The sequence below is a fragment of the Aureitalea sp. L0-47 genome (genome assembly GCF_026126405.1).
Classification (GTDB): Bacteria; Bacteroidota; Bacteroidia; order Flavobacteriales; family Flavobacteriaceae; genus Pukyongia.
Genome location: NZ_JAFMTQ010000006.1, coordinates 1 through 115,343, shown reverse-complemented (window position 1 = coordinate 115,343; position 115,343 = coordinate 1). Strand labels below are relative to the sequence as shown.

Here is a 115,343-nt window from a genome sequence, read left to right as displayed (position 1 = left end):
GGTTCAAAGTCCATTTTCTTATTCCCGTTCTTGTCATGGAATAATGTGATCGCGTAAGTGCCGGGTGTAACATTTTCAAAGGTTACCGTTGCTTTTCCGTCTACGATTTCGGATTCAAGTCCTTGTAAAGGTGCCGAACTCATAAAGTTGTCTTCAGTAAAAAGTCCGAAAATAACCGTCCCTTTGTCGCTCTTCACCGGAACATTTACGGTTATTGTTGTTGTTTCTGAAGTCGCATCTTCAGCGATCATGGAATCGGCATCTTGTGCATTCAGTATAAAACTGCTTAATACTATTGTAATGGTTACTAGGATCGTTTTCATCATTAGTGGATTTAAAGTGATTACTTATTTACACTTCAAATGTCCATAGCTTAGGTGGGATTTACCAAAGGAATCTACCCAACTGTAAATTTTTACTACTGAATTGTAACTTAGGAATCCTTGAGGAATTATGTAACCCGCTATAGCAGTCCTCTAGCCTTAATCTCCAGGTATTTGTTGATAGTATTGACAGTTAATTCCTCAGGAGAGGTCAGCACTGTCTGTATTCCTCTTTGCTGAAGTTCCAGTACCATCACCTTCTTATCGTACTCGAATTGCCGTGCTATGGTTTGGTCTACTATTTCCGGAACGTTTTCGGCATTGTCCTCGATGAGTTCTTTCAGTTCGGTATTTTCGAAGAAGATCACAACCAGAACGTGTTTCTTGGCAATGGCCTGAAGGTATTGCATCTGACGGTGCAATGAAGAGATATGTTCAAAATTAGTATACAGCATTAACAGGCTTCGGTTTGTGATCTGCTGCTTTACAAAGGCCTGCAATTTCCCGAAACTGGAATCCAGGAATTTGGTTTCCACGTTGTACAGGCTTTCCAGTATGTTGTTCAAATGTGTTTTCTTTGCTTTTGCAGGGACGAAATTCCCAATCTTATTAGAAAAGTCGAGCACACCTACTTTATCACCTTTCTTAAGGGCTATATTCGAAAATGCCAGTGAACTGTTGATCGCATAGTCCAGGAGTTTAAGTTCGTTGAATGGCATTTTCATAATCCTGCTAGTGTCTATGATAGAATACACCGGTTGCATTTTCTCGTCCTGGTACTGATTCACCATGAGTTGCCCATGCTTGGCCGTGGCCTTCCAATTCACCGTCCGAACATCATCACCCAACACATATTCCTTAATTTGTTCGAATTCCATAGTGTGCCCAATCCGTCTGATCTTTTTCAAACCGGCATAGGCAAGTCGGTGGTCGATCGCCATGAAATCGTACTTTTTCATTTGAATAAAGGAGGGATAGACTTTGACCATCTGCTCTTTATCGAAGGTATATCGCCTGCGAATGAGTCCGATGACAGAGCTCACATAACAATTCAGGTTCCCAAAAAAATACTCACCCCGATCAACCGGACGAACGCCGTATTCAAGTGTCTGACTGTGCTTACCCGGAATACTAGTCTTGCGGAGAAAATCTCGTTTTTGGAACTGGACGGGGAGTTCGTCTATCAGTTCCACTTTTAGGGTGAACCGATGACGATTTCTCAATTGTACGATCACATCGTTTTCGTCGCTGTTTGAGAACTTTTCGGGTAGTATTCGCGATCCTTCCATTCCTTTTCCACTGTACAACATACTGATCTCCATCAGCAGTAATAGTAGCAATCCTAATACCAACAGCCAGACGATTCCGTATAATGGAACGATCCAATACGAAATCAGGAACAGCAGCGCGATCACCGAGATCGCGTAGAAAAATCGCTGACTGAGATACAGGGATTTAAGGAATTTAATCACTATCTGGGTATTTCAATGGATTGAGAGATCATGTCTATAACTGTCTCAGGTGCCATCCCTTCCATTTCTCTTTCTGGAGATAGAATGATTCTGTGTCTAAGTACTGGTGCAAGAGCCCGCTTTACATCATCCGGAGTAACGAAATCCCTTCCACTCATGGCAGCAAAAGCTTTAGATGCATTCATGATGGCAATGGAGGCCCGTGGGGATCCACCCAGGTAGAGGTGTGGGTGATTCCTCGATTTATCTACGATCTGCGCAATGTATGAGAAGATCTTTTCTTCGATCAATACACTTTGAACCAGTTCCCGGAAGTTCCTAAGTTTTTCAGGTGTAAGAACACCGGATATAAGAGTTTCAGGGGCAGTGAGTTTTCGATCGTGATGTGATTTCAGTATATTGACCTCGTTTTCCAGACTCGGGTATCCTACACGAATTTTAAATAGGAACCTGTCCAGCTGTGCTTCAGGTAGGGGGTAAGTCCCTTCCTGTTCCACGGGGTTTTGGGTAGCTAACACCATGAAAGGATATTCCATATCGTACTTGATCCCATCCATAGTGATCTGTCGCTCCTCCATTACCTCGAATAAGGCCGCCTGAGTCTTTGCCGGCGCCCGGTTAATCTCGTCGATGAGTACAATATTGGAGAAGATAGGTCCTTTCTTAAATTCGAATTCAGATTCTTTCATGTTCAACACCGAAGTACCCAGTACATCGCTTGGCATAAGGTCGGGAGTGAATTGGATCCTACTGAAATCTGTTTTCAGGGTTTTGGCGAATAACTTGGCTGTGATCGTTTTGGCGATTCCCGGTACTCCTTCGATCAGGACGTGGCCATTGGCCAGTAAACTCACGATAAGTAGTTCAATAAAGTCCTGCTGACCGATTATCACTTTGTTGAGCTGGCCCTTTATTTCCGCAACGGTATTCCTTAACTCATCCAGAGGAATTCGGTTGCTGAATTGAAGCTCTTCATTTTTTTCTTCAGGATTTTCCATCTATCTGCTGTTTAAATGATTCTATTTTAAAATGTAATTCTTTTAATTCTTGTTTTGATATCTCAGGTTTGTGTTCCATCTTTTCCAGATATACGAACAACTCTCGAGTATCGTCGAAAGTATTTCCACTTCTGGCCGCTAACGATTCGAAGAACCTGCTGTTGATGATATTGGTTGGGACGCGATATTGGGTTCTTACGTAATCCATAAACAGGGAGATCTGTTTGCGAGCGACGTTGTGATATTCTTTCTTATCCAGGTACATCCCTGCAATAGTCCTGGTGTATTCATAGGTTTGATTACGAAGGGGTTTGATGATTGGAATCTTGCGCTGTTTGCGTTTGCCTTCAAAGATCACGTATAAGAACAGCCCGATCAACACAAAGTAATACGCCCATTTCAGGTATTTGTTATTCAATAGGATATACAGCGGTGAAAGATTTACGGCTTTGCCGGTTTTGTAATAATTATCGTAATAGAACGGAAGGTCGTTGTTTACATAAGATAGCACTTGTTCGGTATGCGCTGCATAGTCATCCGTAAGCAGGAAATAATTCGAGAAGATCTCAGGCTGAGCATGAAGGAATATCGATCCGTCTCCCACCGGCGCCTTGATGAAATTCACCTTGGGATCGGTCATGGCCAGTGTGTCCAGGTAAAGCTGGCCTTCTCCCAGGACCACCTGGTTAAGGGTATCGATCTTTTCAAAATAGCGTACGTCGAAATCGTGCTTAATGTGGTAAGGTTTTTTCTTCTTTAGATAAGGGTTGCTGAGGTCTAGCAATGGTTCCGAACCAAGATTACCGGCTGCCCAATCGTTTCGCATTTCAAGTTTCAGTGTATCCATCAAAGAATAACTGTGATAATTGGCCGAAACAAACAAATTATTCCCTTCGCTTACCCAATCCAGAATCTTTTCCACTTCGGTGGGGTCGAAATCGACGGAATTATTCACAAAGAAATAATTACCCTTAAACTCGGGATCCCTCATTTTTTCGTAAGGTGGAATGTTCACTTTCCTGTAGTTGTCTTCCAATTTTTCCGAGAGTAGTTCATCCAGCACATAGGTTCCCAGGGGTATTTTATCGGAAGTGGTATAACTGGGGAACCAATTCACAGGTTCCGGTTTGGAAGCTTCTATGTACACCAGGGACGCTACAACGATTATCAGTCCCAGAAATATTAATTTTTGGAACTTACTCATCGTCTTGGGGTATTTGGTTAACTAAGGTGTTGAACGAATGCTGAGCTATACTAAAATCGGATTCCGAAACATCGAAATTCCCGTACCAGATATAATCATAGATATTGGTAACATTACTGAAACGCTTACTGATCTCTTCGGAATCTATCTCGGAAACGTATTCCCTGTTCGTCTTATCGAATTCGTAGTGAATGATCTCCGCCTTGCTGAGTTTCTTCAGAACCAATAAATAATAGTATCGTATCGCCAAACGATAATTCTTAGCTTCCAGCGCCTTCTGAATGAGATCGCTGATATTCCTGGATTTGATGATCTCTTCCTCCTCGGTGTAGAATACTTCGGGCGCTTCTTTAGACTTGAGCAGTCGTGCTCCCGGATTCAGTTTGTAGAACAACCAGATAACGAAAAATACAATTCCCGCAATAATGATGTAGGGTAGAATTTTTATAAGAAAAGCCAGGATTCCAACGGCTTCGTAGTCCCCCAGTAGCCACCTCCAGAAACTATCCCAGAGTTCACCCAGCCATCTTATAAATTGCTCGAACCAGGATTCCGAAGCTTCCAGTTCCGTATAGTCAAAATCGTCGTCTACTTTGAATTCATCAATGATTCCTTCGTCCAATTCCATTGGTTCCACATCCTCTTCGGAGTCGTATACTACCACCGGCTTGATCGTCTCCTGCAGCGAATCCTGCGATACGCTTTCAGGAGAAAAAAACAGGAATATGGAAATGAACAGTAGTATTCGCATTTTATTCTTCTCGCTTACCCAGGGAATCGATGGTTTCAATGGTTCCTGTGAAATTCTTCTTTTCGTTCAGATCGAAATAAATAAAGGCCGAAGCGATCACCATAAAGGTTTGAAGCAGGTATTGTGCAACAAGACCGATGGAACTCAAGGTCATGTCGATCCAGTCGAAAGCTTCCACACCGCCTGTATAGGTCTCATTCATTGTAAATTCCTTGGTGAAGAAATAGATATATTGAGGTACCTGAAAGATCATGGATACGATATAGTAAATAACATAGATCACTATCAAGGTGGCGAATGTGGTCCACCAGTATCCTTTGATGAGGTCGAAGCTATAACTAATGGCATCTGAAACACTGCGCTTTTCAAATACTAAGATCATATAGGTCGTAATTATGACCACGCCAAGGTAAACACCCGGTAAAATACAAACCAGAAATCCGGCGCCCACCATGAGTCCGTTTAACAGACTCAAGCCAACTAAGCCCCAAAAATTAGTACGTACCCCCTGTGCCACTTCTTTTTTATCGATCAGCCCATTATTGTTAACGTAAGATTTGATGGCGCAAAGCACCGTTCCGTAGAGCAGGGCGAAATAAAGACCCCCGGCAAGAAGTAGAACGACGAGGGAAATGAAGAGCCCAAATAAACCATCCTCAAAATTATTACTCGTTGAATATGGATCGAAGGCCCCCATAGTGGATTCGAGGTAAAAGACATAGGCAAGTACAAGGATAATGAGTGCGGGTCCCGCGATCCTGAAGATGAGCCCGAATAGCACCTTGTAGTTGTATCTCAGGAACTTAAAGATATCCGTTATGATCTTTCCAAGATCCCTGCTTTTTTTAAACTGAATGAATTCGTTCATGTCTTCGTTTTAGTTTTATGGGGTAAATGACGTAGTAAAATACAATCAGGTTCAGTGATCCCAGGATGATAAGGATGGCGAGCCAATCCGGCATTTCCGTATGTCGGGTGACAAAGCCTTCAAGGAAGCCGGCAATAATAAAGAAAGGAACCGTGCTGATAACGATCTTTAATCCTGCCTTTGCGCCTCTCACAAACGACTGCAGCCTGCTATAGGTCCCCGGAAACAGGATTCCGTTACCGAAAACCAGTCCGGCAGCCCCCGCAACGATGATCACAGAGATCTCAATGGTACCGTGTATCCAAATGGTCCTGGCACTTTCCCATAACATTCCCTGGTCGTAAAAGAAATACTGAAAGGATCCCAGCATGATAGCGTTTCGCATGAGAATGTAAAGTGTACCTAGTGAAAAGAAGATACCAAACAGAAAAGCGATCAGTGCAACTCTTACATTATTAATAGTAATCCCAAGGAACATATTCATTTCTCCCATTTCTTTGTAGACCGCCATGGGGTCACCACTATCGATATTATCCAGCGTCATGTTAACGTAGCCATCACCGAGTATGAGACGGACGAAATCCCCGTCGGTTGCTGACGAGTAAGCACCAATTATTGAAAACAGAGCAAAAGTTAGAAAGGAGATCAGTAGTTGTTTCTGGTATTGAGCAAAGAAAAGCGGGAATTCCTCTGTGTAAAAAGTGATAAACCTGGATCTCGACTCCCGTTTGGTTTTATAGATCTTCTGATGGGCAAGTACGGAGAGCCCATTGAGGTAGCGTAGGGTGTTGCTGTTTGGATAGAAGGTTTGAGCGTAACTCAGATGGTCTGTGATTTCAATGTAAAGCGCACTTAGCTCGTCCGGAGAGACCTGCACATTATTCCGAAGAACATTTTCAAATTTTAGCCATTTATCCTTATTTTGCTTTGCAAATGCCGCTTCACGCATCGTACCTTCGTAGTTTATTTTCAAAGAAACAGTTTTAATGGATAATTTTCAAATAGAAACCGCCCAAAATGTGAACATCGCGCAAAATGTAGCGGGGGTAGGAGATCGTATTCTTGCCTACCTGGTGGATAGCATTATTATGGGTATATATTTGTTTCTTATGATCATCCTGTTCTCCTGGCTGGAGATGGACGATGATTATATGTTTGTCGTGATTATGACAGTGGGGCTTCCCATTCTCCTATATCATTTATTATTCGAGGCGTTTTGGAACGGTCAAAGTCCTGGAAAACACGTCATGAAACTTCGCGTAGTAAAAATTGACGGATCTAAACCCGCCTTTTCAAATTATTTGCTTAGATGGTTGCTCCGACTGGTGGATATTAGCATTGCCAGCGGTGCGGTAGCTCTGGTTGTAATACTTTTTAATGGAAAAGGGCAGCGACTGGGAGATATAGCGGCACAAACTACCGTGATCACCGAAAAACCAGCCATTTTTCTTTCACAGACTATCCTTGAGGACATTCCGGAAGATTACGAACCCATGTATCCACAGGTAACTGTTTTCTCAGACAACGAGATGCAAACTATTAAATCTGTTTATAACGAGGCAAAATACGGCGGTAATCATAATATCATACTGAAGCTGGCTTCAAAGGTCTCAGGCGTTATGGAGATACAATACGAAGGTACTCCCATGGCCTTCGTTAACAAAGTGATTCAGGATTACAACTATTATACTCAGCAATAATGGATATCCTTACTATTGGATGATCTCAGCATCTATGTAAATATTCTCCAGAGGCCAGTCGCCTTCATCTTTAGGCAGATTAGCGATCTTCTCAACCACGTCCATCCCCTTGGTAACTCTTCCGAAGATGGTGTAGTTACCATTCAGGTGTCCTGTAGCCGCTTTGGGGCCTAGAAAAATAAAGAACTCGAAAGGAGCTGTCCTCTTGTCGGGGTTTTCACGATATTCCTTGGCGCCTGAGATTGTTCCGTATTGATGGATTCGGCCATTATCGAGCTCTGCGGGAAGCAGGTAATCTTTTCCAATCTGGGCTCGCTTTTTTGTAGTGCCACGGTTATCACTATTCCCCGCCTGGATGATAAAATTAGGAACCACCCGGTGGAAGAAGGTTCCGAAGAAATATTTCTGCTTCACCAGGTAGATAAAATTAGCCCTGTGCAGCGGGGTATCTTCGTATAGCTCAATTTCAATATCACCATGAGCCGTGGTAACACGAACCCTGGTTTCCGGGTTTTCTTTTCCGTACTCTGTAAGGAATTCAACTACATTTTTGTTGGTGATCTTCTCGTAGCTTGGATCGGCTATACCTTCTTTATCCCTTACTATGATCTCCGGTTGCACTTCGGGTATGCTGTCTTTAAGCTGTATGGTTTTGTTAGTAGTATTCGTTTTATCGGGCGCTGTCTTTTTGTTATCTTCACAGGCCAAAATCAGAAAGAAGAGTAGAACGTAAATTCGCCAGTAGTTTTTCATAAATGGATTTTTCAGCATTTGAATCTGCAGTTGCTAAAATAAAGAATTTGCCACTTCCGGGTGAAGGATCACATATGGAAATGGCACCTCTGGAGCGACTTCTTGAATTAAAGAGATTGGCGCACAAAGCTAAAACAGGCAAACGAGCCGGTGTACTCATGCTTTTTTATCCTTCGGAAGAACGAATCACCCGTTTTGTACTTATACTTCGTAAGACTTATAAAGGTGTGCATTCGGCACAGGTAGGCTTTCCCGGAGGGAGGTATGAAGATGGCGATCTAAACTTCGAACACACGGCTTTGAGAGAAACGGAAGAAGAAGTTGGAGTTCCCTCGAAGGACGTGACGGTAATACGGCGGCTAACCGAGTTGTATATTCCACCCAGTAATTTCTTTGTGCAACCCTATATGGGGATCACTAAACGCTATCCCGATTTTGTTCCTGAGGCCAGTGAAGTAGATGCGATAATTGAAGTGCCACTTTCAGAATTCATGAATGAGAAGGTGCGGATAACGAAGACCCTATCGACCTCATATGCAGAGAATCTAGAGGTCCCTGCCTTTGAACTTCAGGATCATGTGGTCTGGGGAGCTACGGCTATGATGTTGAATGAAGCCCGGCAATTACTAATTCAGACCTTGTGAATAGGGTTTTTCATATATTTGCACGGCTTGCCGCTGTACGGTAAGTCTTACAAAGCAGTTACGTAACTATGGGGCTTTTCAAGAAGAATCCTTTCGGACATATATTATTTCTGAAGAAATGGTTGATCAGGATCTTGGGTGCATTAACACACCGAAGATTTAAAGGCTTTAACCAACTGCAGATCGAAGGGAGCGAGATCATCAAGGAACTTCCCGATACTAACGTACTTTTCGTCTCCAATCACCAGACCTACTTTGCCGACGTGGTAGCTATGTTTCACGTATTCAACGCAAGTTTGAGTGGGCGTACGGACAGTATCAAGAATATAGGATACCTCTGGAATCCAAAATTGAATATTTATTTTGTGGCAGCTCGGGAAACTATGCAGTCCGGACTTCTTCCGAAGATATTGGCCTATGCTGGTTCGGTGAGCATCGACAGAACCTGGCGTTCCAGGGGTAAAGAAGTGAATCGGCAGGTAAAGATGAGCGATGTTAGTAATATTTCAAGGGCGCTCAACGATGGTTGGGTGATCACCTTTCCGCAGGGTACCACCAAGCCCTGGAAACCCATTCGCCGGGGAACAGCTTTCATTATTAAAGAAAACAAACCTTTAGTAGTTCCTATCGTAATCGATGGTTTCCGAAGATCTTTCGATAAAAAAGGACTCAGAACCAAGAAGAAGGGGATCCTTCAATCGATGGAAATCAAAAAACCTCTTGAGATCGACTATGAGAATGAGTCTATCGACTCCATAGTGGAAAAACTTGAGTACGCTATCGAGCAGCATCCTTCCTTCTTAAAGGTAATTCCGGAAGAGGAATTGCTTCGCCGTGAAGAGGAGAATAAAGAGCGTCAGTGGCGTAAAGAGACCAAGAAGAAAGAGAAAAAGAAGAAAAAGGAAAAGAAATCCGATTCAGAAGAAAACTAAACTTCGATCTTTTTCAATTCCCTGTAATTTCGTTTTAGTCTTCTTAAAAGAATTCCATATACCAACCTGTAGAAAATAACAAGGAAGACTATCAGTAGTACTCCAACAATTATCTGTGCCGTAAAGAATACGGTAGTAAAACTTTCGGGCGGGATAGCCGCATAATCCTCGCTAAATTTAGAAAATGTAGCATACAACATCTCCTTTTTGGAGTAGTAATAGATATTCGTAAACGTTAGGAGAAGTATGGCCGCACCAATATTGTAGTATACGAAGTATCGTACCGTTTTTCGCGTTCTGAGGATACTGGACATCAGGTTTTTTATAGAGTCTGTCACCTGTATGGAGCGATAATTCTTGTAAAAGAGGTAAATAAAAACAAAAGTGATCACATAACCTACGATACTCACGATCAACAGGGTGGATTTAAGCCCCATTGCTTCATTGATCTGTTTACTGGATTCGGGAGCTACAAAAGCCAACGAGGTCCAAAGGATCAGCTCGGCTATACTGATGTAAAAGATCCATTTTACCAAGGAGGACGATTTGCGCAATAGCATTGGGTAAATCTCCTTCGAGGACAGTTTGGGGAATTCCTGTTCCCTGGATTGCCATTCTCTTTTTAATACTTCTAATTCATCCATATCGCTTACGGATTTAAGATTTTTCTCAGTTTTTCCTTTATTCGATTCATCTTCACACGAGCATTCACTTCACTGATACCCAGTGTTTCAGCGATCTCCCGGTACGATTTATCCTCCAGGTAAAGGAAAACCAGAGCTTTATCGATATCATTCAAATTCTTAACCGCTTTGTACATAAGTTTTAACTGCTCTTCGATAGTATCATCATAGGCTTCCGCGGTAATTTTAAAGCTTACTCCTTCATAATCCTGAGTCTGAACCCTGCGCTTGCTCTTTCGATAAAGCGTAATGGCCGTATTCAGTGCTACACGATACATCCATGTACTAAACTTGGAATCGCCCCTGAATTTGGGATAAGCCCTCCATAACTGAATGGTTATCTCCTGAAAAAGATCATTATGTGCATCACTATCATTGGTGTATAAACGGCAGATTTTATGCACAATGTTCTGATTCTCCTCAAGTTGAGCGACAAAACTATGTTCCAGTTCCTTAGTCAATGGTTTCCTGTTAGCTGTTGAATTAGTAATTAACTCCTCAACATTGTTACAGATTTCATAAAAATAGCCGTTTTTTTCCGGTAAAATACCCAGTTGTCGTAAATTTGAACTTTATCTTCTTCTATGAATATTCCTAACACCAACAAGCCACGAATCGTTGTGATTGGCGGTGGTTTTGCAGGAATCTCCTTTCTCCGGAATCTTAAAAAATCTCAATTCCAGGTCGTTTTGTTCGACAAGCGTAACTACCACACCTTTCAACCGCTGTTATACCAGGTCTCCACTGCTGGCCTTGAACCAGATTCTATTGCCTATCCCCTGAGAAAGATCTTTCGGAAACACGAGGATTTTCATTTCCGTTTGGCCGAAGTCCATCGCATAGATACGCGGCAGAGTACAGTCCATACCTCAATAGGTGACCTGTCCTTTGATCACCTGGTCATCGCTACGGGTACCCGCACTAATTTCTTCGGAAACAAATCGATCGAGGAACACAGCATGCCTATGAAAACTGTTCCCCAGGCACTCAATATTCGAAGCCTGATGCTTCAGAACATCGAAAAAGCGGATATTACCGACGATCCGGAGGAACGAAAGTGCCTGCTGAACTTTGTGATCGCCGGAGCAGGTCCTACGGGAGTAGAACTGGCAGGCGCCCTGGCCGAATTCAGAAAAGGAATTTTAAAAAACGACTACCCGCACATCGCCCAGAAAGATATGCAGGTACATCTTGTTGAAGGGAGCGATCGGGTACTTTCACCCATGAGCACTTTTGCTTCGGCTAAAGCCAAGAAATTCCTGGAAAAGATGGGTGTTCGTGTACATCTGAACACCCTCGTAGCGTCTTACGATGGTACTACGGTCACCACTTCCGAAGGAAAGACATTCGATGCCGCTACCTTTATCTGGGCAGCGGGGGTTACTGGATCCCCGGTTGAAACCAATAATGGGAAAATAGAATTTGCAAGGGGAAATCGCTACCCGGTGAATGAGTTCAACCAAGTAGATGGCCACACCAACCTCTATGCCCTCGGAGATGTTGCTTATATGCCAACCGAACAGTTTCCGCAAGGACACCCGCAGGTAGCCCAACCTGCAATTCAACAGGGGAGAAGACTCGCCTCAAACATAATGCGCCTGCAGAAAGGGAAGAAAATGCTTCCATTTCGATATACCGATAAAGGAACCATGGCTACTATTGGCCGAAATAAGGCCGTAGCGGATATCAAGAAGATGCGATTCGCCGGTTTGTTTGCCTGGATTCTATGGATGGTGGTACACCTGTTCTTTCTCGTGGGATTCCGGAACAGGGTAGTGACGTTCTTCAACTGGACGTACAACTATATAAACTACGATAAAGCCGCGCGATTGATCATTCGGCCTTACAAACGCAACTAGTGGATTTTTACAGGTATGGGTTGCCCGTTATTGATCCATCCACCACCGATCTCATCAATGTTCACATCCAGCTCGTCACTGGTGTCAATACTATTGATGTTCACCTTTAATTCATCATAAGTATCTATACTTTTAAGGTTTACATTTAATTCGTCGTAAGTGTTGATATCCACGATGCGCACATCAATGGTTTCCATGTCTGAGATTGGAACCAGTGCATATTCAGTATTCCCGGTTGTCCCTTCCGTAGCCGCGTGGGCTTTTGGAATGAGTTCCAATTGCTGAACAAGATTGATAGTAAGACAAATGGCGATAACCGTAAGCACGGTTTTAGTGTAAAGATCCGTTTTCATGACCTGTTATTTAAAGTTAACTATGATTTCTTCTGAAGGAATCAAAATTCGTTCCTAACTGGAATTACCTTGAACAATTAGGATACGTAGGTAACCAATTGCGTCTCTTCTCGCTTACCTTTCAACTGCATTTTGCCCAGTTCCTTAATACGTAAACCTTCCGGCAGTTGGTAGGCTACGTCAGCAAATTCCCGGGAAGCGAGTATATCCACACCAAATTCGTTGCATTTGTCCTGGATACGGGCCGTGGTATTCAGAACATCTCCGGAAAAAGCGATATCCCTTTTAATTTGTCCGAGTTCCCCAACGGTAACCTGTCCAAAATGGTATCCAACCTTAAATTTTGGGACGAGTCCGTAGCGTTCCTCATATCGCTCGGCTTTGTTGTGAATGAGCTCCTTCATATGATAGAAACAGTGAATTGCATTCCCGTTCTTTAAGCCTGCTTTCATTTTCCAGGAGATCACAACCTCATCGCCTACATATTGGTATACCTCGCCGCGCGTTTGAACGATAGCCGGTACTATATCTTTGAAAAAATCCCTTAACAGGAGAAAGTACTTGTGTTCGCCAAGAGTTTCGGCAATGGCTGTGGCATCTTTAATATCAGCAAACATAAAAATGCGTCTTTCGTTTTTAGGCCTGAAATATCTACCCAGCAAATAATCACCAAATATTCCGGGTCCGTATTTATCGTTCACCATCAGAACGATTAGCGTAATTATAACTATAAAAAGCCATATGATATAATTCTTAACGAACATCCAGGTTCCGAAGAAGAGGGAAACATCTTCAATAACATCGGGATGGAAGACACTAAGCTGGTATTCTTCACTAATGGCATATGACGCGGCTGTTACACTAACGATCACGGCTGCAACCGAAAACGCGACAATAATGATCAGCAATGCTTTCCAAAAAGCGTATTTGCGCAACCAGTACTCCATAAGGTGTAGTGTGAGGAAACCTCCAACCAGTCCTGCCGCTACCGATGCCACCGCATTGGCCGTAAAGGCAGACATAAAATCGTAGTCTGAAGTGAGATAACCGTTACTAACCAAACTGAAGTATTCCAGCAGGAAGATGGTGGTATTGATGAGTACCCAGATCACGAAGATCCACATCGATTTTCTAAAGTATCTCCAGAATAGCCTGGTTTTGTAGCTGGTCATTTGAATTATCTTGCCTTTCTAACAGTTCTTATATTTGTCGTTCAGGCCAACTCCCTGAAGTATCATTGGTTTGATCTTTTCCAACCTGCTCAATTGGGTTGCTTCTCGCTTGGCCGATCCCACATGTTCCGAATATTCGCGCTGTCGACCAGGAGTTAGACCTTCGAAAGCTTCTTTGAATGCCGTATCCTTTTCCAGTGCCCGGTTTAGTAATTCTGGTATTGTTACAGACTTTTTCTTCTTAGGTTTTACTTCTTTACCTGCCAGGGAATTTTCGGTGGCCTCACGAATGTATTTCAGTACGATATCCTTTTCGATAATATCCCCTTCTGTAAATTTCCATTGCCGTAGTGCTTTGGTCTTTCCTTCCTGGGCGTTGATCAGATTTTTGTCGGGATCCTTCAGAAATACACCTTGGTGAAACCATATTGCAAAATGATGCTTAAAGGCTGCAAAACCCGCAACCAGTTTGCCGTTCATGGTATATGTTGGCGACCCCCATTTCACATTCTCTACCAGGTCCGATTGCTGAAATACCTCACGCAATTGCTGTAACTGAGAACTCCATCGATGGTGCTTTTCAATATAGGCACTAACTTTTTCTGAAACGTTCATAACCAGGTTATTTAAGCTCAAGGTACTACATTTTCATAAAAAAAGCCGCTCGTTTCGAGCGGCCTGTCGGTTAGTTTCAGTTAGGGTTTATTGTTTGACAAATTTCATGGAAGAAACGCCCTCCGGGCTATTCACCTTTACAAAGTAAACACCACTGTCATAGCTGGAAATATTGAGTTCGACCAGCAAGTCACTTGTGTTAGACAAGTCCAGCGATTGAATGAGTTTTCCATTGAGGTCGAAGATTTCTATGCTGTTTAGCTCAACACCTGGAATGGACTCAAGGGTTATCGTTTCCTTGGCCGGATTCGGGTAAAGCTTTAGTTTGTTTTGAAGTGTATTGTCTTCGTTAGCAAGGAAATCGTCATAAAGACCCTGGAGGATGTCGATTGGCTCCGTACCCGATGGCTGTTGCCCAACATTCAATCGTAAATAAGGCTGTCCGGGGAGGTCGTCTTCTTTGTACACCAGTAAATAAGCGGTTGTAGACGAGGTTCCGGCTCCCAGGCATCGTGAATCTGCACCTGGAATATTAGCGCCTTGCAAAGCTGCCATTAGTTTGTCGGCCAAGGTGCCTGACGTATTGTTGAAATTGTCTTCCATATTGTCGATTACCGTCTGGTTGAGAAGTATGTTTCCCTGGATACTATAGGTAGCACCTTGACGATCTTCGGTGTAGGCGTCTGTCATATTTCCCGTATATCCCGCTGTTCTGGGATTACCCATTTCATCGAAATCAGCCACACCGTATTGTCGGAAGGCAGGATCGAAATTTTGAGACGAACAGGCATCATTGTTAACCAGCCAATCGATCACTTCCGTAGGGGAGTCACCCATATCCATGCGCGTAATCCCATTTTGAAGGTTGATGTTCGGGATACAAACATAAGCCTGTGAATTAATACCGCCCCGTCCTGGAATGATATCGGTGATGATGTCGATGATCCCACCCGCTCCAACGCCGGTCACACAGGAGGCTCCGGCAGAACCTACCTCACCAGTGGCGGGATCAACAGCAATGATTGAAAAAGTATCCTGGGCCGATACCGATCCAAGTAAAAGAAGTGATAAAATAGTAGTGTAGAATTTTTTCATAGTAGTTTTTTTGATTGTCTAAAGATACATTTTTACCCTTAATTCAGAAAATGAACAATTCAGAAGTGATATATTACAGTTCGGTAGTTTTTATTGAAACAAGTGGTTTGGTCTGGCGACTTTTGTTTTGAATTCTATCATTAAGTAAAAAATGAAGCTATCTAAAAAGCAACTAACCCTAATCGTAGTTCTGACCTTTTTCGCCAGTTCTCTAAATTACCAAGCATTTTCTCAAACCTCTATCTCCGGAATTGTAACCGAAAAGAATGGAACTCCTATAGAAGGGGTGAACGTTTACCTGGAAGGAACTTACGACGGGGTAACAACTGATCCGGAAGGGAAATTTACATTCACAACTTACGAAATCGGGGTTCAGACCCTAATAGCATCTTACCTTTCTTACGAGTCGTTCATGATGGCGGCCGATGTCACCCAGATGAGCGATCTGAAGATCTGGCTGCGGGAAGATGTAAATTCCCTGGACACCGTAGTAATAAGCGCAGGTACTCTTGAGGCTAGTGATAATAGCAAGGTTTCAGTGCTGAAACCTTTGGACGTGGTTACCACAGCAAGTGCACTTGGTGATTTTGTAGGGGCTTTACAAACCCTTCCCGGAACGACTACCGTGGCCGAAGACGGACGATTGTTCGTTCGCGGGGGTGATGCGGGAGAAACACAGATTTTTATCGATGGAATTCGAGTCTTCACACCCTATACGCCAACAACCAATAACATACCAACACGCGGCAGATACAGTCCCTTTCTCTTCGATGGGATCACCTTTTCAACGGGAGGCTATTCTGCGGAATACGGACAGGCATTATCTTCTGTTTTACTGCTGAATACCATAGACGAACCCGACCAGGACAAGACAGAAATCGCGCTTATGACGGTTGGAGGTGGTGTTGGAAACACCCAGAAATGGGAGAATAGCTCGCTTAGCTTCAATACAAGTTACATTAATTTAGCACCCTATCTGGCACTGTATCCGGACAGAAACGACTGGGAAAAACCATTTGAGACATTTGCTGGGGAGAGTGTGTTCCGAAGAAAATTTGAGAAGGGTATTTTCAAACTCTATGCTGCTTTTGATACATCCAGTTTCGAGCTAACCCAGGAGGATATCATTCTTCCCGAAGGACTTCGGTTTAAACTAAAGAACTCAAATTTTTATTCCAATGCCAGCTATGCCGGTGAGTTGGAGAATAACTGGCGCTTTCACACCGGGGCCAGCTTTACGCATGCGAGGAATGATGTAGGTATTCAGGAGGATGGTATCGACAATACCGAGAATTCAGCTCATTTCAAATTAAAGTTCAGGAAGCGTTTCAGCAACCGGGTGAAACTGAGTTTTGGTGCGGAGCAGTTCCTTACCGACTTCACCGAAGATTTCAACAATGATTTTGTTTCTGAACGCTATGGATTTAACAACGGAATTTCCGCTGCATTTTCTGAGTTGGATCTTATCTTTTCAAGAAAATTTGCCCTGAAACTAGGAGCCAGGGGAGAGCACAGTCAGCTATTCGATCAATTTACGTTTTCGCCTCGTGCTTCGGTAGCGTATAAAACCGGTAAGAATAGTCAGTTGTCCCTGGCCTACGGAGATTTTTACCAACAACCTATCAATGATGTACTTAAGTTCAGTAGCGATCTGCAAGCTCAGAAGACCCAGCATTACATCATGAATTACCAGTATGTGGCAAACAACCGAATCCTGCGTTTGGAAGCTTATAGAAAGGACTATAACAGCCTGGTGACATTTAATGATGAATTCCCAGGATTTGATAGTAACTACTCGAACAACGGTGATGGTTATGCACAAGGATTCGACCTTTTCTGGCGTGATAACAACACAGTTAAAAATGTGGATTATTGGGTAAGTTATTCGTTCCTGGATACAGAACGTTTGTACAGGAACTTCCCCGTTTCTTCCACGCCGTCCTTTGCCAACACGCACAACCTGAATACCGTTGCGAAATGGTGGATCGAAGATTGGAAGAGTCAGATCGGTTTCAGCCATACCTTCAGTAGTGGCAGAACATACACAAATCCCAACGAACCGGGTTTTCTACAAGAGAAGACAAAAGCCTTCAACAGCGTTAGCGTTAATTGGGCCTATTTGATCTCACCGCAACAAATCCTGTATCTCTCTATCAATAACGTTTTTGGATGGAAAAACATCAATGGTTATCAATATGCTTCCACGGCGGATGCGAACGGTAATTTTAATCGAAGGGCCCTTCGCCCGGCAGCCGACCAGTTCTTCTTTGTGGGCTTCTTCTGGACCATCAGTGAGGACGGTACGGACAATCAACTGGATAACCTTTAGAAGTTCCTTACAATTCATCCGCACTTTTCTACAGTTCGGTAATTCGTTCTTTCCGAAGCTCAAAAAACGTAAGACATTTGTTTTAACAATAAAAACTATATCATGCAAACAGTACTCGTATACCTTATGTTTCTTCTCACCGGGATGGTGATGCAGGCACAGAATTCGGTTGAGGTTTCATTGAGAGATTTCAAGAATGACAATGGACATGTACGTGTTGGTTTATACAACAACGCGGATTCATTTTTAGATAAGGCCTTTTTATCGGTTAACTCTGAGATCACGAACAAACAAGCAGTGGTAACTTTCGAAGATCTTCCCGATGGGGTTTATGCGATTTCGTGTTACCACGATGAAGATGATAATGGGGAATTGAATATGCGATTTGGCATGATTCCTTCGGAACCTTACGGAACATCGAACAACGCCCGTGGATTTTTCGGGCCTCCCAAATGGGAGGACGCCAGGTTCGAGTTGAAAGACGGTGAATTGCGGAAGCTCGACATCAATATGTAGGGGTAACAAATATCTTTAGTAACTTCAAGCCATAATTATGAAAAGAACAATCACATTACTTATTTTAATCATTTCGGCGGCTGGCTTCGCCCAGTCGAAGTACCAACAGGGAATGACCAAGGCTTTCGAGTTGTGGAAGTCTGAAAAACCCTGGGAAGCTGCAAATTTGTTCGAGCGTATTGCCCAGGTAGAAACGGATAACTGGTTACCACGTTTCTATATTGCCCAGATCAATGTGTTCAATAGTTATTCTGAAAAGGACAAGGAAAAAATGGTAGCCCAGATGGACAAGGCCAGGGATTTCCTGAATGACGCCAAAGCTTTAACTGAAAACAATGCCGAGATCTATGTTTTAGAAGCACAATTACTCACAGCCTGGGTAGTGTACGACGGACAGCAATACGGAATGAAATATTCTCAAAAGATCGCCGAATTGTACCAAAAGGCTTTCGATATAGACCCGGAAAATCCACGCGTCGTGCTGGGGAAGGCCCAGTGGGATATAGGAACTGCCAAGTGGTTCAAACAGCCCACTGATGTATATTGCGACGACATCAAACGCGCTATCGAACTATTTGCAAATGAAGAACCAGCCGGTGAATTTCACCCTCGCGGAGGCGGTGAATACGCGGAGACCGTTCTGAAAGAAAACTGTGAAGGCTAATGATGCGATTCTTTAAAGAGCTAGGCAAGGCATTCTTTGTAGGAACCCTGATATTCCTCGTACTTGGTATTATCCGGTATGTTTTGGCCGGGGAAATCAATCTAACTGGCCCAACCCTTCTAAAGGCATTTTTATATAACCAGTTGTACTCTGTATTGCTGTATATGGCCAATGCCGTATTTTTTATCAATTACCAAAAGAAACATGGAAATCGAATGCTGGAAAAGAGACTACTGGCAAAGGGTATCCTTGCTGGACTTGGCATTACGCTAGTCACTTTATGGTTCATCCGGATCATTACCGAAGTAATTATCGGTGGGCTGGGTTTCACCGAATTTCTAAGGAATGAATCTTTTATCGACTACGGACCGTCCATGCTGGTAGCATTGGTAGTTATTTCGGTTTTCTACATTTTCTATTATTACAACCACAGGCAGGAGGCCAAGGTAAAAGAGCAGAAGATCATCGCCAAGACTGCTTCTGCGCAGTTCGACGCCCTTAAAAACCAACTCGATCCTCATTTCTTATTCAATAGCTTAAATGTGCTTACCAGCTTGATAGAGGAAAACCCTGAAGCTGCTACCCGCTTCACCACTTCGCTATCTAAGGTATACCGCTATGTCCTGGAGCAAAAGAACAAGGAACTCATAACGGTTGAGGAAGAACTGAAGTTTGCGAAACTCTATATGTCGCTCATCAAGATGCGATTTGAGGATAGTATCGTTTTTACAGTACCCGAAACTTTAAGCAATCCCGAAGCCAAGGTAGTTCCTCTCAGTCTGCAACTTCTACTGGAGAATGCCGTGAAGCACAACCAGGTCATGCCTTCTAAAAAACTTCACATTACTATTTACGAAGAAGGTAATAACCTCATAATTAAGAATAACGTTCAGCCAAAAGCAGTGGTGAAGGAGGGCAGTGGCGTAGGACTTCAGAATATAAAACAACGCTATTTCCTTCTTACGGACCAACCGGTACGCATCCAGCAGAGCGATCGCGAATTCAGGGTGGCTATTCCATTGCTAACCAAGGCATCCATAGCCTTGCCTACACAGGAGACCTATATTAGCGGAAAGCGCCTGGAGCGCGCTAAAAAGAAGGTAGAGGAGCTAAAGGGTTTTTACATTCACCTTACCATATATCTTATCATGGTCCCCGTATTTATCTACATCAATATTCGCAGTACCAGTTTTCCCTGGGCGATCTTCCCTATTGGAGGATGGGGCTTCGGAGTTATGGGCCATGCCTCGGAAGTATTTGGATGGAATCCTTTCTTCGGAAAGGACTGGGAAGAGCGAAAAATCCGTAAATTTATGGAAGAAGATTCCTAGAATTACAGTTCAGGAATCTAATTCGACAGTTCGTTCTCTTTCATTGTAACAATACACTAACACACAGTACTTTTAATGTGTAATTAAATCGCACATCATGAGGACATACCAAGCAACAAACGACCTTAGATTCAGAAGAGCAAAGGAAAAAGTGGACAAACTAAAAGGGTTTTATACACACCTGACCATCTATCTGATTTTCATTCCATTTTTTATATTTCTGAATGTGATAAGCACTCGATTCCCATGGGCCCTATTTCCAATTTTCGGATGGGGGATAGGCGTTGTTGGGCATGCCATCGACACCTTTGGGTGGAATCCTTTATTCGGACGAGGATGGGAAGAGCGAAAGATTGAGAAATTTATGGAAGAAGACGAATTAAAATTTTAATTAAAACAAGTCATGGATTTTAATAATCAGGAACGAGAAAATAAATACCTACGGGCAAAAGAGCGCGTAGAGGAGATCAAGAAATTTTATAATAGCCTTATCTTTTTCGTAGTATTCATCACCTTCCTGGCTGCCCTTAACTACTACACCAACGGGTGGAGCTATATGTGGTTTCTATGGGCTGCTTTCGGATGGGGAATTGCAATAATCTTCCAGGCTTTAAAAGCATTCCGATGGAATCCATTCCTTGGCAGGGATTGGGAGGAAAGAAAGATGAAAGAGTTTATGGACGAAGACAACACTAACAAATGGAACTAGATATTATTTTGAAAACTTCAGTACAAGAAAAATACGAACGAGCCAGGAAGAAAGTTGATGCCATTAAAGGCTTCCACAAGCACATTACAGCCTATATCATAGTTAATATATTTCTCATTTTAATCAAAACTAATGTTATTTCGGCTTTTGGTGATAAGGAGTTTGTCCTGAAGCTTGATCCCTGGATGGAATTGAACACCTATGGAACACTTATAATTTGGGGAATTGTCCTGGGGATTCATGGATTATATGTCTACAGACACAAATTCAAGTTTCTGAAAAGATGGGAAGAGCGAAAGATCCGAGAGATCATAGAGAAAGAAGAAAAGGAGAACCGATAATTACTTGCAAATGGAACCTATCAATAAAGAAAGTGAAAAATATCAAAAAGCCAAGAAAAGGGTTGATGAGATAAAAGGATTTTATACTCACCTCACTATATACCTTTTTGTGAACGCCTTTTTGATGGTGATTGCTACAGGTATTTTCGACGGATTAGAGTCATTTCATGTTCCGCACTGGGAACATTTTACCACGCCATTCTTTTGGGGGATCGGCCTGGCGTTTCACGGATTATATGTTTTTCAATTCAAAACTGGTTTCTTCAAAAAATGGGAAGAGCGAAAGATCAAGGAATACATGGACAAAGACCTGGAGGATAAGGAAAAATACAACAACAATACCTTCCGATAAAATTCTTAATTTCAACCAAAAAATTATCATATAACAATATGAACGTACTGATCATTGAAGATGAAAGGCCATCAGCCAGAAGACTTCAGCGAATGCTGGAAAAACAAGGGATAGTAGTTAACCAGATACTGCATAGTGTGGAAGAATCCATCGAGTGGTTCTCTAACAATGATCATCCGGACCTGATCTTTCTCGATATACAATTAAGTGATGGATTGTCCTTCGAGATCTTCGATGAGGTAGAAGTAAAAAGCGCTATCATATTCACAACCGCCTTCGATGAATATGCGCTTCAGGCATTTAAGCTTAACAGTATCGATTATTTACTGAAACCCATAGATGAGGAGGAGCTCGAGCATGCTGTGAATCAGTTTAAAAATAATATTCCTGAAAAAAAGAACGTTCAACTCAACTTCGAGGATATTCGGAAACTACTTTCCAATCCAGTGGAGCGACAGTATAAAAAGCGGTTTACAACCAGGATCGGACAACACATTAAAATGATCGCCGTAGACGAGATCGAGTGTTTTTACTCTGAAAACAAAGGCACCTATGCCCATACTTTCGAAGGCAGGAACTACCTGCTGGACAACACTCTGGAACAGCTTATTGATGAGATCGCTCCACAGGAATTCTTCCGGGTGAACCGAACCTTTATCGTGAATATCAACGCGATAAAGGATATAATTTCTTACACTAATAGCCGACTTCAACTGAAACTGAACAGTTTTAGAGAGCAGGAGGTCATAGTAGCCAGGGAACGTGTGAAGGACTTTAAGATCTGGCTGGAGTAAACGCTGGATTAGTTTCTCACCAGGTCGATGATGAATTTCTCTTCTCGTTTTACTTTCTCGCCGGGAAGGTCAATGTCTATGATCCTGCTGGTATTGATGGTCATTGGAAGTCCATAGTCGTAATAGTAGATAAAAGTATTGAAGTCATCCATCCGTAAGCCCGCAGTTTTCATCGACTCATCCATGGTGTCAGTATCCATTCCCATTTCTTCGAGTAGTAATAGTGTCTCTTTCATTGCATCTTCCGGGTTCACCTGCATTTCGTGAGTTACACGGCAAATACCATTATCTTGATCAACATTGTCTATGGTGACCTTAGCAACTCCACGCATACCTTCACCTCCCACAAAAGAGCTTAAAAATTCCTCGTACTCATACGTCTCATCCACCTCATATTCATAGCCCATGGGAAAATGAAAATAGAATAATTCCTTGAGCGCCAGTTCTTCAATTCCTTCTTTGGTACTATAGGCTTCTCGAAATGGTTTCATAGCGTTCTCAATATCCTCTTCCGAGCCCATATATTTCCCAAATTTTCTTCGCATTGTGAGCTCCATATCCTCGAGCATATTTTTTCTTATTGCTTCCCAATTCTCCACCCCTATGAATTCACCCAGTTCATTTGTAGTGTATATCACTGTTGTGTACAGGTCTTCTTTAGTAAGAGTCTTAAACAGATTCTTCGCTATTCCTTCGTCTATTTTAGGTCGTTTGAAACGCCATTTTACCTTGTACATTGTCTCGGTGGAATCGATCACTTCAAACTGGATCTTTCGTGATAGTGTGTCCGATTTTACTAGAATATCGTCCTCCCATCGAATTTCGATCTTCCGCATATTGAATTCAAAACTGTCTCCTATGGACCAATAGGCTACAAAGGGCACTAATTCTGTGCTATCCGCAGGAGTTGACTCAATTGGATGGTCCTGTCCGTAGGAGGGCTTTCCGAAGAAGAAACATAGAAATACAAATATGAGGTTAACGCGCATGCTACTATTCAATCCTGTTTTCTCTAAATGCCGAAGGCAATAATTTTGGAATAAATTTAATTAAGATCGGTAGAAGTACGGTTCCTCCGGGAAGTAGAAAAACGGTAAGGGAAGGAATGGTCTTACAAATGTCCAGCAACTGCTGTTTTACCTTGTCCTTTTCACTATCCGAAAGCTCGCGAGAGGTCGATTGGGATAGTAGCACCAATAACTCACCACTTTCCTCCAATTCTTTCTGAAGACGTTTTTTGTTTCTCAGAATGAGCAATTTTACCGTAGCGGTGGATTGCTTGTAGAAGAGTTTTACCGGATTGGCGTATTCAAAGAACTTAATCGAAGTTTTATTCACCTTCATGAAGTTAGCCAGGTGGGAAAGGCTTTCGTTCAGTTCTTTTTCCGATAGTTGCAATTTGGAGGTAAGTTCTTTAAGAAATGCCAATTCCTCTTCGTCCATAACGTGATCGTCCCAAACAGTGATGGTGCAGATATCCAGCAAATACCTTTTTTCGAGATAGGTGGTCGATTGGAGATGGTGCAGGGTAGATAGTGTGAGTCCCTTAGACGGCTTATGTGCCAGAAAATCGGCAGAAGATTGAAATAACTCGATTAGGAGTTTATCGTATTTGTTCTTTTTCTTTTTCGAATTCAAGGCCAGGAAGCACGCGCTTATAACAGTACTTTCCATCTGTTCGGCGTAGGAGCGGAAATTCTCCGGGTCCCGAAGTGCATACTGATAGGCAAGTACATCTACATACAACAATGCATAGGTGAGTACACCGGTAACGCCCTTGTTAAGAAAGGTGTTAGTTTCCTGCAGGCGGGCGGCGAGGATCTTTTCTAGCTTCTGTGAATAGGATGGAGAGAGGGTTAGCTTTTTTAGGAACCCGGTTCGTCCTTTGTCCATCGTATCATAATAGTTGATAATACTTTTAGTAGCTTCTTCCTTGGAACCACTTCCCCTCTCGTCTATGAAGGAGTAGTACAACGCGTGAAAGAGATTTACTTTGGTGAACTCTTCCCGGGTTAACTTTAAGGTGCTAATAGATTCCTTCGGAATAGCATCCATGGACACACCATAGATGAACCCTGTTTTTTTCAATTCGTGGTAGAATTGTTCGGGAGTGGGAATACTCGACTCCTTGCCGTTTTCTTCAAGGAGATGGAGGTATTTCGGTATCCAGTCTGATGCTGATGGATTCACAATATTGGGTTTGTTTTTCTGTTAACTATTCAGAATTAAAATCGAATTGAGCAGCACTCGCAAAATACCGATTCATAAAAGAATTATTGCAAGTTAAAAACCATAGGCTTATTTTCGTCCTAAATAATCACCAAGGCATAAAAATAAATAATTAAAAACCTTCGAATATGAAATGAGCATAAACTTTTTTAATTATACTTTCGAAAATGATTAAAACAAGTTTACGCGAAAGCGAAGTGGTTCCATCTGAATAATATTTTGGAATAGCTTCAATAAGGTAATTACAAAATTTTATACAAATGAAAAAAACGAAACTTTTTGCAGCCATCGCCGGAGCTGGACTATTAGTTCTCTCTGGAGTCTTCGTTGCTGCAGACCACATAGATGCGCCAGCCGTCGCCGGTACTACTACCGACATAGCTGATCTCTTCGCTTTTGAAGGTGATAATCCCAATAATACGGTACTTATCGCTACGCTCCAGGGGCCTCTTGTACCGGGAACTATAACGGAGAACGCATCTTTCGATGAAGATGTTATGGTTGAATTTAATATCGACAATACCGGTGATTTTATAGAAGACCTGGTTATCCAGGCAGTGAAAAGAGGAGATTCGATGTATTTCTTTGGTCCCGCCCAACCTGCACAAACAGGACTGAGCAGCGAGGTTGCGACCTTTGCCGAAAGAACAGCCGTTAAGATATCTACTATAGATGATGTGCAAACTACCACTAACAATGGTATGAGCTTCTTTGCCGGCCCACGCAGGGATCCATTCTATTTCGACTTTAACAGGTTTAACGGCGTGATCTCTGGTTCGGTAGCTCCTGATGGCTTTCTGCCTCCGGGAGAAGCAACAGACTTTTTCGAAGGCTTGAATGTACTCGCCATAGCCGTTGAAATTCCTAACTCTATGTTGGGATCCGCACCAACCCATGTGGGTGAAGCTGTTGGAATAAGTAACCTTCCGCCAGCGTATAATGTTTGGGTATCGGCCAAGAGAAAACAGTAATCAATCATCGAAGTAAAAAAGAAAATCATGAAATTATATAGAATCAAATTATTAATTCTAGCCATCCTCGCAAGTGCGGTGTTTGTTCAATGTGATGACGATGAGAACGGAAACGTGATTGTACAGGAAAGCTGTGATGACGGAATACAGAACGGTGATGAACAAGGTATAGACTGCGGAGGAAGCTCCTGTGAGCCTTGTATCGGAGCCTTTGATTTCAGCGGTACCTTTGTACAGGAAGATATTATGGGCCGTCCGGGTGTGAACACGGTTTTCAGCGGTTCGGACAATGTGAAGAATATGTTCAACGTATCCCTGGTGAACGATCGCGCTTCCTTCCAACCAACTTTCGAAGAGACACTGGAAGATTACCACGACGTATATGGTGATGCGCTAATGACAACCATCGACTATGAAACCAATATACTGGGTCTTGATGCTCCTACCTTCACTACAGTGTTGGCGCAATTCGATGCGCTCCAGGTAGCCCCTGATGGGCAAACAACCTATTACGACCCAACCACGGGGGCCGTACTCACGGGAAGAACCCTTTCGGACGATGTGATCGATATCTCGCTAACGCTTATGTTTGGAGGGACCAGCGGTACTCGATTCGATGGGAATAACGGAACTCCGCAATTAACTTCGGACGGAGTGGATAGTGGCGACAGAGATTTCTCCCTGCCATTCCCGTACCTTGAGAATCCAATTCAGGAATAAAAATTCATACGAGAAGGGCAGCACATTGCCCTTTTCTTTTTTTAGCTGATGAAAAAGTTTATCTATTTCTTCGGAATCACTTTGTTGATCGGGTCATGTACTTCAGAAGTAAAAAGAGAGCAGATCACTAATACTGCAGATTACGATCAATACCTGGTGACTTCCGAGATGCCATCGCGGATAGAAGCAAAGAACGAAGTAGACTTCTGGTCGAAACGCCTCAGCGAAGATAGTTCGGGAGTTGGCGATCTCGGTCCACTGGCCGGGGCTTACCATAAACTATTCGATGCTACGGGCGACCCTGAGAATCTTAAGGGAGCCGAACGAGCTTACAAAAAAGCCATGGAAATTTCGGCTAACAACAAAGACATTTACGCCCGTGGTCTTGCCAGAACCTATATTTCACAACACCGCTTCAAAGAAGCGGCGGATATTCTTCAGAAAAGTTATGCAGGTGTGAGCAGCAAGCGAGCCACCGAAATGATGCTTTTCGATGTGCTGATGGAATTAGGGAGGTTTGAAGAAGCAGAGTCCTACTTGAAAAAGGTGAAGAATAATTCCGATTACAACTACCTCATCCGCAAGGCGAAATGGAGCGATCATTCAGGTGACCTGACCAACGCGATCAACTACCTGGAAAGCGCCAGGGATATAGCCGAATCTCGCAATAGCAAAGGCCTGAAAATCTGGACCTACAGTAACCTGGCCGATTTCTACGGTCACGCTGGCAGGATTCGGGAGGCCTACGAGCACTATCTTAAGACCCTTGAGTTGCAGCCCGATCATGCCTATGCAAAGAAAGGAATTGCCTGGATCGTTTATTCCTACGAGCATAAGTACGAAGAAGCAGAGCGGATCATGGATTCCATTATGGTTCAGAAGAATGATCCATCGTATTTTCTTCTTAAGGGAGACATTTACAGCAGTATGGGTAAAGAAGGCGAGGCGCTGGCTATGCAACGTGCCTTCGAGCTTGCGGTGCAATCCGGAGAATACGATAGTATGTACAATTCAAACCTTATTGAATTCTACGCCGAAACAAATCCCACGAAGGCCGTCCAACTAGCCGGGGAAGAAGTAGCAGCCAGGTCTACTCCCGGAACGAATGCTCTTTTGGCCTATACGATGCTGGGTACAGGCGATAAGGAACTCGCCCTGGATATCATCGAGACTAAAGTACAGGGAAAGACTTTCGAACCAATGGCAGCGTATTTTTCGGCTTTGGTCTATAAGGCAAATGGAAATTCTGAAAAAGTGAAAGAACTTAAGTCAGAATTACTGGATGCTTCCTTTGAATTAGGACCTGTTGTTAGCAGATTAGTGAATGATTTTTAAATCGAAAAATTCCTCCATATTATTAGTAACTCAAATAATATTGTTGAAATTTCAGAATAATTGAATATTTATTAGAAATCTTTCATTAATGTTAAAATTCTGGGTGAATCAATTAATAATTTGATAAATCATCACTATGTATTAGCTTTGCGCTAAAAATTGTGAAACCCCAAACCCTTCATTTAATAAACCAATTATGAGAAGATTTACAAGCGGTTTGATGCTAGTTTTATGCCTTTTGTGTTTTTCACACATTTCAGCTCAGACAGGTAGCAAACAAATCAATGATTATTTCGAACAACATTTAGAGAATGATCTGCTGGAGACCCAGGACGTTCAATGGATAGTAACCAATGAACATGTTAGCCGGGTAAGCGGGATACATCATATCTATTTTAAACAGGTTGTAAACGGCATTCCGGTATACGGTACCGAGTCCGGAATCCACCTTAGACCTGATGGAACGGTCTTATCTGCCAGCGATCGTTTTATTTCCAACACAAGCACTCGGGCCGCCGGAAGCAGATCGCCGTCTCTAACAGCCGTGCAAGCCGTTCAGGCAGCTGCAGCTCAGTTGAACTATAACTCAGCTGGGAACTTCGCTATCCTGGAACGTAAAAGTAATGCTACACAACAAACTCGTTTGAGTGGTGGTGGTATTTCTTCAAGCGACATTCCAGTGGAGCTAACCTATCAACTAAACGAAAATGATGAACTAGTACTTGCCTGGGATCTTTCCATTGAATCTTCGGAAGTAGAAACTGAATGGTACAGCGCGCGTGTTGATGCAAGCACTGGGCAGATCATTGACAAAATAAACTGGGTGGTCTCGTGTAATTTCGATCATGACCACAGTACTCACGATAAGGAAGTACTCGATTTCAATGCGAATTTATTCGACATTCCTAATTACGACGAATTGGTGGCTAATGCTGAAGCAGGATGTACTGAATGCTACCAGGCATTCGAAATGCCAATTGAAAGCCCGTATTACGGAAACTTTTCAAATGTGGTTCAACCAGCGCATCCTACGGCCTCTCCTTTTGGATGGCATGACACCGACGGAGCTCCGGGTGCAGAATTCACCGTTACAAGAGGAAATAATGCCAACGCATACGAGGATGGCAACAATCCTGGCTATCAGCCAGATGGTGGGGCAAGTCTTGATTTCACCGGATATCCGTTTAGCCAGATCTACAGTGGTGCGAATCAGTACGAAGATGCTGCGATCACAAACCTCTTTTACTGGAGTAACATAATTCACGATGTGGTTTACATCTACGGTTTTGATGAGGTAAGTGGAAACTTCCAGGAGAATAACTATGGTAATGGCGGATTGGGAAGTGACTCGGTAGATTCTGAAGCCCAGGACGGATCGGGAACCTGTAACGCGAACATGGCCACACCATCTGATGGATCAAATCCAAGAATGCAAATGTACGTTTGTGGTGATAAGGACGGAGATTTTGATAACCTTGTGATCGTGCACGAATATGCCCACGGAATTTCAAACCGACTTACCGGAGGACCGGGAGCATCAGGCTGTCTGGGTAACCAGGAGCAAATGGGAGAAGGATGGAGCGACTGGTATGGAGCCGTAATGACCATTGAGCCTGGCGACCAGGGAGGTGACGCAAGAGCTGTGGGAACCTACCTCTTCGGACAGGGCCCTGGAGGAAACGGTATCCGACCTTTCCCTTACAGTACCGATATGGCAGTAAATCCACAAACTTACGACGATATTAAAACTGTTTCAGTACCACACGGAGTTGGATCAGTATGGTCAACCATGCTTTGGGAAATGACATGGGAGTTGATAAACGAGTACGGTTACGACCCTGATATTTACAATTTCACAGGAGATGTTAACCAGGATGCCGGAAACGTTCAGGCTCTGGCTATCGTAACAGAAGCACTGAAGATCCAACCTTGTAGTCCTGGATTTGTTGATGGTCGTGACGCGGTACTTGCCGCTGACGCCGCAATTTATAATGGAGCGAATGAATGTAGAATTTGGAATGCTTTCGCAAAGCGTGGTCTTGGTGTTAGTGCGGACCAGGGATCTTCCAATAGCCGTTCCGACGGAACTGAAGCTTTTGATACACCTTCAGGTCTGGCAGCCTTTACGGCCCCAGCTGATGTATGTGCTTCCGAAGAAGTTTTAACTGGACTTGGTGGAGGAACACCCTTTGGTGGTGTGTATAGTGGTCCAGGTGTAACCGACGACGGCAATGGAGCTACTTACTCTTTCGATCCGGCTGTTGCCGGGGTGGGAGTTCACTCAATCACTTACACCGTACAAGCAGGTACTTGTTCGGTAGCCTCTTCAGCATCTGACTCTATTGAAGTACTTGCCGTACCAAACGGACCTACAACTACCGGAGCTTCCGACATCTGTGTTGGAGAACCTGTAACTGTAACTGCCACGCCATCAGATCCGGCGAATGTGATTCGTTGGTTCGATGCGGAGAATGGTGGTAACTTCCTCTTCGAGGGTACCGACTATACCTTTAATCCTACATCCAATACAACCGTTTGGGCACAAGAAAATCCTCCGGGACCACTTTCTCAACTGGTTATTTCAGAAATTACCCTGGAAACCCCGGATAGATTTGAAATTACCAACGTAGGAGTAGGAACCGATTACAGTGGCTATACGGTTGCTGTAAGTGAGGAACCCTACACCAATATCAATACTATTAATTCTGTTCAGCAAACCTTAGGTTTTATAGGGCAGGATGGCGTTGTCGATTTTAACGATGACGGAGGCGCAGGATACTGGGGAGACAATATCTGGTGGAACAATGATGGTAACGGATGGATTATTATTATTGATACCAACGGAAACGTTGTTGACTCTGTTTTCTGGAATTTCTCAGCCGCTGAGATTGCCCAGTTGAATGTAACGATCAACGGATTCAATATTACAGCCAACGACCTGGATTGGACCGGCGATGGAGCATCGCTCCTTGCCGAGTGTAATGGTTCATTTACACGTACAGGTGATACAGACTCGGCTGCCGACTGGAGCGGTGTTTGCAATACAACAGCAACCTACGGAGTATACAACGATAACCTTGGACTAGGATTTACGGGTTGCCTTGCTTCTCGTACCGAAACGCAAGTAACTGTTGATGCAGTGGATCCAAATGTTACTTGTCCGCCAAACATGTCCGAAACCGTGAACCAGGGAGAACTTTTCACAATTCCTGATTACACGCCAATGGCTACGGCTACTGATAACTGTAATTCGTCTCCAACATTAACTCAGGATCCGGCTGCCGGAACCCAGGTTGGGGCAGGAGTTACTGTAATTACTGTTTCGGCTACAGACGGAGCAGGAAACACAGGAATATGTACTTTCGAACTGGAAGTTGTTGAAATTCTTTCGAATATCGATAACCAACTAGCCGGTGCAATTCAGTTGTATCCGAATCCGGCTCAAAGTGAGTTGAACCTGGTGAATAACAGTCAGGAACGTCTTTCTTCTGTTAGAATTACAGATGTAAACGGCCGTGTGGTTCAAACCGCAGAACTAAACAATTCAGGAACGATCACTACTCTTTCTGTAGAGAACCTTTCTACGGGAATGTACTTCGTACAGATCGAAGCAGAATCAGCCACTGTTGTAAAACGAATAGTGAAACAATAAGCATACTATATATTCTGAAAGAGCCGCTTTTTTAAAGCGGCTTTTTTTTTGGCATACTATTTGAAATTATCTATTCAGAAGTGAAAATCCTGTAAATGAAACATAAAGTAAACATCAAACGATGTCCCTAAAAAGAAACATTTGCATCTCTATATACCAAAAGCCTCCAAACGGAGGCTTTTTTCATTCTAATTCATTCCCTGTCTATTTCTTACACCGCTTGATGAGCTTTATCGCCCAATTGTAGTGACTTGATGTAGCCGATACCAGGTAAGCGCCTAAGGACGTACTTCTGGTCCATTTGTACCTTTTCTTGGTGAATAATTCTTCGTTGGTATGTTTTTCTATGATTTGGTAAACTGTGCAGAAAGATCGTTCAAAAAGATCACTCATTTCATACAGGGGTACATTTTCGTATTTCCGCTGAATCATGGCATTTAACTCGGGAGTTTTTTTCCAGCTGTACTCTTTTGCCGGCATATCGGGTTTGCTTCCTGCCATACCAACTTTATACCATTGAAGGAACATAGTATGCCAGTGATGAAGATGACCCAACACATCACGTATATTCCGGTTCAGTGTACCAGGGGGGAAGTCCTTGTTTTTCTCTTCTTCGGAATAGGAATCGATAAGCTCCATCAACCTCCGATAGTTAGCTTTACTCAAGGAGAGAAGGTCTGTCTTGTTCTTTGGCCTGCCCATAGACATGGATTGAAGATATAAAATTACCTAATCCCTGTCTTTGAAGCTATGAGTGATATCATTATAAGTTTAACTGGTTAAAAGCTTTGCAAAACATCTACTATTTGAAACGCCGATATACTGTCCGTAATTTGGGATTGTTTTATACCCGCACTTTTGGTATAGAGCCATTGCTTCCGGCTGTTGCATTCCGGTTTCCAGGACACAGTTCTTGAATCCGAGTTCTGAGGCCCAATTCTCCAAATTTGTGAGGACGAGCAAAGCAATTCCTTTTCCCCTGTGACTCGGCGACGTATACATCCGCTTCACCTCCATGGAATCCTTATCAAAGGCTTTGATCGCTCCACAGGCCACGGCCTTTCCATCCTGACAGGCAACAACGGCATGTTTAATCGATTCGATCGAATTAAATTGATGGTAAAACGCATGATCGTCACCATCCCGCTGCGCCAAATCCTTGTCTAAATTCTTGACAAGCGCCATGAAATCTTCATTTCCCGAATCTGTTCTTATCAGTTCTATCATTGTTTATAGAAGTCTTGTTCATCCACAACTATTGTTGTGAGTTCCACCGTATGACCGTCAGGGTCTTTAGTGTATATGGAATGAAAATAATGATGATCGCTGAAAGTGTAGTCCATGTCAAGTTCTTCATAGTGCTTCCTTGCTTTTTCAAAATTCTCTCTGCTTACATTGAAGGCAAAGTGATCTAACTTCACATTCCTAGATGTAGGATCGATTGCGGTATCATTCGGATTGGCAGGAAACAGCGCAATTCCAGAGCGGTTTGCAAGTAAGAAAACAGGGTAGTGGCCCCATTCCGGGGTTTGGTATCTTTTTAGACCCAACAATTTTGTGTACCATTCTGCGGAGCGTTCCAGATCCTTAACCCGAATCGCAACATGGTCAAGACCGTTTATTTCAAATTTGTGCTTCATAGTTCGGAATACTTTAGAGAGCCGGCCATAGTACCTGGAAGAATATTACAAGTAAGATCAGCAATAGAAAAACACCTGTAAGAGCCACACTAAGGTCATAGGCGGGCCTTCTAATATTGAAAATAAGTAATGGCAATAAAAGTACAAGGAGTCCAATTAAACCGCTTATACCTAAAAGTATCAATAGGATCAGGATAAGCGAGTCTTTTCCGGAGAAAACGTACATAAGAACATTTGATTCGGTTTCAGGCATTTTATCCTTAATTCTGAATGCGATAAGCCCATAGAACCCAAAAGCCAGCGGAGAATACCAATACAAAACCGAATTCACCAACTGAGTCTCACTCATATTGTCGAAATTGAAGAAATAGATATAGATAAATATCCCCAGACCTGCAAGGACAGAGAGTTGGTAAAGATGTTTCATTTTATACGGCTTAGATTCATATAAATGTAGTAAAAAAGCCATCTGCCTGAGGCGGATGGCTTTCAAAGTATTATGTAATAAAATCTATTCGATAATTCCGCCACAACTTACCCTGGCGCCGGCAGCTCCCGTGGGCTGTGTTGTGAAATCGTCTGTTCCCTGGTGTACTATGATCGCCTTGCCCAGGATGTCTTTTTTCTCATCGCCACAACCAATACACCATTCGTCGGTTTTCATGGTTATGCTCGCATTCCCTTCTTCATCGGCTTCTACATTTCCAATATCGCCCTTGTGGAAACCGGCTTTGTCTCCCCATTTACCATGTGGAGCAAATGTTGGGTTCCAATGCCCTCCCGAGGAAGTTCCATCCTCAGCAGTACAATCCGCTTTTTCATGAATGTGAATTGCGTGAGTGCCAGGTGTTAGGCCACTTAAGGTAGCCATCATTTTTACAACCCCGCTATCCTCTATAAACTCGATAGTTCCACCGGCAGTGCTTCCGCTCTTGGACTCCAGGGTCATTGTTATTCTTTTTATTTCATCTTGCTTAACTTCCTCAACAACTTCTACTTCAACATTCTCTTCGGAATCTTTCTTTTTGTCGTCTTTGCAACTTGCAAGGATAAAGCAAAGTAATGCAAGACTCAATGCGATTTTTTTCATGCTTTTAAATTTAGGTTTAGTGTTGTTCGAAGTTAAGGTTTAATCTTTTTACATACAAGCCGGATATAATTCAGACCAAATTATCTCTTTAACTTAATCAATCAAGGTAGTTATCACCTGGGTCTCGCTATGTAGCGTGCGATGCACCGGGCATTTGTCTGCTATCTCCAGCATACGTTTGATTTGCTTTTCATCCAGGTTTCCTTCAAATTTTATTTCCCTTCGGAAGGTATCTATTTTAGCCGAATCGGTTTGGCAATTTTCGCAATCCTCAGCGTGTTCTTTGCTATAGCTTGTATGAACCTCAATATTCTGAAGATCCCAACCTTTCCTTCTCACATACATCTGAACAGTCATTGCTGTACAGGCCGAAAGTCCGGCAGAAACATATTCGTATGGGTTGGGTCCGAAGTCGTTTCCGCCCACATGTTCGGGTTCGTCCGCTACCATGTAGTGATTCCCCACCTTCATATCGGTTGTAAAACCTTCTTTACCGCTTAAAACGGCAACTGTATCGTGACTTGTTTTTAAATTATTGTCTTTCGGAATATTGACATAGCGCGATGCCCAGCCCGCGATAACTTTCCCCGCATATTCAGAATCCTCACGACGCATCAGCAAATGATCCGCTCCATCCAGGGAAACAAAACTTTTGGGGTGCCTGGCGGCTATGTAGATCTCTTCGGCATTCTTAATCCCAACAATGGTATCCTGGGGAGAATGCATTACCAACAGGGCCTTTCGAAGGTCACCAGCAACGTCCGGTAGCGACTTTGATTTCAGGTCGTCCAGGAACTGTTTTTTAATGGTGAAATCCCTTCCGCCAATATTTACCACCGACTTCCCTTTACTTTCTATCTCTTCAATACTACTTTTCAGTAAATGAGTTACATGCACGGGATTACTTGGAGCGCCAATGGTTGCCACCGCTTTGATGGATTCGATCTCGGAAGCCGCGAAGATGGCAGCGGCTCCCCCTAAAGAATGGCCTACAAGCAGGGCAGGAGCCTGGTGGTTATTCGCCAGATAATCTGATGCGGCGATCAGATCTTCAACATTACCTGAAAAATTCGTGTCGGCAAATTCACCATCACTTTCACCAAGGCCGGTAAAATCGAAACGGAGCACACCAAAACCGGCAGAACTCAAGGCTCTGCTTATATTTCTTACCGCTCCGAGGTTCTTATTGCAAGTGAAACAATGGGCAAATAATGCAAAAGTATGTGGTTTTTGGACGGCTGGCAATTCCAATCTACCCGACAACTGTTGTCCGTCCTCGTTCTGAAAAGTGATCTTCTGAATATTCATTGATAAGAAGTTGTTGAATGTTAATTCGGTTCATCATTCTTCTTGCGTAAGTCGGTATTCCAGAAGATTCCTATCTGAAGTCGGTCAAAGTTTCTACCGGTGAAGTGATTTTTCAGAAATCCCGCCTGCACACTTACATTTTCATTTGCCTTATAACCTATAGCCCCATAAAGTCGGTTTTGCCCGAATAATGGCTCCTGAAGGTTCACGAAGATCTCATCATAGGCTGTTAAGAACCAGGTGTCGGTTATCGGATAGGTCACTCGCAAGAAATATCGCGCCCTGTGCTGAGTTTCACTGCCTGTCGGACTCGAAAGAAATCGTTGTTCTAACCTGTAGCGATGTGAAAATTTGAATTTCCCTACCGAATTCCTCAGCACAAATTGCTGATAGATACGGTTCTCAGTACTGTTCTGTTCCCCATCAAACTCCGGGAAAGCAGTATCCGTTTCAATATACCCGTAGCCCAGGGTCGCCATGGCTTTATCCGATATGTGATAATTCAACCCGGTTCGCAGGAGCATCTGGTTGAAATTACTGGCTACTTCGTAAAATCGGAACTGTGCTTCGGTGTGTATACTCAGTTTTTCAGAAACCCTGTTGGTTCCGAAGTACATCGCCCAGAAACCGAGTTCATCTTCCCCGGTTTCCTGAGCGTGACTATAATTCATTGTGCATAAGGCTACCAATAAAGTAGCGATGATCTTTCTCATAAACTTAATCTGTAGCTTCTGTTTCTTCGGACTGTGCAGCGTCCATGCTTTCCTGACCTTCTCCTTTCAGGTACTTGTCCAGGAATTCCTTGATCTTTCCGTAGGCTTCAATCTGGTTTTCCTTCTTAACAAAACCATGACCCTCATCTTCGAACAATACATATTCCACAGGAACACCGTTGTTCTTCACTCCTTCCACGATCTCGTCGCTTTCCACTTTCAACACTCGTGGGTCCTGAGCTCCCTGAAGCACTATCAATGGCTTAGTTACATTTTCAGTATGGAACAGAGGAGAGATCTTCCTCAAACGAATGGAATCCTCGGTATTCGGATCACCCATTTCGGTGTATAAGGCATCTTTAAAAGATTCCCACCATGGCGGAATGCTTTTCAAAGTTCTTATCCAGTTGGTAACCCCAAAGATATTTACTCCTACCTGGAATTCTTCTGGAGCATACGTAAGTGCAGCCATGGTCATATAACCTCCATAAGAACCACCCAGGATACCAATTTTCTCACCGTCGATATCTTCCTGTGTCTTCAACCAGTCCTTCCCGGCAATGCAGTCTTTCAGGTCTTTGTCGCCGTGGTTGCGGTCGTCCATCTTATAGAATGTTTTACCATATCCGCTACTCCCACGGTTGTTTACGGCCAGGATCGCATATCCGTGGTTCACGAGATATTGAATGGTTGAATTGTACCCCTGTCTCGATTGTCCGCCGGGACCCCCATGTACCCATACGAGCGCAGGTACCGGATTTTCGGCCGATGCCTGGTGAGGTTTGTAATAGATAGCCGGGATTTCCAGGCCATCGAATGAACTAAAGCGCACTACGCTGGCCGATACCAGGTGAGAACCCTCGATCTCATCGTTGAGAACGTCGGTGAGCTGACTCAGATCTTTCGTTTCTAAATTGTATGCGTATGAATTCGTAGGAGTGTGGGATCCACCTACTCTTAATAGCGCCATACTTTCGTCCATAGAGAATGAAGCACCACTGATCTCCTGGTTTTCAAATTCGGGAAATTCAACAACTTTTCCTGTGGCCACTTCAGTAACAACCATCACTGTTTTAGCATCTTCATTGGAAAATGTGATCTGGTATTTGTCATTCATTGAAAAGTAATAGGAAGTGACGTCCCAATCCTTGGAGAGGACTCTTTCTTTAGAACCATCTTCCAGGTTATAGCGCATCACATAGCTGAATTCCGCTCCGTCGTCTGTTGTATAATAAAAATACCTGCTGTCGGCGGTGAAATCCTGAGGAACGTTTCCACTTAAATTATCGTTGACCTTCGTCTTCTCACCAGTTGCCATATTCATGATAAAAAGGTCACTATCGTTGGTGTTGATCGATTTCGTAAGCGCGATGAACTTCCTGTCCGGTGACATCCCGCCAAAATTCATCCCTTCGTCATTTTGCCAGATCATTACAGAACTGAAATCCTCAAGGTTCATTTCATAGTGATCCATGAAACGCGGATCTCGCTCGTTGCTGCCATAAAAGAAGCTATTCTGCTCCCTGGACCAGCCTCGGAACAAGGCGCGAACGTTTTCAGCAGGGGTGAGTCGTTTGATCTCCTCACCATCTTTCATGAATATCTTATAGATCTCATCACCGTTGCCATCCATTCTGAAAAGAATACGGTCATCCTTTGGGAAATAAGAGATCCCGAATACAGAGGCACTATCCGATTTTGTCACCGGGCTTAATTCGCCTCCAACCGCGGGTGTTGAATACATATTGTAGATACCAGATCGGTTGCTGGTCATCAGCACCGTTGATTTATCCGGTGAGAAGCCATTTCCGAAGGCATTCTCGTTATCCATGAACTGTTCAATGGTGTACTGATCCGGGACAATTACCTCGGCAGTTTCGCTTTCTTTAGCTTCCTTACATGCGAATAGCAGTGCAAAAGCAGCCAGGATTAATATTAAATTTTTCATTTACTATGGTTTTACTGATTAGTCAAAGGTTTTAGTTTCCTTAAATGGAGACAGCTCCATTTGTTCCATTTTAGACCGATACGCAGCCCATTCGGTTACAAAAAATTCATTGGTCTCTTCAATAGCCTCGTTGAAATGATCCTGAGCTTGTTGTAATAGTATGTTCTCCGTGGCGGTCATCCCGTTAGGACGGCTACCGCTGTACCTGTTTGCGGTTCGTATACGCTGCATTACCGTAACTTCGGGATTTCTTGTGATTCCTTGTCGTTTATCCTCCTTGCCAAGGTACAATGCGATCAGGCTATCGATCTTCTTGATCAATTCTTTACCTTCCTTGATCTGGTCCTTGTATGCCTCTTTATCCTTTTTCTTCAATTTCTTCTGAAATTCACCCACCGTAGTCTTGCTCTCCACCAATTGTTTTACGGCTGCTGCTGCTGTCGCCGTCATCTGCTGAAGCTCTTTTTGTCGGGCATAGCTCTCATCGATTGATCGCTGCGTCACCTCCAGTCGTGGGTCTGAGGCGACCTTGATACTAGTGGAGGATTTGGTTTCAAGATAGCTTAGTTCCGCCCTGTAGGTTCCTGGTTTAACACCTAAACCACCGGGTTCGTTCTTTCGCTCGCGGATCCGACGACTGGGCCTGTCGACACCTGCTTCATCCATAAACCACCTCCAACGATAAAGCCCGGAACTGTCCGGAATCTTTTGTTTTAAAGTTCGAATTAGTTCGTTACCATTGTATATGCGCAGGTAAAGACTATCCTTATGTTTGCCGGTGGCGTCCTCCGACTTCACTTCCTCGTTCTCCGCTTCATCTTCTTCTGAATCTTTTTCTTCTTCTGAATTCTTCTCTTCTTCCGATTTGTTGAAGTAATAAGTAAATCGAGCCCCGTACGGACGATTCTCTCCATTGTAAATGGCATCTCCGCCAAATCGACTCCCTGTTGGCTGTTGATAGGAAGCCTGGTAAGCTGTAGGAGGATCGAATAATTTCACATCCTGCTCGGTTAGTGCACTGTTTGCCGCCATGGCCCTCAGCGGACGAATATCATCCAATACCCAGGCAGCCCTTCCGAAGGTTCCAATCACAAGATCGTGTTCCCTCGGTTGAATCACCAGGTCCTTTACCGAGGCCGTTGGGAACCCATTAGTCCATTTCACCCAATCTTTACCTGCATTGATGGAGACATATAGGCCGTCATCCGTCCCTAGGAATAACAAGTTTCTTTCTTCGGGATCTTCCACTATGCACAACGCATAACTGATTGTATCGTTCTCATCCACGATACGGTTCCAGGTCTTTCCGTAATCGGTTGTCCTGAAGACATAAGGCGCGTAGTTAAACCTTCGATAATCATTGGCAACTAACAATGCTTCGCCCTGTCGTTTATTGGAAGCCTTTATCTGAACGATCCAGCTACCTCCAGGCAGGCCTTTAATGTTTTTTGTGACTTCGGTCCAGTTCGCCCCGCCGTTTCGAGTATAGTGCACTCTGCCGTCGTCGGTTCCCACCCAAAGCATGTTCTGCTCCATGGGGGACGGTTCTATGACAAGAATAGTTGTATGATTTTCTGCACCTGTGGCATCCATCGTAAGACCACCACTTTCGTCTTGTTTCTGCTTTTCGGGATCGTTGGTTGTCAGGTCTGGGGAGATTATATCCCAGGTGAGGCCTTTGTCCGTGCTTTTGTGAACAAACTGACTTCCGAAGTAAATTGTATTGTTATTGAAAGGATCAATGTTAATTGCTGAATTCCAGTTGAAACGCAACCTAACATCAGGATCCGGGTGGGTAGGGCGTACGGAATAGTTGTTCCCCGTTATCCAGTCGTAACGACTCACAAAACCCTGCTGACTCATACTCCAGCCATACCTGCTGTCGTCCGGATCGGGAACCACATCGAAACCATCCCCGAAGGAGATCTCCTGCCAGTAACTATTTCTAATACCCTGTGATCGCCATACATAGGCCGGACCGCGCCAGCTTCCATTATCCTGCATTCCGCCATATACATTGTAGGGATATTCATTATCCACGGCGATATGATAGAATTGCGCTACAGGTAAATTTCCAATGAATCTCCATGTCTTACCGCCATCAAGTGTAATATTCATACCTCCATCGTTTCCGTCTAACATAAAACTACCGTCCTCAGGATGTATCCACCAGGCGTGGTGATCGGGGTGGACTCCATTGTCTACACCATAAGCGGGCATTAATTGTTCGAAATTCTTTCCGCCATCTTCAGAAACATTCACATAGGTAAAAACACTGTAGACCCTATTTTCATTTTGAGGGTCAACATGAATATCAGAATAGTAGAACGGCCTGTTACCAATATCGTTCTTGTCGTTAATTTTTTTCCAGTTGAACCCACCATCTTCACTTTTGTATAATGCATTCTTTTTTGCTTCCACCAGGGCGTAGATGATTTCCGGCTTGTTCCTGGCGATGGCAAGTCCGATACGTCCAAGCTCTCCTTTGGGAAGGCCATCGGCATCGGTTCGTTCTTCCCATGTTTCACCACCGTCGTGGGTAATAAAAAGTCCGCTGCCTTCACCTCCCGATTTAAAGAACCAAGGATCGCGTTTGTGTTCCCAGAGTGCAGCGATTAATTTGTTCGGGTTGGAGGGGTCCATCACAAGGTCCGCCACCCCAGTTTTATCGTTTGCATACAAAATCTTCTTCCATGTTTTACCACCATCCGTGGTTTTAAACAGCCCGCGTTCCGGATGGATACCCCATGGACTTCCGATGGCTCCAATGTATACGGTATTGGGATCTGTGGGATCTATAATGATCCTATGGATGTGTCTGGTCTTCTCCAGTCCCATAGATTTCCAATTCTTGCCACCATCAAGCGACTTATAAACTCCGAATCCTCCATTCAGGCTATTCCTGGGGTTCCCTTCACCGGTACCTACCCAGATCACTGATGGGTTACTCTGCTGAATAGCCACCGCACCTATAGAAGCCGTTGGCTGGTCTTCAAAAATAGGATCCCATTTAATTCCTCCACTGGTAGATTTCCAAAGTCCGCCGGAAGCCGTACCAACGTACATCACATCTGGATTATCAACGACCACATCGATAGACGTGACCCGCCCGGACATACCACCGGGGCCAATATTCCGGGGTTTCAGATCTTTCATGAGATCCATTGAAACTTTTTGGGGTAAAACACTAGCTGAAATAAGTAATAGGGAGAGAAGTAATAATTTCTTCATTCGAAATGATTGGTTTGATTTTTCAGAAACTTAAAGGTAGTAAAATGAAGCCGTTCAACTCTTAAAAGCCTGTTAATACCAAGGTTTTTTATCTTCGGAATTGAGTATCTTTATGCTATGAAAAAGAAAGACCGTCCTTCAGGGTTTGTTTTTACAAAACACGAACCGAAGGAACAATCTACTTTCGAGCGACTTTTCGAAATTTTCCAGGAACTCATCACCCATACTTCGGGTGACTTTGATGAGGCGATTGACTGGTTACGACAATTGGATGAAGAATACGAGATCACCACACCGGATTATACCATAGAAGATTTCATCGAGGACCTTAAAAAGAAAGGATATATCCGTGAAGAAATAGTGCCTGATGGCAGTGGAAAAGGTGAAGGTAAAGGAAAGTCGAAGATTACCGAAAAGATGGAACAAGCCCTTCGCAAAAGGGCACTCGAGCAAATTTTCGGAAAACTGCGGCGCAGCGGTGCGGGAAATCACAAAACCAAGAAAACAGGAAGGGGAGACGAGAAATCGGGGGAATTCAGAAAGTATCAATTTGGTGATTCCCTGGATCGTATCTCTATGACCGAAAGCATCAAAAATGCGCAGGTGAACCATGGATTAGGTGATTTCCATATCACGGAGAACGACCTGGTAGTGGAGGAGACTATGTTCAAGGCTCAGATGAGCACTGTGCTCATGATCGACATAAGTCATAGTATGATCCTCTATGGAGAAGACAGGATCACACCTGCTAAAAAAGTTGCTATGGCTCTTTCAGAATTGATCACTACACGCTACCCTAAAGATACCTTAGACATATTGGTATTTGGAAACGATGCCTGGCCAATAAAGATCAAGGACCTTCCGTATCTCAATGTGGGGCCCTATCATACCAATACCGTTGCCGGACTCCAGCTCGCTATGGATATGCTGCGCAGGAAGCGAAATACAAACAAGCAGATCTTTATGATCACCGATGGAAAACCAAGCTGCTTACAGTTGCCGAATGGTGAGTACTATAAGAATAGTGTGGGTCTGGATCCACATATTGTGAACAAGTGTTATATGATGGCCAGGCAAGCCCGGAAATTACACATTCCTATCACAACCTTTATGATCGCACAGGACCCCTACCTGATGCAATTCGTGGATCACTTTACAGAAGCAAACCAAGGGAAAGCATTTTACACCGGCCTTCAGGGACTGGGAGAAATGATCTTTACCGATTACGAAACAAACCGCAGAAAGAAAATCAGATAAGTCAAAATGGATATAGAAAACATAAAAACATTAGGCCAGCTTAAAGCAGCCGGATACGAATATAAAACAGTTAAAGACGAATTGCGCCGAAACCTGCTTCAGAAATTGATGAAGAAGGAAACTACTTTCGAAGGTATTCACGGTTATGAGTATACCGTGATCCCCGAGTTGGAACGGGCCATACTTTCCAGGCACAACATCAATTTATTAGGATTGCGCGGACAGGCGAAAACACGTTTAGCCAGGCAAATGGTTTCGCTGTTGGACGAATACATACCTGTAGTAGCAGGAAGTGAGATCAATGACGATCCGTTTAAGCCTATTTCTCGTTTTGCTGCGGAACTTATTGCTGAAAGAGGAGACGAAACACCCATCACATGGCTGCATCGCGACGATCGCTTTTCGGAGAAGCTTGCTACTCCGGATGTAACCGTGGCAGACCTAATCGGTGATGTGGATCCAATCAAAGCCGCACACCTGAAACTCACCTATGCAGACGACAGGGTGATTCATTACGGGATGATCCCAAGGGCGAATCGCAGCATCTTTGTTATCAATGAATTGCCTGATCTGCAGGCCAGGATTCAAGTGGCATTGTTTAATATCCTTCAGGAGGGAGATGTGCAGATTCGTGGATTCAAGCTACGCTTACCATTGGATATTCAGTTTGTGTTTACCGCCAACCCGGAGGATTATACAAACCGGGGAAGTATTGTCACACCTTTAAAAGACCGTATTGGGTCACAGATCCTTACTCACTATCCCGAAGACATTGAAACCGCCAGGATCATTACTGAACAGGAAGCTGCCGAGGCCATGGCCGAGAAGCACCATGTTTATGTTCCAGAACTGGCGAAGGATATCCTTGAGGAGATCAGTTTCCAGGCACGAAAAAGTGAATTCATTGACGAAAAGAGTGGAGTAAGTGCGCGTATGAGTATTACTGCCTTCGAAAACCTTTTGAGCACCGCTGAACGCCGGGCGCTTCACAACGGGGAATCGGAGACAACCATCCGACTGGGTGATTTTATGGGTATCATTCCTTCCATAACCGGAAAAGTGGAATTGGTGTACGAAGGAGAGCAGGAGGGAGCAGCACAGGTGGCACAGCAATTGATTGCCGATGCGGTGAAGTCGCAGTTCGATGAATTCTTTCCGAAGATCGAAAAACTTCAGAAAGAATCCGAAGCCGATCCATACACGGATATCGTTGCCTGGTTCTTCGAGCAAAGTGGATTCGAGTTATTAGACACACTAAGTAATTCTGAATATTCAGAACAATTAAACCGGATCACGCCATTGAATGACCTTCTAGAAGAATATATGCCTGATCTCGATCCGAAGGATGTGCCCTTTGTAAAAGAATTCGTACTCTGGGCCCTGGTTGAATACCGTAAACTCAGCAAGTACAATTTAAGTGATGGGATGCGCTTCAAGGATGTGTATGGAGGTTATATTAGTGGTCTATAAGAGATCTGCAGAAGCCTTCACGATCAGGACGATTCCGCTTACAACCATGATGACTAATACCCAGCGTCTGAAGCTCAGCTTACTCATTCGTGATAGAATTTTCTTGCCGATGAAATTTCCAAGGGTAGCGCCCAGTCCCAGCGCTATTCCGTAGATCCATAACTCTCTATTCAGTAAACCGAAGAAGCTGTAACTACCTACCTGGGCCATGCCAAGGAAAAGCGACTGCGCTGCTTTGGTTCCAACTAGTTCTTCTTTTGTGATTCCCGCATTGAGGAAAAATGGATTTAAGATAGGCCCCATCCCACCGGTAAAGGTTCCTACGATCCCTATAAAGAATCCCAGTGGTGTAAAATACCAGAGTTTTACGGGAAATGACCTCGCCTGCTTTCCAAATTTGTACTGAAAAACTGTACTCACCAGGAATAAACCAACTATGATCTGTATCCAAAGTATCTTGACGCTGGCAAACAAATAACCGGCCAGGATAGCAGCAGCCACGGCTGCCGGAACAAAATACCAGAAAACCTTCCATTCAATGTGTTTCCAGAAAATGATGATCCTGGATGGACGACTGATGAGTGCCCCCAGGTTGATAACAGGGGCTGTTTGGGAGGTGCCGATAAGGAAATTCAGAATTGGGATCTGCATCATGGCACCGCCACCGCCACTAATGGTTGAAAGGGTGAAGGTTGCTGCTCCCAGAACGAATAGTAAGGGAAGGTAGAAAAGCGATATTTCTGAGAAGAATTCAGACATAAAAAAACTGCCCAACTAAAAAGCAGGGCAGTTAAAAGTAAGACTTTCTGTTATACCTATAGATTTGGAATCACCAAATCCTGTCCGGGGTGGATTAGATCCGGATTGTCCAGAATGTTTCTGTTTGCGTTAAAGATTGCTGTGTACTTCATTGGGTCACCATAGTAATGCTTGGCGATCTTACTAAGCGATTCTCCACTTTCAACGGTATGTTGTGCATACACTGAAGTGTCGGCTACCTTGATATCAGCCATTATATCGGCTGGGTTTTCACCACCTACTTTTTTGATCTCATCCCAAATGAGGTCCTTGTGGTATTGGTTTGCCGCTGTCCCGCGAACTTCCAGTTTGTTACCAACGATCTGTACATCGCCATCTTGAATATTTAATTGTTCTCCTAAATCGAGAACGCTCTGATACTTTGCTTTTACCATGCTAATTTGAATTTAGTGTTACTGCTTATAAAGTTACAAATTTTGAGCCATTATGCTTTAAGAAACGATTATTTAAATGCTTTCTTAAACGCTTTTCGTTGAAATGGAAAAATTGTGGGTTAAAATTGACTTTTAAAAGCTAAGGCTTCTGCTATGTGCAACTCGGCCAGGTACATCTATCTGTTTTTTGAAATATATTCAAATTCTTTTAAATCTTCCTTCGAGTCCGCAGGGTAAGAAACCCCGTCCTTGATCACAAGACTACTGGTTGCACAGTCAAGGACATCTTCGTAGTAATGATCCGTCATTAAAATACCCTTTCGCACAGCTAGCTTCCGGAAGAACTCTTTCAATTCATTTTTATGTAGTGGTTCTAACATAGAAAAGGGTTCGTCTAAAAACACGAATGGATGGGGTAACAAGGCAGTGAGTACAACCTCAAAGTATTTTCGTTGGCCGTGGGATAGCTCGCCTATTTTCTTGTTTGCGATGGTAGTGATTACAGCATCGTAAAACACTTTGTCCTGGTCTTCTCCCTTCGGAAAATACACGGGAATAATATCTCTTACCCGCACATTTTTTGGTAGAAACGATGATTGGGGCACATATCCGATGATCTTTCTCGGGATGATTTCCGAAGGAGATATTGGTTCAGCATTAAAAGACATCTCAACCTTTCCACTTCTCAGCGTGCCATACATCATTTTCAGCAAAGTGGATTTCCCAGATCCATTTCTTCCAAATAACCCAACTATGTCCCCGGTATTCAACTCGAAGGAAACATCATTAATGATAGTTCTTCCTCCAAATTTCTTAGATGCATTATGTAGTTTAAATGTTGACAAATAATAAAGAGGATAGAAGTTTGAGACAAGAGAGTACCACCAGGGCTACGATTCCGTTGATCGTAAAGGACATTTCGAACAAACGCCATTTTGTGAGTCCCAGGTTATGGTAGAAATAAAATTGATCCGATTTGAAATAGACAAATCCCAAATAGCCCAGCAGTGTTCCCAGGGTAACGCAAAGTACGTAGGACCACATTAATCCAAATAGGGCAATGTTGATCATTGTAAACCCAGCTATCACGGGGAGCAGCTCTCTATAGAATCGCCAGTAAGCTCGAGCGCGCATGTTATAAATCAATGTCTGGTCATACAACCACATCCACCGTCGAGGAAACTGTGCGTGGTTTCATGCCATGGAAATGCCTGGTTGTATTTGCTTTGTTCCCACCAGAAAGGGGCACGTTCTTTAATTCGGGTGCCAATTTCGTTCATGGTTTCAGCATCGTACAGCCGGCCATTCACCATCACCATCTCCACGGTTTGGGTATTTTCAATATCATCCAATGGATTTTCAGATAATACGATCAGATCGGCCATTTTCCCAACTTTCAGCGATCCGATGTCATCACCGGCACCAATATATTCAGCCGAATTGATGGTAGCTGCTTTCAGGGCTTCCATATTGGTCATCCCGCCCGCTGCCAGCATCCAGGTTTCCCAGTGGGCACCCAAACCTTGTAATTGTCCGTGAGCACCCATATTTACTTTTACGCCTGAATCTGTAAGTTGTTTGGCAGTTTTAGATACAAGTATGTGGCCATTCTCATATTCTTCCATTGGAACTTTAGTGCGATGCCTTGAACGACTGTCCAATATTCTTCGAGGCATGAACTTCTGAAGTCTTTCATTGGCCCACACGTCGTCTCTTTCATAGTAATAATACTCACCATTCAATCCGCCGTAATTTACGATCAGGGTAGGTGTGTAGCCAGTTCCGCTTTTCCCCCAAACCTCAAGTACGTCTTTGTAAACCGGCGCTACCGGGATATTGTGCTCTACGCCCGTGTGTCCGTCGATCACCATAGTCAGGTTGTGCAGGAAGTGCGAACCACCTTCGGGTACCACATTGATCCCCATTTCGCGTGCGGCCTTTAGAACTTGCTGACGCTGCTCACGGCGTGGTTGGTTATAACTTTTTACACTCTTAGCACCGAATGCCTTCGTCCTTCGGATACTGCTTCGTGCATCGTCCAGGTTGTCGATCACTGCTTTAAAATCCCCATCGGCACCATACAGAATGATACCGGTCGAATAAATTCGAGGCCCGACCAGAACACCACTTTTTTGCATTTCTGAAAGGGTAAAAACTGTTTCCGTGTTCGCCGAAGGGTCATGCGCTGTGGTTACACCAAATGCCAGGTTCGCCATAAATGGCCAATATTGCTGAGGTGTAAGACCATACCGAAATGCACCAACATGTGCATGGGCATCTACTAGCCCGGGCATAATGGTTTTACCGCTTAGATCGATCACCTTGGCATCACCCGGAATGGGGATCATCTGTCCCATGGCAACGATCTTATTGTTTTCTACAACCAAGGTTGCATTAGGCATCACCACATCCTTTTCCATTGTAATGAGCCGTGCATTTGTAAAGGCGATCTTTCCTGAAGGTTTATCAACGGGAGCGGAGAGTCCGATCTTTATTCCAGACTCAGGCATTTTAGCCGGTTCTTCACCTGCTCCGGGAAGGAACACGAATTTTTCATTGAGTTTGTTGCTGAAATATTCATCACCCAGGGTCCACATCACCTTCTTGCTGTCTTTAGACCAGTGAATATTGATTCCCGCATCTCTTGCGATCTGTTGCACTGGTACCGAATTGGTTTTTGGATCGAGCGTTAGTGACTTTCCATGGTTTGGAAGCGCAGCGATGTATACCTTGTGTAAATTCGAAAAGGCTACCCATTTATTGTCGGGGCTTGGAACGATCCGATTGGCATATTTAGATGATACATGTTCTCTTTCGTCTTTTCCATCGAGGTTTACACTAATTAGTTTCTTGGTGAGATTACCGAAGTAAGTGCCTCCGGTTTGAAGGTAGATTCGCTTTCCATCTGCGCTGAACATCGGGTATTCACCCTTATTGATCACCTTCTTAACATCTGCACCATTGGCTTTCATGATAAAGATTCCCGGATCTTTGGTATAACTGAATCCCTGATCGGTATTTCCGTTTTCTTTTCTGAATACAATGTGATTTCCATCCGGTGAGAAGGAGGGGGTGCGGTAAATGGCCTTTTCAGAAGTAAGTTTTACAGGCGTCCCGCCGCTGAGGGGTAATTTAAAAATGGCACCTTTCTCAAGGTCGTTCCAGCTGACGTAAACAATACTGCTTCCATCTGGGGAGATGACTGGTTCAAACTCGAAATCGGTGCCGGTTGTTAATCTCTTTGGAGTGCCATTTGGCAATTCCTTGGACCAAATATAGCCTAAAGCATTGAATATTAAAAATCGTCCGTCGGGAGAAGTTACAGCGTTTCGAATGACCTTCACCGTGAAGTTGTCATTCTCTATTTTACTCTTAAAATGAACGGTTTCAGCGAGGTCTATGGCGACATCTACCTCAAACGGTATATTCTTAATTTCTAATGTTTTAATGTTGATCCGATTGATCTTTCCACCACTCCATAACACAATTTCTTCGTTGTTCGGCATCCAGTTGAAATTCGGATATACACCAAACAAAGCCCATGCTTCCTGCTGATCCTTGTTTAATTTATCATAGACCGGCCACTCCTCTTCGGTTTCCAGGTTGTGGATGAAAAGCACAGATTTTTCTCTTACCCTCTTAACAAAGGCAAGTAGCTTTCCATCTCTCGAAACAGTTGGCCGCGCAGCACCTCCTGGTCCTCCTGTGATCTGAACGGTTTTGCCGGTTTCAAATTCATAGCGCTTAATGGCGTAGATCTGGTCGTTTGGATCTTTGTTGTATTGGAAAAAACCACCCGGATACATGTCTTCTGCATAGTAGAGGTACTTTCCGTCGCTGGAGGTAAACGGTTCATTTACGTCCTGTTGATCGTTCTTGCGTTTGGTGAGTTGCAGGCCCTTTCCACCCGATACGTGGTATTGCCAAATCTCACCGGCACCCGCGCTGCGCTCAGAAGTAAAGTGTTTTCTTGCGATAAGATAATTGCCGTCTGCAGACCAGCAGGCGTTATTCAGTAGTCGGAATTTCTCTTCTGTCACCTGTTTAGCATCGCTACCATCGGCATTCATCAACCAGATATTGTCACCTCCACCTGCGTCACTGGTGAAAGAGATCTTTGTGCCGTCCGGACTAAAACGCGGTTGCAATTGGTATGGGATTCCGGTTTGGAGCGCTTTTGCTTTACCACCACCTATCGGCATAGTGTAAATGTCTCCCAGTAGATCGAAGACAATGGTTTGACCATCCGGGCTTACGTCCAGGTTCATCCAGGTACCTTCGTCAGTCGTGAATTTGTGCGTTTTGTAATTGAAATCGTCCCCCGGACTGGCTACATTCCAGGTGGTAGATTCTTTGTCCTTATCTTTTTTCTTTTTTTTCTGAGCGTATTGGGGAGTGAAGATGAATAACGCTAAAGCGAGCGCTAGGAATCGAGTATGCATAGTTGAAATTTTATCAAATCCCAAGGTACGCATTTTGACCGAAATCGGGAATCAACTGAATTTCGATTATTCTTTTAGCTCCGATTTAGCTTTTTTATCAAGGTCGTAGTATCCATAGATCAAACATGATCCACAGGTGATACTCATTAGATTGATCGTAATGTCCGGATTAGTGAAAAAACCAACTCCTCCGGCCACTATGCCTGCTAGTCCAATAAGTAGTAAAGAATATTTCAACTGTTTCATGAGTGAGAATTTGGAATATCTGTAGCTATTTTTTTTAAAATGTTACAACGCTACATTCGTTGCTTCAGATTTTTCTCACATAGCTCGATGATCTCCTTTACACGTTTCGACCGTGTTTCAGGGCGCTTTGCATTGTGTAACCAGGATAAGTAACTTTTCCTATAACCCCGGGCGAAATTGGTGTAGTTTTCGAACGCTAACGGGTTATCGTCGAAGGCTTTTTGAAGTTCTTCAGGGATGACGAGATTCTCTACGTCATCCTTGGCCGTCCAGGTTCCGGTTTCTTTGGCTAGTTCGATCATGGTACGTCCGCTTGAGTGAATCAATCCCGCCGCATCCAACTCTTCAACATATTGCTTATTTAGTTTACTCCATGTGCTCCTGGGATTCCTGGGACAAAAATACTGTCGGCGCTTACCGTTACCCAAACTTTTCACTGTACTGTCGATCCATCCGAAGCAGATAGCAACTTTAACCGCTTCCTCCCAGCGCATGGTAGGAACTCCGTTTTCGAGTTTGTAGAAGACAAGATGAACCCCCTGCGGATAGCTGGCATAATTTTCCTCCAGCCATTCCCGCCACTCTACATCCCTTGGGAAATATAGCTCGGGGCGCTCGTCCATGAATTACTCTTTTATTTCTTCTGAATTTACGTAAAAATCTCTTTTGATCTTAAAAGTTCGAATGTCTTCGTCGAATTCTTCCGCTTTCCAGTCGTCCTTTGGAAAGAGCCAATGTTCTTTGCCATTTACAATAGCGATCACGGGCATATCGAACTCCTCGATGATATCGGTATATCTAAACGAAAGTTCGTTATTAACGATCTTGAATTCCACCTTCGGAATTTTCACAGTGCGCAAGTACTGCTGCCAGAACTCTGTGAGATCGATGCCCGACATCTCGCTAATATAATCCTCCACTTGTTTACTGCTCACAGTTTGATGCCTGAATTCACTGTTCAGTCCACGGAGAATCTCTCGCCATTTTTCATCATCTTCCAGCAATTGCCTTAGCGTGTGCAGTATGTTCGCACCTTTATAATACATATCCCCGCTACCACGTTTCCGAACACCACGTATACCAATAATGGGTCGATCGTTTGAAATACTTTTTCTCGTTCCTACTACATAGGCGGAAGAGGCCTCTTTTCCGAAGTGATAATCGAGATACAAATTCTCCGAATAGGCCGTGAAACCTTCGTGGATCCAAATGTCAGACACATCGTCGTTGGTGATGTTATTAGCAAACCATTCGTGCCCCGATTCGTGTATAATGATAAAATCGAATTTCATCCCCCAGCCTGTACCACTGAGATCCATACCGAGGTAGCCGTTACTGTATCGATTTCCATAGGTAACACTACTCTGGTGTTCCATACCCAGATAGGGTACTTCCACCAGTTTAAAGCTGTCTTCGTAAAAAGGGTAGGGGCCAAACCAGTGTTCAAAGGCCTCAATGGTCATACTGACCTGGGAGAATTGCCTGTTGGCCTTTTCCTCGCTTTCGCGTAATACCCAGTAGTCGAGATCCAGTTCACCTTTTTCCCCCTTGAATTTTTCTGAAAAACGAACGTAGTCTGCGATATTCACATTTACCCCATAATTATTAATTGGGTTAACTACTTTCCATTTCCAGGTCCTGGTATCTTCATTATCGACTATTTCCACCAATCGGCCGTTGCCCACTGCCGATAGTTCCGAAGGAACCGTGATCGCCAGATCCACTCCATTATCGGGCTCATCGTAAGGATGGTCCTTGTTAGGCCACCAGATACTGGCGCCAATTCCCTGGTTGGAAGTTGCTATGAAATGTTGGTCACTGGAATCCCGGGACCAGGTAAATCCTCCGTCCCAGGGTGGATTCTTTGCTACGCGAGGCTTTCCGGAAAACTGCACAGATAGGGAGTAGGTCTTTCCTTTCTTCTGTTTCTTTTTCAGGGTGATGAAATGAAACATTCCTTCGGAACGAATATCCAACGGTTCTCCATCCTGCGTGGCATTCAAAAGTTTCATGGGCTTCTGAAGATCCAATTGCATCACCTTGCCTGGATCGAGAACGGTGTAGGTGATTGTATTGGTTCCGGTAATTTCTCTTTCTTTCGGAAAAACACTCACTTCAAGCTCGTAGTGTTTCAAGTCCCACCAGCCACGTTCAGGAGTAATGCTTCCGAAGAGGCTGTCCTGTTTACTGAACGATTGGGAATATCCCATGACTGTCACGAGAAACAGCAGTATGACAATTCTGTATTTCATGTTTAGGTTTTATTAATTGCGGAAGATTCCGGATGGGAATACTACCACGCTTTCGTGTCCGTCTTCACCTACCGAAGCAATTCCGAAGAAATAGTTATCAATAACAATGCCTTCCAGGGTGTACTCGGAAACATCGCCAACATAGCGGCTGTGATCCCAGGTAGGCGAGGTAGTGTCACGCCAGTAGATCTTGTAACCCACGGCGCCATCCACTTTTTTCCATTTGAATTTAGCCGAAGGTTCCACTATGCCTCCTATAGCTACATCTTCCGGTGGAGGTGGAGCGGAAGCCAGGCGGGCCATGGTGATGGCGTTCACGGCCGTTAGTTTTTTTGCGTAGTCAAAGTTGACGAATTTAAGCTTGTCTCCGTACTCAATACCATCTTCCATGCGGATGTCCTGGTGCTGCTGGGTGTAATTCTCATGGGCCTCCATGATTCGGATACCAGCAAATCCCGCATCGTTGAAAGGGCGATGATGCCCACCGCGGCCAAACCTATCGAGTCTATAGATCAACATCGGATTCATTTCAGGCATATAGGTTTTAGTGGTTTTGTAGACGTAACGTGCCAATTGACGAGAGATCCCATCCACTTCTCCACCGTAGAATCTTCTGCGGTTTCGCTGGCGCTCGGTTTCTGTGGGTGGAACGGGTTCTGAAAAGATCCTGAAATCAACATTGCTAACAACGCCGTCAACTCCTTTGATATTGCCGATCATGTCGTTGTTCAATACCCCTATGATCTCCCAACCGTTCTCTTTGGCGTAGTTCGCAAATCCCTTTCCGCCAAAAAGGCCCTGTTCCTCGCCACTCAACCCCAGGTAAACGATACTACTTTCAAATTTATACTTCGATAAAACCCTTGCTGCCTCAATAGCTCCGGCCATACCCGTGGCATTGTCGTTGGCCCCTGGTGAATCCGAAGTATAATCAGTAGGACTACTCACTCTGGAATCGATATCTCCACTCATGATGATATACCGATTGGGATATTTTGTTCCTTTCTGAACGGCAGCGACATTAACTACCCAGACATCTTTTACAATACGGTTGTTCTCACCTTTTTTTACCAGGTCCTTCTGATAAAAAACATCAAGACATCCTCCGCAGTCGTTGGATATATTGTTGAATTCCGACTTTATCCATCGGCGGGCAGCGCCTATTCCTCGCGTGTTTGAAACTGTATCGCTTAATGTATGTCGGGTACCGAAACCCGCAAGCGTTGTGACGTCTTGTTCCAGTCTTTCAGCCGAAACCGCATCTATGATATCGTATAGTTTGGGATCGGTTTGAGCAGTGCTTAAGGTAGCACTGAATAGAAGTATCAGGCAGGTAATTATTCTCATCTAATCGTAGTTTGTACGAAAATAACGAAAAGTTATAAGTCGTATTCAGAATGAAATGCTAATTCCGTTCAAGTTGGCTTTTTACTTTTCCGAAGTAGTCGTGGGCACAGCTACTATCGCCAGTTTGGTACCGTCCGGACTTAAAGCCATGCGTGTAATATTGTCAATCTTGAATTCTGAAAGATCCGCCACTTCCATCCAGCGATCCTCGCCAAACAGGTCGTACATAAACAATTTTGTCCCGCTTCCTATAAGACAAGTAGTGTCGTTCAACCAAACATGATCCTGCACATCAATAGGCAACTGTACAACAAAGAAACTTTCAAAACTTCCCATATCCAGTTGATACACATCGTGATTCCCTTCTTCATTAACATAGGTGTAACTCATGCTCTCGGAATTGGGTACGCGATGGAAAGACCGGCCGGCGTTATATGCAAGTGTATCCACGACTTTGGTTTCAAGGTTGGCCACAACCAGGTCGAGTCCATCATCCCCCAGCACAGAACCTAGCAGTAGGTCTTCGTTGTACATTGAGAAATAAGCTACTCTGAGATCGGGATGGGCTTCCTTGTAGTCTCCAAGGGTGATGTGATGATGAAAGAGTCGCTGATACCCGGTACTGTCCAGATGAACGCTTAGTACATTTTCCGAGTTCGGGATGCGTTGAGGTGAATACTGACTCGAAGCAGAACCCTCATGATACCAGAATTTCTTATCGAAACGAATGTTGTACTGGGCGATGTCTGTTTGTCCCCCGTTATTCCCTGCAAAGATCAGCAGGTTGTCGCTTTGGAAGGATGGCTGACTATCATACCCATCATCATTAGAGATATTCCTGAAATTGCTCAATTCGAATGTATCATTTCCGAAGTTGAGATCCATAAGGTAAACTTCGGTATTAGGCTGAGCGAAAGAGAAAGTTCCAACTAGAAACAAAATAAAAGCAATTCGGGTCATTTCAGAAATTTTACCAAAGATACGCAGAGTTTCAATGTCATTCAGAGCGAAGCGAAGAATCTAAAACAAAACCGCCAGTCGCGATCGACTGGCGGTTTTTCAACTAACTAACCAAATGCTATGAGCAGCATCTGCTTTTTAAAACGGATAAGTGTTCTCTGCCGTCACCTTTTCAGCGATCATATTCCGCAGAGCCACAACGTTAGGCGTGTTATGATATTTGGTAAAACGCTTCAATCCCATCAGCATCATTCGTTGTTCATCACCTTCGGCAAAAGAAACAATTCCTTCCTTTGCTTTCTGATTGATAGTGTCTACCGCATTATAAAGATACAACTTTGCCATTGCAATTTGCTCTTTTTGAGCGTCTTCACCAAATCTAAGTGCATTTTTTTCAGCTCTAAGTACCGTACTCTCAGCCATATAGATCTCTATGAGGATGTCAGCGGCAGCCATCAGAAGCTGTTGATGTTCTTCCAATTGTGGTCCGAATTTCTGAACGGCTGCACCTGCGACCATCAGGAATACTTTTTTCAGTTTGGCGATCATCGCCTTTTCTTCGGAAAGGATTGCGCTGAAATCGGGAGTATCGAAAGAAGGGATACCCGTAAGTTCGTCGACTACTGCCATGGCCGGACCAAGAAGGTCAACATGGCCTTTCATTGCTTTCTTCACCAGCATTCCAACGGAAAGCATTCGGTTGATCTCATTGGTTCCTTCGTAGATACGTGCAATTCTGGCATCTCTCCAGGCAGCTTCCATTGGGGTATCGGCGCTAAAGCCCATACCACCAAAGATCTGAATACCTTCGTCACTGCAATTCTGAATATCTTCGGAAACGGCCACTTTCAGAATAGAACATTCGATGGCGTATTCTTCTACACCCTTAAGTTCAGCTTCCTGGTGAGTGTTGCCTTCAGCCATACGTATAGCGATGCGATCCTCAATGTTTTTTGCAGCCCGATAACTGGCACTTTCACCTGCATAAGCAGATGTTGCCATATTTGCGATCTTGGCTTTTATGGCGCCAAACTTTGCGATAGGGGTCTTAAACTGAATACGTTCGTTGGCATATTTCACCGCCGTATCGATCACCCGGCGTTGTGCATCCAGGCAGGCAGCCGCCAATTTGATCCTACCCACATTGAGGGCGTTCATCGCGATCTTAAATCCATCACCGCGCTTTGAAAGCATATTTTCAACAGGAACTACTGTTTCGTTAAAGAAAACCTGTCGGGTAGAGGAGGCGTGAATCCCTAGTTTTTGTTCTTCCTCGCCCATGGTGATACCATTGGATGGATCGTTCTCAACGATAAATCCTGTAATGTTCTTATCGTCTTCAATACGCGCGAATACAATGAACAAATTACAGAAACCCGCATTGGAGATCCACATCTTTTGTCCGCTGATCTTGTAGTGTGTACCATCTTCCGAAAGAACCGCTTTTGTTTTTCCGGAGTTAGCATCACTTCCTGCGCCCGGCTCTGTGAGACAGTAAGCACCAAACCACTCTCCCGTGGCAAGTTTAGGGACATACTTTTGCTTTTGCTCTTCGGTTCCGTATAAGGTGATCGGCATGGTGCCAATCCCTGTATGTGCACCAAAGGCAGTTGCAATAGAACCTGTAGCTCCAGAAATGTAATCACAAACGAGCATCGTAGTTACAAAGCCCATACCCAGTCCGCCGTATTCTTCCGGAACTGCAATTCCAAGAAGTCCGAGTTCACCTGCTTTTCGCATGATCTCTTCGGTAAAGGCGTAATCCTTTTTCTCGAAACGTTCTTTGTGAGGCCAGATCTCCCGGTCTACAAATTCGATTACCGATTCTTTCATCATCTTCTGTTCTTCGGAAAAGTCTTCGGGGGTGAATATATCTTCACATTTTGACTCCTTCACCAGGAATTGCCCTCCTCGGAGTATGTCTTTGTTAAGTTCTGCCGTGGTACTCATATTTATTTTTTTAGTATTCAGTATTCAGTATTCAGTATTCAGTGTTCAGTGTTCAGTGTTCAGTGTTCAGTGTTCAGTGTTCAGTGTTCTAACATCTAACGACTAACATCTAACATCTAACGTTTAACATCTAACGTCCAACATCTAGTTAAGGAATTCATAGATTCCTGCGGCTCCTTGTCCGGTTCCAACACACATGGTTACCATACCGTATTTACCCTGCATGTTTCGCTGCCGCATTTCGTCAAATAACTGGACAGATAATTTTGCCCCGGTACAACCCAAAGGATGACCTAATGCGATGGCTCCTCCGTTCACATTTATGATCTCCTGGTTTAGGTTCAGTTCACGGATCACGGCCAGTGATTGAGAAGCAAATGCTTCGTTCAATTCAATAAGATCGATGTCCTCTTGTTTCATTCCAGCCTGCTTCAGGGCCTTTGGGATGGCCTTAACCGGCCCGATTCCCATGATCCTTGGTTCAACACCAGCAACTCCAAAATTCACCATTCTCGCAATGGGTTCAAGATTCAGTTCCTTAACCATCTCCTCACTCATCACCAGCACAAAAGCAGCTCCGTCGCTCATCTGTGATGAATTTCCCGCAGTTACGCTACCGTTTGCTGCGAAAACTGGTCGAAGTTTACCAAGTACTTCCTTGGAGGTGTCGGCTCGCGGACCCTCATCCTTGGCTACGGTATAGGTAGTAGTTTCTTTCTTTCCTTCGGAATTCACAAAAGTGTGTTCTACTTCTATGGGTACGATCTGCTTGTCGAATCTATTCTCGGCCTGGGCTTTCAAGGCTTTTTGGTGCGAATTGTAAGCAAATTCGTCCTGGTCTTCACGCGATACGTTGAACTGGTTGGCAACGGCTTCGGCAGTTAATCCCATTCCCCAGTAATAATCTTCGTTACCTTCCTTAGCGATCTGGTAATCGGGAGTTGGTTTATATCCACCCATTGGGATGTAGCTCATACTCTCCGCTCCACCTGCAATGATACAATCGGCCATTCCGCTTTGGATCTTGGCTGTTGCCATGGCGATAGTTTCTATACCGGATGCGCAGTAACGGTTTACGGTTACACCGGGCACGTCTTCAATTTTCAGTCCCATTAAGGAGATCAAACGCGCCATATTCAATCCTTGTTCTGCTTCCGGCATGGCATTTCCCACGATCACGTCGTCAATTCGGGTTTTATCCAGCTCGGGTAATTCCTTCATCATGTGCTCGATGGTCTCCGCTGCCAGTTCATCCGGCCGCTTGAACCTGAAAAGGCCCCTGGGAGCTTTACCCACCGCTGTTCTGTATGCTTTAACTATATATGCTGTTTTCATTTTTATAGTATTAAGTATTGAGATGTTAGTATTAAGATTCGGTAAGCGACTTTTGAAAGGCATAATTCATTTTCTGAATCTCCGTAACCTTATTCAACACTGGTTTTATTTTATCTTCTGAAATTAGTTGCAATTCTATTACTAATATTAATTGAGTTTCTAATTCATATGAGGAGCCATGCGCAACGCTTAAAAAATGTTGAAACTCCTTCTTTGAATTTCTTCCGGCTCCTTCTGATATATTCGATGGAATTGAAATCGCACATCTCTTCAACTGTGAAACCAATCCGAATTTTTCTTCCGTAGGTAGTTCAGCAGCAATAGAATAAACTGATTTTGCCAAAGCCATGGATTTACTCCAAATCTTTAAATCTTTTACCTTATGCATACTAACTACTAAATTCTAATATCTAAAATCTAATTCCTTAATGGTTTTCCTTTCTTGATCATGTGCTCAAGTCGCTCAAGTGTTTTCCTTTCGGTACATAAACTCATGAATGCTTCTCTTTCAAGATCTAGAAGGTATTGTTCACTTACATAACTAGGCTCACTTAAGTCTCCACCCGCCATCACATAGGCCAGTTTATTGGCGATCTTCTTATCGTGTTCACTGATGAAGTGTCCCGCTTCCATGGAATCGGTCCCTACAAGGAACATCCCCAGTGCCTGTTTTCCAAGTACTCTTACGTCCTTTCTCTGAAGAGGTTTGGTATAGCCCTGATCCGCCATCATGCGGGCAACTGCCTTAGCTGTGGCGATCTGTCGGTCTTTGTTTACTACTACAATATCTTTTCCTTTCTGAAGGATTCCGGTATCGTAGGCTTCGTGAGCCGATGTAGCCACTTTGGCCATACCAATAGTGAGGAAGTATTCCTGAAGTCGGTTTAGTTCCACGTCATTCTTGGCGAAGGTATCGCTGGCTCTCATCGTCATCTCCTTACTACCGCCACCACCTGGTATTACTCCAACACCAAATTCCACCAGCCCGATATAGGTTTCAGCTGCTGCGACTACACGATCTGCGTGCAGGGTCATTTCGCAACCACCTCCCAGGGTCATTCCATGCGGCGCTACCACTACTGGTATGGAAGAATAGCGCAGTCGCATGCAGGTATCCTGGAAGTATTTTACCGCCATATTCAGTTCGTCGTATTCCTGCTCTACAGCCATCATAAAGATCATACCGATATTGGCACCCACCGAGAAGTTTGCTCCCTGGTTTCCTACCACAAGTCCGTCGAAATCTTTTTCGGCTATATCAATTGCCTTATTCACACCGGCAAGTACATCACCCCCAATGGAGTTCATTTTACTCTGGAATTCCACATTCAGGATTCCGTCACCCAGGTCTTCGACAACGCAACCACTGTTTTTGAACACTTCTTTGCTCTTGCGAATGTTGTCAAGGATTATAAAGGCATCCTGACCCGGAACTTTTTCATGAGCTTTCTTCGGAATGTCGTAGAAATAAGTGGCTCCATCCTCAACGGTATAGAACGACTCAATTCCTGCATCCTGCATCTCTTTTATCCAGGCTGCTGGTTCCTTACCAATTGCTTTAATTAGTTCTATTCCTTCGGAAAGACCAACGGCATCCCAAATCTCGAAGGGTCCGTTCTCCCATCCGAAACCAGCCTTCATAGCGTCGTCGATCTTGTAGAGTTCGTCTGTGATCTCCGGGATTCGCTTGGAAACATAGGCGAACATCGCACCGAAATTCTTCCGATAGAATTCACCGGCTTTGTCTTTCCCGCCTACAAGAACTTTGAACCTGTCGATCACCTTGTCGATAGACTTGGTCATCTCCAGGGTAGGGAAGGAGGCGCGTTTCTTAGCTCGGTATTCCAGGCTGTCCAGGTCCAACGAAAGAATTTCACTGGATCCGTCTTCTTTCTTTATCTTTTTGTAGAATCCTTGCCCGGTCTTGCTTCCCAGCCATTTATTCTCCATCATGGTGTCGATGAAGGCAGGTAGCCTAAATAATTCATGCTCCTCATCGTCCGGGCAATTATCGTAAATACCATTTGCCACGTGAACAAGGGTATCCAGTCCAACTACGTCCACAGTTCTGAATGTTGCACTTTTTGGTCTTCCTATCACGGGACCGGTAAGCTTGTCAACTTCCTCTATGGTAAGACCCATTTCGGAAACCTGGTGAAACAGACTTTGAATTCCGAAGATACCTATACGGTTACCGATAAATGCAGGTGTGTCCTTCGCTATCACAGAAGTCTTTCCCAGGAACTGTTCCCCGTATCCATTCAGGAAATCAAGAACTTCCTGTTTGGTGTCCGGACCCGGAATGATCTCGAATAATTTCAGGTAACGCGGAGGGTTGAAGAAGTGAGTTCCGCAGAAATGCTGGCGGAAATCTTCGCTTCGCCCGTCATTCATGAATTTTATAGGTATACCGGATGTATTTGATGTGATCAAAGTGCCGGGAGTACGATGCTTCTCCAGATTTTCGAATACCTGTTGCTTGATGTCAAGGCGTTCTACTACCACCTCGATGATCCAGTCCACATTCTTAACCTTAGCTATATCATCCTCCAGGTTTCCAGTAGAGATTCGCTTGGCGAAGTCTTTGTGGTATAGGGGTGCTGGTTTACTTTTGATTGCCGCAGTTAGGGCATCGTTAACCAGCCTGTTGCGAACCACTTTATCCTCAAGGCTTAGTCCTTTGGCTTTTTCTTTGTCGTTTAATTCGCGAGGGACGATGTCGAGTAATAGGACTTCCACACCGATATTAGCGAAGTGACAGGCGATACCGCTTCCCATGATCCCGGAACCGATTACTGCAATTTTTTCAATTCTTCTTTTAGCCATGTGCGATTATATTTTTTCAGTCTTGTATATTTTTTTTGAAGTAACCAGGTCGAGTATTGTATTGGCTACTCGCTTATATGTTTGAAGGTCTTCTTCACCGATTGTCGCTTTTACTGCTTCATCGAAACGCAAAACAACACCTTTGGAGTACTCACGCATCTCCCTTCCGAAGTCGGTAAGATGAATAAGCACACTCCTGCCGTCCAGTGGATTAGGTCTTCTTTCTATAAGACCCTTTTCTTCCATATTCTTTAAGGTTCTCGATAGGCTAGTGGCTTCCATCCCCATCTTTGGGCCCAATGCCGTTGAAGGAGTTCCTTCTTCAGGATCTATACTTATGAGGGCGAAACCCGTGGCCATCGTGCTGTCTTTCTTCGCCGCTTCTTCGTTATACATCTTACTCACCCCCATCCAGGTGGCCCGTAGTATGTAATCGATCGTTTTTTCTTTCAAGGGAGTTTGTTTTTGATATTGCCAAAGATAATAAAATATACTATGCATGCATAATAAATTAACAAAATTATAGAGCTTGGTGTTACAAGCTCCTGTCATTCCTAAAGTTAATGAGTTTCCAAGAAGGTCCTTGATCGCTTTTTATGCGGAAAATAGTTAGGTACTACTTTCGTGACCATACATCTTATTGTAGAGGTCGATGTACTTTTGCTTGATCACTTTTCGTTTCATTTTCATAGTAGGAGTAAGGTGACCTTCGTCGATAGTCCATACTTCTGGGGTTAGTTCAAACTTCTTAACCTGTTCCCATTTTCCGAAACGCTCGTTGAAATGATCCACTTCCTTTTGAATACGCTTAATAAGTTTTTCATTGGTAGCTAGGAGTGCTGGGTCTTCAGGAAGGTCTTTTCCTTTTCTTTCGTTCCATTCATGGACGAATTCATAATTCGGCTGAATGAGGGCAGCCGGCATTTTCTCACCTTCACCTACTACCATTACTTGCTCAATGAACCTGGATTGTTTGAAGGCGTTTTCAATGATCTGTGGTGCCACGTACTTCCCACCACTTGTTTTGAACATCTCCTTTTTCCTGTCGGTTATCTTCAGGAATCCATCTTCATCTATTTCACCGATATCACCGGTGTGGAAATATCCATCTTTTAATACATCGGCCGTAAGATCGGGATCTTTATAATACCCCATCATAACCTGCGGGCCCTTGATAAGGATCTCTCCGTCATGCGCGATCTTTACTTCCGTATCACGAATAGGTTTACCAACTGTTCCAATTCGGAAACCTCCTTTCCGCATATCATTCACACTCACCACCGGAGAGGTTTCGGTAAGTCCGTAGCCCTCCATCACAGGTATTCCAGCGGCATTAAACACTCTGGCAAGTCGGGCTTGCAGTGCAGCACTGCCTGATGCAACGGCTTTCAGATTGCCACCGAGGGCTTCCTGCCACTTAGAGAATATCAATTTACGGGCGATCTTTAATTTCGTCTCATACCACCATCCGTTTTGCCCGTATGGCTCGTATTGTAGACCAACTGATACCGCCCAGAAAAATAGTTTCTTCTTGATCCCCGTTAGATCGGACCCCTTGGCATAGATCTTATCGTACACTTTTTCGAGTAGGCGAGGGACAGCCGTCATGACTTCCGGCTTGATTTCCTTTAAATTATCGCTTATAGTTTCAAGGGATTCAGCAAAATGGATGCTCACTCCACAAAACTGGTACATATAGAGAAGCATACGCTCATAGATATGGCACACAGGTAGGAAACTCAACGACTTGTTCTTGGCGATATCGATAGGCAATCGCTCTGCACTATAGACCGCGTTCGTTGCAATGTTTTTATGACTCAGCATCACACCTTTTGGCTTACCGGTAGTTCCGGAGGTGTATATCAAAGTGGCCAGATCGTCTTCCTTAATGAGGTCTTTTCTTTTCTCTACCTCATCCTGTAGCTCGGGATGTTCTTCTCCAAGCTTAATTACTTCGCTGTAATGTGGGCAATCTCTTAATTCATCAAAACAATATACTCCTTCCAAAGTAGGAACCTGATCCTTGATCTTATTGATCTTGTCAAGTACTTCTGTACAGGAAACAAAACAGAATTTAGATTCGCTGTGATTCAGTACATAGGCATATTCTTCTTCGGAAATCGTTGGATAAATCGGCACATCCTGAGCGCCGATCTGTAATACGCCTATGTCGCAGATGTTCCACTCGGTGCGATTGGTCATTGATATAAGTGCAACCTTGTCGTTCGGCCTAACTCCCAGGTGGATCAATCCCCGACTCAGTGCGTTCGCTTTGTCGAGATATTCTTTGGTAGACGTGGCAACCCATTCACCGTTCTTTTTGGTAACCAGGGAGGCTTCTAGTGGAAAATTTTCTAATTGGTAATATGGGAAGTCAAAAAGTCTTTTTACTTCGATCATGGTCGCATTTTTTCAGACACACAAAATAGGAAAAAATCTTCAGATTATAATGGGTCAAAACCAGCTGGCTCTATGCTTCTTTAGCTTCCAGCCACTTTCTGGCATTCACGAATGCCTCATGCCATGGTGATACTTTGTCCTCACGGCCCGATGGGTAATAACCCCAGTTCCAGGGGAAGGTGGATCGCTCCAGGTGAGGCATGATAACCAGGTGTCTCCCGCTGTCGTCTGTAAGAATTGCTGTATTATAATCACTTCCATTAGGATTCGCCGGAAGGCCTTCATAACCATATTTCCCAACGATCTTATAGTTTTCTTCTGAAAGGGGAAAGCTAAATTTACCTTCACCGTGAGCCGCCCAAATACCAAGTGTGCTTCCCGACAGAGACGAAAGCATTACAGAGTTGTTATCCTGGATCTCGATAGAAGTAAAAGAACACTCGAACTTATGAGTGTCGTTGTGAAGCATCTTCGGCTTTTCTTTATGATCAGGGTTTATGAGTCCGAGTTCTATGAACAGCTGACATCCATTACAAACTCCAAGAGACAGTGTATCCTCTTTGCTGAAGAAGTTGTTCAGCGCTTTGTTCGCCTTTTCATTATAAAGGAAGGCGCCTGCCCATCCTTTGGCACTACCCAACACGTCACTATTCGAAAATCCTCCTACGGCAGCTATGAATTTAATGTCATCAAGGGTTTCGCGCCCTGTAATTAGATCTGTCATGTGAACATCCTTCACATCAAACCCAGCCAGGTGCATGGCGTAGGCCATTTCGCGTTCACTGTTACTTCCCATCTCACGAATAACCGCCGCTTTGATCTTCGGTTTTGAAGTGTCTACAACAGGTAGCTCGCCTGTAAAATGATTCGGGAAATTGAACTTTAGTGGTTGGTTCTTGTAGTTATCGAACCGCTCTTTTGCCTGAGCTGCACCACTTTGCATTCGGTCAAGCAAGTAAGAAGTCTGATACCAAACATCGCGGTATTCAGTAATGTTAAATTCTTCAGTCACCTCATTGTGAGTAAGTTGAAGCGAGTCATCTGAACTTACAGATCCAATCTTATGGAAGGCTATACCTTCAGATTTTAGCATTGTTTCTACTTCGGAATCATTCTGTGCCTGGATCACAACTCCACAATTTTCAGAAAAGAGAATCGGGATAAGAGAATCACCTAATTCAGACAGATCAAGTTGTGCTCCGAGATTCACATCAGCAAAGCACATTTCAAGCAAGGTTGTGATCAAACCGCCTGCAGCGACATCATGACCTGCGGCTATCTTTTCTTCTGAAATTAATTTCTGAAGCGCATTGAACACGGTCACCACATAGGACGCATCCGTCACAGTAGGTGCTTCAGAACCAATAGTATTCAGTATTTGAGCAAAGGACGAACCTCCCAGCTTAAACTTGTCCTGTGATATATTGATATAGTAGATACTGCCGGCACCCTTTTGAAGCACAGGTTCCACAACCTGTTTCACATCTTTACAATGTCCCGCCGCCGAGATGATTACAGTACCGGGAGCGATAACTTCTTCGTTCGGGTATTTTTGCTTCATCGAAAGGGAGTCCTTACCCGTAGGTACATTGATGCCTAGTTCTATGGCAAAATCACTTACTCCTTTAACAGCTTTGTACAGCCTGGCATCTTCTCCTTCGTTATTACAAGGCCACATCCAGTTCGCGGAAAGTGAAATACTTTTCATTCCTTTCTCCAGGGGAGCCCAGACAATATTTGTTAGCGCTTCAGCAATGGAGTTACGCGAACCCGCCACGGGGTCTATCAATCCGCTAATTGGTGAGTGTCCGATCGAAGTGGCTACACCTTCTTTTCCATTGTAATCAAGAGCCATCACACCGCAGTTGTTCAACGGTAATTGTAGTGGGCCAGCACATTGTTGCTTCGCCACTCTACCCGTAACACAGCGGTCTACTTTATTTGTAAGCCAATCCTTGCAGGCCACTGCTTCCAGTTGTAGCACCATATTCAGGTATTCGTGCAAACGTCCGGAATCGTAGTCAGGATTCTTGTAATTTCTTTGAATGGATCTATCCTGCATTACTGTTTTAGGCGAACTTCCAAACATATCTTCCAATGCAAAATCCATAGGTTTCTCACCTGTTGAGCTGCTTTGGAAACAGAATTGATGATCCCCGGTTACTTCTCCAACTTCATACATTGGAGATCGCTCGCGTTCGGCAATACGTTTCAGGGTTTCTATATCATCTTCCCCAATAACGAGTCCCATTCGTTCCTGGGATTCGTTCCCGATCAATTCCTTGGCAGAAAGGGTAGGGTCACCCACCGGTAATTTGTCCAGGTCGATATGTCCACCGGTCTCTTCCACTAATTCACTGAGGCAATTCAAATGTCCTCCTGCTCCGTGATCGTGGATGGATACGATTGGATTCTCTTCGCTTTCTACCATACCTCGAACGGCATTGGCAGCGCGTTTCTGCATTTCAGGATTGGAACGCTGCACGGCATTTAGTTCTATTCCACTTTCGAATTCGCCAGTATCAGCAGAGGAAACAGCAGCACCACCCATTCCGATCCGATAGTTTTCACCTCCCAGGATGACAACCTTATCACCGGTTTGTGGTATATCCTTGATGGCCTGTGAAGCTTTTCCATAACCGATTCCACCGGCAAGCATGATCACTTTGTCAAAACCTAATTTTCGAGCTTCTTCTTCATGTTCGAAGGTGAGCACGGAACCCGCTATAAGCGGTTGTCCGAACTTATTACCGAAATCCGATGCTCCGTTACTGGCTTTAATCAATATGTCCATTGGAGTTTGATACAACCAGTTTCTTTCTTTCATAGCCTTTTCCCATGGTCTGTTGTCCATTAGCCTGGAATAGGAGGTCATGTAAACAGCGGTTCCTGCAAGTGGTAGTGAACCTTTACCTCCTGCCAGGCGGTCACGGATCTCTCCACCACTCCCGGTAGCAGCTCCATTGAAGGGCTCAACTGTAGTCGGGAAATTGTGAGTCTCCGCCTTGAGAGAAATTACACTTTGGAAGGGCGTAGTTTGATAGAAGTCCGGTTTATCGGCAGTCTTAGGTGCAAATTGCTCTACTTCAGGCCCTTTTATAAAAGCAACGTTGTCCTTGTAGGCAGAAACAATTTCGTTAGGGTGTGTTGCCGAGGTTTTCTTAATTAGTTTAAAAAGGGAACTCGGCATGGTTTCACCATCTATCTCGAAGGTTCCGTTGAAGATCTTGTGTCGGCAATGCTCACTGTTCACCTGGCTGAAACCGAATACCTCACTGTCGGTTAATTTTCTGCCAAGTTTTTCGGAAAGCTGCTTCAGGTATTCAACTTCATCACTATTTAAAGCAAGTCCTTCCTGCTCATTATAGGCAGCGATATCGCTAATCTCTTTTATAGGTTCCGGCTCAATATGAAGATCAAAAATGTCCTGATCCAATAAATTGTATTTCTGGGAGAGCATGGGGTCGAAATCCGAGTAGTCTTCACTTACGTGATGAAACTCTTCGATTCTCGTGATTCCTTCGACGTGCATATTTTCGGTTATCTCCACGGCATTTGTACTCCATGGAGATACCATGGCAGCTCTCGGGCCAACAAAAAAATCCGCTATCGCGGACTGTTCTATTTTAGGTTGGTTACCAAATAACCAAGTTAGTTTTTCTATGGTTCGAGGAGAAAGATCGTCGGTGGACTGGACAGCAAAAACAGTGTTTTTTACGTCACCAAAAAAGTGGATCATCTGATGCTTTTTAGAGTACTTTGAACAAAGAGCAAAAATAACTAAATAAAAATTATTATCTGGGAAATGGGACACATATAATAGAAGTGATATTCTCTATTTGTTTTGTAGGTTTTTGAATTCGCTTTTTAGCCGTATCTTCAACCCTTCAAAAAGAAAATCAACTAAAATCATTGACTATGAAAATGAAAAATTTGCTACTTGTGTTGGCTGTATTTTCTGTATGCGGCATTTTTGCACAGGAGAGTAATCCACCTTCGTCTGTTTCCTATGGACGATTCGTGAAACAAACAATTCCTTTAAGAGACTTTCCTACCGTGGATGCTTCAGAAAACACGGATCCGAAAAACCTAAAGATCATTCCTAACAATTTAAGGGCGAACGAAAAGGTAAATGCTGCGGCTTTACCTTTAGGAGACGATCCTGTGGCTCAAAAGACCGCTGGACGCATTGCCAGCTTCGCCCTGGAAGAAAACTTTGACGGAGCCACGGCAGCTGAGGGTGGCGCAACTCCTCCGGACCCAACCGGAGCTGTAGGACCTAACCACTATGTTCACGCTGTAAATCTGGTAGTGAAAATTTTTGACAAGCAAGGGACATTGCTTGCCGGACCGACATCTCTGGGATCTTTTCTCGGTTCCGGAAATAATAGTGGAGACCCTATCGTGATGTACGACCAACTGGCAGATCGTTATTTTGTAAGTCAGTTTGGAGCAGCACCAAACTCGCTCGTATTAGGTGTCTCCGTAACAAATGATCCCACAGGGGCTTATAATGTATATGAATTTGTTCTTGATTCCTTCCCGGATTACCCTCACTATTCGGTTTGGCCGGATGGTTATTATGTAACAGCGAATAAATTCTCAGGGAATACAACCTATGTAATGGAACGCGATGTTATCCTCGCAGGTGGTGCGAATCCACAGATCGTTGGATTTAACCTTCCGGGAGTTAACAATAATCCTAACACAGTATTTAGTCCTGAACCTGCAAACCTTACCGGCACGGTGTTTCCACCAAACATACCGGGTTATATCGTATATCTCCAGGACGACGGCTGGGGCGGAGGTATTACCTTCGACCACCTGAAGATCTGGGAAATCGATGTGGATTGGGCAAATATTGGTAATTCATCGATCTCGTCACCCCTGGAAGTGCCTGTGGCACCTTTCGATTCGGTTTTTGCACCCTTCGGAACTGGAGACGTGAATCAACCGGGTACCAGCAATAAGATCGATATGATAGGCGGTGTAATTTCTTTTGCTGCCAATTACAGGAGTTTCGGATCACATAATTCGTGGTTAGTAACCTTTAATGTAGACGTTGACGGAAATGATACATCTGGTGTACGTTGGGTAGAATTGCGAAACGATGCCGTAAACGATTGGTCCGTGTTCCAGGAAGGAACTTACGCACCCAACGACGGCCAGAGCCGATTTATGGGTAGTGGAGCTATGGATGCTGGTGGAAATATCGGACTCGGATTTAATATTGCCAGCGGAACGCTGCCGGTAGGAGTGCGATATACAGGTAGGTTTGATGGTGATCCATTAGGACAAATGACCGTTGCCGAAACAACAATCGTAGACGGAATAGGTGTTCAAACGAACACTAACCGATTTGGGGATTATTCCCATCTCACTATGGATCCGGACAATTTCACCTTCTGGCATACGGCTGAATACTTCAGTGCTAATAATTTCTGGGTTTCCAGGATCGCATCTTTCTCTTTATCGGGTGGATTCACCAATGATGTGGGTGTGAACGATATCATTCAGCCGGTCAATGGTGTATTGACAAATTCTGAAACCGTTGAGGTGAGTATCCGAAATTACGGTACGGCAGACCAAACGAGTATTCCTTTGGAATTGCGTGTAGACGGCAACCTTATTGCTTCCGAAAGCTATACAGGTAATATAGCAGCCAATTCCACAGACACCTATACATTTTCCGCTACTGTGGACCTTTCTACAGTAGGTCAGACTTACAATATCGAAGTGAACACACTATTGGCGGCCGACGAGTTTAATACCAACGATGGTTTCAGCAAGGAGGTAACTCACCTGTTTGGTAACGATGTAGGAGCGCTCGAGATCACTGCTCCTCAATCCGGACAAGGATTGGGTGATGAAACTGTGACTATCACAGTGAAAAATTTTGGTGCGAATCCGCAGACAAATTTCGACGTTGAGTACTCCATTGACGGAGGTGCCGCCGTAGTTGAAAGTTTTAGTGGTACGATAAATTCCGAAGAAGAGGTAAGTTTCGACTTTGCCCAACAGGGTGATTTTACTGCCTTAGGAACTTATACCGTTACAGCATCAACATCTCTTGGAGGTGACCAGGATACAGCTAACGACGAAACAAGTACAACTATCGAGAATGAGCTTTGTCAGCCAGATCCCGACTGTTCTTTCGGAGATGGATTCCAATTGTTTTCAATCCAGGAAATAAACAATCCATCAGGATGTGAAGGTTACGGTGATTTCAGAAACCAGGTAGCAAATCTGGAAGAAGATACTACCTACAGCTTAACGGTTACTACAGGTTATGGTGATCAGCATGTTACTGTGTGGATCGACTTTAACGACGATTTCAATTTTAGTCCGAACGAGCGTGTTGTGCTGGACTATGTTATCGCGCCCGGACAGGGAAGTGGGAGCTATACTGAGACCTTCGACCTTGTTGTACCGGCGGGTGTTGCGGCAGGCGAGCACATCATGAGAGCAAAGACCAACTGGCAGGCTCCGGTGCCAATAAATGCCTGTGAGCAAACCCAGTTTGGTGAAACCGAAGATTATTCGGCAAATATCGGATCATTGAGCCTGGAAGATATTGCATTCCGCGATTCCGATCTAAGAGTAACCACTTTACCAAACAATCAATTTGAAGTTTCATTGGTTACCGATTTTGACGGAGAAGTGTTTGCGGCAATCTATAACACACTCGGACAGCAACTGGGTTACAAAGTGTTGAACCAATCCGGTAACACTTATAACCTGAACCTGGACATGTCTGCAGCAGCCAGTGGCGTCTACCTTATCAAAGTAGGCGGGCAGTATAATAGAATGTATAAAACCGCAAGGATTATTGTGAAATAGTTCCTCAGAAACAATAATAAAGAAAGGGGTGGTATTTTAGTCACCCCTTCTTTTGTCTACTGGTTTGGTAGGTTTCTGAATTCATTTATTCGCCGTACCTTCTGCCAGCAAAAAATTAATCAGCTAAAACTTTAACTATGAACCTAAAAACTCCTTTTGTGGCATTAGCTATGCTCTTTTGTATAGTTCTGAATGCCCAGGAAACCTATCCACCAAGTGAAATAATAACCGGAACCTTCCTCGGGAAAACTGCTCCTCTGAGGGATTTTCCTACAATGGAGAGTCAGTATTATGATGCCAAAGAGCAGACAATGATCTTAGACCAACTGGTGAATACTACACCAGAGACTGTTCCAACCACAACCGTGATCCCGGATATGCAAACCGAACCGGGCCAGATAGAAAGTCTACCATTGGAACAGAACTTTGTTGGTGCATCCTCATCGGAGGCTGGTGGTGTTTTTCCACCCGATCCTACCGGTGCCGTAGGTCCGAATCATTATATGCACTCGGTGAACCTTTTGGTGAAGATTTTCGATAAGACCGGAACTCTCATCACGGGTCCTACCTCTATCGCTGGCTTTCTTGGTATTTCTAATAGCCCCGGTGACCCTATTGTGCTATATGATCAGTTAGCCGACCGTTGGGTGATGAGTGCTTTTGGATCATTGAATAACTCTTTAGTAATTGGAGTTTCAGATACTAATGATCCAACAGGAGCCTATAATGTTTGGCAGTACCAATTCAGTGGTTTCCCGGATTATCCTAAATACGGTGTTTGGCATGACGGTTATTATGGAACCGTGAACCTTAATGGTCAAACCACACAGGGTTTTGTGATGGAACGCGACGTGATGCTCGCCGGAGGTGCGAATCCACAAATACTAATATTCAACCTTCCGCAGATCGTAATAAACCCTCAAACTGTAAAGAGTCCTGCTGCGGTGAATCTTACCGGAACAGTTGTAGATACCAGTACTCCAGGATATATAGTTTATCTGCAGGATGATGGATGGACGGGAGCTATTACTTTCGACCACCTGAAGGTTTGGGAGATCGATATGGATTGGAATAATGTTGGGAATTCAACGATCTCAGCCCCACTGGAAATTCCTACCGACCCTTTTGATGCAGGAGAAATATTTGGAAATGGAAACGGAGCATTGTTTCAGCCAGGTACAAATCAACGTCTCGCTGCTCACGGAGGAATTGTTTCTTTCGCAGCGAATTATCGAGATTTCGGATCGCACAATTCGTGGTTGATCACCTTCAATACATTCATTGATGGGAACCTAACGGGAGGAATCCGATGGATCGAACTAAGGAACGATGGCGCGAATCCATGGACTATTTTCCAGGAAGGAACCTATGCTATACTCGACGGACATAGCCGTGTTATGAGTAGTGGTGCTATGGATGCAGCAGGTAATATTGCCCTGGGATACACAACTGGAAGTAATAACCTTGCACCTTCGTTACGTTATACAGGGCGTTTCGACGGAGATCCCTTAGGACAAATGACAGTGGCCGAAACAGTTATCATCGACGGACCAGGTGTGCGAACGAACAGTAACCGATATGGTGACTACTCGCATATGACCATGGATCCGAATAACTTCACTTTCTGGTTTACTTCGGATTATTTTTCGGCGAATAACCAATGGAGAACGCAAGTTGCTTCTTTCTCTTTGTCGGGAGGTTTTGCAAACGATGTTGGAGTCAACGACATTGTGCAACCCGAAAATGGTGTGCTTACAAATGCAGAAACCGTTGAAGTAAGCGTTCGTAATTTTGGTTCGGCAGCACAAACCAATGTTCCCCTGGAACTTCGTCTTGATGGAAACCTCATTGCTACGGAAAACTATGTAGGATCCATTGCACCTAACGAAACGGATACCTATACATTTACCGCCACGCTTGATCTTTCAACCCCAGGCCAGGAACACGAAGTAGAAGTTACAGCATTGCTACCAGGTGATGAATTTAATCCGAATGATAATTTCACAAAGACTGTGAAGCACCTGTTGGGTGACGATGTTGGAGCGCTTGAGATCGCTGCTCCTGTAAGTGGATTTAGCCTTGGAGAGGATGAAACAGTTACGGTGACGATCAAGAATTTCGGTGCGAATCCTCAGTCGAATTTCGACGTGGAATACAGTATTGACGGAGGGACTCCGGTAGTTGAGACCTTTTCAGGAACTATTAATTCCGAAGAAGAAGTGGATTACGATTTCACTCAAACAGCCGATCTTTCCGAGTTAGGATCTTATACATTTACAGCCAAAACGTCTCTTGGAAGTGACCAGGACAATGCTAACGACGAAACCACATCGGTAGTTGAGAACGAGCTATGTATGCCAAATTCAGATTGTTCGTTTGGTGATGGATTCCAGCTCTTTTCTATAGCAGAGATCAACAATGCATCCGGTTGCGAAGGATATGGTAATTTTACCAATTTGGAAGCAAACTTAGAGCAGGATACTACTTATGACCTAACTGTTACGACAGGTTATGGAGACCAGTTCATCACAGTATGGATTGACTTTAACGATGATAATGTTTTTGCTGCCAATGAGCGTGTTGTTACAAATTATGTAATTGCGCCAGGGCAGGGAGCAGGCACTTATACTGAAACATTTGATCTTGTGATCCCGCCAAACGCACAGACAGGGACTCACCTGATGAGAGCCAAGTCCAACTGGCAGGGACCCGTACCAGCAGCCTGCGATGAGGCCGAATTTGGAGAGACAGAAGATTACACGGCAAATATTGGTACACTTAGCCTCGATGACCGAGCTATCAGAGATGGTGAGTTGATCGTAGTTTCTAAATCGAACAACCAATTTGAGGTTACTCTAGACACAGATTTCGATGGAGGAGTATTCCTTGGAGTGTATAATGTTCTTGGCCAGGAACTTGGATTTAACAAGAAAATTCCTAAGATCAACGGACAGTACAAGTTAAATCTCGATATGGCAAAATTAGCTAGTGGAGTTTACCTTCTGAAGGTGGGGGGTCAAACCACAACAGCCTATCAGACTGCAAGGATTATTGTTAAGTAATTCGAAGAAAAGCTAAAGTTTAAGGCGGCCATATTGGCCGCCTTTTTTTATAAAGTTTTTATAATTCCACGGCATAACTTATGAAATATGGATATATTGTCTGACTTCTAAAAAAAATAAACCATGAGAAAAATTTACTTGCTGCTGGCAACTGCTATGATTTCGAGTACGCTTTCGTTAGCTCAATCTGAATTCCAGGCCGCCAGCATTGAATACGGAACCTTCATTGGGGAAACCCTTCCGTTCCGAGATTATGAAACCTCAGTACCGGTTACCGATCTGGATGATCCAATTATTATTCAGAACAATTTACGCCAGGCGCCAAAATCCAATCCGGATGCCTTACCGTTAGGTGCCGATCCGCTAGCCCAGGAGGCTGAACCTACGCGCCAGGCCAGAGAAATCCTGGTGAATTTCATAGGATCCAATGTATCGGAAGCAGGTAATGCAATTCCTCCGGACCCAACGGGCGCCGCAGGTCCGAATCACTACGTACATGGTGTTAACCTGAGAATAAAAATATTTGATAAGAGCGGTAATCTCCTTGCAGGACCAACACCTTTAAGTACTTTTCTTGGCTCGGGTAACAACGACGGTGATCCCATCGTAATGTATGACCAACTGGCAGATCGTTTTTTTGTGAGTCAGTTTCGTACCAGTGACGACGCACTGATTATCGGTGTTTCTACTACTCCGGACCCTACAGGAACGTATAATTTATACAGCTTCCCTTTAGATGCTTTTCCAGACTACCCTCACTACTCAGTTTGGCCGGACGCTTACTATCTAACTGCTAATAAATTTACAGGGAACAGGGTTTACACTTTAGACCGTGCTGCCATGATCGCTGGCGATCCTAATCCGGCAATCATTGGATTTAACCTTCCCGGCGTCATTTTTAATCCGAACACGGTATTCAGTCCGGAACCGGCAAACCTCGTGGGAAACACTGCTCCGGCAAATGTTCCCGGATACATCGTTTATTTGCAGGACGACGGTTGGCCTGGAGTGACTTTCGATCATATTAAAATTTGGGAGATCGATGTTGATTTTGTAACTCCTGGTAATTCGACGATTTCAGCACCGGCTCTTATTCCGGTGCAACCTTTCGACGGGACCTTCTTCCCATTTAGCGTGGGTGATGTTCAACAGCCTGGGACTTCTCAGCGATTATCAAGCCAGGCAGGAATCATTTCATATATGGCTAATTATCGCAGTTTCACGGGTCATAATTCGTTCCTGGTTAACTTTAACGTTGATGTTGATGGAAGCAACCGTGTGGGAATTCGTTGGATAGAGTTGAGAAATACAGGTACAGGCCCATGGTCTATTTATCAGGAAGGAACCTGGACGCGTAACGATAGTGAAAGCCGATTCATGGGAAGTATGGGAATGGATGTAAACGGAAACATCGCCTTAGCATACAGCAGGGGTAGTGCGAGCAACGCCGTTGGAATATACTATACTGGACGACTCGAAAGCGATCCTCTGGGTCAAATGAGTTTCCAGGAGCAAGAGATCCAGGCAGGGAGTTCGTTCCAGAATTTCTCGAATCGATTCGGCGACTACTCGCAAATGACCATGGATCCCGATGGAGAAACATTTTGGTTTACATCTCAGTATTTCCAGATCGTTAATCAATGGACTACTAAGATCGCAGCATTTAACCTTGAGAACATTCCAATACTGGCAAACAATGATGCCAATGCAGATGAGGCAGAAATGGCTGTTTATCCGCTTAATGGAGATGTTTACGAGGTTTTCCTCACAAGTACGAAGGACTTGGGTGATGTTCAGTATGAAGTGATAGATATACAGGGGAGAAACGTATCCCAGGGGGCTCTTAGTAATAACGGCGATAATCACAGGGGGACATTTAACAAAGGTTCGCTTGCAACAGGTGCTTATGTGATTAGAGCGTTTAACAATGGCTCTTTCAGTCAAAGCAAAAAAGTAATCATTAAGTAACCGTTAAAGGTTTTATTGATTGAAGAAGCCTTTCCTTCCCGGGAAAGGCTTTTTATTTTTTCTGAAGCAATGCCATATAGAAACCATCAAATCCGCTTCGAGCAGGAGATACTTTCTCTTCCTTTACAAGTTTAAAATCTTTGCCGTTATCCGAAGCAAGGAAATGACTTACCTGGTCCTGGTTTTCCGAAGGTAAAATAGAACAAGTGGCGTAAACAAGCTGGCCACCCGGACGCACCATTCTTGAATAACTGGATAGGATCTCTCGTTGTTTTTCTCGGATCTCATCAAGGAATTCAGGCGAAAGCTTCCATTTGGTGTCGGGGTTACGTCTTAAAACGCCCAGTCCGGTACAAGGCGCATCTATAAGTACTTTATCCGCTTTCTCAATAAGTTTTTTAATGGCCTTGGAGGAATCGATCAGGCGTGTTTCAATGTTGTGTACTCCATTCCTGCGTGCTCTGCGCTTAAGCTCCGTCAGTTTATAATCGTGAATATCCATAGCGATCACCTGACCTTTGTTTTCCATTAGGGCGGCTATGTGTAAACTTTTCCCTCCGGCACCTGCACAAGCATCTACCACACGCATTCCCGCTTTTGGGTCTAAGATTTTGGCTACTTTTTGAGAGGAAGCGTCCTGTACCTCAAACCAACCGTCCTTGAAGGCTTTGGTAGTGAAAACATTCGCCCGTTCTTTTAACTTCAAGGCGTTAGGTAAGCCTGTGATGGATTCGGTTTCAATGTTTTCTTCTGAAAGAGCAGCCTGAAGTGCCTTTTTGGTGGTTTTTAAAGGGTTGGTTCTTAGAATTACATCGGCCGTAGCATTCAATGCATGAATTTCTTTCTCCCATTGGTTTCCAAGTTCTTCCATACCCAGTTTATCGAGCCAGTCCGGAATGGACTCACGAATTTTTCGGATTTTGGAGAACTCGTCGAATCGTCCCTTGATGCGTCGTTCCGGAGTACCAGCAAATTGAGGCCAGTCGGGTAATCGAATACCTCTAAGAACCGCCCAGACGGCCACAAGTCTGAACAGATTTTCCCTGTCGAAAGGTTCTTTTACTTCGGCGATCTCGGAATACAAACGTTTCCATCGAACTATATCGTAGGTGGTTTCAGCAATAAAACCACGATCCCTGGAACCCCATCGTTTGTCACGCTTAAGAGTGTTCTTTAAAACCTTGTCGGCTTGCTTTCCCTCGTTGAAGATGAGATGAAGGGAATCGACAGTTGCGAATACTAAGTTGCGGTGTAATTTCATGGGTTTCAATTGGTGGGCAAAGGTATCACAAAGCAATGAATACTTTTAATTACTTTTGGCAAAAATATTCTATGCGCTATCTATACCTCTTACTTTTCGCGATTAGCATAACTTCCTGTAGCCTGAATGGGATAAATGAATTTACCTCGGTTGAGATCACTCCTGTGTTCCAGGATAGTATCAGTATTCGTGCCATTTCTCCTCTCGATGAAAACAAGGTATGGTTTGCAGCCAATGCAGGCAGGGTGGGTCTTATCGATAGTCTCACTCCCAAACTGGCCACCATCAAATACGAAGACTCTCTCTTAGCGTTTCGGTCGATCGCTACTACCAGAAATGCGGTTTTTGTGCTCAGTATTGCCAGTCCGGCAGTATTGTACAAGATAGGATTCGATGGAGAGTCAGCTACTAACATTGAGCAGGTATATTTTGAGCAAGGAGAGAAAGTATTTTACGATGCCATGGCCTTTTGGAATGACAAGGAAGGTATCGCCATGGGAGATCCTACTGAAGACTGTCTTTCGATTATCATAACCCGGGACGGTGGGAATACCTGGAACAAAATTCCTTGTACAAACTTGCCGAAAACAGAGAATGGTGAAGCGGCTTTTGCGGCGAGTAATTCAAATATTTCTTTGAGTGGTGATCATGCCTGGATCGTATCCGGTGGAAAACGTGCCCGGGTATTCCATTCAGCGGATAAGGGGGTAAGCTGGGAGGTTTTTGAAACACCTATCATCCAGGGCAAGGCGATGACAGGTATTTATACTGTGGATTTCTTCGATGAAAAGAACGGGATCGTTTTTGGAGGAAACTGGGAGGATAAAGCTTTCAATGAGGGAAATAAGGCTGTAACCACCGATGGTGGGAAGACATGGAACTTGATTAGCAATGCTGCGGGACCTGGTTATCGTTCTTCGGTTCGCTATGTTCCCGGAACAGAAGGACAGGGGGTAGTGGCTGTAGGCTCGCCCGGAGTCTCCTACAGTCCGGATGGCGGTGATAGCTGGTCGGATTTATCTTCTGAAGGCTTCTATGCTATTGAATTTGTAAACGACACCCTTGCCTTTGCTTCGGGTAGAAATAAGATCTCCAGGCTTATTTTCAGATAAAAAATAAGGCGGGGATATTCCCGCCTAATTCTATTGTCGTCCTTTTCTTCGTTTTCGAAGTTGTTCCATGAGTATTCTTCGGAAATCCTCTTCTGCTTTTCGGAGTCGAAGTATTTTTTGCGGCGGTATAACACCTTTCAATTCCTGCACGAGGTTTTTATAATGTGTGAACTGATTCTCTTTGAAATCGATCATTTTTTCGATTAGCTTTTCCGCCTCCTCATCACTTAAAGCGCCAACGTCCCCTTTCACCATGGATACGATCTCCCGCCTTTCCTGTTTTCGATTTTTTTCGAGTTGCTGGTCGAATTTATTATAGATGGGCCAGAACTTCTCAGCTTCTTCGGAAGTAAGGTCCAGAGTCTGGGTAATATGAGCTGTTTTAAGTGCCTGTATCTGTTCACTTCCGGGGCGTTGCGCCTGGAGTGTACTGGCAAATAGTAGTAGTATGATCAATAAGTTTTTCATTTTATTCAACTAATAATGAGTTTTCGTCAAAATTATCAAGGAGGTATTTCTCCAGGTTTTCTTCGGAAATTTCTTCCATAGGAAGTGTTATTTCTGAAAGATCTTCTTCTTCAAGCAAGGCCAGGACGTCATAGGTGTTAATTTCCAAACCACCCTCATCGATAAAAGCCTCAACTTCATTAACGTTAATATCGGTCAGGTTAATATCCTCACCTGCACCGCCCCATAACGAAATAATGAGTACCAGGGACGCTGCTATGCCCGCAGCGTAGAGGAAGTTACGTCTACTGAAAAGCGAAATCACTTTGGGATCTTCGTTTTCAGCCAGGCTGTTCAGAACCTTATCTTCAACCGAATCAAAGTATCCCTCCGGCACTTTAAGGCCATTGGAGGCCGGCAGACTGTCTTCCATTACCTTTAACATCATTCGGTCTTCGAAATTTTCGAAGTAGCCCTCAGGGGCATTTAAACCGGATATGTTCTTTTTATCTTTCATGTATTCATTTGACCTGTATTAACTCAAAAGGTTTCATTGTTCTTAAGATAGGCCGTAATTTTCTTAACTGCAATGTGATAATTACTTTTTAATCCACCTACGGATGTTTCCAGTATCTCCGACAATTCCTCGTAAGTGTGTTCTTCGAAGTATTTCATATTAAACACCAACTGCTGTTTTTCGGGCAGGCTGGCGATGGCTCTTTGTAAATTTAATTCTATCGCGCCTCCTTCAAAATAAACATCGCTTTCAAGTGACTCAATGGCTCTCTCTTTTACTTCTTCAATTGTTATGTTGTTTCGTTTGGCGCGCTTATTCATAAAAGTAATGGCTTCGTTGGTGGCGATGCGATACATCCATGTATAGAGCCTACTATCCCCTTTGAATGAATGGATATTACGATATACTTTGATAAAAGTATTCTGAAGCACATCATCTGTGTCGTCGTGATTGAGAACCATCTTTCGGATATGCCAATAGAGGCGTTCCTTGTATTGGGACATAAGATCCCTGAAGGCTCGCTCTTTGTCTTTATCCGATTGAAGCGCGCTTACCAGCGCCTGTTCTTGCACCACCTGTTGACGATTTGGAAGTTAGACTTATGAAATCTATAAAGGTTTAATCTATAAAACAAATCGTATATATCCCCCTAAAAAGCCTCAAAACATCGATTAAGTGAATTTAATTATCGATAAAATGCAAATAAATTTTATTTGTAGGAAAATATTTACTAATTTCGAACCATACTTCTTATGTATATGTTCTTTATTATTAGCCCCAACTATAATAAAGACGAACTAAACGGGCCTAAGCGGGGGCTGGCCCGTTTTTTTTATACCTTCAATTTAAATCGCAAGAATTTCCAAAAACATACTAAAAGTAGGAAAAAACCTATATTTGTATTTCAAAAACATCGATGAAATGCATAATTAGTAGATTAAAAGCAATACAGATTTGGTAATTTCATTTCAACCCTATATATTAGCTCCATACTTATGATAATTACCGTTGTCGTGTGCCCCAAATACGACAACAAAACTAAAAAGAGCGGAGCCCCAACCGCTCTTTTTTTTTGTTTGATAATTAATGGTTTGATTTATCCCAGAGATTGCATCTCCACTAGACTGTGATACACTCCTTCTTTTGAAAGTAATTCACTGTGTTTACCCTGTTCAACTATTTTGCCTTTGGAAAGTACCACGATGTTATCGGCGTTTTGTATTGTTGATAGACGGTGAGCGATCACAATAGAAGTACGGTTCTTCATCATATTCTCCAGTGCCTGCTGCACAAGTCGCTCACTTTCGGTATCCAGAGCAGAGGTTGCTTCATCCAGTATCATGATAGGAGGATTCTTTAAAACGGCCCTGGCAATGCTTAGTCGTTGCTTTTGCCCACCACTAAGCTTGTTACCGCTGTCCCCGATGTTGGTATCTATTCCATTCGGTAGTTCAGAAACGAACTCCCATGCGTTTGCCACTTTTAGCGATTCAATGAGCTCATCATCGGTAGCATTTTCTTTTGCTACCTGAAGATTCCCCCTCACTGTATCGTTGAAAAGAATGGAATCCTGTGTAACAAGCCCAAGCAACCCTCTCAGCGACTTTTGAGTCATATCTTTTATATTCTCACCATCAATATGGATTCCTCCTTCGTTTACATCGTAGAATCGCGTAACGAGGTTTGCAATGGTACTCTTTCCGCTACCGCTTTGTCCAACCAATGCTACGGTACTTCCTTTCGGTACCGATAGGCTGAAGTCTCTCAATACCCAGTCTTCCTGGTAGCGGAACGAGATCTTGTCGATCTCCACCGAGGTGGTGAATTCGGTTTTATTAACTGCTCCGGGCTTATCAACAATGGCGGATTCGGTCTCCAGGATCTCAAGTACCCGTTCGGCAGCTGCATTACCTTTTTTTACATTATAGCTAGCCTTACTGATGGCCTTTGCAGGTGTTAGGATGTTATATGCCAGTCCCATATATGCTATGAACTGAGCTGGTTTCAGCGTTCCGTCTACCAGAACCATTCGCCCACCAAACCAAAGTAATATGGCGATCACCAGGATTCCCAGGAACTCACTGGCGGGCGAGGCGAGGTTTTGTCGGTTTAATAAGGTGTTCGAAAATTTAAAGAATCGACCTGTAGATTCCTGAAATTTATTATTGAAGTGCTTTTCAGCATTAAAACCTTTGATGATCTTCAGGCCTCCAAGGGTTTCTTCCAGGATCGAAAGAAAAAATCCCTGCTCTTTCTGAACCTTATCCGAATGTCTTTTCAAACTTTTCCCGATCCGTGAGATAATGATACCGGATACCGGGATGAAGATGAATACAAAGATGGTAAGCTTTACACTGATCAGCATCATAAAAACAATGGTGAAGATGATCATAAGCGGTTCCCGAACGATCAGTTCGAGGATGGAAAGGAAGGAATGCTGAATCTCCAGCACATCACTTGATATACGAGCCATGGTATCTCCCTTGCGCTTTTCAGAATAGTAAGAAACAGGCAGGTCAACCGTCTTTTCATAAAGGTCGTTCCTCAGATCTTTAAGTACACCGTTTCTAAGAAACGTAATAAAGAACATGGCAAGGTAGCCGAAAAAATTCTTTAAAAGGAAGGTCGAAATGACAAGGGCGATCATTACGAGCAGGGTATTCATTTCACCATCCGCTGCACTGTTCTTGTTGATATAGTAATTGAGGTAGAGCTCGGTATAATCTCCTAATTTGGCAATCCCTTGATAAGTAGGAGGTGAGTTCACTATTTCCGAATCACCAAATAATACTTTCAGCATTGGAATAAGGGAAACGAAGGCCAGAGAGCCAAAAAACGCGTAGAATATATTCGAAATGATATTCATTCCCGCATAGCGCTTATAAGGAAGGGCATATCTCAATATTTTTTTGAAATAATGCATTAGAGGTTTAACTCGGTTTTGATGCGTTCAATTTTTTTCTGAAGTTCTGCCATGGGTTCGGAACTTGCTTCGGCTTTCATACGCACACTCATATAAAATTTAATTTTCGGTTCCGTACCACTGGGACGAGCCGCTATCTTACTTCCATCTTCGGTATAATAAATTAATACATTCGATCTTGGAAGATCGATCTCAGAAACTGAGTTATCATCCATATTCGTTGCCTTTCCGGTTTCATAATCTTCTACACGGATCACTTTGCTGCCATCGATAGACACCAATGGATTCTCCCGTAGTGAACGCATCATGGCCTGTATCTCTTCAGCACCTTTTTTGCCTTTTTTCACGAATGAGACCAATTCCTCCAGGTAATATCCGTATTCCTTGTATAAATCCTGAAGGTAGGTGTACATACTTCCACCTTCCGATTTCTTCAAGGCTGAGATCTCGCAAGCGAGTAGGGTAGCGGTCACCGCATCTTTGTCCCGCACAAAATCCCCTACCATATAACCGAAGCTTTCTTCTCCACCTCCAATTAGCTCTAGTTCGGGATGATCTTTCACCATTTTTGCGATCCACTTAAATCCGGTTAGGCCTTCCATGTATTTTACATCAAAGGCTTCGGCAATTTCCCGAACCATAGGGGTAGACACTATAGTAGATGCAACAAATTGGTTTCCGTTGAGTTTTTCTTGCTTTTTCCACTGCTCGAGGAGAAAGTGAGACATAACCACCATCGCCTGGTTACCGTTGAGCAAAACCATTTTTCCATTGTCGTCACGTACCGCCACACCAAGTCGGTCGCAGTCGGGATCTGTTCCAATAACAATATCAGCTCCTTCTTTTTCTGCTAGTTCCAGGGCCATTTTCAAGGCTTCAGGTTCTTCCGGGTTAGGGGATTCCACCGTTGGAAAGTTTCCATCAGGTTCTTCCTGTTCCGCTACAATCAACAGATTGTTGAAGCCTGCTTTTCCGAGGACTCTCGGGATCATTGTGATCGAGGTACCGTGCAGGGATGTAAACACTATCTTGAGATCGTCTTTGGCTTGCTGTGCCGTATTAAAACTACCATTGCTCACAGAGGCTGCTTCGAATGCCTTGTCGAGGTCCTCATCAATATAATGGATCAACTCATCTTTTGCATCGAAATTGATATGTCCGTATTGCAGTGAGTTGATCTCTTCAATGATCTCTCCATCCTGAGGAGGAACCAATTGACCACCGTCCTGCCAGTACACTTTGTAGCCGTTATATTCGGGGGGGTTGTGAGAGGCAGTGAGTACTATTCCACAATGGCATCCGAGTTCCTTTACCGCGAAAGACAACTCGGGTGTTGGGCGTAGTTCAGAAAATAGATACACTATGATGTTGTTGGCAGAGAATACATCGGCGACTACACGGGCCAACTCTTTGCTGTTATGTCGGCAATCGTAGGCGATCGCCACTTTGAGGGTTTCATCAGGAAATGCCTTTTTCAAGTAGTTCGACAGGCCCTGTGTGTTTTTTCCGAGAGTGTATTTATTAATACGATTATCTCCCACGCCCATAATGCCGCGCATTCCGCCGGTGCCGAATTCAAGATTCTTGTAAAAACTGTCTTCGAGTCCTTCCGGATCGTAGGCGATCATCTCCTTTATAGTGTGCTGGGTATCTATATCGAATACCGGTGTGAGCCATTGATTCACTTTATCCAGTAATTTCGGGTCCACGTATCTCATGAAAGTTGATTAGGTGTTTGACGTATTACAGCGCAAAAATACGGAATCTTGACCTCAATCGTTCAAGTTTACCTCTTCTTTAATAAGGTAGTTTTGCCCGCCTTTTTTGCTTCTAAGGATCAATTCACCAAGGAATCCGGCCAGGAAAAGCTGAGTTCCCAATATCATTGCCGTTAAGGCGAGATAAAATTCAGGTCGTTCGGTTATGAGTCGCCCCGTCTTATGGATAAACAACTTGTCGATTCCCAGGTAGGCTGCAAAGCAGAAGCCGATGAATAGCATAATAGCTCCCCAGGCTCCAAAGAGGTGCATGGGTCTCTTCCCGAAGCGAGACAGGAAGGAAATCGTGATCAGGTCCAGGAAACCTCTTATAAATCGTTCCATACCGAATTTTGTAGATCCATATTTTCTCTTTTGATGTTTTACCACTTTTTCTCCAATCTTGCTAAAGCCTGCATTTTTTGCCAGTACAGGGATATAGCGGTGCATTTCGCCTGTTACTTCAATGGTTTTGATCACGTCATTGCGGTAGGCTTTGAGTCCGCAGTTAAAATCGTGAAGCTTCACTCCTGATGTCTTCCTTGCTGCGAAATTGAAAAGTTTGGATGGCAGGTTCTTCATCATTACAGAATCGTAGCGTTTCTTTTTCCAACCGGAAACTAGTTGATAATCGTCTTCTTTGATCATCTTGTAGAATTCCGGGATCTCTTCAGGGTTGTCCTGGAGGTCCGCATCCATAGTGATCACCACTTCTCCTTTTGCAATGGCGAATCCGGCGTGTAGGGCTTGCGACTTTCCGAAGTTCTTCAGAAAACGAATTCCCTTAACTTCTTTGTGATCCTTCGCAAGTTTCTCTATCACTTCCCAGGAATCATCGGTACTTCCATCGTCTATGAACAGTATTTCGTATAAAAAACCATTGGACTGCATTACGTCTGCAATCCAATGGTATAATTCGTTCAAAGATTCTTCTTCGTTAAGAAGCGGAATAACGATGGATATATTCATTCACTAGGTTTCTTAGTTCATAGGATGGCTGCGCTTCATGATGAGACCGGCTATGAGCGATATGATGAAGCCAAAGAAGAGTGAAAGAATCAATCCAATTGCGGAAAGTATGCCCGGACTCATAAATTTTTCTGTCATACTGAGTGCCATTTCAGCTTGTTCCGAGGTAAGGTTCGGATTTCGCTCATACATTTGTTCTTCGGTTAATTCGAGTGTTTTTTGCACATACTCCGGTTCAAGGTAATTTACAAGGATCAAGGTATAGATTACAGAGATTATTCCCGCAATAAGAGATATTCCTAACCCTGTTTTAAGTGCTTCTCCAAGAGACATATATCCTCCATTATCCTTTTTAAACGCCTTGAGACCGTAGACGAGGATCAATATCATTACTGCGAATCCAATTAGACCTTGGTACCAGGGCCTGTCGATATGCATATCCATTACATACCAGATCACGTTTAAAATTACAGAAGCCAGACCTAGATAGAGTCCGTAATTAAGGGCGATTTTTTTAACTGAAGCTTTAGGGGTGTCCATATTTGAAAGTTTTTTGGTCCGCCAGGGCGGAGGGTTGAATTCGGCTAGTTAGTTAACAAAGATAGTAAAACGTTACATTAGATGTTAGATGTTAGATGTTAGATGTTAGAGGTTAGATGTTAGATGTTAGATGTTAGAAGTTAGAAGTTAGGGGTTAGAGGTTCACTGCCTTAAACTCTAAACCCTAATCATAGAACAACGAACAATAAATAATAATCAATAACAATAAATAATAATCAATAACAATAAATAATAAATCCTTAACCCCAACGCATTTCACGATTCACAATTCACTTTTTTTCGCGCGCCACGATTAAATAACCCATATATTTGTTGTGTATTTATGAATATTGCTTAAATTTGCAGACTCAAAATTTGAGGGAATTCGAAAAAGCAGAAAAGATGAAAAAAGGTATCCATCCGGAGAATTATAGATTAGTAGCGTTTAAAGACATGTCTAACGAGGATGTTTTTATCACAAAATCGACAACACCTTCTAAAGAAACGATTGAGATTGATGGTGTGGAATATCCTTTGGTAAAAATGGAGATTTCACGAACCTCTCACCCTTTCTACACAGGGAAGGCGAAACTTATCGATACAGCAGGACGTATCGACAAGTTCAAGAACAAATACAAGAAGTTCAGCAAAGCTGCTGCTAAAGAAGAAGAGTAGACTCTTTTTCCATAAGATTTCAAAAGCCTTCGACATTCGAAGGCTTTTTTTATTTAGCTTTGAGGTAAGAATCGTCCCTTATGAATTATATCCTTTTCGACGGTCCTGTTCGTGACCAGTTGTTGCCTTTTACCTATACGCGTCCGGTAGCCGATATCCGCATCGGAATACTTACAATACGTGAGAAATGGGAAAAATTCCTTGGCTTCACTACCACTACAGTTACCGAGGATCACCTTTCCGAACGCTGGCCAATGGTCGAGATGGAGGAAAACATCCTCATCAACGCTTCATTTATTCCTACTGAAAGCCTGGTGGAGCGCATTAAATCGCTAAAAACGAACCAGGCAATATTCTCTGGAGACGAACCGGTTGCTTTTTTCTCTTCTGAAGGGCAAGAAGTGGATTTTGATACTTTTGAAATTAGTCAGTACGAGGATGAGGACGCCCTCCGAATTGAACATACCTGGGATATCTTCAGAAAAAACCACGAAGCCATAGAACGGGACTTCCAGCTGCTTACCGAAGGACGCACTTCTCAAGCTATACCCGAAACAACCGTTGCTTTCCATCCCGAAAGGATCTTTATCGAAGAGGGAGCGAAATTGCCGCTCTGTTCCCTGAATGCCGAAGCTGGACCTATCTACATCGGTAAGGACACTGAGATCATGGAAGGATCCATGATACGCGGCCCATTTGCTTTGTGCGAAGGGTCCATAGTGAAGATGGCCAGTAAGATCTATACCGGCTGTACCATTGGCCCTTATTCCAAAGTTGGAGGCGAAGTGAACAATTCGGTATTGTTTGGATATTCAAACAAAGGCCATGACGGCTTCCTGGGTAATTCGGTCTTGGGTGAATGGTGCAATATTGGCGCCGACACCAATACTTCGAATATGAAGAATAACTACGCCGAGGTGAAGCTGTGGGATTACGCCAAGGAAGGATTCGGGAGGACCGGCCTGCAATTTTGTGGACTCATGATGGGTGATCACAGTAAATGCGGGATCAACACCATGTTCAATACCGGAACCGTGGTTGGCGTAAGTGTGAATATCTTCGGAAGTGGTTTCCCACGGAATTTTATTCCCAGTTTCAGTTGGGGTGGAAGTCATGGTATGACAGCTTATAAAACGGCTAAGGCTTTCGAAACGGCCAAAGCGGCCATGGCAAGACGCAATGTCGAATTTTCCGAAGAAGACGCAAAGATAATGGAGTTTGTGTTTGAGGAGACGGCTAAATACAGGAGGTATTAATACAAGGCTATTTTCGTTTCTGTTGCTCCAGCTTCTTTTAAGTATTCTACCACAGCTTCCGCTTCTGAACCTCCCTTTTCTGCATGGTGAAGCAAAGTAAACCCATGAGGCCCCTTAGCGTTTAAACTAGTCGGAAAGGCTGAAAGCATTGCTTTCAATAAATCCAATTCACCAAACAGTGCTGTAGTAAATAAATTTACCTGTGCCCCTTTATCCAAAAGGTAACGCGCCAGTTCTTTATGTCCTACATGTGAAGCAGCACCCAGCGCGGTTTCAAAATCCCCGTACTTCCAGTCGTGTGCCGCATTTAGCAGTGTAGGGTGTTCTTCCAACATTAGCTTTACCGTATCCATATCCCTGTGGGCCGCTCCAACAAATTTGGCCACCAGTTCCTTATCCAATTGTGGATCGTTTAGTGGTGTACCCGCCTTAGTACTGAAAGGAGAAACAACCATAGACAATCCTGCTGCACCGGCAGTCCTGAGAAATTCTATTCGTTTCATGATCGATATTTTAAATCAAATTACGATAATCATCCCCATACCGTGTTAAGGATTTGGTAATTAACCTTTTAACGGTAATATTTATTGAGAGTTATTAAGGCCATTTAAAGGACTTTATAGGCCCTACTTCGTAAAAGAACAAGAAATACACTATCACGACGAGCACCAAAGCCATCACCGACCAAAATATTCGACGGAAACGTCTTCGTTCACGGGTGTTTTCAGCGTACAATCGCTTCTGGAAGTCGGCGAATTCATGGCCTTTCATGTTCGTGTGATCTTCGAATTCCTCGTAGCCACTGGGCATGGTTCTCACCTCGATATCGGCAAGCTTCTTTTGCTGCCTTCGATTTCTTCGTTGCAGGATATTAAATTTCTGACTGCCCATGTTACTACCCACACCCATATTGCCAATTTATTATGTGTCGGTGGAATTAATCAGTTCGTTACAATTAGTCTTCTCCTTTCGCTTTCTTAACGCGCTTTAAAACCAGGAAGTTTTGCGGATTGATACCCAGGCCGCTTACGTCTTTGTTTACGAAGCGGATCGCCATATCATAGAACAAAGGAACCACAGGCGCGTCTGCAACCACAATGGAATCCATTTGAGTATAAAGGACTTTTCGTTTTTCGATATCAGAAACATTTAGTGCCGCCACGTAGAGGCTGTCGAATACCTCGTTTTTATAATGGGTGTAATTGGGTCCGTTGGGCGTGAAATTCTTGCTGTAATACAAGGAAAGATAATTTTCAGCGTCAGGATAATCCGCGATCCAGCTCGCACGAAAGATATCCAGTTCGCCACTGCTTTTCATCTGCCGCAAGGTAGAAGGAGGCATTACATCGATGGTCACGGCTATTCCCAATTTTTCCAATTCCCGCTGGATGTATTCGCAAATATCGAGGTACTGACTGTTGGTGCCTATCACTATTTGAGGATTAATATCCCCTGTTTCAGCTTTGTATTGTTCGATAAGTTCTCGGGCTTTTTCAGGTTGGTAGGTGTACCCATCAATTGAGTTGAATCCGGGAAGACCTTTCGGAATAAAACCATGGTGGGCCGGGATACCCATTCCGTTCCTGAGGTAGGTGACCATCTTCTCACGGTCGAAACCATAGTTTACTGCTTGTCTGAGGGCATTCGACTTGATCTCGGGTGTATCCGCACCCATGAAGAATCCAAGGTACTCGGTGTTGAGATAGGGCGCCGTAATGAGTTTTACTCTGTCCTTATAGCTATCCTGAAGGGCGCCGGTGGTAGTTATGATCTCATCCTTGTATGAATTGTCCAGACCTGAAACAAAATCGATCTTACCCTGGGCGAATTGAAGAAATTCACTTTGTTTGTCTGGTAAGAATGTGATGGCTATCGCTTCGAGGTAGGGTAGTTGTTCCCCATTTTCGTCTTTTTCGAAATAAAGTGGATTCTTTCGAAGTACCAGCTTCACGTTCTCTTCCCATAATTTGAACTGAAAAGGCCCTGTGCCTACAGGATTCCTTCGGAATTCATTTCCGTAGAAATCGACCGCTTCTTTAGGTACTGCGGAGAGGTAGCGCATGCCCAGCATTCCCAGGAAAGGAGGGAAGGGACGTTTTAAAGCGATCTTAAAAACCGAATCGTTTTCTGCCTCATATCGCTCTACATTGTTCATTACCCAACTACCGGGAGAAGCGACTTTTGGGTCTGTTAAACGGCTAAAACTATATTCGAAATCATAGGCAGTTACCTTACGGGTTCCTTCATCACCAAAAACTTCATCCTTATGGAAATAAACATCGTCTCTAAGTGTAAAATAAAAGGTGCAGGTACTGTCCACGAATCGCCAATGCTTGGCGATATCCGGTTGAACCTTTAACGAATCGTCTAGCTGTACCAGTCCATTGAACAGTTGGTTGGTGGGCCAGATAGTCTGTGGATTCCGCGCAAAGGCGGGATCCAGGGTGGGAATGTTGCTGTGCTCGTTATAGCGGAAGACAAGGTGGTCGGGGTTGGACGGAGGTTGGGAGCAGGAAGAAAGAATCAAAAAGCAAATTATCGAAATCAGGAAAGCGAGTTGTCCGATGTCCGATGTCCGATGTCCGATGTTAAATATTCGATATCCGCTGCACATTTTATTTTATGTTTCGTCTGAATGCGATCATTTTATTCATCAACTCAAATGAATCCTTATATATCACATTGAATTCTTGTTCAGAAATGTATGTTCTGAGTTTTGCTTTGTGAATGCAAGTTATTAATTCCGCGAGGGATCTTATAGCGTAACCCATAAATCTCTTAAATTCCGCATTGGATTGCGAAATTGAACCTTCCGATATGTTCAGCGCTATCGAATCTGCAGCCCTCATCGCCTGACTTGATAGATTGAATTGCTCTCTTTTGGGGAATCGTTGGGTAATCGTATTTATGTTTTCACCCATTTCCATCGCTAATTGCCAAACGATGATTTTTTCAAACTTAAATAACATTAAATTGCTTATTTATGGGGAAAGCGAACTGCAAAGGAATATTTTTAAAATTTTACCCGACACCCGACTTCAACAATACTTCGTATCTTTGTGCCCGCTTGCTAAAATACATTAATGAACGCTAGTAAAAAAGTTGCATTCTACACCCTGGGTTGTAAGCTGAATTTCAGTGAAACGTCCACTATTGCCCGTGATTTTTCTTCGGAGGGATTCGAGCGTGTAGACTTCTCTGAGTCTGCTGATATTTATGTGATCAATACCTGCAGTGTTACCGAGAATGCCGATAAGCGTTTTAAAACCATTGTGAAGCAGGCGCAGAAGGCAAACCCTGAAGCCTTCGTTGCGGCTATTGGATGTTATGCCCAGCTGAAACCGGAAGAACTCGCCGATGTCAATGGTGTGGATCTTGTACTAGGCGCCACAGAAAAATTTAAGATCACCGATTATATCAACGACCTCTCTAAGAATGATCACGGGGAGATACACAGTTGTGAAATAGAGGATGCGGATTTCTACGTGGGTTCCTACTCCATTGGAGATCGAACACGTGCCTTCCTGAAGGTTCAGGACGGTTGTGATTACAAATGCACTTATTGTACGATACCTTTGGCGCGCGGAATTTCACGTTCCGATAGTCTTCAGAATGTGTTGAAGAATGCAGCAGAGATTTCGGCAAAGGGAATCAAGGAGATCGTACTCACCGGTGTGAATATTGGTGATTATGGTAAAGGTGAATTCGGAAACAAAAAACACGAACACACATTTTTCCAGTTGTGTGAAGCGTTGGATGAAGTTCCCGGTATAGAAAGGCTTCGAATTTCTTCTATTGAACCCAATTTGCTAAAGAATGAAACAATAGATTTTGTGGCAGGTTCTAAAACCTTTGTTCCACATTTTCATATCCCATTGCAGAGTGGGAGCAACGATCTTTTAAAATTGATGAAAAGGCGTTACCAAAGAGAGTTGTACGTGGATCGGGTAACAAGGATTCGGGAAGTCATGCCGCATGCCTGTATTGGGGTGGACGTGATCGTAGGTTTTCCCGGTGAAACGGAAGAACTCTTCCTCGAGACCTATCATTTCCTGAACGAACTGGACATTTCCTACCTGCATGTTTTTACCTATTCGGAAAGAGATAATACGGAAGCTGCAGTTATGGACGGAGTTGTTCCGAAGGGTGTTCGACATAAACGAAGTAAAATGCTCCGTGGCCTTTCAGTAAAAAAGCGAAGGGCCTTTTACGAAAAACAGTTAGGAACCAAACGCACGGTACTTTTTGAAGGAGAGAACAAGGAAGGGTATATCCATGGATTTACCGAGAACTATGTAAAAGTGAAAGCACCCTGGAATCCTCAACTGGTGAATACTTTGCATCAAATAGAGCTAACAAGAATAGACGAAGACGGACTGGTTCGGTTCGAATTTGTGAACGAATCCGTTGTTAGTTAATCTTCAGAAAAGAAAATCTTAAATGCTAATTCCTACCGGGAGTAGATCTTTGTACTTCCTTCGGTTTTTGCGCATAAAACCGGCTATCTCAGGGCTGGTGGGTACCAGGCTGATTCCTCTGTCCCGTACTTCATCAAAAACGGCTTTGATAAATATGTCACGGAACCCCTGGTCTTCCATATCGGAAGGCATGTCGTACTTAGTTAGAAAGATCTTCCGGTCCTGAAGCGCATACTCGATTCGGGCCATATTGTCTCCAACCTCAAGTTCGAATTGTCGTAAAAATTCATTGTCGGTTATTTCAACATCTTCAATCATCGGGAGTCAATTTATTAGTTCATAGGTACTTCTATAAGCAGGACACGGCTGTCTTTTTCCGCCGTGATAGAAACCGTATCGGTATCCCAGATACCTATGGCATCCCTCTTATTAAGTGTCTCATTATCAATAGCTACGGAGCCATCTATTACAAAAACGTAAGCTCCGTGTGCTTTGTTGTTGAATGTATATTTTGTTTCTGTTTTTTCTGAAAAATCACCTATGTTGAACCACGCCTGTTGGTGGATCCACAAGTCGCCGTCTTGTGCTTCAGACTTGGGCTTAACCACCGTGCTTAGTTCATTGGGTGTGAGTAGATCCGAAATTTTTTTCTGATCGTATCTGGGTGCAACACCTTCCTTTTCCGGGAAGACCCAGATCTGGAATAATTTAACCGCTTCATCGGACCTTGCGTTGATCTCGCTGTGCTCCACACCAGTTCCGGCGCTCATGATCTGAATATCTCCGGATTCGATCATACCTTCATTTCCCATGGAATCACGATGCTTAAGGGCACCTTCCTGCGGAATAGTTACGATCTCCATATTTTGGTGAGGATGTTTCCCGAAACCCATGGATGGTGCTACGATGTCATCATTGAGGACACGTAGCTTTCCGAATTGTACTCGATTCGGATCGAAAAAATTTGCAAAACTGAAGGAGTATTTGGCCTGCAACCAGCCATAATCCGCAGTACCACGAGTATCTGCAGGATGTAAAATCTTTTTCATAGTCCCCAATTAGTACTGATAAAGTATCTTTGTGATGCAAAGTTACGAAAAATCGTTTGGCAAATCGTTAGCTAGTTGTTAAAGCACTATGTCTGAACAAAAAACGAAGGTGTATTTTGTCCCCGGAATGGCAGCGGGGAAGGAGATCTTCAAGAATATTTCTCTTCCTGAAGACAGGTACGAATTTCACGTCCTCGAATGGCTCATACCTGAGAAGAATGAATCTATCGAGGATTATGCGCGCCGCATGGCGGCGCGCGTCGAAGGCGATAACATTGTACTTGGAGGTGTTTCCTTCGGTGGTGTAGTTGCCCAGGAGATGGCCCGTTTCGTTGAGCCCAGGAAATTAATCATAATCTCCAGTGTAAAAACCCCGGAAGAGTTGCCACTTAGATTAAAACTAGCCGGAAAGACGGGTGCGTATAAACTTATGCCTACCCGGATGATGCTAAGTGCAGATGACCTTACAAAATTTTCGATAGGACCGCGATCCAAGAAGCGACTAAAATTGTATCAAACCTTCCTGCATGTGAGAGACAAGCGATACCTGGATTGGGCGATCAAGAATATGGTGCGTTGGCAGCAGAAAGAACCATATCGAAAAGTCATTCATATTCACGGGGACAAGGATATTATCTTTCCAATCAAGAATATAAATGATTGCGTTGTACTTGAAGGAGGAACTCATATCATGCTATTGGATAAGGGCAAACAGGTTTCGGAAAAATTGTTGAAAGCTATTGAAGAATAAGTCGGGGTATCTTCCATTTTCGATTTCCGCATTTACTATCTTTATTAAAATTTATTGTCATGAGTATATTATCAAAAATTGGGTTGATAACTGTTGTTGTTCTGGTGAGCAGTCTTTGTGTGAATGCCGTTCAGCAGGAACCTGTTAGCAAGGAGGAAAAAAAGATTGAAAAGGCCGTAAACGATTATAACGTTTACGCGATTCCTATACCAGAGTCTATGGATTTTGCAGGAGAGCCTGTCCCTCTGGATAATCCTGATATTCGTGAACGACTCGACAGGGAATTACTGGTTAATACTTATTGGCAATCCAATGGTCTTCTCATCATGAAGCGAGCCAATAAGTACTTCCCCATAATCGAACCCATGCTGGAAAAATATGGCCTGCCGGACGACTTTAAATATCTCGCTGTGGCCGAAAGTGCCTTGCAGAACAACCGTTCACCGGCTGGAGCTGCAGGTTTCTGGCATTTTCTAAAAGGAACAGGAAGAGAATACGGACTAGAGGTAAACGACTATGTTGACGAACGGTATAACCTGGAACTAGCCACAGAAGTAGCAGCCGAGTACCTTAAGAGATCCAAGAAGAAGTTTGGGTCGTGGACCATGGCAGCCGCGGCTTACAATGCGGGTAACGGAGGGATCCAGAAACAGGTAACCCGGCAAAAATCCACGAATAACTATTACGACCTGTTGCTGAATGATGAAACCAGTCGGTATATCTTCCGCATTCTCGCCTTCAAAGAAATCATGGGAAATCCCGAGAAATACGGATTTAATTTCGAGGAAAAGGACCTGTACCAGCCTATACCAACGTATAAAGTGAAAGTGGATACGGCAATCACAGATCTTCCCGATTTCGCCAAGCAATTCGGAATAAATTATAAGATATTGAAGATTCATAATCCCTGGCTTAGAGATACTTTTTTGAAGAATGCGTCGGGGAAAGAATACTTTATCGAGATACCGGAAAAAGGGGTATATAATAGCGGAGAATAGATGCGTATGACGACAGTACTTTCTTTATTAGTAATAGGACTACTTGCCGGAGTCCTCAGTGGTTTTATGGGTGTAGGTGGAGGAGTTGTAATGATCCCCCTGATGATCCTTCTCCTGGGCTACGATCAGCACCAGGCGCAGGGGATGAGTCTGGCGGTACTTGCTGTACCGGTGACCTTTGTTGCTGCTTATACCTATCACAAGGCCGGTCACGTTATCGAATGGAAATATGCCCTGGTAATTGCAGTTTGTTTTGTGGTTGGGGGATACCTGGGGTCGAAATTTGCGGTTTCAATAAACCAGCAAATGCTCAAAAAGATCTTTGCGTTGATACTGGTAGTGGCAGCAGTGAAATTGTTTTTCTCGAAATAAACTACTTCCGGATCAAGAGGCCAGAATCTTCAATTGTCCTTTCTCAGGATAATGGAGAGGCCATTCATAAAAGTTTGAAAATGCTCATTATAGGAGGTAGTGTAGTCCTTCTCGTAATGATGATTCATATTTCTTCGAACGTCCAGAATAACCTTGGATTCATCAATGATAAAAGTAGTGGGAAACCCCAGGCTGTGCTTCATTGTTTTAATGGTGAAGTCATTGGTGTTCTCCATTTCATCCACATAAATCAATTCGATATTCTTGCTGTATAGTTTTTTTAATTGAACGATAGCCTCCCTTGGGCCCCAGAACAGAACTACGAAATCAACTTGTTTGTGGTATTGATCAGCCAGGGTATTCAATGCGGGGATCTCACCTGAACTCGTTGCAACCCAAAATGCCGATGTAATAAGGTACATAGGCTTCTCAAAATCGTAAATATCTATCTTCTTCCCGGAGACTTTACGAACTTTGAAGTTATTCATGTAGCTATCCCTTATCACATTTTCCACCAGGGAATCGAATAGGAACTGCGCATGCTCGTAATCCTTCAGACGGTATGCCCTTTTAGCTCTATTTTTATAGTTCTTGATATTTACTCCTATTGCATCGGAGAAATACCTCTTGGGCTCCTCGCTCTGAGAGAAGGTGTATGTGCTTGCCAATAAGATAAGGAAAAGTAAAATTTTACCCATAGGCACGCGTAGATTGGTTATCGGCAAATGTAGCTTGTTACCGGCTAAATACTCTAATATATCGATAAAAAGTAAAATTTTATCGATGAAATACAAAATTTAAGAGAATTACTCTTAATTATTTTAAGATTTAACTATCTGAAGCCTTTTGATCTGCGGCCGCCTCGTCCGAATTGTTGCCTGGGTGCACCGGCGCGTTTCATCTGCTGCTTCATCATTTTTATCTGTTCATCCAGCATATTCTGCTTATCCAGTTTCTTGGCTTCGGAAAGCAGCATCTCGGCTTCACGCTTTCGGTTCTTGGTCATCGCAATACCAGCAAGGTTGAGTTTTACCATTGCCATGTCGGTACTCATGGATAAGCCTAGTTTTTCGGCTTTACGAAAGAATTTTTCAGCATCATTCATATTGGTTTGGGAAACCATCAGGCCATTCAGATAATTGTAGTATCCCTGTTGCTTCTTAACCAAGTTCGCCTCGGGGTTACTTATTCGGTCTAACCATTTCTTCGCGCCGTCAAAATTCTGCTTCCGAAGTTGTAAAAAGGCAAGAAGTATCATTTCGTTTTTGAAATACAGAAAAACGAAAATCAATGCAAGCAGGATGAACATGATGCCATTCCCTATATTGGTTTCATAGAACTGCCAGACCGCTGCGCCTATACAGATTACTACTAGAACTAACTTGATATATTTATTAAACATCTATTAGAGTTTTTTATACGTTATTTTCGAGTCGATCTTCGTTTCAATGTCTCCTGCTACACCCATCATCCGGCTCACTCCTTCGGCTCTTTGCTCTATTACCACTGTATTAATAAAACCATCTCCTGAGTAAGCGAGTACCGAACTATCCTGAGTGCCCTCCAGTTCCATGTTCATGGATTCGTCTGTTACTTTCAACTGGATTGTAGCTGCACCTGATATCTTTATTTCTGAATTGCTGTAGCCATCCAGGCTCCAGGTGTTCTGAGCTGTGAGATCTCCAGTGAATTCATTTTGCCAGGTGTCAGCAGTTGTCACTTTGTTGCTAGGGTAGATGTAGGTAAATTGTTCCATACTACTGGACAGAGATTCACTACCAAACTGTTTGGAAACCCCCTCTTTAACCATGGCTTTGGTAGACTCGTCTTCAATACCCGCATTTCGGATCATACTTTCAAGGAGGTCATCCACACCGTCAATCTTTACAATATGACCATCTTTCTGCATCGTCATATAGAAAGGAACATTGATAAGGCCTTTAAAGATCTGTGCCTCCATATCGGTTTCACTAGCATCCCGGGCAGTATCAACATCATTTAATGTACCCATTATGTCCGATGTCGTTGAGAATTTCATAGTCTCGAACGATGTCTCTATTATGTAATGATCATCATGAACCTCACTAACGGTAAAAGAAAAGATACCTTCAAGCGTATTGGTAAGGTTGTGAACTTCTCCTCCCATGGTCATAGTAATATTCTGAATAGCTTTCTGGGAGATGCGATATTCATCGCCAAGTTTGAATTTGTAACCGAGTTTATGTTGGGCATGTAGGCAGCTGAAACCGGCCACCAGCATACATATTAAGGTAATCTTGATCGTCTTCATTATTAGCCCTCTTAAGGGCTCCAAAGGTATGAAAACAATCCTAAATATTTTCCATTGTCTGTTTGTGAAAGTAAAAAATGATTGTATATTTGCACCCGACTTTCAGGGAATGCCCTGTATTCAGAAAAATTATTCAGAAGAACAAAGATAATTAGCAATGAAAAGAACATTTCAGCCGTCGAAGAGAAAGAGACGAAATAAGCACGGGTTTAGAGAGCGAATGGCTTCTGTAAACGGAAGAAAGGTATTGGCGTCGAGAAGAGCGAAAGGCCGAAAGAAATTATCTGTTTCATCTGAAGCTCGTCACAAGAAGTAATGTTAATAACTTATAAATAAAAAGGTGTTGTTTTAATAGCAACACCTTTTTTTTATACCCTCTCACATCGTATTTTTAGCCAGCTCAAAAAAGAAGAAGAAATATGCCCAAAAACGACTCCTTAAAATCCATCTTAATTATTGGTTCAGGCCCTATTATTATAGGTCAGGCCTGTGAATTCGATTACTCTGGATCTCAGTCATTACGGTCCCTTCGTGAGGACGGGATAGAAACAATCCTGATCAATTCAAATCCTGCAACAATCATGACGGATCCTTCCATGGCCGATCATGTATATCTGTTACCATTAACCACCAAGTCAATTGTTAAAATTCTGAAGGATCACCCACAGATCGATGCAGTACTGCCAACCATGGGAGGTCAGACCGCTCTGAACCTGGCCATAGAAGCCGATGAAAAGGGTATCTGGAAGGATTTCGGTGTGGAATTAATAGGAGTTGATATCGACGCCATCAATATCACGGAGGACAGGGACCAGTTCAAATCCCTAATGAAAAAGATCGGTATCCCGGTAGCTCCCGCCAAGATCGCCAATTCATTCCTTAAAGGTAAAGAGATCGCACAGGAATATGGATTCCCTGTAGTAATCAGACCTTCTTTTACATTGGGAGGAACTGGAGCATCTTTTGTACATCATGAGGATGAATTCGCCGAACTACTCACACGCGGACTCGAAGCTTCACCAATTCACGAGGTGCTCATCGACAAAGCCCTTGTGGGATGGAAGGAATACGAGCTTGAACTGCTAAGAGATAGGAATGATAACGTAGTAATCATTTGTGCCATAGAGAATATGGACCCTATGGGGATACACACGGGTGATTCCATTACCGTGGCTCCGGCCATGACATTGAGTGATACCTGCTATCAGCGTATGCGAGATATGGCGATAAAGATGATGCGCAGTATCGGTGATTTTGCAGGTGGATGTAATGTTCAGTTCGCCGTTAGTCCGGATGAAAAAGAGGATATCATCGCCATCGAGATCAACCCAAGGGTATCCCGATCTTCGGCACTTGCTTCCAAAGCAACAGGATATCCTATCGCCAAAGTGGCTTCCAAATTAGCCATCGGATATACGCTTGACGAATTGGAGAACCAGATCACAAAATCGACATCGGCCCTGTTTGAGCCTACACTGGACTACGTGATCGTTAAGATTCCACGCTGGAATTTCGACAAATTCGAAGGTTCGGAAAGAACCCTCGGACTCCAAATGAAAGCGGTAGGAGAAGTAATGGGAATCGGGCGTTCCTTCCAGGAAGCCCTCCACAAAGCTACCCAGTCGTTGGAGATCAAAAGAAACGGTCTGGGAGCGGATGGTAAGAGTTATACCAACTACGACCAGATCATCGATAAGCTCACTCACGCTAGTTGGGACCGTGTATTCGTGATTTACGACGCTATTCAATTGGGAATACCACTAAGCAGAATCCACGAGATCACCAAGATCGATATGTGGTTCCTGAAACAATACGAGGAGCTTTACGAATTGGAAAAAGAGATCTCAACGTATACGTTAGACACACTACCCCGCGAGTTGCTTCTTGAAGCCAAGCAGAAAGGATATGGTGACCGACAGATCGCCCATATGCTGAAATGCCTCGAGAGCCAGGTGTACAACAAGCGGGACGAACTGAATATTCAGAGAGTTTACAAGCTGGTAGATACCTGTGCTGCGGAATTTAAAGCGGAAACGCCTTATTACTATTCCACATTTGAAAGTGAAATGGTGAGCAAGGACGGGAAAGTGTATTCCGAAAACGACAGTATCGTAACCGACAAGAAGAAGATCATTGTATTAGGTTCCGGACCTAACAGGATCGGACAGGGAATAGAATTCGACTATTGCTGCGTGCACGGAGTACTTGCAGCCAGTGAAGTTGGATACGAGACCATTATGATCAATTGTAACCCGGAGACGGTTTCCACCGACTTCGACGTGGCCGATAAACTTTATTTCGAACCGGTATTCTGGGAGCATATCTACGATATCATCCGTCATGAGAAGCCGGAAGGTGTAGTGGTTCAGCTTGGAGGACAAACGGCGCTTAAACTTGCTGAGAAGCTGGATCGCTATGGGATTAAGATCATGGGAACCACTTTTCAGTCACTGGATCTGGCAGAAGACAGGGGGAGTTTCTCAACCCTTCTTAAGGAAAACAATATCCCTTATCCAAGATTCGGAACGGCCGAAACAACAGACGAAGCTTTAGCACTTGCCGATAAACTTGATTTCCCATTATTAATTCGTCCTTCCTACGTACTTGGAGGACAGGGAATGAAGATCGTGATCAACAAACAAGAATTGGAAGAACACGTTGTAGATTTACTTCGGAAAATACCAAACAATAAACTTCTCTTAGATCACTATCTGGATGGTGCCATAGAAGCTGAGGCAGATGCCATTTGCGACGGGGAAAACGTTCAGATCATCGGGATCATGGAGCATATCGAACCTTGCGGGATCCACTCCGGTGACTCCAATGCAACCTTACCACCGTTCAACCTCGGTGAGTTTGTGATGCAGCAGATCAAGGATCACACAAAAAAAATAGCGTTGGCATTGAACACAGTAGGATTGATAAATATTCAGTTCGCTATTAAGGATGACCAGGTGTATATCATCGAGGCGAATCCAAGAGCCTCTCGTACTGTACCTTTCATTGCGAAAGCGTATGGTGAGCCTTATGTGAATTATGCGACAAAAGTGATGCTGGGTGATAAGAAATTAAGTGATTTCGAATTCAATCCGCAGCTTGAGGGATATGCTATCAAACAACCGGTGTTTAGCTTCAATAAGTTCCCGAACGTGAATAAGCAGCTGGGGCCCGAAATGAAGAGTACCGGAGAAAGCATCCTGTTTATCGACAGTTTAAAGGACGATGAGTTCTACGAATTGTATTCGAGACGTAAGATGTATCTCACGCGTTAGCAATCAGTGACAGACGATTAAAGTTTAATTTCTGAAACTTAGAATAATCCAACGCTGACTCACTCCATCGTAAACGAGTTCAACAAGCCCTTCACCTGAAGTTTGTTCGAATCCACCCGTTAAAGTGGTTATCCTGTTTTCAGGGCTAGAGTTTGAACTTTCATTGGAAATCTTGAAATTGTTGGCTGAGGTATTTAGTAAAATGATATGCTTACCGTCTGTTCCGCCTGATAATCCTGAGAATTCGTAATTGTGATTCGCTCCTGTCAAACGGAAAACAACAATATCTTTGTTTGTTGTTTCTAATTCGAGATCCACATTGTGAAATACCTGTCCTGATGAAATTGTGGGTGTTGTGATTGTCTGGACAAAGTATTTGGTTGATCCATTGGAATGTAACGTTCCGTCTTGAAGCAAAAGATTATCTCCAACACCAACCTCGGTAACATTACCTTTTAAATCAACTCCAATAATTTTGGTAGATTCGTCCGGAGCTAAACTTTCTATTCGAACAGTTCCATTCACATGAAGTGTTTCCATTGGTTCGGTAGTTCCAATTCCAACCTGAGCCGAAACCAGAGGTGCAGCTAAAATAAGTGCATAAAGTAGTATATATTTCATAAGTATAGATATTTGGGGGTATACTTTGATTAAAGCAAAAGTAATGCCTGTAAGAATAAGATTACTTTATACTATTTAACTTTCGATTAAATGACGATATATTCGATGAAACAACGTTATTCTTTAATTTAGAATTGAATCACACTCAATTATTTACAGATAAAATATTTCTTTTAATAACCTAGTAGGATATTTAGAAAACAAATTGTTATATATTCAAACAAAGATTCTAACCCTAAAAAACACAATTATGAAAAAGATCTTTATGCTGATGGCTGTTCTAGGCCTTTCACTGAATATAAATGCTCAAATTACCGGAAACTTTACAAACGATTTCGAAGATGGAACCACACAGGGTTGGTCTAATGGTGCCCAATCTCCTAATCCTCCAACGAATATCCCAACCGGTGGTCCTAACGGGGTTGACGATAACTTCCTGGAAGAAATTAGTGCCGGTGGAGGCGGAGCTGGCAGTAAGATGGTGATCCAAAATGACGAAGACGAATGGACAGGTAATTACAATAGTGCAGGTGTACTCGAGATATCATTCGATGTAAAAAATGCAGGTGCTACCGATCTCCTTTTGAGAGTTGCCATGGAAGGTGGCCCAGACAGTTCTGAAATGGCCACAACCAGTTCGGTTTCAGTGCCTTCAACCCAGACAACATGGACAACAATAACCATTCCTATTCAACCATCAGATTTTACTGTGCTAGACGGCAACGATACAGCATCGGCTGTTCTTGGTGGTGTAGATAACATTAGAATACTAAGCAGTGCTGTTCCATCCTATAATGGTGATGCGATTGCGGCAACCATGCATGTGGATAACATTACTGCTGTAGCACCTCTAAGTGTTTCCGAATCTAATTTGAACGATGTAACTCTATACCCCAACCCGGTTTCCGATGTGTTGAATGTGGCATCTTCCAATTCAATTGAGAAATTTGAGATTATCAACATTGCCGGGCAGTTGATAACCGAAGGTGAGTTGAACGCTAAGTTCATCCAGGTATCCAACCTTAGTGAAGGCCTGTATTTTTTACGTCTTTCAAACAATTTAGGCGCTAGAACAATTAAGTTTGTTAAGCGATAGTTTCTAAATTTTAAGTGACTGAAAACTCCGGCTTGCCGGAGTTTTTTTATGTCTTGAGGTAGGGAATTTTCAATTTGAATTGTTTCATATACAAACAACAACTTTAACCTTTAAAAAAAAATTATGAAAAAGATTGTACTCACCCTAGCCTTATTTGTATCACTTACTTTAACCGCACAAACCACTTTCGACATCAACTGGGAGGTTGGTGCTAATGGCGCTGCCGCCAGTGCTACCGTTGCTCCCGGCGATACGGTTCGATGGACATGGACAGATGCCCTACCACACAGTGTAACCAGTGAGTCAGGTGCCCAACAAGCATTTGACAGCGGGATACTAACAGGCCTGGGAACAGAATTCTCGTTTACTTTTACTCAGTTGGGAACCAATGATTACCGCTGTGATGTTCACTCCAATATGTTTGGAACCATTACTGTTGAAGAGGTACTTTCCATTCAGGATAAGTTTGTAAAGAGCCTGAAACTCTATCCCAACCCGGCCAAAGATCAACTTACCATCTTTTCCCTCATGAAAATAGATTCGTTTGAACTTGCGAATGTGAGTGGGCAACGGGTGATGCAAGGAAAGGATGATGGAAATTTCAGCATGTTGAATGTATCTACTCTTCAACCCGGCATGTATTTCCTGACGGTTACTTCAGGAGACCTTTCACATACAACCAAGGTCATCATTCAATAGATCTGACATGAACCGATTAATTACAATTTCCCTGTGGGCAGTCGTGCTCGTGATGCTGCACGGCTGTACCGCAAGGGACATGGACGAATTGGAACCTGTACAACAGGAGATGCCTGCCGATCTGGTCACATTTGAAGACGTGAGGGCCATATTCGAAAATAACTGTCAGCAATGCCATTCCAATCCACCTCAAAATGGTGCGCCGATGCCATTGGTGACCTACAACAATGTAAGATCGGCTGTTGAGAACAGGGATTTACTGGGTAGGATCAGTAGGGCAGAAGGTGAACAGGGATTGATGCCATTGGGCGGACCTCGCTTACCACAGACCACAATTGACCTCGTCATGCAATGGGTGGCGGACGGACTACTAGAAAACTAAAAAAATTGCTATGAAAAAGATATTTTTTCTGATAAGTGCTCTGGTACTTATCCTGGGACCGCTGCATGCCCAGGAAAAGCTAAAGACTAAGAGCGGTACCATAACCTTTGAAGCTTCCGTGCCCTCCTTCGAAGAAGTAAAAGCCACACATCAAAATGTTAGTGCTATCCTGAACACCTCAAACGGAGAGTTTGCAGCGCTAGCCCTGGTGAAAGGCTTCCGATTCAAAGTGGCCCTGATGGAAGAACATTTCAACGAAAACTATATGGAATCCTCAACCTATCCGAAAGCCGTATTCAAGGGAATTATTGCGGATTTCGATATCGAAGATCTGAAGGATAAACCATCAAAATACACCATAAAAGGTTCTATCACTCTTCATGGTGAAACTCGTGATCTCAACGAACCTGTTCAAATCTGGAAAGAAGAAGATAAGATTGTGGTAACAACGAATTTCAAATTAAATCCTGAAGATTTCAATATCAAGATCCCGGCTGTTGTGAGTAAAAAGATTGCTGAAGATGTTGATGTGGCTGCTAAGTTTAACCTTCAGAATTAAAGAATATGAAGAAGAAGTTAGCATTATTAATATTCGCCATTGTAATCATAGGAGGGATTATCGGATATAATTACCTCTACCAGGATCATCGTGAGATCGCTACTGAAGAGCCCATTGCCGAATTGACTTCGGAATCTATCCTGGAAATATTCAGACAGGAAGATTCCAGTGAAATTTTAAACGCTACAGTAACCGTAAAAGGAAAAATTTCAGAAATAAACGAAACCAGTATTACTCTTGACGACAAGGTTAGCGGTAGCTTTTCAGAAATTCCTGGCGATATGGCCATAGGAATGGAAGTGGAGATCAAAGGCCGATGCATCGGCTACGACGATCTGTTTGAACTGGTGAAAATGGATCAATGCACTATTTTAAACAACTAACATCATGAAAACAATATTAACCTTACTATTCCTTTTTTTGCCCATTTTTGCAATTGCCCAGGACGACCTCCTCGGAGAACTTGAAAGTGAAGTCACAGATGACAATGCTGTTGATGCTGCCTTCAAAGGTTTGAAGGTGGTTAACTTCGAATCCACCAAACTCGCTCATAAGAAAGATTTCTATTTCATCGTATCACACCGTTTCGGAACCGTGAAAAATGGCTTTGATGATCTCTTCGGACTTGACGATGCCGTGACTCAATTGAAATTCATTTATGGAGTGAACGAATGGCTGAACGTAGGCTTTGCGCGTAGTTCCCTTCAGAAAACCTACGGGGGACATATCAAATACCGTCTTCTTCAGCAAAAAAATGAAGGCAGTCCGGTTACCGTGGTGGGGTATAACCTGATCACCATAAATACCGCTCTGGACGAAGACCTTTACACCAACTTCGAATTTAGCGACAGGGTCACCTACACCAATCAGATCCTGGTATCCAGAAAAGTATCGAAAAATCTTTCCCTGCTACTTGCACCGACCTACATCCACGAAAACCTTGCCACCAGGAGCTTTATGGTGCTGCCAAATGACGAAACTTTGGCCTTTGATGAAGAGAACGACCAGTTTGCTGTTGGTGTGGGCGGAAGATTGAAATTAACCACTCGTTGGAGTATCAATGCCGACTACGGAATCCATCTTAACCGTAACGACAATTCAAATTTTAAGAACCCGCTGAGTATAGGGGTGGATCTTGAGACGGGTGGCCACGTGTTTCAAATGCATTTTACCAACGCCCAGCCTATGTTCGATGATGGTTTTATTGTTCGTGGTGCAGGTGACTGGAGTGATGGAGATTTCTATTTCGGATTTAATTTGAGCAGGGTATTCTAAAATTTACTAACTTTAAGGAAAAGAGTCCGGATGAAGCAAATATTACTCGTTTTCCTATTAGTATTTTGTTCTCTTGAGATAACTTCACAGGAGTTCTTTAACGATTTTGAAGATGGGACCCTGGAGGGTTGGACCAATATTGACGGAACTGAAACCGGAATTACTAATGAAGACGAGGGCGCCTTTAAGTACCTTCAAAAGGTTGCCGATGGGATGATGACAGCTCCCGGCAGGTTATCAATCGCGAACGAAACAGATACCTGGACAGGAGACAATTACGGAGGTGGGTTCAATATTTTCGGCGCATTGACTTTCAACGTTAAAAACGATAATAATTTCGACCTGAAACTAAGACTCGGTTTCAGAGGGGGTAGTGATGATACAATATTGGTTACTACTGAACCATTGACGGTTCCTGCCAATTCCGGATGGAATAATTACTCGCTGGAAACCTATGATCCAACTACGGTTGTAAGTGGAAAAGCTACAATTATTGAAGTTGCCACAAACACTCTTGAATTCAGAATTATTCACAGTGAAGAGGTTAGCTGGGAAGGTGATGCAATAGCTGGATCACTTGCTATAGATGATCTTACTGGAGTTTTACTGGACAATGAAGACTTTTTTAAGGAGACCGTTCGTGTAAGCCCGAATCCTTTTCAGAATAATCTAAAGATCGAGTTGCCAATTGACAAGGGAACTATCCAGATATTCGACGTGATCGGCAGAAATATACTCACTTCAGATCTAAATAAAACTACCGTACTGGACCTACAAAAACTGAATAGCGGCGTCTACCTGGCCAAGATCACTACCGAATCGGGTATTGTGACCAAGAGGATCATCAAGAATTAATCCTCCGATTCTTCTTCTGCCCGCTTCAGCAGTTTGTCATCAATGGTTTTACTTGCCTTTGCACCTAATTTCTTAAGTTTTTCAACTCTTCGTATCAGGTTACCACGCCCGGTCAGTTTTTTCATGGCATTTTCGTAGGTCCCCTGAACCGTACCGATCTGTTTCCCTACCTTGATCAATTCATCAGTGAGATTTGTAAAGGAATCGTATAAGGCGCCCGCTTCTTTGGCGATGGCTAAGGCGTTTTGTGTCTGACGATCATTCTGCCACAAGTTATCCACCAGTCGGAGGGCGGCCAGCAGGGTGGAAGGTGTAACGATCACCACCTGCTTGTCGAAGGCATCTTCGTAGATATTAGGTTCGTTAGCTGCTGCAATGGCAAAGGCAGGTTCGATAGGGACAAACATGAAGACCGTATCCGGGCTCTCGTCCATCAAGTACTGGTATTGCTTTTCGCTGAGGTCATTTACGTGTTTCCTGATAGAAGCGATATGCTTTTTTAAATGACCCTGCTTGATCTCTTCATCTTCTTCGGAAACAAAGCGTTCGAAATCTACAAGGGATACCTTACTGTCAACAATCATCTTCTTACCATCCGGTAAATGAATAAGCACATCCGTTTGAAGTCGTTTGCCGGTTTCGGTTATATGGCTGTCCTGGATGGTGTATTCTCTTCCTTTCTCCAGTCCCGACTTCTCTAGTATCCTTGTAAGTACCAGTTCGCCCCAGTTTCCTTGCATCTTGCTGTCTCCTTTCAGGGCCTTGGTTAGGTTGTCAGCCTCTTTGCTGATCTGCCTGTTGAGCTCGGAAAGATGTTTTAATTGTTCTTTCAATTCACTGTGACGGCCTACACTTTCTTTATTCGTGTCCTCAACCTTTTTCTCGAAGGTTTTTATTTTCTCCTGAAGCGGATTCAGCAGTGTCTCGAGGTTTTCCTTATTTTGTTTGGTGAATTTAGACGATTTCTCGTCCAGGATCTTATTGGCGAGGTTTTCGAATTCCTTGGTGAACTTTTCCTGCAGTTTCTCAACCTCCTCCCGTTGCTCCCTATTTTGTTTTTCCAGGTTGTTGAACTCGGTATTTCGCCTAACGAGTTCGCTATTCAGAAAATCTTTCTCCTTGCGGATATCTTCGCGTTCGTTCAGCACGGATTCGAATTGTTCGTGAATTCTTTCCTGCTGTATTTGGGATTGCTCCAAACGTTCTTCCATTTTGCCGGCTTCCGCTTTTTGTTTCAGCCGTGCGAAGAGATTACCCATAAAGGCACCTATCAGGGCACATATCAGGCCAATTAGGATGATGAGAAAGTTTTCACTCATAAATAATCAAAGCTTGTGGGAATTTTGAAATGCTTCTCAAAGATAGTTAATTCCTGATGGTAAATCTTCCACTCTTTCCATCAAATTGAATGCTATCCTTAGGGAAAAGTGCATCGAATCTTCCGGCTTCTATCAGATTGCAAGGTTCGTCCACATAGGTGGCGTCTTTGTCCATAACGATCATCACATCGGCCAGCTGTATGCCCAGGTCGATCTCGTGGGTTGAAAAAAGCACGGTCTTTCCCTCTTCCGAAGTGAGTCGTTTTAGCAGCTTTAAAATATACGCCCGATGATAGAGATCCAGATGGGTAGTGGGCTCATCAAGAATGATCACCGGTGTGTCCTGTGCCAGGGCCCTTGCAATTACCACTCGCTGCATCTGCCCGTCACTGAGTTCGTAGCATTTCCTGTTCGCCAGCACCTCAGTGTCGGTGATATCCATAGCATTCTGTATAACCTCCTTATCCCTATCTGTTAGTACTCCAAAACTATTGGTGTAAGGTTGTCGTCCAAGGGAGATCAGTTCGCGTACGTTAAGGTTTTTTGATGCCGGGGCCTCCGTGAGTACTACGCTTAGTCGGGAAGCGCGTTCCAGGGTGGAATAGGAGGAAAGTGCTTTACCTTCTATCATTACCTCCCCTTCGAGTGCGGGTTGCATCCCGGACAAGGTTCGGAGGAGGGTGGATTTTCCTATACCATTGGCGCCTACCAAAGCGATGAGTTTTCCCGACGCAATGTCGAAATTGATATCAGTAGCGATCGGCAGTTTTTGTTTCCTGCTGAAATAACCAATTTCTAGCCTGGCTGCTGCAATGGCGGTATTTTTTCTTTCTGAACTCATTAAAACAGCAATTTTCGTTTTCTAACCAGCAACCAGATAACAACCGGAGCCCCTATCAAGGAAGTGATCGCATTGATAGGTAATGTTTCCTCGCTCATTGGCAACTGAGCTACCGTATCACAGAGCAGCATCAGTATAGCGCCGCACAGGATCACGGCAGGTACCAAAATAAAATGATTCGATGTAGTAAATAACTGACGAGTAAGATGCGGTACTGCTAGACCGATGAACGCAATGGGGCCGGCAAAGGCAGTTATTCCCCCCGCGAGTATGCTGGTAGCAAGAATGATCAATAAGGTGGTTTGCTTAATTCTTAACCCCATACTTTTCGCGTAATTCTCCCCTAGAAGCAATGCATTGAGTGATTTACAGCTCATTAGCGCAAGTACAATACCCAAAACACAGCACAAAGCAAGGATCAATATGCCGCTCCAGGACTGGTTTCCCAGACTTCCGAAACTCCAGAAAATATATTGTTGTAGTTTTTCTGCTGAACTGAAATAGCTGAGAACCGCTACTACGGCCGCAGTAACACTACCGAACATGAGACCAATAATGAGTATCGCCATGCTGTCCTTTACCCGAAGGGTTACTGCCAATACTGCCAGGAGCACCAGGAAACTTCCCAGGGCCGAGGCGATCACCAGACTATACTGACTCGTCAACGCACCGCCTAACATCCCTCCGAAAACTCCTGCTCCAAGGATGAGTAAGGCAACTCCCAGACTTGCACCACTGCTGAGGCCAAGTACAAAGGGACCTGCTAGTGGATTACGAAAAAGCGTTTGCATGAGCAAACCTGCGACAGCCAGGCCGCTACCGGTCATGATGGCTGTTAGCGCTTTAGGTAAGCGGTAATCGAGTACAATGTACTCCCAGGAAGACTTACTAACATCACCCCCAAAAAGAGCGGCAATGACTTCAGATAATGGAATTTTTACAGATCCGAGACCAATATTCAGAAGGAAAAACCCTAGCAGAGCCACAAGGAGCATTACAAACCATTTGTTATAGGATTGCCGGGTTTCCATTATTCAACTTTGCTGAAAAAGAACAACTCGTGATCGGGTAGGAGTTCAGGGTGTAGGATCTTCACAATGTCCTTGAGTACCAGGTCGGGTCGGTTTGGTGCAAGCTCGTAATAGAGGATACCTCCGGTTTCTCCCTTTTTTGAGGTAAAGGTATATACGTTTCCATTTTGAAGCGCCAGGAATTCACTGTACACCGAATGGGCTTCTTCGAATTGTTCAACAGATGTGAATTGCCCCGGACCTATCCAGAATTCGGCGTTTTGCCCTTTTTCCAAAACGGATTCGAGGCTCATGGAAAGGCTTCCTGTTCCTTCGGTCTCTTTCCAGAGGTAATCCCCGTTCGCGTCCTCAATAAACTTAGCAGCCCAGCTGTCACCCTGCGGCATATACCATATATCTTTATACATTGCTCCACTTAGAACGGTAGGCTTAATTTTGGCGTTTTTGGCGATCTCCAGCACTCGGAAATATTCGGTTTCTATTTCTCTGAAGATACTGTCGGCTTCTTTTTGTTTGTCGAACAAAGCACCGAAGAACTTGATCCATTCGGCTTTGCCCAGTGGATGTTTTTCGGTCCAGTCGGCATTATACAATACTGGTATCCCTGCCTGCTTAATATTTTCTACTGTTTTATTGGTGCCATCCACTGCGAAGGTTATAACGGCATCGGGTTCGAGATCGATGAGTACTTCGGTATTGATAGCTTCATTTTGTCCCAGTTCCTTGATTTTTCCTTCGGAAATAAGTGTGCGGGCCTTTTCAGAAGAAATATAATTCAGATTAGGGAAGCCCACGAGTTTATCGGTTACATCCAGCATATCGAGAGACGGGATATGGGTAGTTGAAGTCACTACTATTGATTCCACGGGGTATTTTAATATTTTATGAAAGCCCGGGTCATGCCACGGCCTGCCGGTAATAGAATCTTCCTCCGGGGTCAGCCCTTTTTTCTTCAATTCGTAGGTAAATGATTCATCGGAACTAGGCCAGGGATTTTTAACGGTGAGTGTTATATAATTATCGGCCTCATGAATCGAGAAGCCTTCGGCATACTGTATTTCAATAGGATCTTTTTTTGCAACTTCGTCAACGAGGGAGGGTGATTTCTGAATGTCTTTACACGAAAGAAGTGAAAGGCAAAAAACGACTACAGTGAATATACGCATACCCAAAAATAATAGTTTTTAACGGCGTGCGTTTGGAAATCGAAGATAATTTATGGGACCTACGAACAGAAGCTGTTCAATATACGGTTCACTTTTCAGCTACCATCACCTGGTATAGTGGAGAAGAAGCCTTACTATCGGAGATCTCCTCAAGATCTGAATGGTGCGGAATTATTGGCGATGGCGACGGGAATATTTCCGCCAAAGCTGCCGCTAAAAGGGGTTCGCTCGTATCACCCAGAACTCCCAAATTCGAATAATCTTCTTCCATTAATGTATCCGGTGGGAGACCATCTATGAAATCGGTAAAACCATTAGCGTTCGCTGTTTTGAAAACCAAAGGTAACATGGCATAGGTATGATCCGGATTCGCCTGCGCCCTGGAAAAATCGGGAGCCGGGGCATCGTAAAGTATAAATGACGCCTGGAACTTCCCGGTGGTAGTTCCGCCAACCTGGTTTACTGTGATATATGGGTCAAGGCCATTGATGACCAACTCACTGGCGGAAGCTGTTCTTCCTGTGGTGATAACATACACTTCGGTTAGGTTCAGGCTATTGATGGCTTCACCTGTTGAAATATTTTGATTGAAGAGTCCGTCACTGGCATAATCTGCCTGTCGGTCTGCGTTCCATTCTTCAGTATAAAAAATTTGACCTGAAAACTGCCCTGTGATCATACTGGCAAGATCGCTGGCCGTTTCTACAGAGCCACCACCATTATAGCGAAGGTCCAGGATGAGGTTTGTGATACCATCTGCCTGGAATTGAGCGAATGCCGCGTTCAGCTGCGGATCGAATTCACGGGTAAAGGCGTTGTACATTAGATATCCTACCTTCTGCCCCATAATATCGAAGGTGTTAGCAATAAAGACAGGGTTTTCGGTATATTCCATCTTGGTTAGCTCAACGCTGTCGCCGGTAGGTGTGATATTGGTTCCATCGAAGGTAGCCAGACCAATGGTATAGGTATCGGGATCGAAGAGGCTGTTGAAATTAGTATCGGTGATCTGGGTGCCATCAACAGTGTTGAAGATCATTCCGCGGCTCAGGCCCTTGGTTTCGGCATCGGTATTTGGGAGAACGTACCGCACATATCCGAAAACGTTCTCACTTCCGTCAGGGTAACGAACCAACCCATATTCCATACCATTGTTCATGGTTACACCCGAAAGCGAATTTTCCAGTGCGATGTAGTCGTCTACCAGCAAGCTAAAGCGATCCTGGGATGATTTCAGAAAATCAAAAAGGTCTTCAGGGGAGCCAAAAGTGCTGAGAAACGCATCGAGGTCGGCCTGTGTAGCAAAGGCGTCGTTAGCTAGCTCCGGGGTGTCGGCTTTGTAGAGGTAGAAGAAATTGAGTCCGCGATAAATAAAATCCTGGATCTCAAAAGTTGATGCTTGTTGTAACTCATCATCATTATCCTTAAAGCAGGAAGTAAGCAGGGTAGCGATCACTAAGAGCAGCAGAATACTTTTCTTTTTCATAAACAATAGGTATAAAGGCTATCTTGTAAAACCCGAAAATAGGGACATTATTGCGAAAGTTCAACTTATTTGTAACAAAATTGGAACAGGCTCGTCGAGATATAAGAACGGCATAGCAATTGCGAGTTCACTAACCAACAAAACATGACACAAAAGGAGTTTTTAACAACCGTGCTACCTTTTAAAGATAAGCTTTACAGGCTTGCTAAGAGACTGCTTGTGTCCAGTGATGAAGCTGAAGATGCTGTTCAGGAGATTATGTTGAAATTGTGGAAAGGGAAGGAAAAGATGGGAAATTATAAGAACCCTGAAGCCTTTGCGATGACGATGACCAAGAATTATTGCCTGGATCGTCTGAAATCGAAACAAGCCGGAAACATGAAAATTGTTCATAGCAATTTTAAAAATTCCGACAACATCGAGCGACAGGTTGAGGCAAACGACGGAGTCTCATTGGTTTTCCAGATCATGGAAACCCTGCCCGAACAACAACGCATGATCCTTCAGCTAAGAGATGTAGAGCAATATGATTTCGCAGAGATCGCGGAAATGCTCGACATCAAAGAAACAGCAATTCGTGTAGCACTTTCTCGAGCACGTAAAACGGTGAGAGAGCAAATGATTAAAAAATACAATTATGGAATCAACTAGAATTGAAAGGTTATTGGACGCTTATTTCGAAGGGAATACCACCCTGGCGGAGGAAGCAGCCTTGAGAGACTATTTTACCAGCGATGAGGTTGCAGATCACCTCGCACCCTATGCGGCCATGTTCAAAGGATTTGTACAGGCGCAGCAGGAGGTCTCCACTTCCGAAGTAACACTTCCGCAAAGCGGAGTAAAAATGAAAAGATGGTGGTACAGCATCGCGGCAACTTTTTTGGTGGCCCTCACGGTAGGAAGCTTTGTATTTTCTAATCAAGGCCTCTCCAGCGAGGAGGAGGAAGCCTTAGCCGCCTTGCAACAAACCAGGGAAGCGATGATGATGCTTTCTTCAAATTTAAATAAGGGAACTGAAAATGTGGCATTCCTAAACGAATTCGCAAAAGGATCCTCGAATATTAAACATATCAATCAATTTACAGAAACGAAAAACAGAATCTTAAAGTAAAGAACCTTAAAAACAAGTAATGATGAAAAAGTTAGTTATAATAATGTTAGTATTGATGGTGCCGTTCATGAGCTTTGCTCAGGTATTCGATTCTTACGAAGATGAGAAAATGGTCACATCAGTAGTGGTAACAAAGAACATGTTCAAACTCCTGGCCGAGATCGATCTCGAAAGTGATGATCCGGAAGTAAAAGAATACCTGGAGCTGGTGAACAACCTGGATAATATCAAGATTTTTATTACTGAAGACAAAGGCGTGGCAGCACGCATGAAAGCAGATGTAACAAAATACGTTGGTTCTACCTCAGGTCTCAACGAGCTTATGCGAGTGAAGGACGAAGGGAAGAACATCAAATTCTATTCAAAAGAAGGAAAGAGTTCCAGCTTTGTTAGTGAGCTATTAATGTTCATGGATGGAGATATTGACGGAAAAGAAGGAACCATGATCATGAGTATTACAGGAAACATAGACCTGAAGAAGATCTCTAAACTTACCAAGGACCTTAACGTGCCTGGTAGTGACGAACTAAAGAATATAGAAAACAAGCAGTAATATGAGCTTAGTAAAATTTATAGTTGGAATTTCTCTGGCAGCCATAGCATTGGTGAGCTGCAACGATGGATCATCCTTGCAACAGTATCTTGTAGATAAGCAGGACGACGATAAGTACCTCAAGATAGACATAGCAACCAGTTTGCTGGAAAGTGACGATGCCGACTTCACCGAGGAGCAAAGAGAGATACTGAACACGATCAAGAAAGTGAATGTGGTGGCCTATCCTGTAAAAGGTGAAAACGCCGAGAGTTACGATACCGAACGCGCTGAGCTTAAGAAGATCCTTGACAATGAGAAGTACAAACTTCTTGGAAAGGTGAGCTCAAACGGAAGCAATATGACGATGAAATACCTGGGAGAAGAAGATGCCATTGATGAAGTGATCATCTTTGCAAGTGACAAGGAACGCGGCTTTGCAGTATTCCGATTGTTGGGCGAGGATATGAAGCCGGGACAGATGCTGAAACTCATGAACTCTATAGATAGTGGGGACTTAGACGTATCGGCCCTAAAAGGGATTGGCGACATGTTCAGTGATAATAGTGCCGACGGTGATGAGATTGCAGACGAAATAAAGAAGGAATTAGCAGACTAAGTACTGCAACTTGTAAGAAAAAGGCTTCACACGTGGAGCTTTTTTTGTTTTTGGTCGAAAACGGATTTTCAAGCCATTGACAGCTAGTATTTTGCATTTATATTGTAGTAACAAAACAGGAATCGCTTGATGTTATATCCCCGCGATCAAGAGGTTCCCTCGACCAGAGATCTCACAAAGATGAGTTAGGTTGCAGATATTAGGGCTCCTTTCGAGGAGCCTTTTTTGTTTTTAGTCGAAAACAGACTTTCAATTTACTGATTTGAAGCTTTTTGCATGCTATTTGCAATTAGTGGTATTGGGTGCAGTTGATGTTCATTCCCCGCGATCAACGGTTCCCTTCAGCCAGAGACCTCACTAGTTGAGTTAGGTTGCGATATTCAGGCTCCTTTCGAGGAGCCTTTTTTGATTTTGGTCGAAAACCAATTTTCAAGTGTTAAGTTAATTGGTAATTAAACATAGTTTCACGGCACATTTTGGCGGGTCTCCTGGTTAATAATCCCCTTAATTAGGAGACCTAGACAACCATAGATCATGCTAAATGAGTTATTTGGTTGATTTTTTAGGCTCCTTTCGAGGAGCCTTTTTGATTTTGGTCGAAAACAGATTTTTAACCACCACGTATTTAGTCATTTACGCATAGCTTTGAATTAGCGTCAAAAATATATAACTCCCCAATTTTTGATTTGACCTATGTTTTCTATCCCCAAACATGGTCATGATCGGCCAGAGACCTTTGCGTATACCAAAGCAGGCTGATGTAATAGGCTCCGGAGAATTCCGGGGCTTTTTTTTATATCCCGGTGTAATTCGAAGGAGAGATCTGTCGAAGTTCTTCCTTTATCTCTTCGGAAACGTTCAGAGTCTCAATAAAGTTCTTAATAGAATCTCTTGTAATGGCTTCATTGGTCCTTGTAAGGCTCTTTAAAGCTTCGTATGGATTCGGATAGCCTTCTCGTCTCAGGATCGTTTGAATGGCCTCTGCAGCTACCGCCCAGTTGTTTTCCAGGTCTTCCCGAAGCTTAGCTTCATTCAGAAGTAATTTATTGAGTCCTTTCATTATAGACTGAAACCCTATAACCGTATGCCCCATAGGTACCCCGATATTTCTCAACACTGTGCTATCGGTAAGGTCTCGTTGAAGTCGACTAATAGGTAATTTTGCGGAAAGGTGTTCAAAGACTGCATTGGCAATACCTAAATTCCCTTCGCTGTTCTCGAAGTCGATGGGATTTACTTTATGTGGCATGGCCGAAGAACCGATCTCACCCTTCTTGATCTTCTGCTTGAAATAATCCATAGACACATAGGTCCAGATATCCCTGTCGAGGTCGATGAGGATGGTATTGATCCGTTTCAGGCAGTCGAACAGCGCGGCCATATGGTCGTAATGCTCTATCTGTGTAGTTGGGAACGAATGATGTAGTCCTAATTTCTCCTGAACGAATTGTGTTCCGAAGGCTTTCCATTCGATATCAGGGTAGGCTACTTTGTGCGCATTGAAATTCCCTGTGGCACCTCCAAACTTAGCGGCGCTCTTGATATCGTTTAGCAGGTCGAATTGCTCTTCCAGCCGAACCACGAAAACCTCGATCTCTTTCCCGAGTCGGGTAGGGGAAGCGGGCTGTCCGTGGGTGCGCGCCAGCATAGGCACATCCTTCCATTCTGTTGCTAAATCTTTCAGTTTATCTTTTACTTCGAAGAAACCGGGAACGTACACCTCGTTCATGGCATCTTTTAGCGAAAGCGGAACGGCCGTGTTGTTAATGTCCTGAGAGGTTAATCCGAAATGAATGAATTCCTTGTATTTCTGAAGTCCGAGCGCGTCGAATTCTTCCTTGATGAAATATTCAACCGCTTTTACATCGTGATTGGTTACTTTTTCGGTGTCCTTGATACGCTGCGCATCTTCCGAAGAGAATTCAGAATAAAGATTTCTCAGTTTATCGAAAAGGGAGGTGTCGAAGTCGGACAACTGCGGCAGCGGCAACTCGACCAATGCGATAAAATACTCTATCTCCACCTGCACCCTGTACTTGATGAGCGCTTCTTCAGAAAAGAAGGGCACGAGTGCTTTCGTCTTGGACGCGTAACGACCGTCAATAGGGGAAATAGCTTGTAATGATCGAGTGGACATAGCTGGTTGAATTAAAGATGCAAAGATAGGGTTTCTTGTTGGAAGTCGGAAGTCGGAAGTCAGAAGTCCGAAGTCGGAAGTCGGAAGTCTGAAGTTGATGGTTTCGAATAAACAAATCAACAAATAAACGAATCAACTATTATTTTGTCCGGTGTACGGTGTCA

Annotated in this window: 108 protein-coding genes (1 of these 108 running past the window's edge); 42 read left to right on the top strand and 66 right to left on the bottom strand. The window is 43.7% G+C overall.

Annotated elements, in window-relative coordinates; genetic code table 11:
• From J1N09_RS08105 to J1N09_RS08075, 7 genes are all read right to left on the bottom strand, one after another.
• Positions 1-323: the 5' portion of a DUF2141 domain-containing protein gene (locus J1N09_RS08105; protein WP_265199603.1), read on the bottom strand. The gene continues 124 nt to the left of window position 1, outside the view; the window shows 323 of its 447 coding nt (coding positions 1-323); its start codon is at positions 321-323; the stop codon falls past the left edge of the window.
• A 140-nt stretch (positions 324-463) separates the two neighbouring features.
• On the bottom strand, positions 464-1,795 hold the full coding sequence (locus J1N09_RS08100; RefSeq protein ID WP_265199602.1) for a DUF58 domain-containing protein: 1,332 nt from the start codon (positions 1,793-1,795) through the stop codon (positions 464-466).
• Positions 1,795-2,793 carry an AAA family ATPase gene (locus J1N09_RS08095; RefSeq protein WP_265199600.1) on the bottom strand — a complete coding sequence of 333 codons (999 nt, stop codon included), beginning with the start codon at positions 2,791-2,793 and terminating at the stop codon, positions 1,795-1,797. Before J1N09_RS08095 ends, J1N09_RS08100 begins: the two co-directional genes overlap by 1 nt.
• Positions 2,780-3,997 (bottom strand): DUF4350 domain-containing protein, encoded by a 1,218-nt coding sequence (locus J1N09_RS08090; RefSeq protein ID WP_265199599.1) that lies wholly within the window; start codon positions 3,995-3,997, stop codon positions 2,780-2,782. The genes J1N09_RS08095 and J1N09_RS08090 overlap by 14 nt, the downstream gene beginning before the upstream one ends.
• Complete coding sequence (locus tag J1N09_RS08085) at positions 3,990-4,748, bottom strand: DUF4129 domain-containing protein (RefSeq protein WP_265199597.1); 759 nt, start codon at positions 4,746-4,748, stop codon at positions 3,990-3,992. The genes J1N09_RS08090 and J1N09_RS08085 overlap by 8 nt, the downstream gene beginning before the upstream one ends.
• 1 nt (position 4,749) lies before the next feature.
• Entirely contained in the window at positions 4,750-5,616 is an 867-nt protein-coding gene (locus J1N09_RS08080; RefSeq protein ID WP_265199595.1) for a hypothetical protein, read from the bottom strand.
• Positions 5,594-6,565 (bottom strand): stage II sporulation protein M, encoded by a 972-nt coding sequence (locus tag J1N09_RS08075; protein WP_265199685.1) that lies wholly within the window; start codon positions 6,563-6,565, stop codon positions 5,594-5,596. Before J1N09_RS08075 ends, J1N09_RS08080 begins: the two co-directional genes overlap by 23 nt.
• Before the next feature lie 37 nt (positions 6,566-6,602).
• On the opposite strand from J1N09_RS08075, the gene J1N09_RS08070 reads away from it, so the two are divergent.
• Positions 6,603-7,316 (top strand): RDD family protein, encoded by a 714-nt coding sequence (locus J1N09_RS08070; protein WP_265199594.1) that lies wholly within the window; start codon positions 6,603-6,605, stop codon positions 7,314-7,316.
• Between the two features lie 12 nt (positions 7,317-7,328).
• On the opposite strand, the gene J1N09_RS08065 is transcribed toward J1N09_RS08070, so the two are convergent.
• Complete coding sequence (locus tag J1N09_RS08065) at positions 7,329-8,069, bottom strand: peptidylprolyl isomerase (RefSeq protein WP_265199593.1); 741 nt, start codon at positions 8,067-8,069, stop codon at positions 7,329-7,331.
• A gap of 2 nt (positions 8,070-8,071) precedes the next feature.
• Here J1N09_RS08065 and J1N09_RS08060 point away from each other — a divergent pair, with 2 nt between their 5' ends.
• Together J1N09_RS08060 and J1N09_RS08055 are read left to right on the top strand one after the other, a co-directional pair.
• The gene (locus J1N09_RS08060) at positions 8,072-8,713 is read left to right on the top strand and encodes an NUDIX hydrolase (RefSeq protein ID WP_265199591.1); all 642 of its coding nucleotides are present in this window, start codon (positions 8,072-8,074) and stop codon (positions 8,711-8,713) included.
• A 68-nt stretch (positions 8,714-8,781) separates the two neighbouring features.
• Complete coding sequence (locus J1N09_RS08055; protein WP_265199589.1) at positions 8,782-9,645, top strand: lysophospholipid acyltransferase family protein; 864 nt, start codon at positions 8,782-8,784, stop codon at positions 9,643-9,645.
• Here J1N09_RS08055 and J1N09_RS08050 read toward each other — a convergent pair.
• Positions 9,642-10,289, bottom strand: a complete 648-nt coding sequence (locus tag J1N09_RS08050) for a hypothetical protein (RefSeq protein WP_265199586.1) — start codon at positions 10,287-10,289, stop codon at positions 9,642-9,644. The genes J1N09_RS08055 and J1N09_RS08050 overlap by 4 nt on opposite strands.
• A gap of 5 nt (positions 10,290-10,294) precedes the next feature.
• Positions 10,295-10,789: an RNA polymerase sigma factor gene (locus J1N09_RS08045; RefSeq protein WP_265199584.1), complete on the bottom strand. Its 495-nt coding sequence runs from the start codon at positions 10,787-10,789 to the stop codon at positions 10,295-10,297.
• A gap of 123 nt (positions 10,790-10,912) precedes the next feature.
• On the opposite strand from J1N09_RS08045, the gene J1N09_RS08040 reads away from it, so the two are divergent.
• A complete protein-coding gene (locus J1N09_RS08040) occupies positions 10,913-12,187 on the top strand; it encodes an NAD(P)/FAD-dependent oxidoreductase (protein ID WP_265199581.1) in 1,275 nt (424 codons plus the stop codon).
• Here the strand turns inward: J1N09_RS08040 and J1N09_RS08035 are convergent.
• The 4 genes from J1N09_RS08035 to J1N09_RS08020 all read right to left on the bottom strand — a co-directional run bounded on the left by J1N09_RS08035 (position 12,184) and on the right by J1N09_RS08020 (position 15,422).
• Positions 12,184-12,540, bottom strand: coding sequence for a hypothetical protein (locus J1N09_RS08035; protein WP_265199580.1), 357 nt, complete (start codon positions 12,538-12,540; stop codon positions 12,184-12,186). The two genes, J1N09_RS08040 and J1N09_RS08035, sit on opposite strands and share 4 nt — an antisense overlap.
• Positions 12,541-12,617: 77 nt before the next feature.
• Positions 12,618-13,712: an adenylate/guanylate cyclase domain-containing protein gene (locus J1N09_RS08030; protein WP_265199579.1), complete on the bottom strand. Its 1,095-nt coding sequence runs from the start codon at positions 13,710-13,712 to the stop codon at positions 12,618-12,620.
• An 18-nt stretch (positions 13,713-13,730) separates the two neighbouring features.
• Positions 13,731-14,327, bottom strand: coding sequence for a YdeI/OmpD-associated family protein (locus J1N09_RS08025; protein ID WP_265199576.1), 597 nt, complete (start codon positions 14,325-14,327; stop codon positions 13,731-13,733).
• A gap of 87 nt (positions 14,328-14,414) precedes the next feature.
• Positions 14,415-15,422 (bottom strand): DUF1028 domain-containing protein, encoded by a 1,008-nt coding sequence (locus J1N09_RS08020; RefSeq protein ID WP_265199574.1) that lies wholly within the window; start codon positions 15,420-15,422, stop codon positions 14,415-14,417.
• Between the two features lie 151 nt (positions 15,423-15,573).
• On the opposite strand from J1N09_RS08020, the gene J1N09_RS08015 reads away from it, so the two are divergent.
• The 9 genes from J1N09_RS08015 to J1N09_RS07975 all read left to right on the top strand — a co-directional run bounded on the left by J1N09_RS08015 (position 15,574) and on the right by J1N09_RS07975 (position 22,458).
• On the top strand, positions 15,574-17,751 hold the full coding sequence (locus J1N09_RS08015; RefSeq protein ID WP_265199572.1) for a TonB-dependent receptor: 2,178 nt from the start codon (positions 15,574-15,576) through the stop codon (positions 17,749-17,751).
• A gap of 102 nt (positions 17,752-17,853) precedes the next feature.
• Positions 17,854-18,267 carry a DUF2141 domain-containing protein gene (locus J1N09_RS08010; RefSeq protein ID WP_265199571.1) on the top strand — a complete coding sequence of 138 codons (414 nt, stop codon included), beginning with the start codon at positions 17,854-17,856 and terminating at the stop codon, positions 18,265-18,267.
• 37 nt (positions 18,268-18,304) lie between these two features.
• Positions 18,305-18,931: a hypothetical protein gene (locus tag J1N09_RS08005; RefSeq protein ID WP_265199569.1), complete on the top strand. Its 627-nt coding sequence runs from the start codon at positions 18,305-18,307 to the stop codon at positions 18,929-18,931.
• Complete coding sequence (locus J1N09_RS08000) at positions 18,931-20,262, top strand: 2TM domain-containing protein (RefSeq protein WP_265199568.1); 1,332 nt, start codon at positions 18,931-18,933, stop codon at positions 20,260-20,262. The genes J1N09_RS08005 and J1N09_RS08000 overlap by 1 nt, the downstream gene beginning before the upstream one ends.
• A gap of 97 nt (positions 20,263-20,359) precedes the next feature.
• Complete coding sequence (locus tag J1N09_RS07995; RefSeq protein ID WP_265199566.1) at positions 20,360-20,653, top strand: 2TM domain-containing protein; 294 nt, start codon at positions 20,360-20,362, stop codon at positions 20,651-20,653.
• Between the two features lie 12 nt (positions 20,654-20,665).
• A complete protein-coding gene (locus tag J1N09_RS07990) occupies positions 20,666-20,971 on the top strand; it encodes a 2TM domain-containing protein (RefSeq protein WP_265199565.1) in 306 nt (101 codons plus the stop codon).
• On the top strand, positions 20,962-21,312 hold the full coding sequence (locus J1N09_RS07985; RefSeq protein ID WP_265199564.1) for a 2TM domain-containing protein: 351 nt from the start codon (positions 20,962-20,964) through the stop codon (positions 21,310-21,312). Before J1N09_RS07990 ends, J1N09_RS07985 begins: the two co-directional genes overlap by 10 nt.
• Before the next feature lie 10 nt (positions 21,313-21,322).
• Positions 21,323-21,664 (top strand): 2TM domain-containing protein, encoded by a 342-nt coding sequence (locus J1N09_RS07980; RefSeq protein ID WP_265199562.1) that lies wholly within the window; start codon positions 21,323-21,325, stop codon positions 21,662-21,664.
• Between the two features lie 38 nt (positions 21,665-21,702).
• Positions 21,703-22,458 carry a LytR/AlgR family response regulator transcription factor gene (locus J1N09_RS07975; protein WP_265199560.1) on the top strand — a complete coding sequence of 252 codons (756 nt, stop codon included), beginning with the start codon at positions 21,703-21,705 and terminating at the stop codon, positions 22,456-22,458.
• An 8-nt stretch (positions 22,459-22,466) separates the two neighbouring features.
• On the opposite strand, the gene J1N09_RS07970 is transcribed toward J1N09_RS07975, so the two are convergent.
• Together J1N09_RS07970 and J1N09_RS07965 are read right to left on the bottom strand one after the other, a co-directional pair.
• Positions 22,467-23,447: a hypothetical protein gene (locus J1N09_RS07970; protein WP_265199558.1), complete on the bottom strand. Its 981-nt coding sequence runs from the start codon at positions 23,445-23,447 to the stop codon at positions 22,467-22,469.
• A 4-nt stretch (positions 23,448-23,451) separates the two neighbouring features.
• Entirely contained in the window at positions 23,452-24,648 is a 1,197-nt protein-coding gene (locus tag J1N09_RS07965) for an LETM1-related biofilm-associated protein (protein ID WP_265199557.1), read from the bottom strand.
• A 299-nt stretch (positions 24,649-24,947) separates the two neighbouring features.
• On the opposite strand from J1N09_RS07965, the gene J1N09_RS07960 reads away from it, so the two are divergent.
• The 4 genes from J1N09_RS07960 (at position 24,948) to J1N09_RS07945 (ending at position 31,365) form a co-directional block, all read left to right on the top strand.
• Positions 24,948-25,658: a DUF4331 domain-containing protein gene (locus J1N09_RS07960; RefSeq protein WP_265199555.1), complete on the top strand. Its 711-nt coding sequence runs from the start codon at positions 24,948-24,950 to the stop codon at positions 25,656-25,658.
• Between the two features lie 27 nt (positions 25,659-25,685).
• Positions 25,686-26,378, top strand: a complete 693-nt coding sequence (locus J1N09_RS07955) for a DUF4331 domain-containing protein (RefSeq protein ID WP_265199554.1) — start codon at positions 25,686-25,688, stop codon at positions 26,376-26,378.
• A 48-nt stretch (positions 26,379-26,426) separates the two neighbouring features.
• A complete protein-coding gene (locus J1N09_RS07950; protein WP_265199552.1) occupies positions 26,427-27,713 on the top strand; it encodes a tetratricopeptide repeat protein in 1,287 nt (428 codons plus the stop codon).
• 196 nt (positions 27,714-27,909) lie between these two features.
• On the top strand, positions 27,910-31,365 hold the full coding sequence (locus J1N09_RS07945) for a M36 family metallopeptidase (RefSeq protein WP_265199550.1): 3,456 nt from the start codon (positions 27,910-27,912) through the stop codon (positions 31,363-31,365).
• Positions 31,366-31,569: 204 nt separating this feature from the next.
• On the opposite strand, the gene J1N09_RS07940 is transcribed toward J1N09_RS07945, so the two are convergent.
• The 9 genes from J1N09_RS07940 to J1N09_RS07900 form a co-directional block, all read right to left on the bottom strand.
• Positions 31,570-32,067, bottom strand: a complete 498-nt coding sequence (locus J1N09_RS07940; protein ID WP_265199548.1) for a ClbS/DfsB family four-helix bundle protein — start codon at positions 32,065-32,067, stop codon at positions 31,570-31,572.
• A 69-nt stretch (positions 32,068-32,136) separates the two neighbouring features.
• Entirely contained in the window at positions 32,137-32,592 is a 456-nt protein-coding gene (locus J1N09_RS07935) for a GNAT family N-acetyltransferase (protein WP_265199545.1), read from the bottom strand.
• Positions 32,589-33,005 (bottom strand): VOC family protein, encoded by a 417-nt coding sequence (locus tag J1N09_RS07930; protein WP_265199544.1) that lies wholly within the window; start codon positions 33,003-33,005, stop codon positions 32,589-32,591. Before J1N09_RS07930 ends, J1N09_RS07935 begins: the two co-directional genes overlap by 4 nt.
• Positions 33,006-33,018: 13 nt before the next feature.
• Positions 33,019-33,432 (bottom strand): hypothetical protein, encoded by a 414-nt coding sequence (locus J1N09_RS07925; RefSeq protein ID WP_265199542.1) that lies wholly within the window; start codon positions 33,430-33,432, stop codon positions 33,019-33,021.
• 84 nt (positions 33,433-33,516) lie between these two features.
• Positions 33,517-34,095: a superoxide dismutase family protein gene (locus tag J1N09_RS07920; protein ID WP_265199541.1), complete on the bottom strand. Its 579-nt coding sequence runs from the start codon at positions 34,093-34,095 to the stop codon at positions 33,517-33,519.
• Between the two features lie 93 nt (positions 34,096-34,188).
• Positions 34,189-35,403, bottom strand: coding sequence for a bifunctional alpha/beta hydrolase/OsmC family protein (locus tag J1N09_RS07915; protein ID WP_265199539.1), 1,215 nt, complete (start codon positions 35,401-35,403; stop codon positions 34,189-34,191).
• A 20-nt stretch (positions 35,404-35,423) separates the two neighbouring features.
• Positions 35,424-36,116, bottom strand: a complete 693-nt coding sequence (locus tag J1N09_RS07910; RefSeq protein ID WP_265199537.1) for a DUF2490 domain-containing protein — start codon at positions 36,114-36,116, stop codon at positions 35,424-35,426.
• A 4-nt stretch (positions 36,117-36,120) separates the two neighbouring features.
• A complete protein-coding gene (locus tag J1N09_RS07905) occupies positions 36,121-38,064 on the bottom strand; it encodes a S9 family peptidase (protein WP_265199536.1) in 1,944 nt (647 codons plus the stop codon).
• An 18-nt stretch (positions 38,065-38,082) separates the two neighbouring features.
• Complete coding sequence (locus tag J1N09_RS07900) at positions 38,083-41,295, bottom strand: WD40/YVTN/BNR-like repeat-containing protein (protein ID WP_265199534.1); 3,213 nt, start codon at positions 41,293-41,295, stop codon at positions 38,083-38,085.
• 117 nt (positions 41,296-41,412) lie between these two features.
• Here J1N09_RS07900 and J1N09_RS07895 point away from each other — a divergent pair, with 117 nt between their 5' ends.
• On the top strand, positions 41,413-42,552 hold the full coding sequence (locus J1N09_RS07895; protein ID WP_265199532.1) for a vWA domain-containing protein: 1,140 nt from the start codon (positions 41,413-41,415) through the stop codon (positions 42,550-42,552).
• A 6-nt stretch (positions 42,553-42,558) separates the two neighbouring features.
• The gene (locus J1N09_RS07890) at positions 42,559-44,022 is read left to right on the top strand and encodes a sigma 54-interacting transcriptional regulator (protein ID WP_265199530.1); all 1,464 of its coding nucleotides are present in this window, start codon (positions 42,559-42,561) and stop codon (positions 44,020-44,022) included.
• Here J1N09_RS07890 and J1N09_RS07885 read toward each other — a convergent pair.
• The 17 genes from J1N09_RS07885 to purL form a co-directional block, all read right to left on the bottom strand.
• The gene (locus tag J1N09_RS07885; RefSeq protein WP_265199529.1) at positions 44,017-44,781 is read right to left on the bottom strand and encodes a sulfite exporter TauE/SafE family protein; all 765 of its coding nucleotides are present in this window, start codon (positions 44,779-44,781) and stop codon (positions 44,017-44,019) included. The genes J1N09_RS07890 and J1N09_RS07885 overlap by 6 nt on opposite strands.
• A gap of 56 nt (positions 44,782-44,837) precedes the next feature.
• Complete coding sequence (locus J1N09_RS07880) at positions 44,838-45,215, bottom strand: LysM peptidoglycan-binding domain-containing protein (protein WP_265199528.1); 378 nt, start codon at positions 45,213-45,215, stop codon at positions 44,838-44,840.
• 176 nt (positions 45,216-45,391) lie between these two features.
• Positions 45,392-46,060 (bottom strand): ABC transporter ATP-binding protein, encoded by a 669-nt coding sequence (locus J1N09_RS07875; protein ID WP_265199527.1) that lies wholly within the window; start codon positions 46,058-46,060, stop codon positions 45,392-45,394.
• A complete protein-coding gene (locus tag J1N09_RS07870) occupies positions 46,047-46,349 on the bottom strand; it encodes a hypothetical protein (RefSeq protein ID WP_265199525.1) in 303 nt (100 codons plus the stop codon). The genes J1N09_RS07875 and J1N09_RS07870 overlap by 14 nt, the downstream gene beginning before the upstream one ends.
• An 8-nt stretch (positions 46,350-46,357) precedes the next feature.
• Complete coding sequence (locus J1N09_RS07865; protein ID WP_265199523.1) at positions 46,358-49,657, bottom strand: amidohydrolase family protein; 3,300 nt, start codon at positions 49,655-49,657, stop codon at positions 46,358-46,360.
• A gap of 66 nt (positions 49,658-49,723) precedes the next feature.
• On the bottom strand, positions 49,724-49,903 hold the full coding sequence (locus J1N09_RS07860; RefSeq protein ID WP_265199522.1) for a hypothetical protein: 180 nt from the start codon (positions 49,901-49,903) through the stop codon (positions 49,724-49,726).
• Positions 49,904-49,953: 50 nt separating this feature from the next.
• On the bottom strand, positions 49,954-50,526 hold the full coding sequence (locus J1N09_RS07855; RefSeq protein ID WP_265199521.1) for a YdeI/OmpD-associated family protein: 573 nt from the start codon (positions 50,524-50,526) through the stop codon (positions 49,954-49,956).
• A 3-nt stretch (positions 50,527-50,529) separates the two neighbouring features.
• Positions 50,530-52,155: a M1 family metallopeptidase gene (locus tag J1N09_RS07850; RefSeq protein ID WP_265199519.1), complete on the bottom strand. Its 1,626-nt coding sequence runs from the start codon at positions 52,153-52,155 to the stop codon at positions 50,530-50,532.
• Positions 52,156-52,167: 12 nt separating this feature from the next.
• Positions 52,168-53,502, bottom strand: a complete 1,335-nt coding sequence (locus J1N09_RS07845; RefSeq protein WP_265199518.1) for a M28 family peptidase — start codon at positions 53,500-53,502, stop codon at positions 52,168-52,170.
• A gap of 81 nt (positions 53,503-53,583) precedes the next feature.
• A complete protein-coding gene (locus J1N09_RS07840) occupies positions 53,584-54,462 on the bottom strand; it encodes a hypothetical protein (RefSeq protein ID WP_265199515.1) in 879 nt (292 codons plus the stop codon).
• A 138-nt stretch (positions 54,463-54,600) separates the two neighbouring features.
• Positions 54,601-56,412 (bottom strand): acyl-CoA dehydrogenase family protein, encoded by a 1,812-nt coding sequence (locus tag J1N09_RS07835; RefSeq protein ID WP_265199513.1) that lies wholly within the window; start codon positions 56,410-56,412, stop codon positions 54,601-54,603.
• A gap of 144 nt (positions 56,413-56,556) precedes the next feature.
• Entirely contained in the window at positions 56,557-57,747 is a 1,191-nt protein-coding gene (locus J1N09_RS07830) for an acetyl-CoA C-acyltransferase (RefSeq protein ID WP_265199512.1), read from the bottom strand.
• 31 nt (positions 57,748-57,778) lie between these two features.
• Positions 57,779-58,135: a four helix bundle protein gene (locus J1N09_RS07825; RefSeq protein ID WP_265199509.1), complete on the bottom strand. Its 357-nt coding sequence runs from the start codon at positions 58,133-58,135 to the stop codon at positions 57,779-57,781.
• 29 nt (positions 58,136-58,164) lie between these two features.
• Positions 58,165-60,573 carry a 3-hydroxyacyl-CoA dehydrogenase/enoyl-CoA hydratase family protein gene (locus J1N09_RS07820; RefSeq protein WP_265199508.1) on the bottom strand — a complete coding sequence of 803 codons (2,409 nt, stop codon included), beginning with the start codon at positions 60,571-60,573 and terminating at the stop codon, positions 58,165-58,167.
• A gap of 6 nt (positions 60,574-60,579) precedes the next feature.
• On the bottom strand, positions 60,580-61,026 hold the full coding sequence (locus tag J1N09_RS07815; protein ID WP_265199507.1) for a MarR family winged helix-turn-helix transcriptional regulator: 447 nt from the start codon (positions 61,024-61,026) through the stop codon (positions 60,580-60,582).
• A gap of 156 nt (positions 61,027-61,182) precedes the next feature.
• Positions 61,183-62,973, bottom strand: coding sequence for an AMP-dependent synthetase/ligase (locus tag J1N09_RS07810; RefSeq protein WP_265199506.1), 1,791 nt, complete (start codon positions 62,971-62,973; stop codon positions 61,183-61,185).
• A gap of 70 nt (positions 62,974-63,043) precedes the next feature.
• Positions 63,044-66,712: a phosphoribosylformylglycinamidine synthase gene (gene purL / locus J1N09_RS07805; RefSeq protein ID WP_265199504.1), complete on the bottom strand. Its 3,669-nt coding sequence runs from the start codon at positions 66,710-66,712 to the stop codon at positions 63,044-63,046.
• A 185-nt stretch (positions 66,713-66,897) separates the two neighbouring features.
• Here purL and J1N09_RS07800 point away from each other — a divergent pair, with 185 nt between their 5' ends.
• From J1N09_RS07800 to J1N09_RS07790, 3 genes are all read left to right on the top strand, one after another.
• Positions 66,898-69,813, top strand: a complete 2,916-nt coding sequence (locus J1N09_RS07800; protein ID WP_265199501.1) for a T9SS type A sorting domain-containing protein — start codon at positions 66,898-66,900, stop codon at positions 69,811-69,813.
• 137 nt (positions 69,814-69,950) lie between these two features.
• On the top strand, positions 69,951-72,875 hold the full coding sequence (locus tag J1N09_RS07795; RefSeq protein ID WP_265199499.1) for a GEVED domain-containing protein: 2,925 nt from the start codon (positions 69,951-69,953) through the stop codon (positions 72,873-72,875).
• A gap of 123 nt (positions 72,876-72,998) precedes the next feature.
• Positions 72,999-74,843, top strand: coding sequence for a T9SS type A sorting domain-containing protein (locus tag J1N09_RS07790; RefSeq protein ID WP_265199498.1), 1,845 nt, complete (start codon positions 72,999-73,001; stop codon positions 74,841-74,843).
• 52 nt (positions 74,844-74,895) lie between these two features.
• Here the strand turns inward: J1N09_RS07790 and J1N09_RS07785 are convergent, their stop codons facing one another.
• A complete protein-coding gene (locus tag J1N09_RS07785; RefSeq protein ID WP_265199496.1) occupies positions 74,896-76,104 on the bottom strand; it encodes an RsmB/NOP family class I SAM-dependent RNA methyltransferase in 1,209 nt (402 codons plus the stop codon).
• Positions 76,105-76,175: 71 nt separating this feature from the next.
• Between J1N09_RS07785 and J1N09_RS07780 the strand changes: the two genes are divergently transcribed.
• Positions 76,176-77,216: a WD40/YVTN/BNR-like repeat-containing protein gene (locus J1N09_RS07780; RefSeq protein WP_265199494.1), complete on the top strand. Its 1,041-nt coding sequence runs from the start codon at positions 76,176-76,178 to the stop codon at positions 77,214-77,216.
• Positions 77,217-77,246: 30 nt separating this feature from the next.
• Here the strand turns inward: J1N09_RS07780 and J1N09_RS07775 are convergent, their stop codons facing one another.
• The 7 genes from J1N09_RS07775 to J1N09_RS07745 form a co-directional block, all read right to left on the bottom strand.
• Complete coding sequence (locus J1N09_RS07775) at positions 77,247-77,684, bottom strand: sensor of ECF-type sigma factor (RefSeq protein ID WP_265199491.1); 438 nt, start codon at positions 77,682-77,684, stop codon at positions 77,247-77,249.
• 1 nt (position 77,685) lies between these two features.
• Entirely contained in the window at positions 77,686-78,180 is a 495-nt protein-coding gene (locus tag J1N09_RS07770; protein ID WP_265199490.1) for a twin-arginine translocation signal domain-containing protein, read from the bottom strand.
• Positions 78,181-78,203: 23 nt separating this feature from the next.
• Positions 78,204-78,755, bottom strand: a complete 552-nt coding sequence (locus tag J1N09_RS07765; RefSeq protein ID WP_265199488.1) for an RNA polymerase sigma factor — start codon at positions 78,753-78,755, stop codon at positions 78,204-78,206.
• Positions 78,756-79,276: 521 nt separating this feature from the next.
• On the bottom strand, positions 79,277-81,103 hold the full coding sequence (locus J1N09_RS07760; RefSeq protein WP_265199486.1) for an ABC transporter ATP-binding protein: 1,827 nt from the start codon (positions 81,101-81,103) through the stop codon (positions 79,277-79,279).
• On the bottom strand, positions 81,103-82,821 hold the full coding sequence (locus tag J1N09_RS07755; RefSeq protein ID WP_265199484.1) for a phospho-sugar mutase: 1,719 nt from the start codon (positions 82,819-82,821) through the stop codon (positions 81,103-81,105). The genes J1N09_RS07760 and J1N09_RS07755 overlap by 1 nt, the downstream gene beginning before the upstream one ends.
• Positions 82,822-82,875: 54 nt before the next feature.
• The gene (locus J1N09_RS07750) at positions 82,876-83,829 is read right to left on the bottom strand and encodes a glycosyltransferase family 2 protein (protein WP_265199483.1); all 954 of its coding nucleotides are present in this window, start codon (positions 83,827-83,829) and stop codon (positions 82,876-82,878) included.
• Between the two features lie 12 nt (positions 83,830-83,841).
• Positions 83,842-84,369: a DUF4199 domain-containing protein gene (locus tag J1N09_RS07745; protein ID WP_265199482.1), complete on the bottom strand. Its 528-nt coding sequence runs from the start codon at positions 84,367-84,369 to the stop codon at positions 83,842-83,844.
• A 402-nt stretch (positions 84,370-84,771) separates the two neighbouring features.
• On the opposite strand from J1N09_RS07745, the gene J1N09_RS07740 reads away from it, so the two are divergent.
• Positions 84,772-85,044 carry a type B 50S ribosomal protein L31 gene (locus J1N09_RS07740; RefSeq protein ID WP_265199480.1) on the top strand — a complete coding sequence of 91 codons (273 nt, stop codon included), beginning with the start codon at positions 84,772-84,774 and terminating at the stop codon, positions 85,042-85,044.
• Positions 85,045-85,124: 80 nt separating this feature from the next.
• On the top strand, positions 85,125-86,300 hold the full coding sequence (locus tag J1N09_RS07735; RefSeq protein WP_265199478.1) for a GlmU family protein: 1,176 nt from the start codon (positions 85,125-85,127) through the stop codon (positions 86,298-86,300).
• Here J1N09_RS07735 and J1N09_RS07730 read toward each other — a convergent pair.
• The 4 genes from J1N09_RS07730 to J1N09_RS07715 form a co-directional block, all read right to left on the bottom strand.
• Entirely contained in the window at positions 86,297-86,803 is a 507-nt protein-coding gene (locus J1N09_RS07730) for an ankyrin repeat domain-containing protein (RefSeq protein WP_265199476.1), read from the bottom strand. The two genes, J1N09_RS07735 and J1N09_RS07730, sit on opposite strands and share 4 nt — an antisense overlap.
• Before the next feature lie 94 nt (positions 86,804-86,897).
• Positions 86,898-87,209, bottom strand: coding sequence for a hypothetical protein (locus tag J1N09_RS07725; RefSeq protein ID WP_265199475.1), 312 nt, complete (start codon positions 87,207-87,209; stop codon positions 86,898-86,900).
• 46 nt (positions 87,210-87,255) lie between these two features.
• The gene (locus tag J1N09_RS07720; RefSeq protein WP_414826843.1) at positions 87,256-88,914 is read right to left on the bottom strand and encodes an ABC transporter substrate-binding protein; all 1,659 of its coding nucleotides are present in this window, start codon (positions 88,912-88,914) and stop codon (positions 87,256-87,258) included.
• 1 nt (position 88,915) lies between these two features.
• Positions 88,916-89,269, bottom strand: coding sequence for a four helix bundle protein (locus J1N09_RS07715; protein WP_265199473.1), 354 nt, complete (start codon positions 89,267-89,269; stop codon positions 88,916-88,918).
• A 114-nt stretch (positions 89,270-89,383) separates the two neighbouring features.
• Here J1N09_RS07715 and mtaB point away from each other — a divergent pair, with 114 nt between their 5' ends.
• The gene (gene mtaB / locus J1N09_RS07710; protein ID WP_265199472.1) at positions 89,384-90,718 is read left to right on the top strand and encodes a tRNA (N(6)-L-threonylcarbamoyladenosine(37)-C(2))-methylthiotransferase MtaB; all 1,335 of its coding nucleotides are present in this window, start codon (positions 89,384-89,386) and stop codon (positions 90,716-90,718) included.
• A gap of 18 nt (positions 90,719-90,736) precedes the next feature.
• Here mtaB and J1N09_RS07705 read toward each other — a convergent pair whose 3' ends face one another.
• Positions 90,737-91,036, bottom strand: coding sequence for a GNAT family N-acetyltransferase (locus tag J1N09_RS07705; protein WP_265199471.1), 300 nt, complete (start codon positions 91,034-91,036; stop codon positions 90,737-90,739).
• 14 nt (positions 91,037-91,050) lie between these two features.
• Positions 91,051-91,767, bottom strand: coding sequence for a pirin family protein (locus tag J1N09_RS07700; protein ID WP_265199468.1), 717 nt, complete (start codon positions 91,765-91,767; stop codon positions 91,051-91,053).
• An 88-nt stretch (positions 91,768-91,855) separates the two neighbouring features.
• On the opposite strand from J1N09_RS07700, the gene J1N09_RS07695 reads away from it, so the two are divergent.
• The 3 genes from J1N09_RS07695 to J1N09_RS07685 are packed head-to-tail and all read left to right on the top strand — an operon-like array spanning position 91,856 to position 93,888.
• On the top strand, positions 91,856-92,518 hold the full coding sequence (locus tag J1N09_RS07695; RefSeq protein ID WP_265199467.1) for an alpha/beta hydrolase: 663 nt from the start codon (positions 91,856-91,858) through the stop codon (positions 92,516-92,518).
• A gap of 59 nt (positions 92,519-92,577) precedes the next feature.
• Positions 92,578-93,516 carry a lytic transglycosylase domain-containing protein gene (locus tag J1N09_RS07690; protein WP_265199465.1) on the top strand — a complete coding sequence of 313 codons (939 nt, stop codon included), beginning with the start codon at positions 92,578-92,580 and terminating at the stop codon, positions 93,514-93,516.
• On the top strand, positions 93,517-93,888 hold the full coding sequence (locus J1N09_RS07685) for a sulfite exporter TauE/SafE family protein (RefSeq protein ID WP_265199463.1): 372 nt from the start codon (positions 93,517-93,519) through the stop codon (positions 93,886-93,888).
• A gap of 29 nt (positions 93,889-93,917) precedes the next feature.
• On the opposite strand, the gene J1N09_RS07680 is transcribed toward J1N09_RS07685, so the two are convergent.
• The 3 genes from J1N09_RS07680 to J1N09_RS07670 all read right to left on the bottom strand — a co-directional run bounded on the left by J1N09_RS07680 (position 93,918) and on the right by J1N09_RS07670 (position 96,178).
• Entirely contained in the window at positions 93,918-94,586 is a 669-nt protein-coding gene (locus tag J1N09_RS07680; RefSeq protein ID WP_265199461.1) for a TlpA family protein disulfide reductase, read from the bottom strand.
• Between the two features lie 134 nt (positions 94,587-94,720).
• Positions 94,721-95,290, bottom strand: coding sequence for a DUF2892 domain-containing protein (locus tag J1N09_RS07675; RefSeq protein WP_265199459.1), 570 nt, complete (start codon positions 95,288-95,290; stop codon positions 94,721-94,723).
• Between the two features lie 3 nt (positions 95,291-95,293).
• Positions 95,294-96,178, bottom strand: a complete 885-nt coding sequence (locus J1N09_RS07670; RefSeq protein ID WP_265199457.1) for a DUF6263 family protein — start codon at positions 96,176-96,178, stop codon at positions 95,294-95,296.
• 157 nt (positions 96,179-96,335) lie between these two features.
• Here J1N09_RS07670 and rpmH point away from each other — a divergent pair, with 157 nt between their 5' ends.
• Together rpmH and carB are read left to right on the top strand one after the other, a co-directional pair.
• Positions 96,336-96,494, top strand: coding sequence for a 50S ribosomal protein L34 (rpmH, locus tag J1N09_RS07665; protein ID WP_265199456.1), 159 nt, complete (start codon positions 96,336-96,338; stop codon positions 96,492-96,494).
• Between the two features lie 103 nt (positions 96,495-96,597).
• On the top strand, positions 96,598-99,450 hold the full coding sequence (gene carB / locus J1N09_RS07660; protein WP_265199454.1) for a carbamoyl-phosphate synthase large subunit: 2,853 nt from the start codon (positions 96,598-96,600) through the stop codon (positions 99,448-99,450).
• Between the two features lie 24 nt (positions 99,451-99,474).
• Here carB and J1N09_RS07655 read toward each other — a convergent pair whose 3' ends face one another.
• On the bottom strand, positions 99,475-100,071 hold the full coding sequence (locus J1N09_RS07655) for a hypothetical protein (protein WP_265199452.1): 597 nt from the start codon (positions 100,069-100,071) through the stop codon (positions 99,475-99,477).
• A gap of 250 nt (positions 100,072-100,321) precedes the next feature.
• Here J1N09_RS07655 and J1N09_RS07650 point away from each other — a divergent pair, with 250 nt between their 5' ends.
• From J1N09_RS07650 to J1N09_RS07620, 7 genes are all read left to right on the top strand, one after another.
• A complete protein-coding gene (locus J1N09_RS07650) occupies positions 100,322-101,167 on the top strand; it encodes a T9SS type A sorting domain-containing protein (protein WP_265199449.1) in 846 nt (281 codons plus the stop codon).
• Between the two features lie 123 nt (positions 101,168-101,290).
• Positions 101,291-101,866 carry a T9SS type A sorting domain-containing protein gene (locus J1N09_RS07645; protein WP_265199447.1) on the top strand — a complete coding sequence of 192 codons (576 nt, stop codon included), beginning with the start codon at positions 101,291-101,293 and terminating at the stop codon, positions 101,864-101,866.
• Between the two features lie 7 nt (positions 101,867-101,873).
• On the top strand, positions 101,874-102,248 hold the full coding sequence (locus tag J1N09_RS07640) for a hypothetical protein (protein WP_265199444.1): 375 nt from the start codon (positions 101,874-101,876) through the stop codon (positions 102,246-102,248).
• A 10-nt stretch (positions 102,249-102,258) separates the two neighbouring features.
• The gene (locus J1N09_RS07635; protein WP_265199442.1) at positions 102,259-102,807 is read left to right on the top strand and encodes a YceI family protein; all 549 of its coding nucleotides are present in this window, start codon (positions 102,259-102,261) and stop codon (positions 102,805-102,807) included.
• A 5-nt stretch (positions 102,808-102,812) separates the two neighbouring features.
• Positions 102,813-103,190 carry a hypothetical protein gene (locus tag J1N09_RS07630; RefSeq protein WP_265199441.1) on the top strand — a complete coding sequence of 126 codons (378 nt, stop codon included), beginning with the start codon at positions 102,813-102,815 and terminating at the stop codon, positions 103,188-103,190.
• Between the two features lie 4 nt (positions 103,191-103,194).
• Positions 103,195-104,082: a DUF5777 family beta-barrel protein gene (locus J1N09_RS07625; protein WP_265199439.1), complete on the top strand. Its 888-nt coding sequence runs from the start codon at positions 103,195-103,197 to the stop codon at positions 104,080-104,082.
• Between the two features lie 30 nt (positions 104,083-104,112).
• Positions 104,113-104,937, top strand: coding sequence for a T9SS type A sorting domain-containing protein (locus J1N09_RS07620; RefSeq protein ID WP_265199437.1), 825 nt, complete (start codon positions 104,113-104,115; stop codon positions 104,935-104,937).
• Here J1N09_RS07620 and rmuC read toward each other — a convergent pair.
• From rmuC to J1N09_RS07595, 5 genes are all read right to left on the bottom strand, one after another.
• Positions 104,934-106,256 (bottom strand): DNA recombination protein RmuC, encoded by a 1,323-nt coding sequence (gene rmuC / locus J1N09_RS07615; RefSeq protein ID WP_265199435.1) that lies wholly within the window; start codon positions 106,254-106,256, stop codon positions 104,934-104,936. The two genes, J1N09_RS07620 and rmuC, sit on opposite strands and share 4 nt — an antisense overlap.
• 46 nt (positions 106,257-106,302) lie before the next feature.
• Entirely contained in the window at positions 106,303-107,097 is a 795-nt protein-coding gene (locus tag J1N09_RS07610) for an ABC transporter ATP-binding protein (RefSeq protein WP_265199434.1), read from the bottom strand.
• Entirely contained in the window at positions 107,097-108,128 is a 1,032-nt protein-coding gene (locus J1N09_RS07605; RefSeq protein WP_265199433.1) for a FecCD family ABC transporter permease, read from the bottom strand. The genes J1N09_RS07610 and J1N09_RS07605 overlap by 1 nt, the downstream gene beginning before the upstream one ends.
• The gene (locus tag J1N09_RS07600) at positions 108,128-109,294 is read right to left on the bottom strand and encodes an ABC transporter substrate-binding protein (RefSeq protein WP_265199431.1); all 1,167 of its coding nucleotides are present in this window, start codon (positions 109,292-109,294) and stop codon (positions 108,128-108,130) included. Before J1N09_RS07600 ends, J1N09_RS07605 begins: the two co-directional genes overlap by 1 nt.
• A gap of 88 nt (positions 109,295-109,382) precedes the next feature.
• Positions 109,383-110,780, bottom strand: a complete 1,398-nt coding sequence (locus tag J1N09_RS07595) for a S41 family peptidase (protein ID WP_265199430.1) — start codon at positions 110,778-110,780, stop codon at positions 109,383-109,385.
• 144 nt (positions 110,781-110,924) lie between these two features.
• Between J1N09_RS07595 and J1N09_RS07590 the strand changes: the two genes are divergently transcribed.
• Genes J1N09_RS07590 through J1N09_RS07575 form a run of 4 tightly spaced genes read left to right on the top strand, consistent with a single transcriptional unit; the run spans position 110,925 to position 113,042 of the window.
• Positions 110,925-111,431: an RNA polymerase sigma factor gene (locus J1N09_RS07590; RefSeq protein ID WP_265199429.1), complete on the top strand. Its 507-nt coding sequence runs from the start codon at positions 110,925-110,927 to the stop codon at positions 111,429-111,431.
• Entirely contained in the window at positions 111,418-111,891 is a 474-nt protein-coding gene (locus J1N09_RS07585; RefSeq protein ID WP_265199427.1) for a hypothetical protein, read from the top strand. The genes J1N09_RS07590 and J1N09_RS07585 overlap by 14 nt, the downstream gene beginning before the upstream one ends.
• Positions 111,892-111,910: 19 nt before the next feature.
• On the top strand, positions 111,911-112,444 hold the full coding sequence (locus J1N09_RS07580) for a DUF4252 domain-containing protein (RefSeq protein WP_265199425.1): 534 nt from the start codon (positions 111,911-111,913) through the stop codon (positions 112,442-112,444).
• Position 112,445: 1 nt separating this feature from the next.
• A complete protein-coding gene (locus J1N09_RS07575; RefSeq protein WP_265199423.1) occupies positions 112,446-113,042 on the top strand; it encodes a DUF4252 domain-containing protein in 597 nt (198 codons plus the stop codon).
• A 793-nt stretch (positions 113,043-113,835) separates the two neighbouring features.
• Here J1N09_RS07575 and purB read toward each other — a convergent pair.
• Positions 113,836-115,179: an adenylosuccinate lyase gene (purB, locus tag J1N09_RS07570; protein ID WP_265199421.1), complete on the bottom strand. Its 1,344-nt coding sequence runs from the start codon at positions 115,177-115,179 to the stop codon at positions 113,836-113,838.
• Between the last annotated feature and the right edge of the window lie 164 nt (positions 115,180-115,343).

Coding starts and splice junctions, on each gene's coding strand:
- J1N09_RS07905 (WP_265199536.1), bottom strand. CDS start 38,064: ATGAAAAATTTAATATTAATCCTGGCTGCTTTTGCACTGCTATTCGCA.
- J1N09_RS07585 (WP_265199427.1), top strand. CDS start 111,418: ATGGAATCAACTAGAATTGAAAGGTTATTGGACGCTTATTTCGAAGGG.
- J1N09_RS07715 (WP_265199473.1), bottom strand. CDS start 89,269: ATGTTATTTAAGTTTGAAAAAATCATCGTTTGGCAATTAGCGATGGAA.
- J1N09_RS08030 (WP_265199579.1), bottom strand. CDS start 13,712: ATGACCAGCTACAAAACCAGGCTATTCTGGAGATACTTTAGAAAATCG.
- J1N09_RS07630 (WP_265199441.1), top strand. CDS start 102,813: ATGAAGAAGAAGTTAGCATTATTAATATTCGCCATTGTAATCATAGGA.
- J1N09_RS08010 (WP_265199571.1), top strand. CDS start 17,854: ATGCAAACAGTACTCGTATACCTTATGTTTCTTCTCACCGGGATGGTG.
- J1N09_RS08050 (WP_265199586.1), bottom strand. CDS start 10,289: ATGGATGAATTAGAAGTATTAAAAAGAGAATGGCAATCCAGGGAACAG.
- J1N09_RS07900 (WP_265199534.1), bottom strand. CDS start 41,295: ATGAAGAAATTATTACTTCTCTCCCTATTACTTATTTCAGCTAGTGTT.
- purB (WP_265199421.1), bottom strand. CDS start 115,179: ATGTCCACTCGATCATTACAAGCTATTTCCCCTATTGACGGTCGTTAC.
- J1N09_RS08015 (WP_265199572.1), top strand. CDS start 15,574: ATGAAGCTATCTAAAAAGCAACTAACCCTAATCGTAGTTCTGACCTTT.
- J1N09_RS07920 (WP_265199541.1), bottom strand. CDS start 34,095: ATGAAAAAAATCGCATTGAGTCTTGCATTACTTTGCTTTATCCTTGCA.
- mtaB (WP_265199472.1), top strand. CDS start 89,384: ATGAACGCTAGTAAAAAAGTTGCATTCTACACCCTGGGTTGTAAGCTG.
- J1N09_RS07680 (WP_265199461.1), bottom strand. CDS start 94,586: ATGGGTAAAATTTTACTTTTCCTTATCTTATTGGCAAGCACATACACC.
- J1N09_RS07870 (WP_265199525.1), bottom strand. CDS start 46,349: ATGCGCGCTCGAGCTTACTGGCGATTCTATAGAGAGCTGCTCCCCGTG.
- J1N09_RS07950 (WP_265199552.1), top strand. CDS start 26,427: ATGAAAAAGTTTATCTATTTCTTCGGAATCACTTTGTTGATCGGGTCA.
- J1N09_RS08035 (WP_265199580.1), bottom strand. CDS start 12,540: ATGAAAACGGATCTTTACACTAAAACCGTGCTTACGGTTATCGCCATT.
- J1N09_RS07685 (WP_265199463.1), top strand. CDS start 93,517: ATGCGTATGACGACAGTACTTTCTTTATTAGTAATAGGACTACTTGCC.
- J1N09_RS08005 (WP_265199569.1), top strand. CDS start 18,305: ATGAAAAGAACAATCACATTACTTATTTTAATCATTTCGGCGGCTGGC.
- J1N09_RS07610 (WP_265199434.1), bottom strand. CDS start 107,097: ATGAGTTCAGAAAGAAAAAATACCGCCATTGCAGCAGCCAGGCTAGAA.
- J1N09_RS07595 (WP_265199430.1), bottom strand. CDS start 110,780: ATGAAAAAGAAAAGTATTCTGCTGCTCTTAGTGATCGCTACCCTGCTT.
- J1N09_RS07845 (WP_265199518.1), bottom strand. CDS start 53,502: ATGAGAATAATTACCTGCCTGATACTTCTATTCAGTGCTACCTTAAGC.
- J1N09_RS07825 (WP_265199509.1), bottom strand. CDS start 58,135: ATGCATAAGGTAAAAGATTTAAAGATTTGGAGTAAATCCATGGCTTTG.
- J1N09_RS08070 (WP_265199594.1), top strand. CDS start 6,603: ATGGATAATTTTCAAATAGAAACCGCCCAAAATGTGAACATCGCGCAA.
- J1N09_RS07835 (WP_265199513.1), bottom strand. CDS start 56,412: ATGAGTACCACGGCAGAACTTAACAAAGACATACTCCGAGGAGGGCAA.
- J1N09_RS07730 (WP_265199476.1), bottom strand. CDS start 86,803: ATGAAACGAATAGAATTTCTCAGGACTGCCGGTGCAGCAGGATTGTCT.
- J1N09_RS07940 (WP_265199548.1), bottom strand. CDS start 32,067: ATGGGCAGGCCAAAGAACAAGACAGACCTTCTCTCCTTGAGTAAAGCT.
- J1N09_RS07960 (WP_265199555.1), top strand. CDS start 24,948: ATGAAAAAAACGAAACTTTTTGCAGCCATCGCCGGAGCTGGACTATTA.
- J1N09_RS07655 (WP_265199452.1), bottom strand. CDS start 100,071: ATGAAATATATACTACTTTATGCACTTATTTTAGCTGCACCTCTGGTT.
- J1N09_RS07580 (WP_265199425.1), top strand. CDS start 111,911: ATGATGAAAAAGTTAGTTATAATAATGTTAGTATTGATGGTGCCGTTC.
- J1N09_RS07740 (WP_265199480.1), top strand. CDS start 84,772: ATGAAAAAAGGTATCCATCCGGAGAATTATAGATTAGTAGCGTTTAAA.
- J1N09_RS07910 (WP_265199537.1), bottom strand. CDS start 36,116: ATGAGAAAGATCATCGCTACTTTATTGGTAGCCTTATGCACAATGAAT.
- J1N09_RS08075 (WP_265199685.1), bottom strand. CDS start 6,565: ATGCGTGAAGCGGCATTTGCAAAGCAAAATAAGGATAAATGGCTAAAA.
- carB (WP_265199454.1), top strand. CDS start 96,598: ATGCCCAAAAACGACTCCTTAAAATCCATCTTAATTATTGGTTCAGGC.
- J1N09_RS08085 (WP_265199597.1), bottom strand. CDS start 4,748: ATGCGAATACTACTGTTCATTTCCATATTCCTGTTTTTTTCTCCTGAA.
- J1N09_RS07620 (WP_265199437.1), top strand. CDS start 104,113: ATGAAGCAAATATTACTCGTTTTCCTATTAGTATTTTGTTCTCTTGAG.
- J1N09_RS07605 (WP_265199433.1), bottom strand. CDS start 108,128: ATGGAAACCCGGCAATCCTATAACAAATGGTTTGTAATGCTCCTTGTG.
- J1N09_RS08095 (WP_265199600.1), bottom strand. CDS start 2,793: ATGGAAAATCCTGAAGAAAAAAATGAAGAGCTTCAATTCAGCAACCGA.
- J1N09_RS07600 (WP_265199431.1), bottom strand. CDS start 109,294: ATGCGTATATTCACTGTAGTCGTTTTTTGCCTTTCACTTCTTTCGTGT.
- J1N09_RS07915 (WP_265199539.1), bottom strand. CDS start 35,403: ATGAATATTCAGAAGATCACTTTTCAGAACGAGGACGGACAACAGTTG.
- J1N09_RS07935 (WP_265199545.1), bottom strand. CDS start 32,592: ATGATAGAACTGATAAGAACAGATTCGGGAAATGAAGATTTCATGGCG.
- J1N09_RS07650 (WP_265199449.1), top strand. CDS start 100,322: ATGAAAAAGATCTTTATGCTGATGGCTGTTCTAGGCCTTTCACTGAAT.
- J1N09_RS07990 (WP_265199565.1), top strand. CDS start 20,666: ATGGATTTTAATAATCAGGAACGAGAAAATAAATACCTACGGGCAAAA.
- J1N09_RS07745 (WP_265199482.1), bottom strand. CDS start 84,369: ATGGACACCCCTAAAGCTTCAGTTAAAAAAATCGCCCTTAATTACGGA.
- J1N09_RS07885 (WP_265199529.1), bottom strand. CDS start 44,781: ATGTCTGAATTCTTCTCAGAAATATCGCTTTTCTACCTTCCCTTACTA.
- J1N09_RS08000 (WP_265199568.1), top strand. CDS start 18,931: ATGATGCGATTCTTTAAAGAGCTAGGCAAGGCATTCTTTGTAGGAACC.
- J1N09_RS08025 (WP_265199576.1), bottom strand. CDS start 14,327: ATGAACGTTTCAGAAAAAGTTAGTGCCTATATTGAAAAGCACCATCGA.
- J1N09_RS07645 (WP_265199447.1), top strand. CDS start 101,291: ATGAAAAAGATTGTACTCACCCTAGCCTTATTTGTATCACTTACTTTA.
- J1N09_RS07945 (WP_265199550.1), top strand. CDS start 27,910: ATGAGAAGATTTACAAGCGGTTTGATGCTAGTTTTATGCCTTTTGTGT.
- J1N09_RS07980 (WP_265199562.1), top strand. CDS start 21,323: ATGGAACCTATCAATAAAGAAAGTGAAAAATATCAAAAAGCCAAGAAA.
- J1N09_RS07850 (WP_265199519.1), bottom strand. CDS start 52,155: ATGAAATACAGAATTGTCATACTGCTGTTTCTCGTGACAGTCATGGGA.
- J1N09_RS08080 (WP_265199595.1), bottom strand. CDS start 5,616: ATGAACGAATTCATTCAGTTTAAAAAAAGCAGGGATCTTGGAAAGATC.
- J1N09_RS07590 (WP_265199429.1), top strand. CDS start 110,925: ATGACACAAAAGGAGTTTTTAACAACCGTGCTACCTTTTAAAGATAAG.
- J1N09_RS07670 (WP_265199457.1), bottom strand. CDS start 96,178: ATGAAGACGATCAAGATTACCTTAATATGTATGCTGGTGGCCGGTTTC.
- J1N09_RS07790 (WP_265199498.1), top strand. CDS start 72,999: ATGAGAAAAATTTACTTGCTGCTGGCAACTGCTATGATTTCGAGTACG.
- J1N09_RS07735 (WP_265199478.1), top strand. CDS start 85,125: ATGAATTATATCCTTTTCGACGGTCCTGTTCGTGACCAGTTGTTGCCT.
- J1N09_RS07830 (WP_265199512.1), bottom strand. CDS start 57,747: ATGAAAACAGCATATATAGTTAAAGCATACAGAACAGCGGTGGGTAAA.
- J1N09_RS07720 (WP_414826843.1), bottom strand. CDS start 88,914: ATGTGCAGCGGATATCGAATATTTAACATCGGACATCGGACATCGGAC.
- J1N09_RS07755 (WP_265199484.1), bottom strand. CDS start 82,821: ATGAGATACGTGGACCCGAAATTACTGGATAAAGTGAATCAATGGCTC.
- J1N09_RS07675 (WP_265199459.1), bottom strand. CDS start 95,290: ATGTTTAATAAATATATCAAGTTAGTTCTAGTAGTAATCTGTATAGGC.
- J1N09_RS07800 (WP_265199501.1), top strand. CDS start 66,898: ATGAAAAATTTGCTACTTGTGTTGGCTGTATTTTCTGTATGCGGCATT.
- J1N09_RS07880 (WP_265199528.1), bottom strand. CDS start 45,215: ATGGTAAAAGCAAAGTATCAGAGCGTTCTCGATTTAGGAGAACAATTA.
- purL (WP_265199504.1), bottom strand. CDS start 66,712: ATGATCCACTTTTTTGGTGACGTAAAAAACACTGTTTTTGCTGTCCAG.
- J1N09_RS07925 (WP_265199542.1), bottom strand. CDS start 33,432: ATGAAACATCTTTACCAACTCTCTGTCCTTGCAGGTCTGGGGATATTT.
- J1N09_RS07840 (WP_265199515.1), bottom strand. CDS start 54,462: ATGACCCGAATTGCTTTTATTTTGTTTCTAGTTGGAACTTTCTCTTTC.
- J1N09_RS07725 (WP_265199475.1), bottom strand. CDS start 87,209: ATGGGTGTGGGTAGTAACATGGGCAGTCAGAAATTTAATATCCTGCAA.
- J1N09_RS07895 (WP_265199532.1), top strand. CDS start 41,413: ATGAAAAAGAAAGACCGTCCTTCAGGGTTTGTTTTTACAAAACACGAA.
- J1N09_RS07695 (WP_265199467.1), top strand. CDS start 91,856: ATGTCTGAACAAAAAACGAAGGTGTATTTTGTCCCCGGAATGGCAGCG.
- J1N09_RS07775 (WP_265199491.1), bottom strand. CDS start 77,684: ATGAAAAACTTATTGATCATACTACTACTATTTGCCAGTACACTCCAG.
- J1N09_RS07705 (WP_265199471.1), bottom strand. CDS start 91,036: ATGATTGAAGATGTTGAAATAACCGACAATGAATTTTTACGACAATTC.
- J1N09_RS07955 (WP_265199554.1), top strand. CDS start 25,686: ATGAAATTATATAGAATCAAATTATTAATTCTAGCCATCCTCGCAAGT.
- J1N09_RS07860 (WP_265199522.1), bottom strand. CDS start 49,903: ATGAAACAGTTGAAATATTCTTTACTACTTATTGGACTAGCAGGCATA.
- J1N09_RS07690 (WP_265199465.1), top strand. CDS start 92,578: ATGAGTATATTATCAAAAATTGGGTTGATAACTGTTGTTGTTCTGGTG.
- J1N09_RS07890 (WP_265199530.1), top strand. CDS start 42,559: ATGGATATAGAAAACATAAAAACATTAGGCCAGCTTAAAGCAGCCGGA.
- J1N09_RS07930 (WP_265199544.1), bottom strand. CDS start 33,005: ATGAAGCACAAATTTGAAATAAACGGTCTTGACCATGTTGCGATTCGG.
- J1N09_RS07820 (WP_265199508.1), bottom strand. CDS start 60,573: ATGGCTAAAAGAAGAATTGAAAAAATTGCAGTAATCGGTTCCGGGATC.
- J1N09_RS08060 (WP_265199591.1), top strand. CDS start 8,072: ATGGATTTTTCAGCATTTGAATCTGCAGTTGCTAAAATAAAGAATTTG.
- J1N09_RS08040 (WP_265199581.1), top strand. CDS start 10,913: ATGAATATTCCTAACACCAACAAGCCACGAATCGTTGTGATTGGCGGT.
- J1N09_RS07770 (WP_265199490.1), bottom strand. CDS start 78,180: ATGAAAGATAAAAAGAACATATCCGGTTTAAATGCCCCTGAGGGCTAC.
- rpmH (WP_265199456.1), top strand. CDS start 96,336: ATGAAAAGAACATTTCAGCCGTCGAAGAGAAAGAGACGAAATAAGCAC.
- J1N09_RS08065 (WP_265199593.1), bottom strand. CDS start 8,069: ATGAAAAACTACTGGCGAATTTACGTTCTACTCTTCTTTCTGATTTTG.
- J1N09_RS07780 (WP_265199494.1), top strand. CDS start 76,176: ATGCGCTATCTATACCTCTTACTTTTCGCGATTAGCATAACTTCCTGT.
- J1N09_RS08055 (WP_265199589.1), top strand. CDS start 8,782: ATGGGGCTTTTCAAGAAGAATCCTTTCGGACATATATTATTTCTGAAG.
- rmuC (WP_265199435.1), bottom strand. CDS start 106,256: ATGAGTGAAAACTTTCTCATCATCCTAATTGGCCTGATATGTGCCCTG.
- J1N09_RS07975 (WP_265199560.1), top strand. CDS start 21,703: ATGAACGTACTGATCATTGAAGATGAAAGGCCATCAGCCAGAAGACTT.
- J1N09_RS08090 (WP_265199599.1), bottom strand. CDS start 3,997: ATGAGTAAGTTCCAAAAATTAATATTTCTGGGACTGATAATCGTTGTA.
- J1N09_RS07760 (WP_265199486.1), bottom strand. CDS start 81,103: ATGCATTATTTCAAAAAAATATTGAGATATGCCCTTCCTTATAAGCGC.
- J1N09_RS07750 (WP_265199483.1), bottom strand. CDS start 83,829: ATGAATATATCCATCGTTATTCCGCTTCTTAACGAAGAAGAATCTTTG.
- J1N09_RS07865 (WP_265199523.1), bottom strand. CDS start 49,657: ATGCATACTCGATTCCTAGCGCTCGCTTTAGCGTTATTCATCTTCACT.
- J1N09_RS07785 (WP_265199496.1), bottom strand. CDS start 76,104: ATGAAATTACACCGCAACTTAGTATTCGCAACTGTCGATTCCCTTCAT.
- J1N09_RS07575 (WP_265199423.1), top strand. CDS start 112,446: ATGAGCTTAGTAAAATTTATAGTTGGAATTTCTCTGGCAGCCATAGCA.
- J1N09_RS07985 (WP_265199564.1), top strand. CDS start 20,962: ATGGAACTAGATATTATTTTGAAAACTTCAGTACAAGAAAAATACGAA.
- J1N09_RS07810 (WP_265199506.1), bottom strand. CDS start 62,973: ATGATCGAAGTAAAAAGACTTTTTGACTTCCCATATTACCAATTAGAA.
- J1N09_RS07970 (WP_265199558.1), bottom strand. CDS start 23,447: ATGCGCGTTAACCTCATATTTGTATTTCTATGTTTCTTCTTCGGAAAG.
- J1N09_RS07995 (WP_265199566.1), top strand. CDS start 20,360: ATGAGGACATACCAAGCAACAAACGACCTTAGATTCAGAAGAGCAAAG.
- J1N09_RS07855 (WP_265199521.1), bottom strand. CDS start 50,526: ATGGACGAGCGCCCCGAGCTATATTTCCCAAGGGATGTAGAGTGGCGG.
- J1N09_RS07795 (WP_265199499.1), top strand. CDS start 69,951: ATGAACCTAAAAACTCCTTTTGTGGCATTAGCTATGCTCTTTTGTATA.
- J1N09_RS07635 (WP_265199442.1), top strand. CDS start 102,259: ATGAAAAAGATATTTTTTCTGATAAGTGCTCTGGTACTTATCCTGGGA.
- J1N09_RS07700 (WP_265199468.1), bottom strand. CDS start 91,767: ATGAAAAAGATTTTACATCCTGCAGATACTCGTGGTACTGCGGATTAT.
- J1N09_RS07625 (WP_265199439.1), top strand. CDS start 103,195: ATGAAAACAATATTAACCTTACTATTCCTTTTTTTGCCCATTTTTGCA.
- J1N09_RS08020 (WP_265199574.1), bottom strand. CDS start 15,422: ATGAAAAAATTCTACACTACTATTTTATCACTTCTTTTACTTGGATCG.
- J1N09_RS07640 (WP_265199444.1), top strand. CDS start 101,874: ATGAACCGATTAATTACAATTTCCCTGTGGGCAGTCGTGCTCGTGATG.